Annotated in this window: 107 protein-coding genes; 47 read left to right on the forward strand and 60 right to left on the reverse strand. The window is 74.0% G+C overall.

Translation table 11 applies throughout. From position 1 onward, the window contains the following. On the reverse strand, nt 1–180 hold a 180-nt coding region (locus rosag_RS08715; RefSeq protein ID WP_284349697.1), incomplete at its 3' end, for a hypothetical protein. 89 nt (nt 181–269) lie between these two features. Between rosag_RS08715 and rosag_RS08720 the strand changes: the two genes are divergently transcribed. After that, a complete protein-coding gene (locus tag rosag_RS08720) occupies nt 270–1280 on the forward strand; it encodes a zinc-dependent alcohol dehydrogenase family protein (protein ID WP_284349698.1) in 1011 nt (336 codons plus the stop codon). Nucleotides 1281–1337: 57 nt separating this feature from the next. On the opposite strand, the gene rosag_RS08725 is transcribed toward rosag_RS08720, so the two are convergent. Continuing rightward, nucleotides 1338–2966 carry a glycoside hydrolase family 10-like protein gene (locus rosag_RS08725; protein WP_284349699.1) on the reverse strand — a complete coding sequence of 543 codons (1629 nt, stop codon included), beginning with the start codon at nt 2964–2966 and terminating at the stop codon, nt 1338–1340. A gap of 124 nt (nt 2967–3090) precedes the next feature. Between rosag_RS08725 and rosag_RS08730 the strand changes: the two genes are divergently transcribed. The 3 genes from rosag_RS08730 (at nt 3091) to rosag_RS08740 (ending at nt 6823) form a co-directional block, all read left to right on the forward strand. Beyond that, complete coding sequence (locus tag rosag_RS08730; RefSeq protein ID WP_284349700.1) at nt 3091–3912, forward strand: DUF429 domain-containing protein; 822 nt, start codon at nt 3091–3093, stop codon at nt 3910–3912. Between the two features lie 31 nt (nt 3913–3943). After that, nucleotides 3944–5077 (forward strand): NAD(P)/FAD-dependent oxidoreductase, encoded by a 1134-nt coding sequence (locus tag rosag_RS08735; RefSeq protein ID WP_284349701.1) that lies wholly within the window; start codon nt 3944–3946, stop codon nt 5075–5077. A gap of 261 nt (nt 5078–5338) precedes the next feature. Beyond that, entirely contained in the window at nt 5339–6823 is a 1485-nt protein-coding gene (locus rosag_RS08740; RefSeq protein ID WP_284349702.1) for a pyridoxal phosphate-dependent decarboxylase family protein, read from the forward strand. A gap of 18 nt (nt 6824–6841) precedes the next feature. Here rosag_RS08740 and rosag_RS08745 read toward each other — a convergent pair whose 3' ends face one another. Continuing rightward, complete coding sequence (locus rosag_RS08745) at nt 6842–7618, reverse strand: LytR/AlgR family response regulator transcription factor (RefSeq protein WP_284349703.1); 777 nt, start codon at nt 7616–7618, stop codon at nt 6842–6844. Continuing rightward, entirely contained in the window at nt 7615–8928 is a 1314-nt protein-coding gene (locus rosag_RS08750; protein ID WP_284349704.1) for a sensor histidine kinase, read from the reverse strand. Before rosag_RS08750 ends, rosag_RS08745 begins: the two co-directional genes overlap by 4 nt. Nucleotides 8929–9023: 95 nt before the next feature. Between rosag_RS08750 and rosag_RS08755 the strand changes: the two genes are divergently transcribed. The 11 genes from rosag_RS08755 to rosag_RS08805 all read left to right on the forward strand — a co-directional run bounded on the left by rosag_RS08755 (nt 9024) and on the right by rosag_RS08805 (nt 22301). After that, complete coding sequence (locus rosag_RS08755; protein ID WP_284349705.1) at nt 9024–10187, forward strand: serine hydrolase domain-containing protein; 1164 nt, start codon at nt 9024–9026, stop codon at nt 10185–10187. Nucleotides 10188–10233: 46 nt separating this feature from the next. After that, nucleotides 10234–10665, forward strand: a complete 432-nt coding sequence (locus rosag_RS08760; protein ID WP_284349706.1) for a hypothetical protein — start codon at nt 10234–10236, stop codon at nt 10663–10665. Nucleotides 10666–10707: 42 nt separating this feature from the next. Continuing rightward, on the forward strand, nt 10708–11706 hold the full coding sequence (locus tag rosag_RS08765; protein WP_284349707.1) for an alpha/beta hydrolase: 999 nt from the start codon (nt 10708–10710) through the stop codon (nt 11704–11706). A 62-nt stretch (nt 11707–11768) separates the two neighbouring features. Then, complete coding sequence (locus tag rosag_RS08770) at nt 11769–11990, forward strand: hypothetical protein (protein ID WP_284349708.1); 222 nt, start codon at nt 11769–11771, stop codon at nt 11988–11990. Continuing rightward, on the forward strand, nt 11990–12985 hold the full coding sequence (locus rosag_RS08775) for an alpha/beta hydrolase (protein WP_284349709.1): 996 nt from the start codon (nt 11990–11992) through the stop codon (nt 12983–12985). The genes rosag_RS08770 and rosag_RS08775 overlap by 1 nt, the downstream gene beginning before the upstream one ends. 160 nt (nt 12986–13145) lie before the next feature. After that, nucleotides 13146–14363, forward strand: a complete 1218-nt coding sequence (locus tag rosag_RS08780) for a Kelch repeat-containing protein (protein ID WP_284349710.1) — start codon at nt 13146–13148, stop codon at nt 14361–14363. A gap of 76 nt (nt 14364–14439) precedes the next feature. Beyond that, the gene (locus tag rosag_RS08785; RefSeq protein ID WP_284349711.1) at nt 14440–15729 is read left to right on the forward strand and encodes an aldo/keto reductase; all 1290 of its coding nucleotides are present in this window, start codon (nt 14440–14442) and stop codon (nt 15727–15729) included. A gap of 15 nt (nt 15730–15744) precedes the next feature. Continuing rightward, nucleotides 15745–17604 (forward strand): hypothetical protein, encoded by a 1860-nt coding sequence (locus tag rosag_RS08790; protein WP_284349712.1) that lies wholly within the window; start codon nt 15745–15747, stop codon nt 17602–17604. A gap of 164 nt (nt 17605–17768) precedes the next feature. Beyond that, entirely contained in the window at nt 17769–18929 is a 1161-nt protein-coding gene (locus rosag_RS08795) for a serine hydrolase domain-containing protein (protein WP_284349713.1), read from the forward strand. Nucleotides 18930–18941: 12 nt separating this feature from the next. Continuing rightward, the gene (locus rosag_RS08800) at nt 18942–20150 is read left to right on the forward strand and encodes a carboxypeptidase-like regulatory domain-containing protein (RefSeq protein ID WP_284349714.1); all 1209 of its coding nucleotides are present in this window, start codon (nt 18942–18944) and stop codon (nt 20148–20150) included. Nucleotides 20151–20156: 6 nt separating this feature from the next. Beyond that, nucleotides 20157–22301 (forward strand): TonB-dependent receptor plug domain-containing protein, encoded by a 2145-nt coding sequence (locus tag rosag_RS08805; RefSeq protein ID WP_284349715.1) that lies wholly within the window; start codon nt 20157–20159, stop codon nt 22299–22301. 25 nt (nt 22302–22326) lie between these two features. Here the strand turns inward: rosag_RS08805 and rosag_RS08810 are convergent, their stop codons facing one another. From rosag_RS08810 to rosag_RS08825, 4 genes are all read right to left on the reverse strand, one after another. Beyond that, nucleotides 22327–23094, reverse strand: coding sequence for a GntR family transcriptional regulator (locus tag rosag_RS08810; protein WP_284349716.1), 768 nt, complete (start codon nt 23092–23094; stop codon nt 22327–22329). A gap of 66 nt (nt 23095–23160) precedes the next feature. Further along, entirely contained in the window at nt 23161–24384 is a 1224-nt protein-coding gene (locus rosag_RS08815) for an MBL fold metallo-hydrolase (RefSeq protein ID WP_284349717.1), read from the reverse strand. 26 nt (nt 24385–24410) lie between these two features. Next, entirely contained in the window at nt 24411–25127 is a 717-nt protein-coding gene (locus rosag_RS08820; RefSeq protein WP_284349718.1) for a RibD family protein, read from the reverse strand. Beyond that, nucleotides 25114–25635 (reverse strand): GNAT family N-acetyltransferase, encoded by a 522-nt coding sequence (locus rosag_RS08825; protein ID WP_284349719.1) that lies wholly within the window; start codon nt 25633–25635, stop codon nt 25114–25116. Before rosag_RS08825 ends, rosag_RS08820 begins: the two co-directional genes overlap by 14 nt. Nucleotides 25636–25810: 175 nt before the next feature. Between rosag_RS08825 and rosag_RS08830 the strand changes: the two genes are divergently transcribed. Then, a complete protein-coding gene (locus tag rosag_RS08830; RefSeq protein ID WP_284349720.1) occupies nt 25811–27406 on the forward strand; it encodes a cation:proton antiporter in 1596 nt (531 codons plus the stop codon). Between the two features lie 140 nt (nt 27407–27546). Beyond that, nucleotides 27547–28146, forward strand: coding sequence for a DUF2911 domain-containing protein (locus rosag_RS08835; protein WP_284349721.1), 600 nt, complete (start codon nt 27547–27549; stop codon nt 28144–28146). Nucleotides 28147–28170: 24 nt separating this feature from the next. On the opposite strand, the gene rosag_RS08840 is transcribed toward rosag_RS08835, so the two are convergent. Beyond that, entirely contained in the window at nt 28171–28572 is a 402-nt protein-coding gene (locus rosag_RS08840) for a glycoside hydrolase family 16 protein (RefSeq protein ID WP_309298178.1), read from the reverse strand. 261 nt (nt 28573–28833) lie between these two features. On the opposite strand from rosag_RS08840, the gene rosag_RS08845 reads away from it, so the two are divergent. The 7 genes from rosag_RS08845 (at nt 28834) to rosag_RS08875 (ending at nt 33567) form a co-directional block, all read left to right on the forward strand. Further along, nucleotides 28834–29397, forward strand: a complete 564-nt coding sequence (locus rosag_RS08845; RefSeq protein WP_284349722.1) for a MerR family transcriptional regulator — start codon at nt 28834–28836, stop codon at nt 29395–29397. Nucleotides 29398–29435: 38 nt separating this feature from the next. Continuing rightward, a complete protein-coding gene (gene merA / locus rosag_RS08850) occupies nt 29436–31364 on the forward strand; it encodes a mercury(II) reductase (RefSeq protein ID WP_284349723.1) in 1929 nt (642 codons plus the stop codon). A 37-nt stretch (nt 31365–31401) separates the two neighbouring features. Next, nucleotides 31402–31845 (forward strand): mercuric transporter MerT family protein, encoded by a 444-nt coding sequence (locus tag rosag_RS08855; protein ID WP_284349724.1) that lies wholly within the window; start codon nt 31402–31404, stop codon nt 31843–31845. A 101-nt stretch (nt 31846–31946) separates the two neighbouring features. Next, nucleotides 31947–32363, forward strand: a complete 417-nt coding sequence (locus rosag_RS08860) for a heavy-metal-associated domain-containing protein (RefSeq protein WP_284349725.1) — start codon at nt 31947–31949, stop codon at nt 32361–32363. A 5-nt stretch (nt 32364–32368) separates the two neighbouring features. Then, nucleotides 32369–32614 (forward strand): hypothetical protein, encoded by a 246-nt coding sequence (locus tag rosag_RS08865; protein WP_284349726.1) that lies wholly within the window; start codon nt 32369–32371, stop codon nt 32612–32614. A 75-nt stretch (nt 32615–32689) separates the two neighbouring features. Further along, nucleotides 32690–33043, forward strand: a complete 354-nt coding sequence (locus rosag_RS08870; RefSeq protein ID WP_284349727.1) for a hypothetical protein — start codon at nt 32690–32692, stop codon at nt 33041–33043. Between the two features lie 35 nt (nt 33044–33078). Further along, complete coding sequence (locus rosag_RS08875; protein WP_284349728.1) at nt 33079–33567, forward strand: DUF5990 family protein; 489 nt, start codon at nt 33079–33081, stop codon at nt 33565–33567. Nucleotides 33568–33810: 243 nt separating this feature from the next. Here the strand turns inward: rosag_RS08875 and rosag_RS08880 are convergent, their stop codons facing one another. From rosag_RS08880 to rosag_RS08915, 8 genes are all read right to left on the reverse strand, one after another. Beyond that, a complete protein-coding gene (locus tag rosag_RS08880) occupies nt 33811–34812 on the reverse strand; it encodes a P63C domain-containing protein (protein WP_284349729.1) in 1002 nt (333 codons plus the stop codon). Between the two features lie 325 nt (nt 34813–35137). Beyond that, complete coding sequence (locus rosag_RS08885) at nt 35138–35755, reverse strand: hypothetical protein (RefSeq protein WP_284349731.1); 618 nt, start codon at nt 35753–35755, stop codon at nt 35138–35140. Between the two features lie 7 nt (nt 35756–35762). Beyond that, entirely contained in the window at nt 35763–37814 is a 2052-nt protein-coding gene (locus tag rosag_RS08890) for an AAA family ATPase (RefSeq protein ID WP_284349732.1), read from the reverse strand. 209 nt (nt 37815–38023) lie between these two features. Continuing rightward, nucleotides 38024–38608: a hypothetical protein gene (locus rosag_RS08895; RefSeq protein WP_284349734.1), complete on the reverse strand. Its 585-nt coding sequence runs from the start codon at nt 38606–38608 to the stop codon at nt 38024–38026. A gap of 11 nt (nt 38609–38619) precedes the next feature. Next, nucleotides 38620–42165, reverse strand: a complete 3546-nt coding sequence (locus tag rosag_RS08900; protein WP_284349735.1) for a hypothetical protein — start codon at nt 42163–42165, stop codon at nt 38620–38622. 2 nt (nt 42166–42167) lie between these two features. Beyond that, on the reverse strand, nt 42168–44027 hold the full coding sequence (locus rosag_RS08905) for a hypothetical protein (protein ID WP_284349736.1): 1860 nt from the start codon (nt 44025–44027) through the stop codon (nt 42168–42170). 6 nt (nt 44028–44033) lie between these two features. Next, nucleotides 44034–45500 (reverse strand): site-specific integrase, encoded by a 1467-nt coding sequence (locus tag rosag_RS08910; protein WP_284349737.1) that lies wholly within the window; start codon nt 45498–45500, stop codon nt 44034–44036. 51 nt (nt 45501–45551) lie between these two features. Then, nucleotides 45552–46004: a glycoside hydrolase family 16 protein gene (locus rosag_RS08915; RefSeq protein WP_284349738.1), complete on the reverse strand. Its 453-nt coding sequence runs from the start codon at nt 46002–46004 to the stop codon at nt 45552–45554. Nucleotides 46005–46197: 193 nt separating this feature from the next. Here rosag_RS08915 and rosag_RS08920 point away from each other — a divergent pair, with 193 nt between their 5' ends. After that, nucleotides 46198–48858 carry a glycoside hydrolase family 9 protein gene (locus rosag_RS08920; protein ID WP_284349739.1) on the forward strand — a complete coding sequence of 887 codons (2661 nt, stop codon included), beginning with the start codon at nt 46198–46200 and terminating at the stop codon, nt 48856–48858. Between the two features lie 170 nt (nt 48859–49028). Here the strand turns inward: rosag_RS08920 and rosag_RS08925 are convergent, their stop codons facing one another. The 5 genes from rosag_RS08925 to rosag_RS08945 all read right to left on the reverse strand — a co-directional run bounded on the left by rosag_RS08925 (nt 49029) and on the right by rosag_RS08945 (nt 52730). Continuing rightward, a complete protein-coding gene (locus rosag_RS08925; protein ID WP_284349740.1) occupies nt 49029–50261 on the reverse strand; it encodes a metal-dependent hydrolase in 1233 nt (410 codons plus the stop codon). Nucleotides 50262–50435: 174 nt separating this feature from the next. Further along, nucleotides 50436–50996: a DsbA family protein gene (locus rosag_RS08930; protein WP_284349741.1), complete on the reverse strand. Its 561-nt coding sequence runs from the start codon at nt 50994–50996 to the stop codon at nt 50436–50438. Further along, nucleotides 50993–51493, reverse strand: coding sequence for a redoxin domain-containing protein (locus tag rosag_RS08935; RefSeq protein ID WP_284349742.1), 501 nt, complete (start codon nt 51491–51493; stop codon nt 50993–50995). Before rosag_RS08935 ends, rosag_RS08930 begins: the two co-directional genes overlap by 4 nt. After that, entirely contained in the window at nt 51490–52014 is a 525-nt protein-coding gene (locus tag rosag_RS08940; RefSeq protein ID WP_284349744.1) for an OsmC family protein, read from the reverse strand. The genes rosag_RS08935 and rosag_RS08940 overlap by 4 nt, the downstream gene beginning before the upstream one ends. Before the next feature lie 98 nt (nt 52015–52112). Then, nucleotides 52113–52730, reverse strand: coding sequence for a methyltransferase (locus rosag_RS08945; protein WP_284349745.1), 618 nt, complete (start codon nt 52728–52730; stop codon nt 52113–52115). 117 nt (nt 52731–52847) lie between these two features. Here rosag_RS08945 and rosag_RS08950 point away from each other — a divergent pair, with 117 nt between their 5' ends. Both rosag_RS08950 and rosag_RS08955 read left to right on the forward strand, forming a co-directional pair. After that, complete coding sequence (locus rosag_RS08950; RefSeq protein ID WP_284349746.1) at nt 52848–54533, forward strand: flavin monoamine oxidase family protein; 1686 nt, start codon at nt 52848–52850, stop codon at nt 54531–54533. Between the two features lie 6 nt (nt 54534–54539). Then, on the forward strand, nt 54540–55382 hold the full coding sequence (locus rosag_RS08955; protein ID WP_284349747.1) for a D-hexose-6-phosphate mutarotase: 843 nt from the start codon (nt 54540–54542) through the stop codon (nt 55380–55382). Between the two features lie 184 nt (nt 55383–55566). Here rosag_RS08955 and rosag_RS08960 read toward each other — a convergent pair whose 3' ends face one another. Beyond that, nucleotides 55567–58446 carry an AfsR/SARP family transcriptional regulator gene (locus tag rosag_RS08960; protein ID WP_284349748.1) on the reverse strand — a complete coding sequence of 960 codons (2880 nt, stop codon included), beginning with the start codon at nt 58444–58446 and terminating at the stop codon, nt 55567–55569. A gap of 316 nt (nt 58447–58762) precedes the next feature. Here rosag_RS08960 and rosag_RS08965 point away from each other — a divergent pair, with 316 nt between their 5' ends. From rosag_RS08965 to rosag_RS09000, 8 genes are all read left to right on the forward strand, one after another. After that, the gene (locus rosag_RS08965; RefSeq protein ID WP_284349749.1) at nt 58763–59146 is read left to right on the forward strand and encodes a hypothetical protein; all 384 of its coding nucleotides are present in this window, start codon (nt 58763–58765) and stop codon (nt 59144–59146) included. Continuing rightward, nucleotides 59143–60645, forward strand: coding sequence for an alpha,alpha-trehalose-phosphate synthase (UDP-forming) (locus rosag_RS08970; RefSeq protein WP_284349750.1), 1503 nt, complete (start codon nt 59143–59145; stop codon nt 60643–60645). Before rosag_RS08965 ends, rosag_RS08970 begins: the two co-directional genes overlap by 4 nt. A 199-nt stretch (nt 60646–60844) precedes the next feature. After that, entirely contained in the window at nt 60845–61252 is a 408-nt protein-coding gene (locus tag rosag_RS08975; protein ID WP_284349751.1) for a hypothetical protein, read from the forward strand. A gap of 3 nt (nt 61253–61255) precedes the next feature. Further along, a complete protein-coding gene (locus tag rosag_RS08980; RefSeq protein ID WP_284349752.1) occupies nt 61256–61534 on the forward strand; it encodes a DUF5985 family protein in 279 nt (92 codons plus the stop codon). After that, nucleotides 61527–61811 (forward strand): DUF5985 family protein, encoded by a 285-nt coding sequence (locus rosag_RS08985; protein ID WP_284349753.1) that lies wholly within the window; start codon nt 61527–61529, stop codon nt 61809–61811. Before rosag_RS08980 ends, rosag_RS08985 begins: the two co-directional genes overlap by 8 nt. Nucleotides 61812–61945: 134 nt before the next feature. Beyond that, nucleotides 61946–63193, forward strand: a complete 1248-nt coding sequence (locus tag rosag_RS08990) for a HEAT repeat domain-containing protein (protein ID WP_284349754.1) — start codon at nt 61946–61948, stop codon at nt 63191–63193. A 2-nt stretch (nt 63194–63195) separates the two neighbouring features. After that, entirely contained in the window at nt 63196–63507 is a 312-nt protein-coding gene (locus rosag_RS08995; protein ID WP_284349755.1) for a hypothetical protein, read from the forward strand. Then, nucleotides 63504–64058: a GAF domain-containing protein gene (locus tag rosag_RS09000; protein ID WP_284349757.1), complete on the forward strand. Its 555-nt coding sequence runs from the start codon at nt 63504–63506 to the stop codon at nt 64056–64058. The genes rosag_RS08995 and rosag_RS09000 overlap by 4 nt, the downstream gene beginning before the upstream one ends. A gap of 1 nt (nt 64059) precedes the next feature. Here rosag_RS09000 and rosag_RS09005 read toward each other — a convergent pair whose 3' ends face one another. The 3 genes from rosag_RS09005 to rosag_RS09015 all read right to left on the reverse strand — a co-directional run bounded on the left by rosag_RS09005 (nt 64060) and on the right by rosag_RS09015 (nt 65613). After that, nucleotides 64060–64500 (reverse strand): hotdog fold thioesterase, encoded by a 441-nt coding sequence (locus tag rosag_RS09005; RefSeq protein ID WP_284349758.1) that lies wholly within the window; start codon nt 64498–64500, stop codon nt 64060–64062. Between the two features lie 3 nt (nt 64501–64503). Continuing rightward, complete coding sequence (locus rosag_RS09010; RefSeq protein WP_284349759.1) at nt 64504–64986, reverse strand: hypothetical protein; 483 nt, start codon at nt 64984–64986, stop codon at nt 64504–64506. A gap of 276 nt (nt 64987–65262) precedes the next feature. Continuing rightward, nucleotides 65263–65613, reverse strand: a complete 351-nt coding sequence (locus tag rosag_RS09015; protein ID WP_284349760.1) for a DMT family protein — start codon at nt 65611–65613, stop codon at nt 65263–65265. A gap of 50 nt (nt 65614–65663) precedes the next feature. On the opposite strand from rosag_RS09015, the gene rosag_RS09020 reads away from it, so the two are divergent. From rosag_RS09020 to rosag_RS09035, 4 genes are all read left to right on the forward strand, one after another. After that, nucleotides 65664–66134, forward strand: coding sequence for a GNAT family N-acetyltransferase (locus rosag_RS09020; protein ID WP_284349761.1), 471 nt, complete (start codon nt 65664–65666; stop codon nt 66132–66134). Between the two features lie 131 nt (nt 66135–66265). Further along, the gene (locus tag rosag_RS09025; protein ID WP_284349762.1) at nt 66266–66607 is read left to right on the forward strand and encodes a hypothetical protein; all 342 of its coding nucleotides are present in this window, start codon (nt 66266–66268) and stop codon (nt 66605–66607) included. 87 nt (nt 66608–66694) lie between these two features. Beyond that, a complete protein-coding gene (locus rosag_RS09030; RefSeq protein ID WP_284349763.1) occupies nt 66695–68437 on the forward strand; it encodes a cation:proton antiporter domain-containing protein in 1743 nt (580 codons plus the stop codon). Then, nucleotides 68434–69918, forward strand: a complete 1485-nt coding sequence (locus rosag_RS09035) for a potassium/proton antiporter (RefSeq protein ID WP_284349764.1) — start codon at nt 68434–68436, stop codon at nt 69916–69918. The genes rosag_RS09030 and rosag_RS09035 overlap by 4 nt, the downstream gene beginning before the upstream one ends. A gap of 345 nt (nt 69919–70263) precedes the next feature. Here the strand turns inward: rosag_RS09035 and rosag_RS09040 are convergent, their stop codons facing one another. From rosag_RS09040 to rosag_RS09060, 5 genes are all read right to left on the reverse strand, one after another. Then, nucleotides 70264–71589 carry a flotillin family protein gene (locus tag rosag_RS09040; RefSeq protein ID WP_284349765.1) on the reverse strand — a complete coding sequence of 442 codons (1326 nt, stop codon included), beginning with the start codon at nt 71587–71589 and terminating at the stop codon, nt 70264–70266. Between the two features lie 55 nt (nt 71590–71644). Then, nucleotides 71645–72298, reverse strand: coding sequence for a hypothetical protein (locus rosag_RS09045; RefSeq protein WP_284349766.1), 654 nt, complete (start codon nt 72296–72298; stop codon nt 71645–71647). Nucleotides 72299–72332: 34 nt separating this feature from the next. Further along, nucleotides 72333–73385, reverse strand: a complete 1053-nt coding sequence (locus tag rosag_RS09050) for a prohibitin family protein (RefSeq protein WP_284349767.1) — start codon at nt 73383–73385, stop codon at nt 72333–72335. Then, nucleotides 73372–73632, reverse strand: coding sequence for a hypothetical protein (locus rosag_RS09055; RefSeq protein WP_284349768.1), 261 nt, complete (start codon nt 73630–73632; stop codon nt 73372–73374). The genes rosag_RS09050 and rosag_RS09055 overlap by 14 nt, the downstream gene beginning before the upstream one ends. Nucleotides 73633–73696: 64 nt before the next feature. Continuing rightward, on the reverse strand, nt 73697–74218 hold the full coding sequence (locus tag rosag_RS09060; RefSeq protein WP_284349769.1) for a MarR family winged helix-turn-helix transcriptional regulator: 522 nt from the start codon (nt 74216–74218) through the stop codon (nt 73697–73699). Between the two features lie 113 nt (nt 74219–74331). On the opposite strand from rosag_RS09060, the gene rosag_RS09065 reads away from it, so the two are divergent. Together rosag_RS09065 and rosag_RS09070 are read left to right on the forward strand one after the other, a co-directional pair. After that, nucleotides 74332–76176, forward strand: coding sequence for an amidase (locus rosag_RS09065; RefSeq protein WP_284349770.1), 1845 nt, complete (start codon nt 74332–74334; stop codon nt 76174–76176). A 269-nt stretch (nt 76177–76445) separates the two neighbouring features. Continuing rightward, nucleotides 76446–77366 (forward strand): GntR family transcriptional regulator, encoded by a 921-nt coding sequence (locus rosag_RS09070; RefSeq protein WP_284349771.1) that lies wholly within the window; start codon nt 76446–76448, stop codon nt 77364–77366. 249 nt (nt 77367–77615) lie between these two features. On the opposite strand, the gene rosag_RS09075 is transcribed toward rosag_RS09070, so the two are convergent. The 3 genes from rosag_RS09075 to rosag_RS09085 form a co-directional block, all read right to left on the reverse strand. Further along, nucleotides 77616–79034 carry a TIGR01777 family oxidoreductase gene (locus rosag_RS09075; RefSeq protein ID WP_284349772.1) on the reverse strand — a complete coding sequence of 473 codons (1419 nt, stop codon included), beginning with the start codon at nt 79032–79034 and terminating at the stop codon, nt 77616–77618. A gap of 37 nt (nt 79035–79071) precedes the next feature. Next, nucleotides 79072–79701 (reverse strand): DNA-3-methyladenine glycosylase family protein, encoded by a 630-nt coding sequence (locus tag rosag_RS09080; protein WP_284349773.1) that lies wholly within the window; start codon nt 79699–79701, stop codon nt 79072–79074. Between the two features lie 256 nt (nt 79702–79957). Continuing rightward, the gene (locus rosag_RS09085; protein WP_284349774.1) at nt 79958–80446 is read right to left on the reverse strand and encodes a hypothetical protein; all 489 of its coding nucleotides are present in this window, start codon (nt 80444–80446) and stop codon (nt 79958–79960) included. Nucleotides 80447–80645: 199 nt separating this feature from the next. Here rosag_RS09085 and rosag_RS09090 point away from each other — a divergent pair, with 199 nt between their 5' ends. The 4 genes from rosag_RS09090 to rosag_RS09105 all read left to right on the forward strand — a co-directional run bounded on the left by rosag_RS09090 (nt 80646) and on the right by rosag_RS09105 (nt 85743). Beyond that, a complete protein-coding gene (locus rosag_RS09090) occupies nt 80646–81068 on the forward strand; it encodes a hypothetical protein (RefSeq protein WP_284349775.1) in 423 nt (140 codons plus the stop codon). 125 nt (nt 81069–81193) lie between these two features. After that, a complete protein-coding gene (locus rosag_RS09095) occupies nt 81194–83584 on the forward strand; it encodes a TonB-dependent receptor (RefSeq protein WP_284349776.1) in 2391 nt (796 codons plus the stop codon). A 10-nt stretch (nt 83585–83594) separates the two neighbouring features. Continuing rightward, a complete protein-coding gene (locus rosag_RS09100; RefSeq protein WP_284349778.1) occupies nt 83595–84932 on the forward strand; it encodes a sialidase family protein in 1338 nt (445 codons plus the stop codon). Nucleotides 84933–85053: 121 nt separating this feature from the next. Beyond that, nucleotides 85054–85743: a PEP-CTERM sorting domain-containing protein gene (locus rosag_RS09105; protein WP_284349779.1), complete on the forward strand. Its 690-nt coding sequence runs from the start codon at nt 85054–85056 to the stop codon at nt 85741–85743. A gap of 102 nt (nt 85744–85845) precedes the next feature. On the opposite strand, the gene rosag_RS09110 is transcribed toward rosag_RS09105, so the two are convergent. The 22 genes from rosag_RS09110 to rosag_RS09215 all read right to left on the reverse strand — a co-directional run bounded on the left by rosag_RS09110 (nt 85846) and on the right by rosag_RS09215 (nt 107752). Beyond that, nucleotides 85846–86934, reverse strand: a complete 1089-nt coding sequence (locus rosag_RS09110; protein WP_284349780.1) for a protein-glutamate methylesterase/protein-glutamine glutaminase — start codon at nt 86932–86934, stop codon at nt 85846–85848. Then, complete coding sequence (locus rosag_RS09115; protein WP_284349781.1) at nt 86931–87404, reverse strand: chemotaxis protein CheX; 474 nt, start codon at nt 87402–87404, stop codon at nt 86931–86933. The genes rosag_RS09110 and rosag_RS09115 overlap by 4 nt, the downstream gene beginning before the upstream one ends. Continuing rightward, nucleotides 87364–87795 (reverse strand): response regulator, encoded by a 432-nt coding sequence (locus rosag_RS09120; RefSeq protein ID WP_284349782.1) that lies wholly within the window; start codon nt 87793–87795, stop codon nt 87364–87366. Before rosag_RS09120 ends, rosag_RS09115 begins: the two co-directional genes overlap by 41 nt. A 64-nt stretch (nt 87796–87859) precedes the next feature. Further along, entirely contained in the window at nt 87860–88450 is a 591-nt protein-coding gene (locus rosag_RS09125; protein ID WP_284349783.1) for a chemotaxis protein CheD, read from the reverse strand. Next, a complete protein-coding gene (locus rosag_RS09130) occupies nt 88447–89283 on the reverse strand; it encodes a CheR family methyltransferase (RefSeq protein WP_284349784.1) in 837 nt (278 codons plus the stop codon). The genes rosag_RS09125 and rosag_RS09130 overlap by 4 nt, the downstream gene beginning before the upstream one ends. A 163-nt stretch (nt 89284–89446) precedes the next feature. Next, nucleotides 89447–90016: a chemotaxis protein CheW gene (locus tag rosag_RS09135; protein WP_284349785.1), complete on the reverse strand. Its 570-nt coding sequence runs from the start codon at nt 90014–90016 to the stop codon at nt 89447–89449. A 53-nt stretch (nt 90017–90069) separates the two neighbouring features. After that, on the reverse strand, nt 90070–92103 hold the full coding sequence (locus tag rosag_RS09140) for a HAMP domain-containing methyl-accepting chemotaxis protein (RefSeq protein ID WP_284349786.1): 2034 nt from the start codon (nt 92101–92103) through the stop codon (nt 90070–90072). A 217-nt stretch (nt 92104–92320) separates the two neighbouring features. Then, entirely contained in the window at nt 92321–94321 is a 2001-nt protein-coding gene (locus tag rosag_RS09145) for a methyl-accepting chemotaxis protein (RefSeq protein WP_284349787.1), read from the reverse strand. A gap of 276 nt (nt 94322–94597) precedes the next feature. Further along, complete coding sequence (locus rosag_RS09150; RefSeq protein WP_284349788.1) at nt 94598–96760, reverse strand: chemotaxis protein CheA; 2163 nt, start codon at nt 96758–96760, stop codon at nt 94598–94600. 33 nt (nt 96761–96793) lie between these two features. Beyond that, a complete protein-coding gene (locus rosag_RS09155; protein WP_284349790.1) occupies nt 96794–97534 on the reverse strand; it encodes a response regulator in 741 nt (246 codons plus the stop codon). 72 nt (nt 97535–97606) lie between these two features. Further along, a complete protein-coding gene (locus rosag_RS09160; protein WP_284349791.1) occupies nt 97607–98452 on the reverse strand; it encodes a sensor histidine kinase in 846 nt (281 codons plus the stop codon). Nucleotides 98453–98500: 48 nt separating this feature from the next. Then, nucleotides 98501–99196, reverse strand: a complete 696-nt coding sequence (locus rosag_RS09165) for a hypothetical protein (RefSeq protein ID WP_284349793.1) — start codon at nt 99194–99196, stop codon at nt 98501–98503. Between the two features lie 5 nt (nt 99197–99201). After that, on the reverse strand, nt 99202–99567 hold the full coding sequence (locus tag rosag_RS09170; protein WP_284349794.1) for a response regulator: 366 nt from the start codon (nt 99565–99567) through the stop codon (nt 99202–99204). A gap of 181 nt (nt 99568–99748) precedes the next feature. Next, a complete protein-coding gene (locus rosag_RS09175; protein ID WP_284349795.1) occupies nt 99749–100063 on the reverse strand; it encodes a flagellar biosynthesis anti-sigma factor FlgM in 315 nt (104 codons plus the stop codon). 80 nt (nt 100064–100143) lie between these two features. Next, a complete protein-coding gene (locus rosag_RS09180; RefSeq protein WP_284349796.1) occupies nt 100144–100899 on the reverse strand; it encodes a hypothetical protein in 756 nt (251 codons plus the stop codon). 24 nt (nt 100900–100923) lie between these two features. Continuing rightward, nucleotides 100924–101430, reverse strand: coding sequence for a hypothetical protein (locus rosag_RS09185; protein WP_284349797.1), 507 nt, complete (start codon nt 101428–101430; stop codon nt 100924–100926). Nucleotide 101431: 1 nt separating this feature from the next. Then, nucleotides 101432–101989 (reverse strand): flagellar export chaperone FliS, encoded by a 558-nt coding sequence (gene fliS, locus rosag_RS09190; RefSeq protein ID WP_284349798.1) that lies wholly within the window; start codon nt 101987–101989, stop codon nt 101432–101434. A 146-nt stretch (nt 101990–102135) separates the two neighbouring features. Next, nucleotides 102136–102654, reverse strand: coding sequence for a hypothetical protein (locus tag rosag_RS09195; protein WP_284349799.1), 519 nt, complete (start codon nt 102652–102654; stop codon nt 102136–102138). 80 nt (nt 102655–102734) lie between these two features. Then, a complete protein-coding gene (gene fliD, locus rosag_RS09200) occupies nt 102735–104111 on the reverse strand; it encodes a flagellar filament capping protein FliD (RefSeq protein WP_284349800.1) in 1377 nt (458 codons plus the stop codon). A 164-nt stretch (nt 104112–104275) separates the two neighbouring features. Then, on the reverse strand, nt 104276–106153 hold the full coding sequence (locus tag rosag_RS09205; RefSeq protein WP_284349801.1) for a flagellin N-terminal helical domain-containing protein: 1878 nt from the start codon (nt 106151–106153) through the stop codon (nt 104276–104278). A gap of 166 nt (nt 106154–106319) precedes the next feature. Then, nucleotides 106320–106790, reverse strand: coding sequence for a flagellar assembly protein FliW (fliW, locus tag rosag_RS09210; protein WP_284349802.1), 471 nt, complete (start codon nt 106788–106790; stop codon nt 106320–106322). Nucleotides 106791–106798: 8 nt separating this feature from the next. Beyond that, entirely contained in the window at nt 106799–107752 is a 954-nt protein-coding gene (locus tag rosag_RS09215; protein WP_284349803.1) for a flagellin N-terminal helical domain-containing protein, read from the reverse strand. A 207-nt stretch (nt 107753–107959) separates the two neighbouring features. Between rosag_RS09215 and rosag_RS09220 the strand changes: the two genes are divergently transcribed. Then, nucleotides 107960–109429 carry a sigma-54-dependent transcriptional regulator gene (locus rosag_RS09220; protein ID WP_284349804.1) on the forward strand — a complete coding sequence of 490 codons (1470 nt, stop codon included), beginning with the start codon at nt 107960–107962 and terminating at the stop codon, nt 109427–109429. A gap of 101 nt (nt 109430–109530) precedes the next feature. Here rosag_RS09220 and rosag_RS09225 read toward each other — a convergent pair whose 3' ends face one another. Continuing rightward, entirely contained in the window at nt 109531–110541 is a 1011-nt protein-coding gene (locus rosag_RS09225; protein WP_284349805.1) for a cation diffusion facilitator family transporter, read from the reverse strand. Nucleotides 110542–110629: 88 nt separating this feature from the next. Here rosag_RS09225 and rosag_RS09230 point away from each other — a divergent pair, with 88 nt between their 5' ends. After that, complete coding sequence (locus tag rosag_RS09230; protein ID WP_284349806.1) at nt 110630–110827, forward strand: hypothetical protein; 198 nt, start codon at nt 110630–110632, stop codon at nt 110825–110827. A gap of 55 nt (nt 110828–110882) precedes the next feature. Here the strand turns inward: rosag_RS09230 and rosag_RS09235 are convergent, their stop codons facing one another. The 3 genes from rosag_RS09235 to rosag_RS09245 all read right to left on the reverse strand — a co-directional run bounded on the left by rosag_RS09235 (nt 110883) and on the right by rosag_RS09245 (nt 114421). Then, nucleotides 110883–112940: a methyl-accepting chemotaxis protein gene (locus rosag_RS09235; RefSeq protein WP_284349807.1), complete on the reverse strand. Its 2058-nt coding sequence runs from the start codon at nt 112938–112940 to the stop codon at nt 110883–110885. 33 nt (nt 112941–112973) lie between these two features. After that, nucleotides 112974–113285, reverse strand: a complete 312-nt coding sequence (locus rosag_RS09240; RefSeq protein WP_284349808.1) for a cupredoxin domain-containing protein — start codon at nt 113283–113285, stop codon at nt 112974–112976. 71 nt (nt 113286–113356) lie between these two features. Continuing rightward, the gene (locus rosag_RS09245; protein ID WP_284349809.1) at nt 113357–114421 is read right to left on the reverse strand and encodes a cytochrome-c peroxidase; all 1065 of its coding nucleotides are present in this window, start codon (nt 114419–114421) and stop codon (nt 113357–113359) included. Nucleotides 114422–114546 lie beyond the last annotated feature (125 nt).

Genomic DNA, 114546 nt, shown 5'->3' on the forward strand with positions numbered 1-114546 from the left:
GTCGCCAACGCCACCGCCGACTTCGTCATCGCGCGCATGCTGCACTCCGGCCGTCTCCACCGACCACCGCCGCAGCTTCCGCTCCACCGCGATCAACGATTCAACAGAGCCGATGACAGGATGACCAGGAGGCTCCGCGGAGCGCATGGAACCACGCGCCGAGATGAGCCTCTTCGTCATCCCGTCATCCTGTCTGCGGTCGTTCGGGTCCCGTACGTTGGGGAGCCCCGCACGGCGCACCGCCCCGTCCCGCCCCGGAGACCGCCTCCATGCTCGCCGCCCAGTTCTCGCGCACCGGCGCACCCGCCGACGTCCTCGAGGTGGTCCAGCTGCCCGACCCGCCGGCGCCCGGCGCGGGCGAGGTGCTCGTGGAGCTGGTCGCGTCGCCCATCAACCCGTCCGACCTGCTCACGATCGCGGGGAGCTACGGCGTGAAGCCGCCGCTCCCCGCGGTGCCGGGCTACGAGGGCGTCGGCGCGGTGACCGTCATCGGCGAGGGCGTCACGCACCTGAAGGTCGGCGACCGCGTGCTGCTGCTGACGGCGCCCGGCACCTGGCGCGAGCGCGTCGTGCTCAAGGCCGCGTCGCTCTTCCCGCTGCCGCCCGGCGACGACCTCCAGCTCGCGATGCTCGGCGCCAACCCGCCGACGGCGGTGCTGCTGCTGGAGAAGTTCGTGTCGCTGACGCCGGGCGACTGGGTGATCCAGAACGCCGCCAACTCCGGCGTCGGCGCGGCGGTGGTCGCGGTGGCGCGCGCGCGCGGCGTGCGCACCGTGAACGTCGTGCGCCGCGAGAGCGCGGTCGAGGACGTGCGCGCGCTCGGCGCCGACGTCGTGGTCGTTGACGGGCCCGACCTCGCGACGCGCGTGCACGCGGCGATGCAGGCGGCGGGCGGCGACCCGGCGCGCCTGCGCCTCGCGCTCGACGCCGTGGCGGGGCGCGGCACGCGCGCCCTCATGCGCTGCCTCGCGCACGGCGGCACCGTCGTCAACTACGGCGGGCTGTCGGGCGAGCCCATCGCGCTCGATCCCCGCGACCTGATCTTCCACGAGACCACGCTGCGCGGCTTCTGGCTGGTCCCGTGGTTCCGCAAGGCGCCGCCGGGCGAGCAGGCGCTCGTCTTCGGCGAGGTGGGGCGGCTGGTCGCCACCGGCGCGCTGCGCACGCCCGTCGAGGCGACGTACCCGCTCTCGCAGGTCCGTGCCGCCTGCGCGCACGCCGCGCGCGAGGGGCGCGGCGGCAAGGTGCTGCTCGTCCCCGACGGAGCGTCCCACCCATGACGAAGGCGCCCGGTGGCCAGTGGGCACCGGGCGCCTCCGCGTCTCGCACGTCGCGATTCAGTGCGCGGCCAGCACCGTCGTCGCGGGCCAGCGCAGCGGCGCGCTGACGTTGCCCGCGGCGTCCATCGCGTGCACCGCGATCCGGTCGAGCGGCGTCGCGCCCGGGCGCACCGTGAACGAGCGCTCCTCGCCGAACACCAGCTGCTGCGTCCACGCGCCGTTCACGCGCCAGCGCACGATCCACCAGCGCACCGCGTCCGCGTCGCCGGGTGCCAGCGCCAGCGTCCACTCGCGCGCGCCGCCCGCGCCCGCCGCTTCGGCCACCGTCACCGTCGGGCGCGCGGGCGCGGTCGCGTCCAGCCACGGGCTCGCGGGCGGCACCGCGCGATCGCCGAACACGGTGCGCGCCAGCTCGTTCGTCACCGTGCCGCCGTTCCAGGTGAGCGTCGTCGTCCCGTTGTAGAGGATCACGCCCGTGGACGGCCCGCGGCTCGCGAGCGCGCGCGTCGCCTCGACCTGCCGCGTCATCTCGGTCACCGGCCACGAGAGGTCGCGCACGTTGTACGTCGCGACGCCCGGCCAGACGTGGCGGCCCTTCGCGTTCTGCGCCGGCGCGGTCCACCAGTCCAGCAGCGCGGTGAACGACTGCCGCGGCGGGTCGATCTGCCAGTAGAGCTGCGGCGCGAGGTAGTCCAGCCAGCCGTTCTGCAGCCAGGTGCGCGAGTCGGCGTAGATCTCCGCGAACGCGTCGAGGCCCGTGATGCCCGCGGGGTTGCCGGGCCGCCAGATGCCGAACGGGCTGATGCCGACCTTGAGCTGCGGCTTCACCGCGTGCACCTCGCGGTACATCCGCTCGACGAAGCGGTTCACGTTCGCGCGCCGCCAGTCCGCGCGCGCCACGCCGGCGCCGTAGCGCGCATAGGTCGCGCTGTCGGGGAAGTCGATGATCTGGTTGGCCGCGTTGCGCTGCAGGTACGGATAGAAGAAGTCGTCGATGTGCACGCCGTCCACGTCGTAGCGGCGCACGACGTCGAGCATCACCGCCATCGTGCGGTCCTGCACCGCGGGCTCGCCGGGGTCCTGCCAGAGCTGCGTCCCGTAGACGCGCACCAGATCGCGCCGTGCGTGCCAGACGTGCGTCGGCGACAGGCGGCTGGTCGTGTCGCTCGAGTTGCCGGCGCGGAACGGGTTGAACCACGCGTGCAGCTCCAGCCCGCGCCGGTGCGCCTCGCGCACGGCCCACTCCAGCGGGTCCCATCCCGGATCGGTGCCCTGCGTGCCGGTGAGCATCGCGGCCCACGGCTCCAGCGTCGAGCGATAGACGGCGTCCGACGCGGGCCGGATGTGGAACACCACCGCGTTGAGCCCCGTCGCCTGCGCCCGGTCCAGCAGCGCGCCGAGCTCCGCCTGCTGCTGCGCCATCGAGAGGTTGTTGCGCGACGGCCAGTCGATGTTCGCCACCGTCGCGATCCACACGCCGCGGAACTCGCGGCGCAGCGCGGGCAGCGTGTCGGGCGCGGTGGTGGGCGGCGTCACCGGCGGCGTGACGGGCGGCGTCACCGGCGGGGTGACGGGCGGGGTGACGGGCGGGGTGACGGGCGGCGTCGGCGTGGGGCCCGTGGGGTCGCCGCCACCGCAGGCGGCGGCGAGGACGGCGGCGAGCAGCGCGAGGGACGGGCGACGCATGCGAGAGGGCGAGGGGATGCGTGGGACGCGCGCGTGCAGCTCTTGCAGCAGCTGCGCGGCGTCCGGACCGGCGTGCAGTGTACCTGCCGCCCCCACCCCCAGCAACGTCGCGCGCCACGTCGCCATGCCCGCTCCCACGCCCGACGCGCCCCACGCCGTCGCCCGCGCGATCGCCGTCGACTGGTCCGGCGCGGTGAAGGGCGCGGAGCGACGCATCTGGCTGTGCGAGGTGGACGCGACGGGCGTCGTGCGGCTGGAGGACGGCCGCTCGCGCGAGGCGCTGGTCGCGCACCTGTGCGACGAGGCGGTGCGCGAGCCGCGGCTCGTCGTGGGCCTCGACTTCGCGTTCTCCTTCCCCGAGTGGTTCGTGCGGCGGCACGGCGACGACGCGCCCGCGGTGTGGCGCGCCGCGCGCGGCCTGGGCGAGGAGTGGCTGGCCGCGCACGCGGCGCCGTTCTGGGGACGGCAGCATCGCGCGCGGCGCGACCCGTCGCTGGAGCACTTTCGCGAGACGGAGCGCGACGTCGGCGCGCTCACCGGCATCCGCCCCAAGTCGGTGTTCCAGGTCGCGGGCGCGGGCTCGGTGGGCACGGGCTCCATTCGCGGGATGCCGCTCCTGCTCACGCTGCGCGACGCGGGCTTCGCGGTCTGGCCGTTCGACGCGCCGCGCGGCGGCGAGCCGCTGCTGCTGGAGATCTGGCCGCGGCTCTGCTACGTGCAGCCGGTCGTGAAGTCCAGCGCCGACGCACGCGCCGCATGGCTCGCGCGCCACGTGCCCGACCTCGCGCCCGCGCACCGCGTGGCGGCCACCCGCTCCGACGACGCGTTCGACGCACTGGCCTCGGCGCTCGCGCTCTGGCGCGCGCGCGACACGCTGCCCGCGCTCCCGCCGGCGCGCGACGACCGCGAGCGCCGCGAGGGGCGCATCTGGGTGCCGCCCGAGTAGCGTGCGCATGGCGCGCGCGTAGCTTCCGCGCATGCCGACCACCGACGCGCTGCCGAACCGCCCCGTGTGGGACGAGGGGCCCACGCTCGACCTGCCCACGCTGCACGGCCCCGTGGACGCCGACGTCTGCGTCGTGGGACTCGGCGGCTCGGGCCTCGCCGCCGTGCACGAGCTGCTCGCGCTCGGCCGCTCGGTCGTCGGGATCGACGCGGGCATCGTCGGCGGCGCGGCCGCGGGGCGCAACGGCGGCTTCCTGCTCGCGGGCCCCGCCGACTTCCACCACGACGCGGTGGCCAAGCACGGACGCGAGCGCGCGGTGCGCCTGTACCACCTCACGCTCGAGCAGATCGCGCACATCGAGCGCGAGACGCCGGACGCGGTGCGGCGCGTGGGCTCGATCCGCCTCGCGGCGTCGGACGAAGAGCTGGCGGACTGCCGCGTGCAGCTGGACGCGATGCGCGCCGACGACCTGCCCGCGGAGTGGTACGAGGGCCCGCTCGGCACGGGGCTGCGGATCCCGACCGACGCGGCGTTCCAGCCGATGACGCGCGCTCGCGCGCTCGCGCGCGACGCGCTGTCGCGGGGCGCGCGGCTGTACGAGGCGTCGCCGGCGCTGGAGATCGCGGGCGATGTGGTGCGCACGCCCGACGGCGTGGTGCGCTGCCGCGCGGTGGTGGTCGCGGTGGACGGCGCGCTCGACCTGCTGCTGCCGGAGCTCGCGCCGCGCATCCGCAGCACGCGCCTGCAGATGCTCGCCACCGCGCCGACGCGCGAGGTGTCGGTGCCCTGCCCCGTGTACGCGCGCTGGGGCTACGACTACTGGCAGCAGCTCCCGGACGGCCGCGTCTCGTTGGGTGGCTGCCGCGACCTCGACATGGATGCGGAGTGGGGCCACGACGCGACGCCGACGCCGTTCATCCAGCAGGCGCTCGACACCGTGCTGCGCGAGCGCGTGGGCGTGCGCACGGCGCCCGTCACGCACCGCTGGGCGGCGATCGTCGGCTACACGGACGACGGCCTGCCCGTGTGCGCGGAAGCGCGGCCGGGCGTGTGGGCGGTGGGCGCGTACAGCGGGACGGGGAACGTGGTGGGGGCGCTGTGCGGCCGTGCGGCGGCACGGAAGGCCGTGGGGCTCGACTCGGACGTCTGGGATCTCATGAGCTAGCTGCGTGCTGCGTGCTGCGTGCTGCGTGTACGGCCGCTCGGGACGCGTCGGCGCGACGGACCCGTTTGCCTGTTGGAGAGGATGCGGATGCTGCGGATGGAGCGGATCATTCGGATCGCTCCACGCGGCGCATGAAGCGTCGTCGCCATGCGGAGCGATCCGGAGCATCCGCTTCATCCGGAGCATCCGTATCCCTCCAAAGGCAACAGGGGTCCGGCGCGCCGATACACGCCACGCAGCACGCAGCCTTAGCTTTCCCGCATGTCCGACATCGCCCCCGCCGAGTTCCGCGGCGACCTCCCCATCGAGGAGTTCCGCCGCTACGCCGCCCAGCTGATCGACTGGATCGCCGAGTATCTCGCGCATCCGGAGCGCTTCCCGGTGGTGCCGCGCGTGCGGCCGGGCGACGTCGCGGCGCAGCTGCCGCCGGCGCCGCCCGCGCGCGGCGAGTCGCTGGCCGACGTGCTCGCGGACGTCGAGCGCGTGATCGTGCCGGGCACGACGCACTGGAACCACCCGGGCTTCTTCGCCTACTTCTCGATCTCCAGCAGCATTCCCGGCATCCTCGGCGAGCTGCTGGCCGCGGCGCTCGACGTCAACGCGATGCTCTGGAAGACCGGGCCCGCGGCGACGGAGCTGGAGCAGGTCGCGCTCGACTGGCTGCGGCAGCTGATGGGGCTCGGGCCGGGCTGGTTCGGCGTCGTCAACGACACGGCCAGCATCTCCACGCTGCTCGCGCTCGCGGCGGCACGCGAGGCGAAGCCGGCGCTCGCGATCCGCGCGCGCGGCATGGCCGGCCGCGCCGACCTCCCCACGCTCCGCGTCTACTGCTCGGCGCACGCGCACTCGTCGGTCGACAAGGCGGCGATCACGCTCGGCCTCGGGCACGAGAACGTCGTCAAGATCGGCGTCGACGACGCGTTCCGCATGCGCGTGGACCTGCTGGAGCAGGCGATGGAGCGGGACCGCGCCGCGGGCATGCTGCCGCTGTGCGTCGTCGCGACCATCGGCACGACGAGCACGACGAGCATCGACCCCGTGGGCGAGATCGCGGAGCTGTGCCGCAGCGAGGACGTGTGGCTGCACGTCGACGGCGCGTACGGCGGCATCGCGGCGGTGGTTCCCGAGCTGCACGACCTGATGGACGGCGTGCACCTCGCGGACTCCCTGGTCGTGAACCCGCACAAGTGGCTGTTCACGCCCGTGGACTGCTCGGCGTTCTACACGCGGCAGCCGGAGGTGCTGAAGCGCGCGTTCTCGCTGGTGCCCGAATATCTCGTGACGCGCGAGCAGGACGAGGTCGTGAACCTCATGGACTATGGGGTGCAGCTGGGTCGCCGATTCAGGGCCCTCAAGCTCTGGATGGTGATCCGCGCGTTCGGGGCCGAGGGACTCGCGGAGCGCATCCGCTGGCACGTGCAGCTGGCGCAGGAGTTCGCGGGCTGGGTGCGCGACGAGCCAGGCTGGGAGCTCTGCGCGCCGCACCCGCTGTCGCTCGTCTGCTTCCGCCACGCGCCGCCGGGCACCAGCGAGGCCGAGCGCGAGGCGCTGAACGCGCGCGTGATGCACGAGGTGAACGCGAGCGGCGAGGCGTTCCTCTCGCACACGAAGCTCGGCGACCGCTACGTGCTGCGGCTGGCGATCGGCAACATCCGCACGGACCGGCGGCACGTCGCGCGCGCGTGGGAGCTGCTTCGAGCAGCCACGGCGAAGTCCCCCGCAGCGGGGCCGGGCGCGCGAAGCTGACCGCTGCGCCGGCGGGGCTCACCCGATCCGCAGCGCCTTCTCCAACTGCTCGCGGTAGCTGCGGCTCGAGGGGAACTTCGTGCCGTCCTGCATCGTCACGACGTATTCGCCGCGGTACACGGACTCCGCGTGCTGCACCGCCTTCGCATTGATGATCGTCGACCGGTGGATGCGGACGAAGGTGGCCGGGTCCAGCTTCACCGCCATCTCCGCGAGCGTCTCCCGTAGCACGTGCAGGTGCTTTCGGGTCCGCACCTCCACGTAGTTGCCGCTCGCCCGCACGAAGAGGATCTCGTCGGCGTCCACGAACGAGACGCGGGCGCCCGAGCGGAGGACGATGCGGTCGGCGTAGGGGCGTCGTTCCCCGCCGGCGCCCCTCCCGAGGAGCGAGGCCAGACGGTCCACCAGATCGCCCTCGCGCGCCCTGTATGCCTCTCGCTTCGCTCTCCGGACGGCGCTCTCGAAGCGCGCGTCGTCGAACGGCTTGAGCACGTAGTCGAGCGCGTGCACCTCGAAGGCGCGCACCGCGTGCTGGTCGAAGGCGGTCACGAAGATCACGGCGGGCAGGGGATCGCTCCCGAGCTCCCGGAGCACTCCGAACCCGTCGAGGTCCGGCATCTGGACGTCCAGGATGAGGATCTCCGGGCGCAGTCGCCGGATCTCGGCGACCGCCTCGACACCGCTGCCCGCCTCACCCACGAGCTCCACCTCGGCGTCGCGCGCGAGCAGCTGCTGAATCCCTCGGCGGGCGATCGGCTCGTCGTCCACGATCATCGCGCGGAGCGGTGCGCTCATGCGCGTGCCCCCACCGTCACGGCGCACGGCGCGCTCCGGAGCGGGAAGGACGCGACCGCCATGACGCCCCCCCCATCGGCGTCCGCCACCTTCAGCTGCCCCGCAGCCCCGTAGAGGCGGTGCAGTCGCACCCGCGTGTTCTCGAGGCCCACGCCCACCTTGCCGTCGGCGGCGGCGTCCCCGCCCAGACCGGGGCCGTCGTCGCGCACGGACAGCAGGATCCGATCGTGATCCCGGGTCGCCGTGATGCGGAGATCGCCCGCCGCGGCGCGTCGTGCGATGCCGTGCCGGATCGCGTTCTCCACGAGTGGCTGCAGGATCAGGTTGGGCACCTGCGCGTCGAACAACCCCGGCTCGACCTCGATGCTGACGCGCAGGCGGTCCTCGAACCGGAGGCCTTCGATGGCCAGATACCGCTGGACGAACTCGAGCTCATCGCTCAGTGGCACCTGCTGTCTCCCGATGTCCTCGAGGACGTGACGGAGCAGGCTCCCGAGCCCCGCGAGCATCTGGACCGCGCGGTCGTTGTCACTCTCTCGGACCAGCATCGCGATCGTGTTGAGCGTGTTGAAGAGAAAGTGGGGATTGAGCTGCATGCGCAGCGCCATGATCTGCGCCTGCGCCAGCTGGGCCTCGAGCTCCAGCGACCGGCGCTCCCGATCACGCGCCTGCTGCTGGAGATCCAGCGCGACCGCGGCGATCAGCACGCCCAGGTAGAAGAGCACGTTGAGGTGCACCTCCACCGTCGCGGCCCGGGGCAGGCCCTCGAGGAACGAGTAGGGCAGCGGTCGCGCGACGACGGCCCGCAGCAGGGCCTCGTAGACGGCCGCGTGCGCGACCGAGATCGCCCCCAGCAGGACGAGGTGGTAGGCCACCTCCCTGCGCCCGATCCGCGACGTGAGCCGCAGTCGCCGCGCGGCGATGACGAGCAGCGGCGCGACCAGCAGCAGGAGATACCACGCTCCGGTCTGCGGCACCACACCCACGGGGATCCACGGGCCCGCATTCCGCGGTCGGTCGACGACGAACGCGCGGTACGCCGACCAGAGCGCGGGCAGCGTCCAGAGCACGGGCAGGGCGATCCAGAGACGAGCGGCCCGCGAGACAGGAAGGAGCTTCAACGTGCTGCCACGGTTGCCGTTGGGGGACGCATGCGCACGGCCGACGCACGGGCGAGCAGGCACGGTACATCCCACCGCGATCGGTCCGCAAATCGCCCGCGGTCGACGGCGTTCCCTGGCGGCACCCGCGCGCTTTGGGCTGGTGATGATCGTCCGCCACCAGACGGAAAGGGAGCGCGCCCACTCCAAACTTTCCGCGGTTCGCCCCGAGATCCTTGTCGACCCGGGAACGGCGACCGCACGTTGGCGCGAGTCCACCACGACACGCCACCACCCTCCGCGCCATGTCGATCCTCAGGCGATTCCCGGTCGTTGCCGCCCCGGTCCTGATGGTGTGCGTCGCGTGCAATACCCAGGCGCGCGAGCTCGCCGCTCCGGAGACCGGGCCCACGCTCGCCCCCGCGCCCACCGCCGCGGCCGACTCGGCCTTCGTGTCCGCGCTCCGCGCGAAGCTCGCGAACGACGTCCAGGCGGGCACCTTCTCCGGCGCCGTGCTCGTCACCCGCGACGGCAAGACGCTGTTCGAGGGCGCCTACGGCCTCGCCGATCGCGAGCGGAACGTCCCGAACACACCGCAGACGCAGTTCCGCGCCGGGTCGATGTACAAGATGATGACCGCGGTCGCCACGCTGCAGCTCGTGCAGGCCGGGACGCTGCGCCTCGACGCGACGGTCGGCACCTATCTCCCGGACTATCCGAACGCGGACGTGAAGTCGAAGGTGACGCTGCACCACCTGCTCACCCACACCGGCGGCACGGGCGACATCTTCGGACCCGAGTTCGCCGCGAATCGCCTGCAGCTCCGCAACGTGTCGGACTACATCCGACTCTACGGCACGCGCGGCCCGCTGTTCACGCCCGGGGCGCAGCACGTGTACAGCAACTACGGGTTCATTCTCCTCGGCGCCATCATCGAGCGCGTGACCGGGAAGAGCTACGACGATCACGTCGGCGCCCTCGTGCTCGGGCCCGCGGGGATGACCTCCACCGGCACGGCGCCGGAGGACTCGCTCGTGCCGGGCCGAGCGATCGGCTACATGCGACAGGGGTCGCCGATCGGCCCGCTGGTGTCGAACGCGTCGACGCTCCCCTACCGCGGCAGCCCCGCGGGCGGCGGCTACTCCACCGTCGGTGACTTCGCGCGCTTCGCCGTCGCGGTCCGGGATCGCAAGCTGCTCGACTCGACGCACACGAGCATGCTCTACACGGGAAAGGTCCCGGTCAATCAGACCGGCACCATCCAGTACGCCTACGGCTTCATGGACCGCATCATCGGCGGCCGGCGGTGGGTCGGGCACGGCGGATCCGCCGCGGGCATGAACGGAGAGCTCGTGTTCGAGCCGGGCGGCGGGTACGTCGTCGTCGCGCTGTCGAACTTCGATCCGCCGTCCGCGGGCCAGGTGCTGAACTTCATCGTGAGCAACCTGCCCGCCGCAGGCGCGCCCTGACCATCGCCGCACGCGCAGGCTGACGGACCCGCATCCCACCATCCAAATGCGCACCTTGCTGCTCCGCACGTTTCGGCACGCGCTCGGCGCGGCCCTTCTCCTCGCCGGGACTGCGTGCGGCGGCGACGCGCCGACCGGGCGCGACGAGGGCAGCATCGCCGGCGACTACACGCTTCGCACCATCAACGGTCGGAGCCTTCCCTACACCATGCTGTCGGCCGGGGTGAATCAGACGGAGGTGCTCTCGTCCTCGTTGAGCCTCGCTGCGGATGGGACGTTCCGCGAAGAGCGGTCGATGCGCCGCACCCACGCCGGAGTGTCGATCACCGAGGCCGAGTTGAAGTTCGGCACGTACACGAGCACCGGCTCCGGCGTGACGTTCCGTGCGACCACGGGCGTCCAGGTCTCCGGCACGAGGGGCGGCGGCGGCTCGGTCACGTTCGCCGAGGACGGGCTCACCTTCGTCTACGGCCGGTAGCGCACGCGCGATGGAATCGCGCAGCCCCACGCCAGGCATTCGATGAGACCGACGATCGCGCTGGCGGCCCTGTGCATCTGCGCATGCACGAGCTCCACGGACTCGGAGATCACGGATGCGACCGTTCCACCCGCTCCGTCCGCGGTTGCCGATGCCTGCCCGGCCGCACGCCCGGATTTCGGCGGGCCGGCGACCGCGGCCGACCGGGCACTGTTCGCCTACAACGCGAGCGCACCGCTGAACCTGCAGACGACGGTGGATTCCACGTCGAACGGCGTGGAGTTCAACACCATCGCCTTCGACAGTCCGGACGGCGGATCGGTGCCCGGACTCCTGACCCGACCGACCGGCCGCCCGGGTCTGCGCCCCGGCGTCGTGGTCATGCACCCCTCCGGGATCCCGACGGCCCCGATCAAGGGTGCGAGGCTCGCGATGAACGAGATGGCCGCGCTCGCGCGACGCGGCGCCGTCGTGATCGGGATCGACGCCCCGTACTTCCGCCGCGGTGGCTCGAACCCTCCCACGCTGACGGCACTGGATCGGCCCGAGCAGATCCAGCTGATGAAGGATCTGCAGCGTGCCGTCGACGTGCTCCTCGCCCAGGGGAACGTCGACCCGGCACGCATCGGCTTCTCGGGGTACAGCTACGGCGGCATGGTCGGCGTGCACTTCGCCGGCATCGAACGGCGCCTCAGGGCCGCGGTGATCATGGCGGGATACGGGGGCTCGGTCACGCTGCTCACCACCAAGGACCGCGTGCCGGGCCTGCCCAACATTCCCTGCGCGACACGCAGCGTCTGGTTCCGGGACAACGTCCCCATCGAGCCGATTCGCTTCGTCTCGGGCGCGGCGCCCACCGCGCTGCTCTTTCAGATCGCCCGGTTCGACACCGCCGTCCCCCTGGAGGACGCGCAGGCGGTGTACGATGCCGCGTCGAACCCCAAGGACGTGCTCCATTACGACACGGGCCACGGCCTCAGTCCGCAGGCCACCGTCGACAGGTTCGCGTGGCTGGCCAGGCAGATCGGCATCGATCCCTGAAGACCGTTCGCAGACGCGGCGACGATCGCGATCTGCGTCCGGCTTCCCCATCCGAGCGTCTCGTGCAGATCACGCCCATGATCCGTACGCTCGCCATCGCTGTGGCGATCACGCCTCCGGCCGGATACGCCGCGAGTGCCTTCCTCGTCGTCATCCGCCCCCGGCGCGATGATGCGCCGATCCATCTGGCCGGCCGCACCCGAAAGTATACATTGGCAGCATACGTCGGCCAGAAGCCGCCGTCGCTTCGCGTCGCATCGGTGCGCCTGCCGGGAGAGTCCTGATGAAGCCGACCATGACACTCGCCGCCCTGTGCATCGCCGCCTGCGCAGGGCCCCGGGACGAGCCGGGCACCGCGCCGCTCGGGCCCAGCGCGCCCGCGGTGGCGCCGGGCCTGGCCGCCGACTCCTGTGCGCTCGCGCGCCCCGACTTCGGCCCTGTGGCGACGGCCGCGGACCGCGCGCTCTTCGCCTACGACGCCGCGGCGCCGCTCAACCTGCGGAAGACGGTCGAGACCACGACCAACGGCATCGAGGTCAGCGCCATCTCGTACGACAGCCCGGCCGGCGGCTCCGTGACCGGGCTGCTGTTCGATCCGGTCACGCGCTCGAGCCTGCGCCCCGGCATCGTCCTGATGCACGGGATGCCCGGCAGCGCGCGCGCCATGGCCGGACAGGGGCTGGGGCTCGCCGAGCACGGCGCGGTGGTGATCGCGATCGACGCGCCGTTCACCCGCCGCGGCGGACCGCCCATCCGCTTCACCACCGACGATCGGGCCGAGCAGATCCAGCTGATCAAGGACCTGCAGCGCGCGGTCGACGTGCTGCGCGCGCGGCCCAACGTCGACCGCGAGCGCATCGCCTACCTCGGCATCAGCTACGGCGGCGCGATGGGCGCGCTGTTCGTCGGCGTCGAGCGGCGCCTCAGGGCCGCGGTGCTCGTGGTGGGAGACGGTGGCCTCGTCTCGCACTCCACCGGTCCGGAGGATTCCGGCCTGATGGCCAGCCTGTCCTGCGCGGTGCGCGTCGGCTGGTTCCGGGCCATGGCACCGATCGAGCCGATCCGGTTCCTTCCGCTCGCGGCGCCCACGCCGCTGCTGCTGCAGAGCGGACGGCTCGACAACCTGGTGCCCGCCGCCGATGCGGAGACGCTGCATCGCGCCGCACCGGAGCCCCGGACGATCCGCTGGTACGACGCGGGACACTCGCTCGACCTGCAGGCTCTGCGCGACCGGCACGAGTGGCTCAACGCGCGGATCGGTCTCGACCTCCTGAAGTAGCGCGGCCGAAGTCGCGCCGCGCGCCGCGCGCCGCGCGCCGCTCGGCCGAATCGGCGCGGACCGCGCTCCGCGACTCGCGGAACGTGAACGCGACGCGAACAACGACCGGCTTCCGACGACCCCGTCCGTGAGCGATATGCAGAGCCCCACCTCGATCCCCATGCGCGCACTCGCTCTCGTCCTGTCGATCCTCCTCGTCGCGTGCGGGGGTGGCGGCCCCGGTGCCCCCACCACGACCGCGACCGTCTCGGGCGTCGTGAAGACCGCCGCCGGCGCCGTGATCGCGGGCGCCTCGGTGAAGATCGGCAGCGCCACCGTCACGACCGGCGCCGACGGTCGCTTCGAGCTCCAGAACGTGCCGGTCGGCAGCGCGACGATCGCCATCAGCGCGCCGGACTTCGATCCGCGCTCGCAGACCGTCACCCTGGTCGCGGGGAGCAACACGCACGACGTCGTGCTGACGCCGGCCGACAAGGGCGAGTGGGGCACGCGAGCCAACCTGCTCGTGAACAACTCCGAGTTCGCGCTCGCCGAAGCGAACGGGAAGCTGTACGTCCTCGGTGGCTATCCCCCGCAGATGGGGCCCAACCGGACGTCCCGCACGGTGCAGGTCTACGACATCGCGACCGACCGCTGGACGCTGGGGCCGGAGCTCCCGGAGCCCAACAACCACGGGATGGCCGCCGCCGTCAACGGCAAGGTCTACCTGCTCGGCGGCCAGGTCACGGACGACCAGAACGGCCTCACGGCCGTCAACACGGTGTGGGAGCTGGATCCCGCGCGGGGCACGTGGGTCGCGAAGGCGCCGATGCCCACGGCGCGCAGCGGCGGGGTGGCCGTCGTGCTCCAGGGGAAGATCTACGTCGCCGGGGGGCGCGTGCCGCGCGGCAACGACTTCGCCGCCTACGACGCAGCGGCCGACAAGTGGGAGGTGCTGCCGGACCTCCCCAGCCAGCGCAACCACATCACCGGCGCGGCGATCAACGGCCGCATCCACATCGTCGGCGGGCGGCTCGGCAACGGCCTGTCGCCCCTGAAGTCGGACGCGCAAGAGGTCTTCAATCCGCAGACGCGGAGCTGGACGACCGTCGCCCCGATGCTGCGCGGCCGCAGCGGGATGAACGGCGTCGTCGCGCGGGGCTGCTTCCACGTCTGGGGCGGCGAGGCGCCGACGGGGATGACGCCCGACCACGACTACTACGATCCGCGGACCGACAAGTGGGCGAGCCTGCGCAACATGCCCATCCCGATCCACGGCGTCGTGGGGTCGGCGTTCGTCGACGGTGTGATCTGGGTGACCGGCGGCGGCACGGCGGTCGGCGGCGCATCCGGCAGCCTGCACAACCAGACCTACAAGCCGGCCGTCAGCTGCGAGTGACGCCGTCTCCGTCCTGGGCGCACCCGTCGGGGACGACCTCACGCACGACCTCACGCACCCGAACCCGAACTCCCTCGTGGTCAATCGTCGCGAATTCCTCGGCATCACCCTCGGCGCCGGCGCTTCCCTGACGCTCACCCCCGAGCTGCTGCGCGCGCTGCAGCAGCCGGCCGGAGCGCTCCTGCAGCGGGCCATTCCGTCGTCCGGGGAGAAGCTGCCGGTCGTCGGGCTCTCGTTCTCGAACCACGTGGGGTGCGCGGATCCCGTCGCGCTGAAGGAGGTCTTCCGGACGTTCGTCGACAACGGCGGCCGGTTCTTCGACGCGATGCACGGCAACGGGGCGTCGGAGCAGTTCCACGCCACGGTCGCCAGCGAGCTCGGAGTGCAGAACAAGCTGTTCTGGTCGACGCGGGGCCTCCCGCCCGGCGGCCCCGGTGGCCCGCCGCCGCCCGGCGCCGCCACCGTGAAGACCGCCGTCGACGCGTGGCTGGCGCGAACGAAGGCGTCGAAGATGGACCTGGTGATGCTGCCGGTCGCGGGCGATCCGACGTGGCTCGCCGCGCTGAAGGAGGAGAAGAAGGCGGGACGCGTCCGGCACATCGGCGTGCAGACGATCTCCGTGAAGTTCCAGGCGGCGCAGCTCGAGACGCTCATGCGCAACGAGCCGCTCGACTTCATCGGCGTGGACTACGACGCGAGCAATCGCCACGTCGAGGACGTGATCCTGCCGCTCGCGCAGGAGCGGAAGATCGGCGTGATCGCGTACTTCCCCTTCAGCAACAACTCGGGCGCGAGCTGCGGCGGCACCGGCCGCAACCTGTTCGCGCGCGTGGGCGGCACGCCGCTGCCCGAGTGGGCGGCCGAGTTCGACGCGAAGACGTGGGCGCAGTTCTTCCTCAAGTACGTCGTCAGCCACCCGGCCATCACCATCGCCCGCGTCGGCACGACCAAGGCGACGCACATGCTCGACAACATCGGCGGCGGCATCGGGCGCCTGCCGAACGAGGCGACGCGGAAGCGCATGGCGGCGCTCGTCGATGCGCTGCCCGCGCTGCCGCCCCTTCCGCAGAACCCGGCCGCGGCACCAGGGATCGCGCTGTCCGCGGCGGTTCTGGACCGCTACGTCGGCGAGTACAGGCTGCCGTCCGGGAACAGCGTGACCTTCCGCCGGGACGGGGATCGGCTGCTCGTGAAGCCGGGCACCAATCCGGAGCTTCCACTCAACGCCCGATCGGAGACGCGCTTCCAGGATCCCCGCGGGCCGATCTTCGAGTTCCAGCTCGACGGCCAGGGCAAGGTGACCGGGGCCATCCTGGAGCAGCAGGGGCCGCAGGGGCCGCAGCGCGTCCAGCTCGAGCGGAAGTAGCCATCGGAGGTCGTCATGCGCCGTCCCTCGCTGCTGCCAGCGCCCATCGTGGCGCTGCTCGTCGCCTGCGAGGGCGGCGCCCCCGCGGAATCGACGCGGCCGGTCGAGCCGGCAACGGTCCGCGTGACCGCCGTCGACACGCTCCGTCCCGGGCAGATCGCCAGCGTCCGCGGGTCCGGCCTCTCCGGCCTGCGCTCGCTCCGGCTCGACGGCGTGGACGCGATGGAGCTCGTCGTCCGCTCCGACAGCGTCGCCGAGTTCCGCGTGCCGTCCATGCGCGCGTGCGAGACCGACATGCGGGCGGTGAAGGTGTCGGCGGACGGCACCGCGCCGATCGGCGGCGTGGTGCGCGTCGCGCCGAGCGTGTCGCTGCGTGCGGGCGAGTCGCGCGTCCTCACGAGCGGCGAGCTGCAGTGCCTGCGCCTCGCGGCGGCCGACGAGGACTACGTGCTGAGCGCCGCCAACGTCGCGATCCCGACGGCGGAGGTGGAGTCCCCGCGGACGCTGGTCGCCGTCCGCGTCCTCGGCACCGGTGACGTCGCGTCGACGCTCGCCGCGTCCGACGCACCGTCTGCACACGATGCCGGCACGCTGGCGGAGCCCGCGATGGCCACAGCGCCCGCGGTGACCGCGCCGTCGGGCAGCTTCGCGCAGGCGCCCGTACCCTTCGACCCGCGCTACGCGACGGCGGTCGTCGGGGACACGCTGCGCTTCGTCGACTGGTTCTCCGGGGCACCGCAGCTCTGCCAGATGCCGGCGGAGTCGGTGCCGAGCTTCCGCGCGAGGGTCGTGGCCGTGTCGGGCGACGTCGCCGTCGTCGTCGACCTGCGGCATCCGTCCGCCGCGTCGTACCTCGACCCGGCGAAGCTCGGCTGGCTCCGCGAGGCGGCGGCGATGACGGATCGCCTGCTCCTGCCGACGATGCGCTCGCTCTTCGACGCCGACTACCGGCCGCCCGCCGGGGGCGGTGGCCGCTTCTACGTGCTGCTCGGCACGCTCCCGAACGCCACGGGCTTCGCCTACGACGGGCCGCTGGGGAGCGCGACGTTCACGAGCCAGACCAGCTGCCCGCGCTCCTCCGAGATGGTGGTCAGCACCGTCAGCGCCGATCGGCTGGCGATGCCGCAGAACCAGAGCGCGGGCTACGTGGCGGGGGTGTTCCTGCACGAGTACGCGCACAACGCCGACGCGCTGACCAGCCGCCGCGGGCGCATCGCCGGCATCCTGGGCGAGGGGCTGGCCACGCTCGCGCAGGAGACGGCGAGCCGCATCGCGTCGGGGCAGCCGCTCCGCGCGCGTCACGCGGGCGTCGGCAGCGACGCACCCGCGATCGCCGACGGCTCGCTCGGCATGTGGGGCACGCAGGCGGCGCTCGGGCCGTGGCAGAGCAACGGCCGCTACGGCGCCAACGCGCGCATGCTCCTCTTCCTGCGCGAGCTGGCGGGTGAGGCGTCGATCGATCACGGGCGCCGGCCGACGCTGTATCAGCGCCTCGTCCAGGCGCCGATCGACTGGAACGATCGGCCGGCGGTGATCGCCCACGTCACCGCGGTGCTCGGCATCGACTACGTCGACCTGATCGACCGGCAGGCGCTCGCGAGCGTCACCGCGGGGCTCATCGGGCCGGACGTCGTGCACGACCTGCCGCGCTACACCGCGTGGGATCACGCGGAGCGCGCACGCGTCGCGGGTCCACTGTCCGCCACCTTTCCCGGACGCGCCAGCCGCCGCGCCGGCGGTGAGCACACGCTCGCGGCCGCGGACGGCGGCCACGCCGCGCTGTACCTGATGGGCGACGGGCCGCGCGGGATCTCGATCGAGCTCGTGTCGATGGCGCCGACGGCGCGCATCGTTCGACTGACCCGGACGCGCTGACCATGCGACGCACACGAGCGTTGGTGATCGGCCTGTCGCTGGCCGCCGCGGTCGCGGCGTGCGACAGGGACCCGAGCGGAGCGCCGACCGCGCCGCCCGTCACTCCTCCGGTCACGCCTCCCACGCAAGCGGGGACGCCCATCACGGGCGTTGCCGTGCCGGGCATGGCGTCCTTCGAGCAGGCGCTCCCCGAGCTGATGAAGAAGTACGCCGTTCCCGGCGGCGCGGTCGCCGTGGTGCGCGACGGACGGCTGATCTACGCGCGCGGCTTCGGCTACGCCGACGTCGAGAGCAGGGCGCCGGTGCAGCCCGACGCGCTGTTCCGGATCGCCAGCGTGTCCAAGACGCTCACCAGCGCCGCCATCATGACGCTCGTCGAGGAGGGCAGGCTCCGTCTCGACGATCGCGTCGCGCCCTTCATCGCGCACCTCGCCCCCGCACCGGGAACGACCGTCGATCCGCGGTGGGAGCAGATCACCGTCCGGCACCTGCTGAACCACACCGGCGGCTGGGATCGTGGCAAGCCGAATGGCGGATTCGATCCGATCGATCGGCCAGGGATCGCCGCGGCCGCGGTCAACGCGCCCGCGCCGGCGTCGAGCGAGACGCTGATCCGCTACATGAAGGGGCTGCCGCTCGACTTCGATCCGGGCGCACGGTTCGCCTACTCGAACTTCGGCTACATCATCCTCGGCCGCGTGATCGAGCGCGTGAGCGGCATGCGGTACGAGGAGTACGTGCGCGCCCACGTGCTGCAGCCCGTGGGCGCCAATCGCACGCGACAGGGGAAGTCGCGCCTGCGCGACGCGCTCGCGGACGAGGTGAAGTACTACCGCCCCAACCTGGGCGTCGACGCGCCGCTGGTGCCGTCCGTCTTCCCGGGCGAGGGCCTGGTGCCGCTCAACTACGGCGGCTACTACATCGAAGCGGGGGATGCGAGCGGCGCCTGGGTCTCGTCGACCGTCGATCTCCTGCGATTCCTGACGCGCGTCGATGGCCGTGCCAGCCCGCCGGACATCCTCGGCCCGCAGGTCGTCGCGGAGATGACCGGCAGCGGCCCTGACCAGTGTGCCGGTGGCGCGTGCTACTACGCCTTCGGCTGGTGGGTGCGCCCAGCGCCGAGCGACGCGACCTGGTGGCATGGGGGAGACATGCCCGGCACGAAGGCGATGCTCGTGCGCTCGCAGAACGGCTTCGCGTGGGTCGCGCTGTTCAACACGGCCGCGCCGGGCAGCTTCATCACCGAGCTGGATGTCGCGCTCTGGAATGCGCTCGGGAGCATCACGTCGTTCCCGACGCACGATCTCTTCTCGACGTTCCGGTGACCTGGAGGCCGCATGCGGATCACGACGTCGATCTCCGCGTTCGTCATCGCTCTCGCCGCATCGGCGCTCGTCGCCGCGTGCGGGCAGGGCAGCCCTGGTGACCCGACCGCAGCCACGACCACGACGGCGACCGTCTCCGGCATCGTGAGGGCCGCCACCGGCGCCGTCATCGCGGGTGCCTCGGTGACGGTCGGCAGCGCGACCGCCACGACCGGCGCGGACGGACGCTTCGAGCTCCGGAACGTGCCGGTCGGCAGCGCGACGATCGCGATCAGCGCGCCGGGCTTCGACGCGCGGTCGGTGAGCGTCAGCCTGACCGAGGGCGCCAACGCGCACGACGTCGTGCTGACGCCGCGGACGCTCTTCACCCACCAGAGCACCGTCGCGTACCTGCCGCCGGGAATCGCCCAGTACCGGGCGGCGATCGTCTTCCTGCCTGGCCTGCGGGATCCGTCCACCGGCAATCCGCTGGATTCGCGCCGCATCGTCACCGGCGCGCCGGGCACGGGGCCGTGCCCCATCTGGTGCACGGCCTCCGAGCTGGAGACGGTGAAGCGGCGCTCGCTCGAGCTCGCGGGTGGCAACGTGGCGCTCGTCGGCACGACGACCCTGCTCGACCAGACCGCGGACTACGACAAGCTGCTGCAGGCCCTCTCGCAGGTCGGCGCGCAGAGCGGCCATCCGGAGCTCGCGAACGTCCCGATCCTCTTCGTCGGACACTCGCAGGGTGGCTGCACGGCGTACGGCTTCACCCGCGCGCACGCCGCCCGCGTGGCCGGCTTCGTCACCATGAAGGGCGGCTGTCACGCTCCCGGCCCTGCGGGCGCGGCGGCCGCCGTGCCGGGATTCTTCCTGATCGGACGCGTGGACGAGCCGCACCGAGTCGCGAACATCACGCCCGTGTTCGAGGCCGGCCGAGCGGCGGGGGCGCCATGGTCGCTCTCGACGGACGCCTTCGGGCATGGACCGATCGTCGACCTCGATCTGATGTTCGCCTGGATGGACGCGGTCCTCACGGCGCGGCTGCCCGCGACCGCGGGTGCGCCGCTCCGCGCGATGACGGAGACGGCCGGCTGGCTCGGCGACCGGTCGACCGGCGCGGTCGCGACGTATGGCTGCTACGGCGCCGCGCGCTCGGGGGCGAGCTGGCTGCCCTCTCGCGAGGCGGCGCTCGGCTGGCAGCGCATGGCGGGAGGAAACGTCGTCGTGAGCGCCTGCTGAACCGACGTGCGGCATTCCAGGGAGCACGTCTACCACGCACGCCGCGCGCGGACCGCCGCGATCGCCGCCCTGTGGGTCGCGGCCGCGGCGACGCCGGCGGCGGCGCAGCACGAGCATCACGGCGCTCCGGCCGACAGCGCGAAGTCGCTGGATGCGGTGACGGTGCGCGCGAAGCGCGTCGCGGTGGAGCTGCGGAGCGGCGCCACCATCGTGGACGTGCGCGCGTCCACCGCGGCGGGCGGCAGCATCGCGGACCTCCTGCGCACCGTGCCCGGCGTGGAGCTGGACGCGGACGGGCGCATCGCCATGCGCGGCAGCAGCAGCGTGCTCGTGCTGCAGAACGGGCGGCGCATCGCGCTGGCCGGTGACGCACTCGCCGCGTTCCTCCGCCAGATGCCGGCGTCGGCGCTGGAGCGGGTCGAGGCAGGCACCACCGCCTCCGCGCGGCAGGGCGCGGACGGCGCCGCCGGCGTCGTGAACCTGATCTTCCGAGACGACGCGGTGCGGCGCACGGGCATGCGCTCGCTCGCCACCTCGATGGCGACGGACGACCACTACATGGGCTCTGCCGCCGCCAGCGGCGACGTCGGCGACGTCGTGGGCTGGGACGTGACGTACGCGCTGTCCGGCATGCGGCCCCGCACCGACTCGAAGACGTCGCGCTGGAGCCTCGTGCCCGGGGACCTCCCGCTCCGGACGGAGCAGGACAGCCGCGCACGCGAGCGGCACCGCCTGCAGTCCGTGCTCGCGGGCGCTGCCGTCACGCCGACGGACAACGCGTCCGTGGCGCTGCGCGGCGCGTACTCGTGGATGGAGGGCGCGTCGCGCAGCCGCTCCGCGTTCGTCTACACGAACGCCGCGGGCAACATGGGGACGAGCGCGACCGGCAGCCTGCTGGAGCACGTGATCCCGTCGGGGGAGCTGAGCGCCGTCGCGAGCGTCGACATGGGAGCCGCGCGCCTCACGTCCGAAGCGCGCGCCAGCTTCGTGGACGAGACGCTGCGCGGCGCCTACGACGACGAGGATGCCGGCTACCGCTACATGAGCACCGTCATGACCGCGCGGCAGCGCGAGCGCGTGCTGCGGAACGACGTGGGCCTGCGTCTCTCGAAGATCGACCTGAGCGTCGGACAGGAGTCGCGGCTGCGCACGGTCACGGCCGCGCACGATGCGACCCACTTCGACGCGACGGCGTCGCAGGCCTACCGCCACCAGCTGGACGTGCATGCCGGCTACGTCACCGCGCAGCGTTCCGTCGGTGGCGTGCGGGCGGAGGCGGGGCTGCGCGTGGAGGCGGAGCGGACGCGCCTGCAGCTCGCAGCGGCCAGCGCGCGGAGCGCCGTGCGCCTCTTCCCCAGCGTGAGCGGCACATGGACCGACGCGCGTCGCGCGCTCCTGTACCGACTCGCGTACGGCCGCCGCATCGACCGGCCGGGCGCGGAGATGCTGAACCCGTTCTCCATGGGCGGGGACGACGCGAACGCGATCATCGGCAACCCGTCGCTGCGGCCGGAGGTCTCGGACCAGGTGGAGCTCGGCGTCGAGCGGCACCGTCCGCGCGCGACGCTGCAGCTGACGCCGTTCCTGCGCTGGACGCGGGACCCGATCCGCCAGCTCAAGGCGGCGACGGCGAGGGGCGGCGCGACGACCACGCTGGCGAACCTGACGCGCGCGCGCGCCGTGGGCGCCGACGGCAGCGTGCGCGCACGGCCGACGGACCGCACCGTCGTGACGCTCGCCGGCAGCGTCGCCCACATGGAGACGGCGGCCGACGCGTTCGGCAGCAGCGGCGCGTACGCGACGGCGCGGCTCACCATCGACGTCCGCGTGGCTGCCAGCACCACGGCGCAGCTCTACGCCTACCGGCGGAGCGCGCAGGCCATCGAGCAGGGCGCGATCCTGCCGACGTTCACCAGCGAGCTGGCGCTGACGCAGCGCCTCGCCGGCGACCGGGGGCGCGTGACGCTGCGGCTCAACGACCCGCTGCGCAGCGACCGCCTCGACTTCCGGATCGTCGACGCCGCGTTCACGCAGGAGAGTCGCCGGCGCACGGCGCGGCCGCTGCTGTCGCTGTTCGCGTCCTACGCGGTGGGTGGCGCGCCGCGCGAGGAGGCACCGGTCCGGACGGAGCGGCCCGCCCGGATCTTCTGATCCGTCGTGCGCCGCGATGCGCGCGTCAGCGACCGCTGTGCGCCGGATGCCGCACCGACGCGAGCCCGCGCAGGAACCCGGCCTCGCCCGCGCGCTGCACGACCGTCGCCAGCCGGTCGGCCCCGTTGAACCAGTTGGCCCGCACGGCGCGCTCCGCGAGGTCCGCGTGCCCCGTTTCGATGGCGGCGACGATCGCGTCGTGCTCCTCGAAGGTCGCCTCGAAGCCCGTCTCGTGGAGCCGGCCGTAGAAGTACTCGTACCGGTCCAGGTGCGGGCGCAGCCCGTCCAGCAGCAGGCGCAGGCGCGGCCCGGCGAGCCGGGCCCGCAGCACCTCGTGAAACGCGTGGTGCCGCTCGAACAGCCGGTCCCAGTCGGGCGCGCGCCGCGTCGCCTCGCGCCGGAAGGCCGCCTGCGCCCTCGCCAGCTCCGCCGACAGCGCGACCCGCGCGTCCGCGTCGCACTCCGCCACGTTGCGCACCATGACGCCCTCCAGCGCGCCCGCCGCGGCGTACAGCTCGCGCGCCTCGGCGGCCGTCATGGGGGCCACCGCGAGTCGCACCTTCGCGCCGTCGCTCGCCCCGGTCGGCACGAGCAGCCGCTCCTGCTGCAGGCGCCGCAGCGCCTCGCGGGCGGGGGTCCGACTGACCCGGAGCTCCGCGGCGACGTCCGCCTCGGTGACGCGCGTCCCCGGGAGCAGCCGGCCGCGCACGATCAGCGCGCGGACCTCGTCGTAGACCGCGAGCGAGACGGTCGCGGGAGCCGGTGGAGATGCCACGGTGCGCCGGAGGGGCATGCGGCTCGGGCCGAGGGGTGAGTGCTCGCCCGGAAGACTACCGACGCCGCTCGCGACCCGCCATCGTCAGCGCGGCGCGTCCGGCATGAGCCGCTGCAGCGACGCGACGCCCGTCGAGCGCACCGGCGCCTCGGCCGCCCCCTGCCACGGCACGGTGGGCCACCACCGCTCGGGCGCGCCGACCGTCGCCGGCTCCACCATCCCGCCCGGCCGCGGCGATGCCACGCGCACGCCCGCCTGCCGCGCGGCGACCAGCACGCGCTCCATCGGCTCCGTCCAGCCGTGCAGCGCGAGGTCGAACAGCCCCCAGTGCACCGGCAGCATGACGTCGCCGCGCACCAGCCGGTGCGCGAGCACCGCCTGCTCCGGCCCGAGGTGCACGTCGGCCCACATCGCGCTGTACGCGCCGCTCTCGATCATCGTCAGGTCGAACGGCCCGAGGCGCGCGCCGATGTCGTCGAACTCCTCGTGCAGCGCGGTGTCGCCGCTGTAGAAGACGCGATGCGTCGCGCCGGCGAACGCCCATCCCGCCCACAGCGTGCGGTTCCGATCGCCGAGCCCGCGTCCCGAGAAGTGGCGCGCGGGCGTGGCCGTGACGGTGATGCCCTCGACCTGCGCCGCGTCCCACCAGTCCAGCTCCGTCACGTCGTGCTCGGCCACGCCCCACGCGCGCAGGTGCGCGCCGACGCCGAGCGGGACGATCCAGCGGACGCCGCGCGCGACGAGCGCCCTCACCGTGGGCACGTCGAGGTGGTCGTAGTGGTCGTGCGAGATCACGACCGCGTCCACCGGCGGCAGCTCGGCCAGCGGCAGCGGCGGCGCGAAGAAGCGCTGCGGACCCATGAAGGTGAACGGCGACGCGCGCTCGCCCCACACCGGGTCGATGAGCACGCGCCGCCCGTCGATCTCCAGCAGCAGCGTCGAGTGGCCCAGCCACGTCACGCGCAGCCCGCTCGCCGGCGGGGTGCGGTAGTCGGCGGCCGAGCGCGCGAGCACCGGGACGGGCGCGTCGGGCGTGCGGTGCTCCGAGCCGCCGAACGCGAACGCGCCGAGCGCGCGCAGCATCGGTCCGTCGACGCGCGGCAGCCGGTTGTCGAAGCGGCCGTCGCGCCACTGCGGCGAGCGCTCGGCGCGCGCCAGCCGCGCGCCCTCGACGCGCCCGCCCATCGCCTCGCGCGCGGCGAGCCAGAGCGCGCCGCCGCCCGCGGCCAGCAGCGCCACGAGCGCGAGCGCGCTCCAGAGCAGCGCGCGCCACCAGCGGCGTGCTCGCGGTGGCGTCGCCTCCGCCACTTGAGCGCGATCGGTCGCGACGACCGTCACGCGCCGCCCGCCCGCTCGACGCGGTAGCGCAGCCAGAGCACGTCGTCGCCGCGGCGGTCGACGTGCGCGAGCGTGAGGCGGTGCGGCGCGACGCCGTCGCCCTCGATGTCGAACAGCGCCGGCGTCCCCACGCGCCCGTCCACGACCGGCGCGACGAGCAGGCTGATCTCGTCCACCAGCCCCGCGCGCAGCAGGCTGCCGTTGATGCCGCCGCCCCCTTCCAGCATCAGCGTCCGCACGCCGAGCCGCGCGCCGATCTTCTCGAGCGCGCGCGGGAGGTCGACGTCGTCGCGGCCCGCGAGCAGGTACGACACGCCGCGCGCACGCAGCGTCGCGAGGTAGTCGTCCGACACGCGCTCGGTGAGCACGGCGACGACGTGATCGCCGCCCGCGTCGCCCGACTCCCACACGAGCTTCCCGCGCGGATCGACCGCGATCGCGTACGAGTCATGCTCACCCGGCGCCACGAAGTCCTCGCGCGGCGGGCCGTCGTACGTGCGGGCGACGTCGGCGTCGGTGCGCGCGCCCGCCGCGAAGTGCTGCTCCATCGTGATGCGGCCGCAGAGCCAGCCGTCGGACCCGTAGGTCGCGTGCAGCTGCTCGTACTCGCGCCGCTCGTCGGCGGACAGCGGCCACTCCTCGGTGACGATGCGGCCGTCGAGGGACGCCATCATGTGGCAGATCACGCGCGGGCGGCCTTCACTCGTGGTCATGGGGATCCGTCTCCCGGGTCATCTCGATCATCGTCGGACGGAAGCCGACGCTCGCGTACAGGCGCTGCGCCTGCGCGTTCGCGGCGGCGGTGGACAGCACGACGCGTGGAGCGCCGCGCGCCGCCAGCGCCGCCAGCGCCGCGTCGAGCAGCTGCCGTCCGATGCCGTGGCGCCGCCGATCGGGCTCCACGATGATGTCGTGCAGCACGCCTGCCGGCCCGCGCAGCGCCATGTAGTCGTAGCCCTCCACCGCGCCGTACGCGTAGCCGATCACGTCGCCGCGGTCGTCGGCCACCAGCAGCACGACGTCCGGGTCGTCGAGCTGCCGCACGAGGAAAGCGGCGTAGTCCGCCGGCGTGCGATCGCGCGCCGGCAGGAAGCGCCGCGCGTCCAGCTCGTGGTGCGACTCGACCAGCAGCGCGCCCAGGCGGCCGAGCCGCGGCATGTCGGTGGCGACGGCCGGGCGGATCAGGACTCCTCCGGTCGGGTCGAGCGTGCGCTGCGGCATCCGTGTCTCCCGTCGGGTCGGGCGTGTCGTTCGCGCCGGTCGGCTCCGACCGGAGCGGCGGCGCGCGTGGGATGGAATCAATGGTGTGGGCCGCCGGCGATCTACTTGACGCCGCTGCGCAGGGCATGTAGTCCCACTGCACGATCCCCGGCGAGCTCGGAGGCGAGGAGGAGCGATGGAGGTGTTCGAGATCATCATCGCGCTGCTGCTCGGCGGCGCGGCGCTGGCCGCGCTCGCCCGGCGCATGGGCGCGCCCTACCCCGCCCTCGTCGCGCTCGCCGGCGCCGCCCTGGCGCTCGTGCCCGGCGTGCCGACGCTGGTGCTCGATCCCGAGCTGGCGCTCGCGCTGTTCGTGGCGCCCGTGCTGGTCGACGCCGCGTTCGACGCCTCGCCGCGCGACCTGCGCGCCAACTGGCGCCCGATCGCGAGCCTCGCGCTCGGCGCGGTGGTGCTCACCGTCGTCGTCGTCGCCGGCGTCGCGCGGCTGCTGGTGCCAGAGCTGCCCTGGGCCGCCGCGATCGCGCTCGGCGCCATCGTCGCGCCGCCGGACGCCGCGGCCGCCACGACGGTGCTCAAGGCGCTCCGCCCGCCCTACCGCCTCCTCACGATCCTGGAGGGCGAGAGCCTGTTCAACGACGCGAGCGCGCTGCTGATCTACCGCATGGCGGTCGGCGCGACGCTGGCCGGCGCGCTCTCCGGCTGGAGCGTCGTGCCCACCCTGCTCGTCGTCACGATCGGCAGCGTGGTGCTCGGGCTCGCGCTCTCCCGCGTGACGCTCTGGGTCAACGCGCGCATCCGCGACGTCGCGACCGCGATCGTCCTCCAGTTCTGCAGCACCTTCCTCGTCTGGATCCTGGCCGAGAACCTCCACCTCTCGGGGATCATCACGATGGTGGTGTACGCGATGGCGGCGTCGCGCCGCGCGCCGGACATCATGCCCGCGCGCATCCGCATCCCCGCGTGGGCGGTGTGGGAGGTCGCGGTGTTCGTGCTGAACGTGCTCGCGTTCATCCTCGTGGGCTTCCAGCTCAAGGCGATCACGGCACGCCTCACGGTGGCGACGGGCGTGCGCTACGCGGCCATCGCGGCGGCCGTCACGCTGGCGGTGATCGTCGCGCGCATCGTGTGGGTGAGCGGCGCGGCGGCGGTGAGTCGCTGGCTCTGCCGCCCGCGCGCCGACGGCACGCCGGCCCCGGAGAGCGCGGTCGCGCTCACGCCGCGCGCCGCCGCGGTCGTCGGCTGGTGCGGCATGCGCGGCACCGTGACGCTCGCCGCCGCGCTCGCGCTGCCGACCCGCTTCCCCTTCCGCGACCTGATCCTCACGACCGCGTTCGGCGTCACGCTGACGACGCTCGTCGTGCAGGGGCTGACGCTGCGTCCGCTGCTGCTGCGCCTGCGGCTGGAGGACGACGGCTCGGTCGAGCGCGAGATCCGGCTCGCGCGCGTCGAGACGCTGCGGGCGGCGCTGGACGCGACGGCGCCGTTCGCGCGCGGTGGCGGCGCCGCGGGGCTGGTGCGGGAGAGCTACGCCCTCCAGCTGCAGCACGCCGAGTCGGACGGGAGCGATGGCGCGCAGGAGGATCAGGCGGTCGTGCGCGCCACCGGTGAGGCGCAGCGGCATCGCCTGCTGGCGCTGCGCAGCGACGGCACCATCGGCGACGCGGCCTTCCAGCGCATCGAGGAGGAGCTCGACTGGATGGAGCTCGGCTGGGCGCAGGTGGTGCGCTCCGAGCACGCCGACGAGCGCTCGCGCGCCGACGCACCACGCTGACGCACCGCGCTGGCGCTCCACGGCACGCGCGTCTGCCAGGACGTCGTCAGGGACGCTCGGCAGGGTGGACCTGCGCCCGGGGCGCGTCCAGATTCGGGACGGCTCCACCCGTCCACGCCTCACCTCCGACGTCTCCCGTCATGCGACTCCCTTCCGTCGTCTCCGTCCTCGCGCTCGCGGCGACCGCCACCACGCTGCACGCGCAGGGTCCCATGCGCGTCGCGCCGAGCGGCCGCGCCACGACCGAGGTCGAGCTCACCTTCGTCGACAGCGCGGCGCGCGCGGCCGCGCAGCCCGCGAAGATCCGCATCGACTACGGCCAGCCGCACCTGCGCGGCCGCCGGCTGGGGACCGACAGCCTGGTGCCGTACGACAAGGTGTGGCGCACCGGCGCCAACGCGCCCACGACGCTGACGACCGACGTCGACCTCGTGATCGGCGGCGCGAACGTGCCGAAGGGCAGCTACATCCTGCAGACGATCCCGGGCCGCACGGGCTGGAAGCTGATGATCCAGCGGAACGGCGCGCAGTCGCAGGCCGCGCCCTCGACGGCGTTCGATCCCGCGATCGACGTCGCGCGCGTGGACCTGCGGCAGATGACGCTGCCCCTCGCGGTGGAGAGCCTAACCTTCTGGCTGATTCCGACGCTGCAGCCGGCCGGCCAGACCGGCGCGCCGCGCGGCGAGCTGCGACTGGCCTGGGGGACGATCGGCCTCGCCACCGACTGGTCGGTGCGCTGAGGGCGCGGCGCGTGACGCGCGCCGTCAGCGCGTCACGCGCACCCAGTCCACGTAGACGCGCGCGTCGCCGGCGCGGATCCGCCGCTCGGTGTCGGCGGGAAGCCCGAGCCGCGGCGCGCGCACGCCGTTGACGGCGGCCGGGTACTCGCCGCCGACGGCGAGGTTGAGGATCACGTACTTCGCGCTGTCGAGCGCCGCCGGCGCGCCGTGGCGCTCGATCTCCGCGCGCGACACGCCGTAGTACCGCCGGCCGTCGACGCGGAAGACGACGCTGTCCGCGGTCCAGGTGACCGCGTACTCGTGCCACGCGGTGGCGTCGCGCGACGGCGGCAGCGTGTCGCGGCGCACGAAGGGCGTGTTCCCGGAGTAGCCGGGGCCGTGCAGCGCGGCGTTGACCCACGACGAGTCGCCGACGTTCTCGATAATATATAAGAGGGTCGCGGCGTTTACCTTCGTTCAGATTTCCCTGTCTCCTGGGTGGGAACGGTTCCGGCGGCAGAACGCAGGGGAGTAGGGGTGTTTACCTTCCGCCGCGGCGGCCCTTTACCTCCGCTGGCCCTGCGTCTGGCGCCTCAAGCTGCTCCGCTCTTTACCTCTGACCGCGGCAGTGGCGGTGTTGTCGATGTACCTCCAGCCCCCGAAAGAGGGGCTTGACCCTGGAGCGCACTCCAGGGTGTACCATTCGTCATGCCCGCCTCCCGCCCCTCGCCGACCCGACGCTCACAGCGCCCCCCGGGGCTCGATGCGCCCGAGCCTGGGCCGCTTGCCGCGACGGCCGAGGTCCTCCGGATCGGCGATCTCGCCGCGCGTACCGGCGTGAGCGCGGATGCCCTCCGGTACTACGAGCGCCGCGGCCTCCTGCATCCGTCGGGGCGCCGGGCGAGCGGGTACCGCGAGTACCCGCCGGAGGCCGCCGGGGTCGTCCACTTCATCAAGCACGCGCAGGTGCTCGGCTTCACGCTCGGCGAGGTCGAGGAACTGCTGCGTCTCCGTGGCGGCGCCGGCCGGCGCGGTGCCGGGCTTGAGGTGCGCCAGGTGGCCGTCGAGAAGCTGCGCGACATCGACGAGAAACTCCGGATGCTCGCTGCCCTGCGCGGCGCGCTGGCCGACCTCGTCACCGAGTGCGATCAGACCTGCGGTGTGGACCCCGATGCGGCCGATGCGCTCCACTGCCCGATCATCGCCGCGCTGAACGCCCCCGACGGCGCCTTGGCCGACACGCCGCTGGCCTCGACAGAGGCGGGCCGCTGAACTCCCGCACGCTTCTCACGACAGGGACCGTCACGCTCATGCAGCTCGAGTACGTGATTCACGGCATGACCTGCCTGGACTGTTCGCGACACGTCACGACGGCACTCCAGCGCGTCGAGGGCGTCCAGGCGGCGCATGTCGATTACCGGGCCGGCCGCGGCCGGGTGGACCTGGCGCCGGGCGTCACGCCCACGCCGGCGCTTACCACCGCGCTCGTGGCCGCGGTCGAGCGGGCCGGCTATCGTGCTGAGCCGCTCGAGGCAGCGCCCACGGGCACGGCGGACGTGGCGCCGGCCGGCGCGGCCACCGGCGGCTACGGGGGGCGCGAGCCGGCCCTCGCGACGGCCCCCGCCCCCGCCGCGCCGGGCGCCGGGCGCTCGGGCACCCCGTCGTTCGCGGGCGAGGCGCCCGTGGCCGCGCCGGCGCGCCGCCGAGCGCTCCCGCAGGCCGGCGGCACGCCCGACGGCGACGGCGGGAGGCCTGGCGCCGACTTCGACGTGCTGATCATCGGCACCGGCGGCGCCGGCGTGGCCGCGGCGATCCAGGCCGCCGGCACGGGCGCGAAGGTCGCCATCGTGGAAGCCGGCACGCTCGGCGGCACCTGCGTGAACGTCGGCTGCATCCCCTCGAAGACGCTCATCGAGGCCGCCGCGCACGTCCACGCCGCCCGGCGCGGCTTCCCAGGCGTGACCCCCTGCGAGCCGGTCGTCGACTGGCGCGAGGTGGTCCGCCAGAAGGACGCGCTCGTGGGTGAGCTGCGCGAGGCCAAGTACGCCGACGTGCTGGCGAGCTACCCCGGTGTGGCGCGGCTCGAGGGCCGCGCGCGGCTCCTGGCGAGTCCCGAGAGCGGCGCCGCCGACGGCGTGGTGCGCGTGCGGGTGGGCGGCGCGGTCGGCGACGAGAGCGGTGACGGAGCGGCGGCGCGCGAGCACCGCGCCCGCAAGGTGATCGTCGCCACCGGGTCGGCCGCCGCCCTGCCGCCGATCCCGGGCATCGAGGCCGTCGACGCCCTCACCAGCACGACCGCGATGGAGCTCGAGGCGCTGCCTGCGTCCATGATCGTGCTCGGCGGCGGGCCGGTGGGCGTGGAGCTCGGGCAGGTGTTCGCCCGCTTCGGCGTGAAGGTCGTGATCGTCCAGCGCGGGGCGCACCTCCTCCCGGGCGAGGACCCGGAGATCGCCGACCTGCTCCGCGAGGCCCTCGAGGCGGAAGGGATCGAGGTGCACACCGGCACGGCCGCCGTGCGCGCGGAGCGGGACGGCGGCGAGGTCGTGCTGCACGTGCGGCAGGGGAGCCTGGAGGGGCAGCTCCGCGCCGAGCGGGTGCTCGTCGCTACGGGGCGGCGGCCGAACACGTCGGACCTCGGCCTGGAGGACGTCGGCGTGGCGCTGACGCCGAAGGGGTTCGTCCAGGTGGACGCCACGATGCGGACCGCGAACCCGAACGTGTACGCCGCGGGCGACGTGACCGGCGGGCCGGGCTACGTGTACGTGGCCGCCGCCGGGGGCCGCGCGGCCGCGGAGAACGCCCTCAAGGCGCTGCACGCCACCGGCACCGCCAGCGACGACCCGCGCGAGCTCGACCTCACGGCCGTGCCGAACGTGACCTTCACGGCGCCGCAGGTCGGCTCCGTCGGGCTCACCGAGGCCGCGGCGCGGGCGGCGGGGTACCACGTCGACGTCGCCGCGCTGGACATGGCCGACGTGCCGCGCGCCCTCGTCAGCTACGACCGGCGCGGGCTCGTGAAGCTGGTGACGGAGTCGGGCTCCGGCCGCATCCTCGGCGTGCACGCGGTGGCCCCGAACGCCGGGGAGTTCATGGGTGAGGCGACCGTCGCGCTTCGCTTCGGCCTGACCGCGAAGGATCTGAGCGGCACGCTGCACCCGTACCTGACGTGGGTCGAGAGCCTGAAGCTGGTCGCGCAGGGCGGCTCCTCGGGCGTCCAGAAGCTGAGCTGCTGCGCGTGACCACGCGCCGTACACGCCCTATCCCACGCGGATGACCATGACCCCTGGTGACCTGATGGACCGCACGGCCGACCGTACGACTGCCCCGACCGACGCGGGCACCCGCTCCACCGCGCGGCGCGGCCTCGCGGCCGCAGCGGGCGCCATCGGCGCCGCCTTCCTCGCCTCGCTCTGCTGCGTCGGGCCGCTCGCGTTCGTCGCCTTCGGTGTCGGCGCCGGGTTCGCGAGCACCTTCGAGCCGCTCCGGCCGGTGTTCACGTTCCTCACGGTGGCGCTCCTCGCGGTCGGCTTCTACGTCGTCTACGGGAAGAAGCCCGCGGCGGCGGACGTGGCGACAGGCGCGGCATGCGCGCCCGACGGGACGTGCGCCGTCCCTCGGACTCCCCGGGACCGCACGCGCGACAAGGTCCTGCTGTGGATCGCCGCCGTCGTCGCGCTCGTGTTCCTGACGTTCCCGCGCTGGTCCCTGCTCCTCGTCTGAGGAAGCGCCTTCGCTGCGCCTTTGCAGCGCCGGGGCGGCGCCGACGCGCTGGCCGACCGACGATCCTGACTGATCTCCCACGCTTGCTACCGGTGCTCTCGATGAACAAGTCGCTCGCTACCTTCGGTCTCCTCGCCGTCGCCGGCGCGCTCTCCCTCTGTGACCTCTGTGGGCCGGGGGCGCAGTCCGCGGCCGCTCCGGGCGGCCTCGTGTCGGTCGCGTACGCCATGCCCGTGCCCGGTCCGTCGCTGCAGGCGCCCGCGCAGGCACGCGCCCAGGCGCCCGCCCAGGTGGCCGCGCCCAAGACGGTGACGCTCGCGGTGAAGGGCATGACGTGTGGCGGATGCGTCCTGAGCACCCGCAAGGTCCTCACGCGCCTCCCGGGGGTCGCCAAGGCGGACGTGAGCTACGAGAAGGGGACGGCGGTCGTGACCTACGACCCGCGGAAGGTGACGGTCGAGCAGATGGTCGCCGCGATCAAGACGCTCGGCTACACGGCGACGCCGGCCGCAGGCTGACGACCGTGCCCACGCGACGAACGCTCGGCCTCATCGGCGTTGCCCTCACCTGCCCGTGCCACGCGGTGCCGCTCCTGCTCCTGGTGGGTGGCGGCGGCACCGCCGTGGTGCTGCAGCATCTCGGGCTCGTGATCGGCGTCCTGACCGGGTTGTTCCTCGTTTCGCTGTGGCTCCTGCTTCGGCCGTCGCGCGACACGGCGGTCCCCGTCAACGCCGTGGGGGGTGCGAGTCGCGACCGGAGCACCCCGTGAGGCGGCGATGCGCCGTCGGGCCGCGGGTGCCGGTGGCCGCGAAGTAGGCTCGTGGCCGCCCGCACGGTCGGACGTGTGGCGAGAGCCCTGCTGGGCATCGCCGGCGGGCTAACCGCCGCCGTCGGGATGCTGCACCTCGCGGTAGCGGCCGTGCAGTACAACGCGCTCTCCTTCGACGCGCTCTGGTTCGCCGGGAGCGGCCTCGCGGTCGTGCTGATCGGCGTCCTAACGCTGCTCCTGCGCTCGGCCCCGGCGTTCTCGGAGCTGCGCCTGGCGGCGTTCGGCGCGAACGTCGCCGGCCTCGCGCTGGCCATGGCGTTCGGGGCGCTGACGCGGTGGCGCGAGCCGCAGGGGCCGGTGCTCGTCACGCTCTTCCTCGCCGGGGCCGCGGGCGCGATCATGCACCGCGGCGCGATGCGCGCCCCCTGACGAACCTGCGAGCCCCGGAGCGAGGACCGATCCCGATGGCGGCTAGCGCCGCAGCACCGACCGGCGAGCGGACCGTCCGCCTGCGCATCCGCCTCGCGGACCTGCCGCCCCGCGCGTGCGCCGGCTACACGGAGATCGAGGGCGGCCTCCAGCGGAAGGACGAGGTGCTCCCCGGCGAGGTCGGCCCGGACGGGCTGCCGTACTTCGCGTGTGACTTGCGCGCGCGGCTCGACGCCGCGACCGGCGCGCCGGTCTTCCTCGGGCCGTTCGCCTTCGGTCCGCCGGCCGGCCGCTTCCTTTACGTGAGCTGGAGCGCGGTGCAGCCGTCCGACCCGGGTGCGGGGCGCGCCATGTTCCGCCGGGCGAAGGTGCCCTTGGCGGCGATCACGTGGGTGCAGGTGGAGGAGGCGGCAGGCCAGCCAAACGTCGTGCTCGAAGCGACGGTGCCAGGCGTCGCGCGCGACGGCGGCCCGGTGTGCGCGACCGTGCCCCCCCGGGGCGGCTGGCGTATCGCGGTGGTCTGACCACGCTTCCGCCGCCGCCCACGTCAGCGCGCGCTGCCGCGACGGCCGCTTACCTGCTCCCGATCCCCGAGCCGCGACGGGGAGAGCGCGTCGCCGGCGGCTCCTGCGGTACGACCTGCGACGACCTGCGCCCGCCACCCGCGCGGTGCCCGGCCGGACGTCCCCCACGTGGCCCGGCGGGCGCACGGTGCACCCGAACCGGCCGTGTGGCCGGGCTAGAGCTGCTGCCAGCTCGCGCGTCCGCTAGAGCGCCAGCGGCAGCGTGTCGTTCCAGCGCGGCAGCGCCGCGTTCAGGTGCCCCTCGAAGGTCGCCCAGTCCGGCGAGATCTTCATCAGCGTCACGACCGACGCGAGGTGCTCGCGCAGCTTCGGGTGCCCCACGTCCTCGGTGAGGTGCTGGAAGAGCTTGTGCTTGGGCCGGCCGGTCGCCGTGCGCGGCGTCAGCCGCTTCAACTCGGCCTTCACGCCGGGGGCGATGCGGTCGTACACGATGTTGTTCGTGAGCGTGCCGAAGTACGGCGGCAGCTTCATGCTCGTCGGCGGGTACGCGACGCCGCGGAGCCGGCAGAGCTGCTCGTAGAACTCGGCAGGGAAGGTCCGCACCCACTTCCGCAGTTCGCTCTGCACGAAGGCCTCGAGGATCTTCGCGAGCGCGTCGCGGGACCGGACCTTCTCGAAGCCGGTGGCAGCGTCGACCAAGGCGATGATGCCCACGGTCGCCAAGCCGCGCATGAGGATGTCGGCCTGCAGCGCGATGTGGCGCTGCTGCGGCTTGAGCGCGTTCGCGTCGCGCGCCTTGAGGTACACCTCGCAGATGTCGGGCAGCACCTCGGCGCGGTAGCCGCTCGCGATGGCGCCCTGGCGGGTTCTGAACTTGATCGGCTGGCTCTTCTTGAGCAGCTCCTCGGAGATGAAGGGCTTGAGCGACTCGCCCTGGAGAACCGGCGGGATCGGCTCTTCGCCCTCGACGTTGCGCACGTTCGCCTTGCGGTGGCGGCCCAGCGCCTCGAGGAGCTCCGCCTGGGTGAGCACGCGCGTCCCATCACCGAGGACGGCGCACTCGATCTCGATCCCGCCGATGCGGAGGGTACCAGGGTACTCGGCGACGGGGAGGTCCCTCCCCCAGCGCTCCCCGGCGCCGAGGGCCGCGATCTCCTTTCGCCGCCGCGCCGGCAGGCGCTCCGCGCGCGCTTTCCCGCCCTTGGACTGCGGGACCGTGCCGTTCGCGTTCAGGTCTTCGGACACTCGGGCCTCCTCGATGGTGTGCCTGCCGGCCAGCCGCGCTCCTCTTCGAGCGCACAGCAAGCATAGCTCCTCTTCGAGTGCAGAGCAAGCATGCTGACGGGGCGAGGTGCTCCGCCGTCGTGCGGGCTGCGCCCGCACGCTAGCGCCGGCGGCATGGGGGCGAGCGCCACGGCCGCCCTCCGGGTTACCGGCCCACCGCGGGTAGGCTGCCGCGGAGGAGTGGCACGGCGGGGCCTCGCGCGCGGCCGCAGGGCCCCTGCGAGGCCACGGAGACCTCCCAGGGCCAACATCTTCTCGTCGGAGGGGCCAGGCACGGCCAGCGCAGCTATGAGGAGCCCCTGGGGCCAGCCTCGTCGAGCGTGAGCTGCGGGTCGAGCGCGCGGCCGGGACCGAGGCCGGCCGCCTCCCGGGCAGCCGCGTGCGCGAGATCCTCGCGCCGACCAATCTCGCGCACTAGCGGCCGGAGGCCCGTGGCCTCGCGGTAGACCTGGCCGAGCGTCAGATCGAGGTCGTGCAGCGCGAGGGCCGCCATCGCCGCGCGAGGCGTCCCGCCGTGCCGGCTAAGCCACTCGCGCATGAGCCGCGCGAGCTCACCGACTCGCTCCTCCGCTCGCCCCGCCAGCGCCGCGTCGGACATGCTGGCGTCCGCAAAGGGCGAGGCGCCCGCGGCCCCGCGCGCGGCACCCTCCTCGTCTAAGCCGGCGCGCCTCAGCTCCAGCTTCTTGATCTTCGCGACGATGCCTGCGTAGTCCTCGTCCGTGGTGTTCGAGAGGTGCCCGCGGCTGACGCCGGTCCGCTTCCGGATGGCCTCGTAGCTGAGCGAGAGGGTCGGATCGGCCTCGCACAGCGCGAGGTCGTCGAGGAGCGCCTTCAGGATGCGGGGCTTCTCGCGCTCGGCCTTCCGGCCCGGCTTCCCTCGCTCGCGCGTCTCGCTGGTCGTCATGTGCCGGTCACGGTGCGGGGTGGGGCGCCGGCCGCCCGGCGGCGCGCGCCAGGAGTTCCGGGAGCATCGTCTGGCGGTCCGCCGCGCCCGTCTGCGCCAGCGACGCCGACACTGCCTCCTCGGTGCCGACGAGGACGAATCGGTTCTGAGCCCGGGTTAGCGCGGTGTAGAGCACGCGCGGGTCGAGCAACCGCCGGTGCGCCAGATGGTGGTACGCCATCAGCACGTACGGGTACTCGCTTCCCTGGGAGCGGTGCACCGTGATAGCCCAGGCGAGGCGCGTCATCAGGCACTGCACCCCGCGGAGCACCACCTCGCGGTCGTCCACGCGCACGAGCATGTCGCGGCCGCCCCCGTCCACGGCGAGCACCTCCCCCTGCTCGCCGTTGAAGACCGGCGTGGGGAGCTCGTAGATGTTGCGCGTGATGACGATGCGGTCGCCGACGCGTGCCCGCGTGCCGCCGCCCACCAGCGGTCCGGGCTCGCCGCGCGGGTTCAGGTGATCCTGCAGGAGGCGGTTCAGGGCGTCGACGCCGAGGGGCCCGGGGCGCACGGGGACCAGCACCTGGGCGTCGCTCCGCACCTTCACGCCGGTGGCTTCTAGGCGCGCGAGCTCCGAGAGGAGCGCGTCGCGCGTGGCCACTGCAGCTCGCTCGTCCTCGGGGACGGGTATGAAGCCGAAGTCGTCGGCGTCGGACAGGTCGAGCGGCTGCCCGGCCAGGAGACAGCGCGCGTTCGTGTGGATGCGACTCTCCGCGCTCATGCGGAAGACGTCCGTCAGCCTCGCGACCGGCACGCGACCCGACCGCACCAGGTCCAGCAGCACCTGGCCCGCACCGACGCTCGGGAGCTGGTCGGCGTCCCCGCACCAGACCAGGCGCGTCTGCGAGAGGTCTAGGGTACCCAGCAGGGCCGCCGCAGTCTCCGCGTCGCACATGGAGCTCTCGTCGACGACGACGACCCCGGGCCGCTCGCCTCCGCCGGCGCGGCGGTGGGACGCGATGAAGCGGTGCACCGTGCCCGCATTCGGGTCGCCGGTGACCTTCTTCGCCCGCGAGGCCGCCTTCCCAGTCGGCGCCAGGACGCGCACCGGCAGGCCGAGCACATGGCACCCCTCGACCACCGCGCGGAGCGTCGTGGTCTTCCCGCACCCCGGCCCGCCCGTGAGCACGCTCACGTGGCTGCCGAGCACGAGGCGCACGGCGCCTCGCTGCACAGAGGTGAGTCGCGTCTGTGCGAGCATGGCGTCGAGCGCGGCGCGCTGCGCGCTCGTGAGCTCGGCGGGCGTGTCCAGCATCCGGGCGACGCCCTCGGCTATCCGCCACTCGGTCGCGCGGTGCGCTGGGCGCGCCACCCGCTCGCCCACGCGCACCAGGACCCCACCCTCGGCGAGCGCATGCACGGCCGCCTCCAGGCGCTCGACCGGCACGGGCTTCACCAGCCCCGCCGCCGCCTGGGCGACTGCGGCGGGGGGCACCGCGGTGTGGCCTTGCTCGTACGCCTTCTGCAGTGCCGCGTCGCACGCCGCGTTGAGGCGCGCAGGGTCGTCGTTGGCCGCCCCGAGGGCCCGCGCGATCTTGTCCGCCGTCTCCCAGGCGACGCCGGGCACGTCGAGCAGGCGGTAGGGCTGTCGGAGTGTCACCACCTCCGCCGCCTCCGACGTGCGGAAGTAGCGGGTGATGAGGCACACCGTGCGGCGCTCCACACCCACCTCGTGCAGCCGCCGGGCGAGCGCGTCGGTCACCGTCTCGCGTCGCACCTCCGCCGCCCACGCTTCGACCTCCAGGCGTAGCGCGATGCCCCGCCCCCCCGGAACGAGAGATTGCACGAGCGCTGGATCGCGCTTGAGCCGTGCGAGACAGTCGCTCCCGAGTGCTACGGCGATGCGCTTGGCGGTGACGCCACGCTCCAGGCCCGCGATGTTGGCCTTGAGGTAGCGCACGACACCTGCGGCCTCGCTCGGGAGTGTGACCTGCGCGGTGACGACGGTGAGCTGAGGACCGTACGCGCTGTCCGGCTGCCAATAGCCGCCGAACCGCACCTCGGTGTTCGGGTGCATGGTCGGCAGACCGACGCCGTAGAAGCTGACCTCTTGACCCGTTCGTGCACACCGGACGGTGCCACGCGCCCACGGGACGTGCGTCGCCTCCTCGCCCGGCTCCGGCCGGGGTGCCGCAGTGCGCGACACGACGACGCCGGACACGCTCCGCCGCCCAGCCTCCCACGCGGGCCCGGCGCCGCCCCCCGGCGACCGCACCAGGGGCGCCGTCACCCGCGGCCCCCACCCGGCCCGCGCGGCGGCTGGGCGAAGGGCGAGAGCGGGCGCCGGGCGAATGGCTTCCCGCGCACCACCTCCCCCAGCGACGCCCGCTGCGCGCGGTGGACTACCGTCACGTCGAGCCCCGGGCCGTTCGCGTCGTCCGTCAGGTACGCGACCATCGCGGCCTGCTGCGCCAGCAGTAGGCGGTTCGCCTCCTCGAGCTCCGCGATGTACGCCCGGAGCTCCTTCGCTTCCTCCCGCGCCCGTGCCAAGGGGGTCCCCTGCGACAGTTCGCGCTGACGCGCCTGCGCACGCCCGATCTCCAGGGCGATGGCGCTCCCATCCGTCACGTACGCGTAGTACGTGCGCGGGCTGGCGGGGATGTCCTGCTTCTTGAGCAGCGTCTGCAGGAGCGTGTGGGTGATCGGTTCCTCACTCCCTTGCAGCTCTCTCAGCAGGTCGCGAATGGCCGCGACGGCTCGCCGCGCGGTCGCCTCGCTGACCACCGTGGGGGCGGCCGGGCCGCCGGGGCCGCCGGGGCCGCCGGGGCCGCGGGCGCGCGCAGGCTTCGTGTTCTGTCGCTTCGTGGGCATGGCGGTGGCGCTCAGGTGAGGACCCGCAGCCGGCGCGGGACCGGGCCGTCCTTGGTGATCGTGGTCCCGTCGGGGATCGACGGGTCGTGGTGCCAGCGCAGCAGCGCGCGGACCTCCGCGAGCTGGCGCTCGGAGCGGGGCAGGCGGCCGCCGTGGATGCGGACGCCGGCCGCGAGGCGGGCGCGCAGCATGTCGCCTTCCTGCGCGAGCCGTTCTGCGAGATCCGACAGTGCGCGGACCTCGCGGACGTCGCCCTTCGTGCCCACGTAGTGCTCACACCCGTCCAGGCAGTTCAGGTGCTTCTGGCACGGCTCCACCGCGAGGTCGCGCGCGCAGTGGCCCATCTCCGTGGGGTGCGCCACTGGGAGGTTGCGTTCCAGAAAGGCGTCCGCCGCGGCCTCGCCCTCGGCGGCCTTCACGCGGAAGTAGCCCAGCGCGACCGACGAGTAGACGCGCCCCGCCTTCACCTCATGCCTCAGGTGCGCCGCCCGGGCGCGCGCGTCCTGGGCCAGCGCCTCCGCCGGTAGGTCGAGTAGGTCCGCCGGGTAGATGTACGCCTTCGTCTGGTCGTCCTGATCTCGGCCGAAGTACCGCGTGAGCACGGCGATGGGCGCGCCGCCGTGGACCGCGACGCTGTTGAGCCAGCGCCGGAAGCCGTGCGACCGCAGCCCCTTCACTTCGAGCTCCGGCGCGAGGCGTCTCACGTCGCGCCACAAGCCGCTCTTCGGCCCTGCGACCCGGCCGTACACCATGCCGTGCGAAATGCGGCGCACCAGCGAGGTCACGGGGGGGACGGCCACCCCGGTCGACAGGTCCCGGTAGCCCTCGCGCTCGTAGGTGAGGAGCAGCGTCTCACTGAGCATCTGCGGCGGTCCCGACGCCGGCTGCATCACCACGTCCGAGGGGCACAGCCTACGGCGGAGTGCCTGCATCGCGGCCGCGACGTCCGCCGCGAGGAAGCGTGCGCCGCCGGGATTCGTCCTGGCGACCTGGAGGCCGACGTTCCGGAGTCGCACCGGAGTCCCCGAGTGCCGCTCGCCCATCCCGCCGGCGGCGGCGGCCGCCGCCTTACGGAGGGGGTAGATCGTCACGAGGTCCTCGGAGGTGAGATAGGGCTTGCCGGCGAGCACCGCGGGCAAGGGGAAGTCGTCAGGCGTCGCTTGGAGTTCCGCCGCGCGCGCCCGCGGGCCCGCCGACAGCTCGCGCAGGCGGCGGATGCACGACTCGACGACCGGTGCAGCCGTCGGCATGACGCCGATCACGCCCTCGCGTACGCTGCGCTTCTTCGCCATCCAGTACCGCATGCGCAGCACGATCTTCTGGTCGGGGCCGACCACCTGGGGGCGCTCGGACTGGAGAACGCCTTCTGTCGCTCCCCACCCGTCCCGCCACGGGCGAACGGTTTCGTACAGCAGACAGTCCGCGTGCAGGCGCAGGAGTTCGACGAGACGCCGGCCCGTGAGCATCAGCAGCACGAGGATCAGCACGCAGGCCTCGTCGCCCGCGGTCAGCTTGCCGCGGAGGGCACCTCGGGTGACCTCGTAGTAGAGCCGCGCGAGAGCCTCCAGCGATCCCCTGGGGGGCAGGAGCGCGGCGCCGGCTTGGCGCTGCTCGTCCTCGTCGCGCCAGCGTGCCGTGGCCGAGGCGCTGACGGGGACGTACGTCGGCGTGCGCACGACACGGTGCCGCGCGAGCCACCGTCCGATGGTGAGCATGATGTCGAGCTTCGCCCGGATCGAGGTGTCCTCGAGTTCGACCCCGGTCCGCTCCCGTTGCGTGCGCAGGTACGTCTCGTAGCGGCCGAGCACGCGGTCGTCGAGGCGCGACCACGACCACGGCGTCTCTGCGGTTGTCAGCCGCGACTCCTCGAGGAAGCGCCAGAAGGCGCGCGCGCCGCTCAGCAGGCCCTGCACACCGAGCGCGCCCATCTGGGTGCGCTCGGTGACCATCGCGCGGAGCGGGTCGCCGTACCAGGCCGGCCACGGCACGACGCCGTCGGCTCCCGCACCCTGGGCCTCACGGTCCGCGACGCGGGGGCGATGTCCGAAGACCAGCGTGTGCGTCCGATCCGGGGCGGCGAGCGGCCAGCTCGAGTCATCCCACGCCGCCCCGGGGTGCCGCACGCGCAGCGCCTCGGTCGCGAGCCGCCGCGACCCCTTCTCGACCACGCGCTCGAGCTTCGGCTCCAGTGAGACGCGGGGGGCGGCCTCCGGCGGCGACACCTGCACACCCGCCGTCGCCCTCTCAGGGCGTAGGGGGCGCACGGGCGCCGGCCACGCCCGGGTGCCGGCGGCGGAGGCCGTGCCACGGGAGCGGAGCTCACCGTCCCCGGCCACGAGCGTGATCGCCGGCCCCGCGGCGCGGATCGCCAGCCAGTCGCAGATGATGCGGATCTCGGCGACGCGGTTGATCGCCTGCTTGGCGCTCGCCTCCTTCCGGCGCACGCTGCCATGCCCAGCCCGGAGGTACGCGGCGTAGCCGACAAGCTGCTCGTCGGTCGCCATCGACCAGTGCCACGGGGACTCGGCGGTCGACAGACCCGCGTCGCTGAGGAAGCGGTAGAAGAGCCGCCAATGGCTGAGGTAGCTGTTGAGCGAGGCCGCCGCGAGGCCGTCGCGCTCGACGAGGTACGCGCGCAGCGGGTCGGCGTACGACGGCGGGAAGAGCGTGAGGCCGTAAGCCTCCAGCACCTGCGGCGTGCGCTCGAGACGCTGCGGGAGGAAGTCTGCGCTCCACACGCAGCGCGCCGTGCCGTCGCGCAGCGTCCAGAGAACGCCGTCCCAGGGCGCAGGCGCCCAGCGCGCCCGCACCTCCGGGGCGGTGTCCCAGCGCAGTCGCGCGTCGCGGACCAGGGCCGCGGCACCGTTGACCCACCTCGGATCTTGGTCGCCGCGGGCGAGCCCCGTCGCCTCAGGCGGCAGCACCAGCGAGGCACGCGCGGTGGCCTCGCGCGCCTCGCGCTCGGTCCGTCGCGGGGAGTACGAGAGCGGTGCGCAGGCGCCGCGCTCGACGAGCATGGCCGCGACGTCCGCCACCTCGGTGAGGACGAGGACCGCGGAGGCGGAGCTTAGGGCTGCCCCGGCGGGCTTCGCGCCTCGCAGGTACGTGTGGAAGGACGCGAGCGTCGCGTCGTCCAGCAGGTCCCACGTCCACTTCCGGCCGGCGCCCGCCCGGTCGCTCGCCAGTAGGAAGTCCCAGAGGCGCCGCACCGCGTAGAGGACGCCCGACCCGTGGTCGCGCGAGTGCGACGCACCCAGGAGCAGGTAGGCGCGTATCGGGTCACCGAAGTCTGCGGGCCATGCGTCGGCGGCGAAATCGTTCCGGCCTGGCGCGCCCCACCGGTTCCGCGTGAAGCGGTTGTCGGCGATGCTCCTCTGGCCGAAGTACGCGCCGAACGGCGCCTCCCCCGGGACCGGCATCGACCACATCTCGTCCGACCACTGCGTGTCGGGGTAGCGGGCGCGGCCCGCCTCCGAGTGGAGCGCGGTCTTCGCGTCGAGGATCAGCGCGGCGAGCGCGGCGCGGTGGCTGGGAGACGGCGAGGAGGCGTTCGGCACGGTCAGGCGCGGTCGGGCGCGGTGTTGGTTGCGCGACGGGGGCGGCCGCGGGGCCGGCCGAGGGTGACGGCCGCGGGGTCCGGCTGCTCGGCTGCGACCTCAGCGCGCGACAGGAAGTCGATCCACGCGTCGATGCCGGCGAGCGTGCCGCGGAGTTGGGCCACGAAGTGCGGGCTCTGCTCGTTGGCCTCTGGCGACGTGAGGAAGGCTACCACGTCGTCGCGCAGCTCCCGAATCTCGTGGAGGTACGCGGGGCCGCCGACGTAGCTGTCGCATCCGAAGCAGCTCACGACGGGGTTCTTGTCGCACTCCGTGTTGCTGCACTTGCCGATGTTGCCGATCACCTTGAGCGCGCGCCCGCGCTGCAGGCGCGGGACGGCCCCGGGGATCACCGGGAGGTCGCGCGGCTCGGCAGGGTCCTCCACTTGCCCGGTCAGCATCGTCGCCACGAGCGGCGCGACGGCCTTCCCGGCCGCGCGCTCCATGACCATCGCGTCCGCGCCGCGCGCGGCCGAGTAGTGCTCGCGGGCGGTGTGTACGGACTCGTGACCCAGCAGGCGCTGCAGCTCGCGGTCGCTCGCCCCGAGTTCCTGGTGCACGCGCGCGACGCCGTGCCGGAAGCGGTAGTTGTCCAGGACCAACGGCGTCGGGTTGCCGTCTCGGTCGAGCACGCGGTCCGTCGTCACCGACTCGGCCCGGACGAAGCGGGCGAGCAGGCGCCCGAGCTGATCCGAGCCGCCCTGCAGCCAGTAGAGCAGGGGCGCGTCCTCCCCCGTCGGTGGGCGCAGGCCCCCGGTCCCCCCTTGCCGCTTCGGCGTCACGTACGTGGGCTCGAGCACCTGCTCGATCATCTGCCCCAGCGCCTCGGGCAGCAGGTAGCGCGGGTCGTCGCGCCGGTGCCCGCGCGCGCGGTCGTCGGACCGGCGCGCGTCGCGCGTGCGCGGACTACGCCCGACCTTCGCCTGCGGCTTGTAGAGATGGTACGCCTTCCGGGGCGCCTGGCCCGGCGTCGTCGACGGCAGGATGTCGGGCAGGAAGTGCCCCCGGCGGAGGCGCCGCAGCTCGATGTCGCGGCCGAGCGTCACGATCAGGAGCCACACGACGATGCGGTCGACCACGTCCGCACGGGTGCCGGCCTCGCACTTCTGCCGCAGCGCGTCGATCTCGCGGAGGGTCAGGGGGCCGTAGACGGGGTCCGGCGACGCGGCCCGGGAGGCGCCCCGGCCCTTCTTCGTGGTGCGACCCTCCCACCAGTGGGCTAGGTCGGGCGACGCGCCGGCGATGGGGGTGCCGTCCGGCCACGTGGCCATGAGGCAGTACCACTGCCGGAGCGCGTTCACCGTGTTGAGCTGGCCCGGTCGGCCGGAGAGGCGGGCCGTCTGCTCGAGGCTCTCCACGAGGTCCTCGGCCAGGTGCTCCCACTGGAAGGGAACGCCGTCGGCCGGCCGGAGCACCGGGTTCGCCAAGAGGTGCTGCAGCAGTAGCCGGCCCGCGGAGTAGATCCGGCCGTGGACGTCGGCCGCACTCACCCGGGGCGACCAGCGGGCGGCGACGAGCTTGAGGCTGTGTACCACCCGCTCGCTCAGCACGTGTCGGCCGAAGCCGTCCCGCGCGCGCAGCAGGTCCCAGTTCACCGACTGCCGCTCGGCGCTCTCGCGCACCCGCCGCGCAGTCCACCGCTCGCCGGTGATGGTCCAGTGCCCGTTCTCGTCCTCGACGTCGTAGCTCCCGCAGCGGATCAGCGCCGGGAGGGCGGGCAGATCGGAAAGGTCGTCAGGCGCGCGCGCGGGCGCCGCCGCGGGCCCGAGTCCGGGCACCGGCTGGTGATGCAGGACGTCGTTCGGAGAGAGCGTGAGCGCCATTCGCCGCTACCGGTTGGTGGAGAGAGCCATCAGCCGTTCGGCCGCCGCGCGCTGCCCCAGTTCCTCCATCGCTTTCTCGGCGTAGTGCTTGGGCATCTTGTCGTCGGCCCAGCCGCCGTAGAGTTGGAGCAGGTGGACCACGCCGTCGAAGCCGTGCTCCCCGTAGTGCGCGAGGGCGAAGTGCGTCGCCCAGGTGTGCCGCAGCACGTGCGGGTGCAGCCCTGTCAGCCGGGTCCGGAGCTCCTCCAGCACGCGGTCGGTCACCTTGACCGCGGTTGCCGTCCCGCCGGTCCGGATCGTGACGACGCCCGCGCCGGCCGCGATCTCGCGCTCGGCGGCGTGCCACGCGAGTTCGCCGATGCGCGTGATGGTCTGACCGAAGCGCGCACCCGATATGGGCTCGAAGGGCGACGGCGCCTCGGCGGGTCGGGCGCTCGGCCGCTTCACCTCGGAGGGGTGGCGCAGGAAGAGCCGCGTCTCCGCGTCGGCAGGGCCGCAGCGCCCCCCCTCGGTGCCGCCGTGCGTCAGGTACTGCCGCACCACGTCGTACCGCTCCGGGTCCAGGGCCGGGACCCTCACGATGCGCGGGGTCTTGCGACTGAGCCCCTTATCGACCTTCACCTCGCGCCGGCGCGCCACGCGGATGTTGCGGAGCGGGTCGTCGTCGTCCGGCAGATCGTCGAGTCGCAGCAGCAGCAGCTCCGCGCGGCGGAGACCGTAGTTGATCGCCACCTCGAACATGGCCCAGTTGCGCAGCCTGGTCTCCGGCACGAAGACGTCCGCGTAGTGCCACCGTCCGAACTCGTCGGCCCCTAGCGCTCGCCGCACGAAGTGGATGTCGAGCAGCGTGAGGGGGTCGGGCGTCAGCGACTCGGGGATCGGGCGCTCGGCGGCCCACTCGCGGAACAGCCGCTGGACTCGCCAGACGATTCGCACGTGCTCGTCGTCGTCGATGGCCTGGGTCGCGCCGGCGTTGTCCGCGCGCAGCGCCCAGTCGAGGAAGTGGAGCACCGACGTGAGCCGGCGGTGGTACGTCGTCGCCGGCACCTCGCCGGCTCGGTCGACGACCGGGGCCTCGCCCAGCGCGCCCCGCTCCTCAGGCACAGCGCCGACGACGGGCGTGCCCTGCTGGCTGTCCGCTTCCTCCGGAGCGTTGCGCAGGAAGCGGTTGATCTGCTTCAGCTCATGGTTCGTCGGCGCGCGCCCGCGCGCGAGCCAGTCGTCCAAGAACCCCACGGTCCGCTCCTGCGCCGCCCAGTTGTAGAGGGCGCACACGCCGCGGACGTCGTTCGCCAGGGAGCCGGGCCGGAGGCGGGGCCGCTGGCTGAGCACGTACCGGAGCGCGAGGGGGGCAGGTAGCCACGTGCGGCTGTTGCGGATGACCGGCAAGCGCTCGCCGTGGTCGAGCCTCACCATCTCCACCTCCCACATCCCGTCGGGAGAGGGCTGCATGGCCGGCAGGAAGAGCGACATGGACGTACCCGGTCGAGGTGGAGGGTCGGTCGCGCACCACAAGGTACACGGTCAATCTACCCCTGTCACATTGTTAGAGGTAAAGGCGCGAAAAAGGTCTTGCAGATACTCCATCACGTCGATCTCGCCGTGCGCCGGCCACGCGCCCTCGCCGAGCAGCCAGAACGCCGGCCAGAGCCCGGCGCCGGTGGGCAGCTTCATGCGCGCGGCGATCGTCCCGTAGCGGAACGTCGTGCGGCCGTGCAGGCGCGCCGACACGAACTCCACCGCGCGCCCGGCGGTGTCGCGATGCGCGCGCGCCCGCGCCTGGAGCACGAGCATGCCGTCGCGGACGTACGCCGTCGCGGTGTCGTCCACGTACGCCTGCAGCTCCGCGTTGTAGACCGGGCCGGTGTAGACGATCCACTTGGCGCGGTCGATCGAGAGGCCGGAAAACTCGTCGCCGAAGACCAGCGTGGAGCCGGCCGGCGGCGTGTGACAGCCGGTGACGAGGGCTGCGATCACGGCGACGCGGACGAGGGCTGTGCACATGGCGGAAGACGGTACGGCGGAGGACGGAACGGCGGAAGACGGTGGGGCGTGAGACGAAACGGCGGACCCTTCGAGCTTGGAGCTCAGAGCCGAAGGGTCCGCCTTCCCGTTTCACGCGTTATCGTCCTCCGCTTCATCGTCCTCCGCCCCATCGTCCTCCGCTTGCATGCGCCCACGCCTCGCCACGCTCGCTGTCCTGGCCCTGTCGCCCGCGCTGGCGGACGCGCAGGCGCCGCGCTCCCTCATGCCCATCGACTTCGTCGAGTCGGCGGAGTTCGGGTGGCTGCGCAAGCCGGTGCTCGCGAGCCGCGTCCTCGACGACATGACGCGACCCGACACGTGGAAGGTCACCGGCACCGCGAAGGCAACCTTCCCCACGGAGCCGCGGCTGGGCGACATGCGCGTGCTGCGCGTGGACATGCAGCTGTTCGAGGGCACGCCCGCACCCAACCGCGCGCGCCTCCCGGCCGTCAACATCCAGCGCGCCGTCCCGAACGAGGACTGGAGCGGCTACAACCGGATCTCGCTCTGGGTGCGTCCCGACTTCAGGGGCGTCCCCGTGCTGCCGCTGCAGATCGCCCTGCGCAACGACGGCGCCGAGAAGGTGCCGGAGCGCTATGGCCGCGAGGGGACGCACTACGTCACGCTGACGCGCGACGGCTGGCAGCAGATCGTCTGGGAGATCGAGCCGCTGGCGCGCGACCGCGTGACCCGCCTCGAGATCGGCTACTTCGTCAACAAGATGCTCGCCGACCCCGGCGACCGCGTCGCGTTCGAGCTGGGGCGGCTGGAGCTGCAGAAGGTCGCGCCCGACCACCACACCGGGTGGAGCGTCGCGCCGGGGCGGCTGGCGTTCAGCCACAGCGGCTACCAGACCGGCGCCTCCAAGACGGCCGTCGCCAGCGGGCTCGCGGCGACCGACTTCCAGCTGCTGCGCGTGGACGATGCCGCCCTCGGTCAGACGGTGCTGCGCGCGCCGCTGCAGGCGGTGCGCGCGCGCAACGGCGAGTTCCAGCTGCTCGACTTCTCGTCCGTCGAGACGCCGGGGCGCTACGTGCTGCAGGCGGGCGACGTCGTCTCGCGCCCGTTCGACATCGGCGGCGACGTGTGGAAGACGAGCCTCTGGAAGACGCTCAACTTCTTCTACGGCAATCGCTGCGGCGACCACATCCCGGGTGTGCACGGCATCGACCATCTCGACTGGCTCGCGGCGCACGGCGACCAGCGCCTCACGATGAGCGGCGGCTGGCACGACGCGGGCGACCTGTCGCAGGGCGTCATCAACACCGGCGAGAGCACGTACGCGATGTTCGCGCTGGCCGAGCGGCTGGCGGCGCGCGGCGATGATCCCGCGCTCGTGGAGCGGCTGCTCGAGGAGGCGCGCTGGGGCCTCGACTGGGTGCTGCGCGTGCGCTTCGCCGGCGGCTACCGCATCGGGTTCGGGAGCCACAACTACTGGTCGAACAACGTCGTCGGCGACGCGGACGACAAGGTGGTGGAGGCGAAGAACAACCCGAACGCCAACTACATCGCCTCGGCCGCCGGCGCGATCGCGGCGCGCGTGCTGAAGGACCGCGACCCGGCGCTCGCCGCGCGCAGCCTGCGCATCGCGGAGGACGACTGGGAGCACGCGATCGTGGGCGTCGAGGGCCCGTCGACGTGGCACACGCCCGCGTTCGCGGCCAGCCGCATGGAGCTCGCCGGCATCGGGATCACCGCGTCGGTGGAGCTGTTCCGCGCCACGGGGAAGGCGCGCTACCGCGACAAGGCCGTCGAGCTGGCGCGCGTGGTCACGGGGTCGCAGCAGGTCGCGCGCGTCGGCCGCGACTTCCCGCTCGCGGGCTTCTGGTACACGGGCCCCGACCGCGACACGCTCTTCCACCAGTTCCACCGCGCCGCCGACCAGGCGCCGGTCGTCGCGCTCGCGCAGCTGGTCGAGGCGTTCCCGGACCACCCGGAGTGGATGCGCTGGTACGCCGCGATCGCGCGCCACGCCGAGTTCCAGAAGCGCGCCGCGACGACGACCGCACCGTACGGCGTGCTCCCGGCGTACGTCTACCGCGTCGCCGACAGCGCGCACGTGCCCGCCTCGGGCGACCGCTACATGGCGACGCCCGACCAGTACGCGGCGCAGGCGCGCGCCGGCCTGCCGATGGGCGACGGCTGGTACCTGCGCGCCTTCCCGGTGTGGTTCCAGCGGCGCGGCAACTACGGCGTGCTGCTGTCGCAGGCGAAGGCGCTGTCGGCGGCGTCGCGGTTGCGCGGCGACAGCGCGGGGCTCGACCTCGCGCAGCGGCAGGCGCAGTGGGTCGTGGGCCGCAACCCGTTCGCGCAGAGCACGATGTACGGCGAGGGCCACGACTGGGCGCAGCAGTACAGCGTCTCGTCGGCGGACTTCGTGGGCTCGCTGCCGGTGGGGATGCAGAGCCGCGGCGTCACCGACCTGCCCTACTGGCCGTCGCAGAACATGTACGTGTACAAGGAGGTGTGGGTGCACCCGTCGGCGCGGTGGCTCTGGCTGATGGCCGACCTGCTGCCCGGCGCGCCCGCGACTTCGACGGACTCGACGCCCACACCCGTCGCCACCGCTGCCGCGAACGGCGACGTGACGATCCGCTGGACCCTCGCGACGGAGGGCACGCACCGCGTCGCACTGCGCACCGACAACCTCACCGTCGATCGTCCCACGCGCACGGTCACCGTGCAGGCGGGGCGACCGGTGACCGTCGAGTGGAAGGGGCGCGTGCGTGATGGGAGCGCGTCGTGGACGGCGGTCGTGGTGCCGGACGGCGACGCGTCACGTCGACGAGAGGTGGTCGCGCCGTAAAGCGGAGGACGGAACGGCGGAGGACGGCGAAGCGGGAGACGAAACGGCGTGAAACGATGAGGCGGACCTTTCGGCTTGAAGCGTCAAGCTCGAAGGGTCCGCCTTTCCGTTTCACGCTCCACCGTTCTTCGCTTCATCGTTCTCCGCCGTTCCGTCCTCCGCCCTTCGCTTCACAGCACGTCCTGTCGCGGCGGCACCCACGACGGCACCGCCCTCGGATTCGGGCAGCGCGCGGGTGCCGCCGCCGCATACACCTCCGCAAAGCTCGCGTCGCCGTTCCCGAAGCGCAGGTCCGAGAGACGCACCGCGCCGTCGGGCAGGCGGCGCCACGCGGGCACGCGCACGAAGCGCAGCGCCGCCGCCACCTCGCAGTTCGCGCGTGCCAGCGCCCCCAGCTCGGCTCGCGGTGCGCTCCACTCGATGCCCCAGCGCACCGCGTCCGTCGCGGCGCGCGATGACGGCACCATGCCGGCGCCGCCGTCCGCGTCGGGCGGCGGACACGCGCGCACCGTGCGCAGCGCCGGGAACGGCGCCACCGACGCCTCGGTGACCCGATAGGTCTCCGCCTGCGTCTCGACCACCAGCGCGCGGAAGCAGAGCGGGTTCGACACCGTCGGCGTGAGCGCCACGTCGCGCAGCGCGTCCGCGCCCGCGATCGCCGCCACCGCCGCGCGCACCTGCCCGCGCGCCGCGCGCGACGCGACGAACGAGCCGGCCTCGAACGCGAGCCACGCCGTGAGCGCGATCGCGAGGCGCCGCGCGGGCGGCGCGGCGAACGTCACCGCCAGCGAGACGGCCGCGCCGAGCGTGAGCGCGAGCGCCAGCCCGCGGCTCACCTGCCCGAACGACCATGCCAGCGCCAGGATCCCCACCAGCGCGGCGCCCAGCAGCACGCGCGCGACGGGGCTGCGCACGATCGCGATCAGCGCGGGCACCGCGATGATCCACAGCCAGGGCTCCACGATGAACACCGCGTCGCCGTAGAACCAGCGGTCGTCCACCGGCCAGAACGGGTGCACGCCGTAGCTGTTCGTGTAGTCGAGCGCGAGGTGCGACAGCGTCCCCGCCAGCGCGAGCCCCAGCAACCCGCGTCGCTCGGCCACCGGACGCGCGCCGTGGCGTCGCAGGCGCGCGACGCCCCACAGCAGCAGCCCCGCCAGCAGCGCGAAGACGACGGTGTGCGTGTGCCCGCGGTGATGCAGGAGGTACCCCAGCTTGCCCATGCCGAGCACTGGCCCCGCGTACAGCAGGTCGGCGTCGGGGAGCTCCGCGGCCACCACGCCGAGGATCATCGCCGCACGGCCGTACCCTGGCGTGGCCGGCCGACCGGTGCGCCGCTCGACGATCGCGACGGTCGCGGCGGCGAGCAGGCTGCCGGCGAGGGCGTGGGTGACATTGTCCAAGATCGGTGGGGCGGAGGACGATACGGCGGAGGACCTTACGGCGGAGAACGATAAGGCGCGATACCGAACAAGCGGACCTTCGCCTACCGCTTCAAGCTCGAAGCGTCCGCTTCACCGTTTCACGCCGTTCCGCCCTCCGCCGCATCGTCCTCCGCCGTATCGTCCTCCGCTTGATCATCCCGGCGTCTGCGCAGCGCGTTCCAGGGCTTGGGCGAATTCCTCCGCGTCGGTCCAGTCTCCATCATAGCGCGCGCCGTTCACGAAGAACGTGGGCGTCCCGTTCACGCCGCTGCGCACGCCGCCCGAGAAGTCCGCCTCGATGCGCACGACGTGCGCGTCGGCCTCCAGGTCGCGGCGCACGCGCTCCGCATCCGCGCCGAGGTCCGCCGCGTAGCGCGCGAGGTGCGCGTCGTCGAGCGCGGCGTGCGAGTCGCGCTGGTGGTCGAAGATCGCGTCGTGCATCGGCCAGTAGCCCGCCTCGCCGAGCTGCTCGCCCACGCTCTCCGCCGCTTCGGCCGCGTGCAGCGCGTGCGGGTGGATCTCGGTCAGCGGGAAGTTGCGCCAGACGAAGCGCAGGCGGTCGCCCAGCCGGCGCTGTACCTCCTGCACGATCGGGTAGGCGCGGCCGCAGTGCGGGCACTCGTAGTCGCCGTACTCCACCAGCGTCACGGGCGCGTCGGCGGGGCCCTGCGCGTGGTCCTGCGCCGTCACCGGGTTGCGGAGCCGCGTGCTCACGTGGACGGTCCTCCCGCAGTGGGCGCGGACGCGGCCAGCCGGTCCAGCGCGTCGAGGATGCCGTCGGCGCCGGGATTGACGCCGACCGGCGAGACGTAGCTCCAGCGGATCGTGCCCTCCGCGTCGATCACGAACAGCGCGCGCTCCGTGGTGCCGTCCTGCGCGCGGTACACGCCGTAGCGCTGCGCCACGCCGCCCTTCGGCTCGAAGTCGGCGAGCAGTGGGAAGTGGAGGTGCCGGTCCTCCGCGAAGGCGCGGTGACACCACACGCCGTCCACCGAGATGCCGAGCAGCTCCGCGCCGTGGCGCCGGAACTCGGGGAGCACCTGGTTGTAGAGCGCCATCTGGTCGCCGCACACGGGGCTCCAGTCGGCGGGATAGAACGCGAGGATCACCGGCCGGCCGCGCAGCTCGGAGAGCGCGATGCGCTGGTCCGGCGTGACGGACAGCGTGAACTCCGGCGCCGGCGTGCCGGCGGCGAGCGGCGTGGCGGTCATGTCGGCACCGGCGCAGGCGTGGATAGAGGCATGGCGGTCGCGGGCTGCACCTGCAGGCCGCGCTCGAGCGTCTGCTTCACGGGACAGCGGTCGGCGATGTAGAGCAGGCGCCTGCGCTGCTCGTCGGTCAGGTCGCCGGCGAACTCCACCTCGCGCTCCAGCCGGCCCGCGCTCACCTCCTCGGTCTCGCACCGCTCGCAGTCGGCGGCGTGCGCGCGCACGGGCCGCATCCGCACCGTGATCGTCCGCAACGGCCACTGCTTGCGGTTCGCGTACATGCGCACGGTCATCGCGGTGCACGCGGCCAGCGCGCCGATCAGCAGCTCGTACGGCGTCGGCCCGGTGTCCGCGCCGCCGACGTCCGCCGGCTCGTCGGTCACCAGGGCGTGCGTGCGCGCGGTGAGCCGCGTCGTGTAGCCGCCACCCTCGTCGAGGCGCGCCTCGACCCAGGCGATGGGCGGCGCGGCACTCGACGCGGCGGCGGTCGCGGCGGTGGTCGCGGCGGAGCTGGAGTCTGGCACGGGCTCACCTCCCGGGGTCACGGGTCATGGCATGTGGAACGGCCGTCCCTGAAAGATCGGGGCCGCGCCGCCGGCCGCCACGCACGTCACCAGGAGCGTCACCACGCGCGCTCCATCTCCGTCAGCCGGTCCGCGAGCGCGCGCGGCAGGAAGCAGTGTAGCCCGCAGGCGACCAGCCCGGCGCGGCGCACCACGCGGCGCAGCCAGGTGGCGTCGTGCTGCTGCGGAAAGGTCGTGTCGCCCTCCAGCTCGTCGTTCCGCGTCAGCAGCTCCAGATACAGCATCCCGTCGGCGCGCGCCGCCAGCCGCGGCAGCCCGTCGGTCAGCTCGGCGGGCGTCAGATAGTTGAGCACGTCCGTCGCCAGCACGAGGTCGTAGCCGTCGCGCAGCGGCAGCGCGTCCAGCGACGCGAGGTCGCCGAGGATGAGGTCGCGCCGCGCGCCGAACCGCCGCACCGCGTACTCGCTCGGATCGACGCCCTGGTAGACGATGCCCGGGCGCGCCCGACGCAGCGCGGCGCGCCACGCCCCCTCGCCGGCGCCCACGTCGAGCACGGTCCGCACGGGCCGCCCCAGCAGGTACTCCGCCGCCGCGACGACGAACGCGGCGGTACGGTTCAGCTCCGCGGTCGTGCGCACGCGGTGCGCGGGCGAGCGGTACCACTTGTCGAAGTAGGCGCGGTCGTACGCCTTGGGACGTGTGGAGCGTGGCGGCACGGACGTGGGCGGGCGGCTGGAGGTCGATGCGGGCGCGCGCAATCTGCACCCCGGGCGCCCTTGCCGGGATCGCAGGGCTCCGGTAGTGTCGCGAGCGAGTCACCGCCGATCCCGATCATGTCCCGCACCCCACTCCACGCGCTGCTGGTGCGCGCGGCGCACGCCGCACGCGCCGCGGCCGAGCTGCGCGCGCCGCTCGACGAGGTCGCGCCGGCGCTGCACGAGGCGCGCGCGATCACGCGCCGCCGCTTCGTCGCGGGCATGGGCGCGGGCGTCGGCGCGCTGGCACTCGACGCGTGCGCGCGTCCGACCGTCGCGCCGCCCGCGACGCCCGCCGCCTCGCGCGACGCGAGCGTCCTCGTCGTCGGCGCGGGGATCGCGGGCCTCACCACCGCGTGGCGCCTGCGCGAGCGCGGCATCCCCGTGCGCGTGGTCGACGCGCAGCCGCGCGTGGGCGGACGCATGCTCTCGCTGCGCGACCACTTCGCCGACGGGCAGGTCGCGGAGCTGGGCGGGGAGCTGATCGACACGGGCCACGTGCGCATCCGCGCGCTCGCCATGGAGCTCGGCATCCCGCTCGACGACCTCGCGACCGACGACCGCGCGCTCGCCGACGCGGTGTGGCACATGGGAGGCGCGCGCCGCAGGGACGCGGAGGTGATGGCGGCGTTCGCGCCGGTGGGCGCGGCGATCGCGCGCGACCTCGCGGACGTCGACGTCGACGCGATCGGCGTCGCGCAGCCGGCGCTCGCCGCGGCGCTCGATCGGATGTCGATCGCCGAGTGGATGGAGCGCCGCGGCGTGAGCGGGTGGATGCGCGAGCTGCTGGCGGTCGCCTACACGACCGAGTGCGGGCTGGAGCCCGACCGCCAGTCCGCGCTCAACCTGCTGACGCTCATCGACCCGTCGCCCGATCCGTTCCGCATCTTCGGCGACAGCGACGAGCGCTTCCACGTGCGCGGCGGCAACGACCGCATCGTGCACGCGCTCGCGGACCGACTGGGCGAGCCCGCGTTCGACCTGGGGATGCGGCTGGTCGCGCTCGCGCCGCGCGCCACGGGTGGCTGGCGCGCGACGTTCGAGCGCGGCGGCGCGACGCTCGACACCGACGCCACGCACGTCGTGCTCGCGCTGCCGTTCACGCTGCTGCGCGACGTGCGGCTGGACGCGCCGCTCTCGCCCGCCAAGCGGCGCGCGATCGCGGAGCTGGGCTACGGCACCAACGCGAAGCTGATGGTGGGCTTCGGCGAGCGCGTGTGGCGCACGCGGCACCGCTCCAACGGCTCGGTGCTCAGCGACCTGCCCTTCCAGCTGACGTGGGAGACGAGCCGGCTGCAGCCCGGCGCGTCGGGCATCCTCACCAACTTCACGGGCGGCGCGCACGGCGTCGCGCTGGGCAGCGGCACGGCGGCCGGGCAGGCGGGCGCGTTCGTGCGCGACCTCGACACGGTGCTGCCGGGCGTCGCCGCGGCGCGCGCGGGGATGCGCGAGGCGCGCTTCCACTGGCCCACGCACGCATGGACGCGCGGCAGCTACGCCGCCTACCTCCCCGGCCAGTGGACCGCGATCCGCGGCGCGGAGGGCGAGCGCGCGGGCACGCTGCACTTCGCGGGCGAGCACACGTCGCGCGACGCGCAGGGCTTCATGGAGGGCGGCTGCGAGAGCGGCGAGCGCGCCGCGCGCGAGGTGCTCGCGTCGCTCGGTTTCGGCGCCGCACCTGCACCCTGGCTGGACGTCGAGCGCACGCGCCTCGCGACGCGGCGTCACGCGGTGCGCGACGCGGTCGCGCAGCTGCTCGCATAGCGTCAGATGAACGGCGAGCGTGGAGGCCTGCGCACGGTGACGCTGACCGCGTCGGACGGCGCGCGCGCGGAGGTCGCGACGCACGGCGCGCACGTGCTGTCGTGGCAGGCGGCCGGCGACGCGCGCGAGCGGCTCTTCCTGAGCGAGCGCACGGAGCTGCGCGCGGGCGTCGCGATCCGCGGCGGCATCCCGGTGATCTTCCCGCAGTTCGCGACGTCGGGCCCGCTGCCGCGCCACGGCTTCGCGCGCACGCTGCCGTGGACGCTCGTCGACGCCGGCGCGACCGACGGCGGCCGCACGCGCGCGACGCTGCGGCTCGGCCACACGGAAGTGACGCAGGCGATCTGGCCGCACCGCTTCGTCGCCGAGCTGACGGTGACGATCGGCGGCGCGACGCTGGAGGTCGCGCTGGCGGTGACGAACGCCGACGCCGCGCCGCTCTCGTTCACCGCGGCGCTGCACACGTACCTGCGCGTCGCGGACGTCGCGCGCGCGGCGCTGCACGGCCTGCGCGGACTGCGCTATCGCGACTCCACCGCGGGCGGCGCGGAGCGCGTCGATCGGGACGATGCGCTGACGGTGCCCGGCGAGGTCGATCGCATCTACCTCGACGTGCCGACCGCGCTGGAGCTGCGGGACGCCGGCGCGCCCGCGCTCACGGTCGACATGGACGGCTTCCGCGACGTCGTGGTGTGGAACCCGGGCGCCGAGCGTGCGGCGGCGCTGTCGGACCTGGAGCTGGGCGGCTGGTCGCGGTTCCTGTGCGTCGAGGCCGCGGTGGTGGCCGAGCCCGTGGTGCTGGCGCCGGGCGCGCACTGGCGTGGCGCGCAGACGCTCACCGCGCGCTGAGTCGCCCGTTGGACCAGACAACGGCATTGCAAGGATGAAGATCGGATAAGGTCTGATAAAGACGGATGGCTCCGCGTGACGCGAGAATCCTCGCGCTCCGCCGGAGCCATCCGCTCTTATCAGATCTTCTCAGCCTTTCATCCTTGCTGCCGTTGTCGTTCGGGTCCGGCGCGCCATGCACCGATCAGGGCGCGTTGAGCGCCGCGCGTACCTCGTCCACCTGTGGACGCAGCTCCGGATCGGGGTCCGCGCGAAGCATCAGGAAGCGCTCGTACGCGTCGCGCGCCGCGTCCATGTCGCCCTCCTGCGCCGCGTAGCGCCCCTCGTCGCGCAGCGCCGCCGCGAGGTAGCGCGGCCACGCGACCTGGTACCCGCGCCGCCGCACCGCACCGAGCGCGGAGCGACCGTCGCCCAGGCGCGCGTGCAGCCGCGCGACGAGGATGGGTGCATACGCCACCGCATCGTCGCTCACCGCGGCGGTCAACGCCAGCGCGTCGAGCCGCGCGACCGCGGCCGCCGCATCCGGCGCGCGGCGCTCGACGGCCAGCGCCGCCTCGAGCAGCGCCGCGCACGCAGCGCCTCCCGCCGCCGCCGGCGGCGCGGCGAGCGGCACCCGCAGCGGCTCCGCGCGCAGCTGCTCGACCGCGCGGCGCACGCCGGCCGTGTCGCCGCGCGCCAGCCGCCAATGCGCCACCACGCACACGTCCGCCAGCTGGATCGCGCGCGCCGTCGGCTCGGCCGCGGGCGCCGCGTCGGCGGCGCGCTGCAGCGTCAGCGCCGCGGCGTCGCCGGCGTCGCGCCGCCCGTCGCCGTACAACGCGTCCAGCACCCGCAGCCGCAGGTGCCCGCGCGTCCCGGGCCGCAGCTCGGCCAGCCGCTCGGTGGCGGCCAGCGCGTCGCGCGCGCGGCCCTCGTTCAGCGCCAGCGCATGCTCGGCCAGCAGCGCGTCCACCCGGTCCGCCGGCCGGCCGCCGCGCGCCGCCAGCTGCCGCACCGCGCGCCGCGCATCGTCCAGCGCCACCGCGTCCTGCTGCGACGCCATCGCGATCGCGCGCAGGTTGGTGGGCCCGAGCTGCGCCAGCGACGCCCGCATCGTCCGCAGCGCCGTCGAGTCGCCGGCGACGACGGCCGCCCGCCAGCGGAGGAAGGGCGCGAGCGGCAGGCGCGCGTCGACCGCCTGCGACGCGTCGATCTGCGCCAGCAGCTCGCGCGCGGGCACGTACGTCGGCTCCAGCGCGAGCGCGCGACGCAGCGCCGTGATCGCGCGCGTCCGGCCGTCGCCGATCCCCACGGTCGCCCCCTCGTGGTGGAGGCGCGCGGCCAGCTCGAACCAGGGCTCCGCCCGATCCGGCGTGAGGTCGATGAGCCGCTCCCAGGCCGCCACCTGCTCCTCGGCGCTCGACGGCGCCGGGTAGCGCGGGCCCGCCAGCGCCACCAGCAGCGCCCGCGCGCGCTCGTCCAGCGTCGAGCGCTCGCGCCACGCCAGCGCGATCGCCCGCGCGCGCGGCGCCGACAGGTGCAGGCGGTCGCTCGCCCGCGCCAGCTGCAGCGCCGCCAGCGCGAACGTCGAGTCGACCTGCAGCGCCTCCTCGAAGCGGCGCACCGCCACCGCGTGGCTGCCGCGCCGGAACGCCGCCTGCCCGTCGAGGAACGCCCGCAGCGCGCGCAACGACCCGGTCGTCTGGCTGGAGAGCGACGCGTCCTCGCCGGCACCGAGGACCAGGAGCCGCGCCGCGAGCCGATCCACCAGCGCCGTCACGCTGTCCGCCGGCCCCTCCACGCTCGCCTCGGCGCTCGCCTCCCCGGACGGGACGGCGACGACGGTCGCGCTCACCACGACCCGGCTCGGCGTCCCCACGACGCTGCCGACGACCACCCGCTCGGCTCCCAGCCGCTCCGCGAGGCGCACGACCGTGTCGCGCGGGACCTCGCCACTTCCGGTGAGACCGGCGGAGCGCCATGCGGCCAGGACGGTGCCAGCATCCACCGAGCGCGCACTGCTGTCGTCCGCCAGGCGCGCCGCGAGCAGCTCGGCCAGCCCGTCGCGGAGGTAGGCGAGCGACCCGCTGGCGCCGGTCACCCGGAAGGGGGCGACCACCACCTTCTGCTCCAGGCGCGGCGCCGCGGCGACCGGCGCGGCGGGCGGCTCGCGCCGCCACCAGACGACCCCCGCGACCAGGGCGACGACGACCGCGATCGCGGCGGCGACGCCCAGCCGCCAGCGCGGGCGCCCCGGCGCCGGGACCACGCGCACCGGTCCCGCGTCCGGGTCGGCGATGCGGACCGGCAGCGCGGCGGCAGCGACCTCGGGCTCCGGCGCGGGCTCGGGCTCCGGCTCGACCTCCGTCGGCGGCGCCAGCGTCGGCGTGAAGGCGGGCGGCGAGGCGAGCACCGCGGTCGCCGCGGCGGCCGTCGCTCCCGCGGCCGCGGGCTGCGCCTCGCGCTGCCAGTCGATCGGCTCGCGGAGCCGGGCGGCGAACGAGCTGACGACCGGGTCGGGGTCGAGGCCGAGCTGGTCGCGGAGCAGCGTCTCGTGCAGGCGTGCGTGCTGGAGGGCGCCGGCGCGGTCGCCCGTCTGGGCGAGCACCGTCATCAGCGAGACCGCGACCGAGGCGTCGAGCGGGCGGATCGCGGCCAGCCGCCGGCGCCAGTCGAGCGCCTCGCGCACGTCGCCCGCGTCCTCGGCCGCGCGCGCCAGCCGGTCGAGCGCGCCGGCGGCCCGGTCTTCCAGGCGCTGCCGCTGGGCGGTCGCCCACTGCTCGAACTCCACCGAGCCCGGCAGGAAGAAGCCGTCGAGGAAGGGCCCCTGGTAGAGCGCGGCCGCACGCTCCAGCTCGTCGTTCGCGAGCGCGGCCTCGAGCTCCCCGACGTCGCTCGTGAGCCGCTCGCGGTTGAGCCGGATGTCGCCCGAGGTCACGAACAGGTCGTCGGCGCCGAGCGCGCGTCGCGCGGCATAGAGCGCCTGGGTCAGCGAGTGGCGCGCGCGCTCCTCCTCCGCCTCGGGCCAGAGCAGGGTGACCAGCTTGTCCCGGCTCAGCCCGCTGTCGCCGGCCACGGCGAGCACCGCGAGCAACGCCTGGAGGCGGCGCTGACTCGCCGCGCCGCCCAGGGGTTCGCCCGCCGCGTCGGCGACATGAGTGCCGCCAAATGTCCGTAGCCTGAGCACTTACGCTCCGTTTGAGATCCGTCTGAGGTTCGCGTGAGGATGCCGTGAGGGCTCCGGTCTACACTCCCGCCCGTGCCGCGAGCAGCGCCCCGAACGTGGCGGGCGCGGCCCGACGGCAGGCCCGCCGAGGGCCGTCCTCGTCGAAGCATAGTGCGCCCGCAGACCCCGAGCCGTGGCGGTGCGCACGCCCCCACCCGTCCCACCGAGGTGATCGATGCCCCGATCCACGGAGCCGAGCGCGACAGTGACGCGCGCGGATCTCGAGACGCTCGCGCAGGTCGCGATGCTGCGCTTCCCGCTGCGCGCCTCCGAGTCGCGCCGGCTGGAGCGCATGCGCACCCTGCTCGCCGCTGGCACCGAGCTCGGGCGTGCGCTGGGTTCGTACACCCATTGCGGCCTCGTCAACTGTCAGGGCTCGCACGGCGTCGGCAGCCTGTGCGACGAGGGCGAGGCGTTCTACGCAGCCTTCGTGCGGTATACCGAGCTGATGCACGACATCGCGGAGGAGTACCGTCACTTCACGCACGAGGCGCCCAGCCCGTTGATCGTCGCGGGCCTCGACCGGGGCGCGGGCCAGCCGCAGCTGGAGGTCGCATGACCGCGCCGCGCCTGCTGGGCGCGCCGGAGGTCCGGCCCGACATTCGGCCGCTCGACGCGCGACGGGTCGCGCCGGCGAGCCGCGTGCTCATCGTCTCCAACCGCCTCCCGTCGACCGTCCGTGTGGATGAGGGACGCGTGCAGCTGACGCCGAGCGCGGGCGGGCTGGCGACCGGGCTGCGCGGCGTGCACGACGCGGCGGGGAGCACCTGGATCGGCTGGTCCGGCGCGCCGGCCGAGCTGCCGTCCGCCACCCGGCGCGAGATCGCGCTCCGCCTGGCCGAGGTGGACGCCCTCGGCGTGCCGATCCACGGGCCCGAGATCGCGGGCTTCTACCAGCGCTTCGCCAACGGGGTGCTGTGGCCCGTGCTGCACGATCGCGACGACCACCCCGACCCGGATCCGGACGACTGGGCGACGTACCGCGCCGTCAACGCGCGCTTCGCCGCCGTCGTGGCCGAGGAAGCGCGGCCGGGCGACCGCGTGTGGGTGCACGACTACCATCTGATGCTCGTGCCGCGGCTGCTGCGGGCGCGGCGTCCGGACCTGCGCACCGGCTTCTTCCTCCACACGCCGTTCCCCGACTCGATGGCGTCGCTGCCGCAGCGGCGCACGCTGCTCGACGGGATCCTGGGCGCGGACGTCGTGGGCTTCCACACGCCCGCCTACGCGGCGCGCTTCGGCGATGCGGTGCGCGCGACGCTGGGCCGCGACGTCGAGCTGGCCTCGGGCGCGGGCTTCGCGGACGACGACGGGCGCGCGGTGTCGGTGCACGCCTGTCCGATGAGCGTCGATGCCGCGGGCTTCGCGGCGCGGGCCACGGATCCACGCGTGATCCGGCGCGTGCAGGAGCTGCGCGCGGCCGGCGGGCCCCTGTTCGTCGGCGTCGACCGGCTGGACCACACCAAGGGGATCCCCGAGCGGCTGGCGGCGTTCGAGCGGCTGCTGGACGAGCGTCCCGAGCTGCGCGGCCGTGCGCGGCTGCTGCAGCTGGCGGTGCCGTCGCGCGAGGACGTGCCCGCGTACCGCGAGCTGCGCGCGCGGGTGGAGGCGCTGGTCGCGCGCGTGAACCGCCGCTTCGCGACGCTCGCATGGCAGCCCGTCACGTACGTCTACGGCAGCGTGGACGAGGTCGAGCTGTCGGCGATGTACTGCGCGGCCGACGTGATGCTGGTGACGCCGCTGCGCGACGGCATGAACCTCGTCGCGAAGGAGTTCGTGGCCAGCCGCATCGACGAGAAGGGCGTGCTGGTGCTGGGCGAGCACGCCGGCGCGGCGGCCGAGCTGCGCGCGGCGCTGCTGGTGGATCCGCGCGACGCGGGCGAGCTGAGTCGCGCGTACGCCCGCGCGCTCGACATGTCGCCGGCGGAGCGGCGCGTGCGCATGCGCCGGCTGCGCGCGCGCGTGGACGCGCACGACGTGCGGCGCTGGGCGGACGAGTGCCTGGCGCTGCTGGGCGCGGACCTGCAGGCATCGGAGCGCCGCGGCCCGGGGCGCTGACACGCCGGTCATCGACGCACGGGCACGTGCTGCGGCGCGCGGAGATCTCGATCCGCGCGCCGCAGTCGCGTGTGCACCCCTGCACGACCGCGCGCACCTCGCTATCGTTTCCGACCATGCCCACCGGCATCGCTTCGCATCTCCCCATGTCGCGCCGCGCGCACGCGCGCGCCCTGCCCACGTCGACCGCCGCGCGCGGATGACGGACGCCGGGCTGCCCGCCGCGGTGCTGGCGCTCATCGGCGGACCGGTGGCGTCGATGGCGCACGCCGAGGCGCTGCTCCTCCTCAGGCGCGTGGCGCCGGAGTCGCGCACGGCGGCCGCCATCGCGACCGAGGCGCAGCTGCCGACGCCGGACGCCGCGCGGCGCTGCCTCGCCGAGCTGACCGCCGCGGCGCTGATCGCCGGCGCGGGCGACGACGCGTACCGCTATGCGCCCGCGGACGACGCCGCGCGCCAGGCCGTCGACGCGCTGGCCGAGATGTACCAGACGAAGCCCGTGACGCTCATCCGCGCCATCTACAGTCGCCCCGCGACGCCGACGCGTGCGCCGTCGGCGGTGCAGTCGTTCGCGGACGCATTCCGTCTGCGCCGCGAGGACGGCTGAAGCATGGACGGTCTCATGGACATCGGACTGCTCGTCTACACGCTCTGCGCGATCACCAGCCTCGCCTGCGCGGTGCTGCTGCTGCGCGCGTACCGGCGCGCCCGCCAGCGCCTCCTGCTCTGGAGCGGGCTCTGTTTCTGCGGGCTGGCGCTGAACAACGTGCTGCTGGTGGTGGACACGCGCTTCGCGCCCGCGTCCGACCTGTCGATGGTGCGCACCCTGCCGGCGCTCGTCGGCGTGTCGCTGCTGCTCTACGGCTTCATCTGGGATGCCGATGCGTGACACGACCGGGCTGATGCTGGCCGTCGCGGGCGCGCTGGCCATGGGCTACGCGCTCGCCGCGCTCTTCTTCACGCGCTTCTGGCGGCGCACGCGCGTCGCGCTGTTCGGCTGGTTCGCGCTCGCGTTCGCGCTCCTGGCGGCGCAGCGCCTGGCGCTGATCCTGTTCGAGGTGCCGCCGGACGCCTTCCCGTGGAGCCACGTCGTGCGGCTCGCGGCGTTCCTGCTGATCCTCACGGGGATCGCGCTCCAGAACCGGGCGCCGCGCGGCTCGCGCTGAAGCGGGCGCCGACGCGGCGCGGGCGGGCGTGAGCGGTCAAGCACGGGCGGGAGGCGGCCGACACTGGGAAGGACAGTGACGCGTGGCCCCCGCCCCCTCCGGGCGGTGTCGCGGCGTGTCGTTCCCGCCCGTGCATGTCCACGCCCGCCCTCCTGCTGCGCGACGTCGCCCGCCTGGTCCTGCTCCTCCGCGCCGAGCGCGCCGAGGCGGACCTCCGGCGCGCCGCGCTGCGCACCGCCGTCCGCACGGCCCGCCACGTCTCGCTCGACCTCGCGGTCGACGGGCGGACGCTGCGCGTGAACGGCGTCGCGCACCTGGGCGCGACGGCGGAGGAGCAGGCGCTCGTGACGACGCTGCGCGAGGCGCGCATCGCGCGGCTCACCGTGCGCGCGGGCGCGGGCGTGCGCGACGTCGCCCACCTCGCGGGGCTGCTCGCCCACGCGGAGGGCGCGACCGGCACGGCGCTGGTGCGCGAGCTGGACGCGCGGCGGCTGTGGAGCGTGCGGCTGGTCGCCGCGCCCGACGGCGTGACGGCGGATCCCGAGCTGTCGCCGGCGCTGGCGGGCGCGCTCGTGCTGGTGCGCGGCGCCGTCGCGCATGGCGGGCCCGCGAGCGCGCCCGAGCTGGACGCGGCGGCCGCGCTGCTGGCGGAGGACGTCGCGCCGGAGATCCACGCGGCGGCGGGCGCGGTGCTGCGCCGCGAGGGCGACGCCGGCGCGCGCGCGCTCATCGCGCGGCTGGCCGCGGCCGAGTCGATCGCCGCGCGCCGCCGCTGCTTCGACGCGCTGCTCGACATCGGCGCGGGCGTCGCGGAGCTGGTGGACGCGCTGCAGCATCCGCAGTGGTACGTCGTCCGCAACGTCGCGGAGCTGCTCGGCGCGCTGGAGGCGCGCGAGGCGGAGGTGCCGCTGGCGCTGCTGCTGGCGCATCCGGACGTGCGCGTGCGCGAGGCCGCCGCGGTCGCGCTGGACCGGCTGGCGACGCCCGTCGCCCGCGACGCGCTGCGCGGCGTGCTGTCGGACGAGTCGACGACCGTGCGGCGCCTGTCGGTGCGCGCGATCGCGGCGCCGGGCGGTGCGCCGGGGCGTGCGGCGGCCGCGCGCCTGATCGCGGCGTTCGACCGCGAGGCCGATCCGGACGTGCGGCTCGAAGCCGTGGCGGCGCTCGGGCGCGTCGGCACCTTCGACGCGGTGCAGCGGCTGCTGCGGCTGGCCGGCGCGCGCGAGGCGCATCAGGGCGCGGCGGTGCGTGTGGCGGCGCTGCACGCGCTGGCGCAGGCGCGCGGCGCCGCCGCGGACGCGACGCTGCGCGCGTTGATCGACGACCGCGAGCCCGCGGTGCGCGAGACCGCGCGGCGCCTGCTCGCGACGCTCGCCGCATGACGATGGCCGCGACGCCCGCCGCGCGTCCGATGCGCATCCCCGGCTACGGGCTGCCGGCGCCCGCCGAGGCCGACCTGCTGCTGGCGCTGACGCGCCAGTTCGGGGCCGAGCGGGCGGCAACGGTGCTCGCCGAAGCGCTGCAGGCGGCCGGCCTGCGCGCCGACGATGCCCCCTTCCCGCCCGGCGCGCTCGCGCGGGTCGCCGACGTGCTCGCGCAGCAGGACGGCGTGACGCGCGTCATCGGCCGCTCGTTCGCGATCCGGCTCGCGACCTACCTCCTGCTGCGGCGCCGCTCGGCGCCGTCCGTCCCGTGACCTCCATTCCCGAGCCCGTGCCGCGCGCCGCGGCGTCGCTGACCGGCCCCGAGGCCGCCGCCGTGTACGACCGGGCGCGGCTGGCGGAGGTCGCGCGTCTCGGCCTCGACCAGCCGGCGGCCGACGCGGTGCTGTCGGCGGCGGTGCGCGCCGCGGCGGGCGCGCTGTCGCTGCCCATCGGCCTCGTGACGATCGTCCTCGACGAGGCGCAGTTCTTCCTCGCGCACACGGGCCTCGACGGCTGGATGGCCGAGACGCACGGCGGGCCGGTGGAGTGGAGCTTCTGCCGCTTCGCGGTCGCGTCGCTGGCGCCGTTCGTCGTGGAGGACGCGACCGTGCATCCGCTGGTGCGCGAGTCGCCGCCGGTGACGATCGACAACCTGCGCTGCTACGCGGGCGTCCCGCTGGTCACGTCGCGCGGCGTGGCGGTCGGCACGCTGTGCGTCGCGGGCGAGGAGCCGCGGCAGTTCGCGGACGCGGACATCGCGACGCTGCGCGCGCTGGCCGACGACGTCGTCGCACACCTCGAGCGGCGCGAGCCGCGCGCCTAGCCTACGCGGGCTCGCGCTCGAGCGGCACGACGGCGAGCGTGCAGCGCGAGATGCACACGAGGCGCTCGCGCGCGTCGCTGATCCGGATCTCCCACACCTGCGTGCTGCGTCCCACGTGCACCGGGGTGCCGACGGCGGTCACGACGCCGTCGCGCACCGGGCGCAGGTGGTTGGCGTTGATCTCGAGGCCGACCGCCATGAAGCGCGCGCGGTCGATGTTGAGCGACGCGGCGATGGACGCCACGCTCTCGGCCAGCGCGACCGAGGCGCCGCCGTGCAGGAGCCCGTACGGCTGGTGCACGCGCTGCTCGACCGACATCGTCGCGACCACGCGCGCGGGCTCCGCCTCGATCACGTCGATGCCGAGGTGGTCGACGAGGCCGCGCGAGGGGAAGCCCTGCAGCCAGGCGCGCACCTCGTCGGTCATGCGGGGTGTCGTCATCGCTCAGCCGACGAGCTGGGCGTGCCAGGACTCGCGCAGCGGACGCTCGAAGCGCGTGCGCCAGTCGCGCGCGGTGGTGACGGTGGTGTCGAACACGGGCCGGTCGGCGCCGCCGCCACTGCGCGCCGCGAAGGCCTCGCGGTCGGCCACCTGCACGTCGCCGGCGTCGTCGCGCCAGTAGACGCGCCCGCCGCCGAGCAGCGTGGTGCCGAGCACGGGCTCGAGCGCGTGCAGCGCGCGGAACATCCCGTCGATCGAGCAGCCGGACGCGCCCTCGACGGACTGGTCGACGCCGACGGCGAGAAAGCGATCGTCGCGCCAGTCGCGCGCGCAGCGCAGCGGCACGCCGTGCGCGGACCACACGGACAGGAACTGGTCGACGCGCGCCAGCAGCGATTCGGCTGCGGCGCCGCGCACGGGGTCGGCCGCGGCGAACACCCAGACGCGGGCGTCGTCGGGCAGCTGGGCGAAGGGGACGGCGGGCATGGGGAGAAGATAGCGGCGTGCGGCGTGCTGCGTGCTGCGTGGCATGCCTCCACGCGCCGGACCCCTGCTGCCGTTTGGAGGGATGCGGATGCTCCGGATCACGACGGATGCTGCGGATCGCTCCGCGCGGCGACGACGCTCCATGCGCGACACGGGGCGATCCGAGTGATCCGTTCGGATCCGGAGCATCCGCGTCCCCCCAGCAGGCGAACGGGTCCGGCGCACCGACGCGTCCCGAGGCCGTTCACGCGGCACGCAGCACGCCACACGCAGCGCTCAGCTTCCGTGGCCGCGGAACACGAAGTAGACCGCCCCCAGCAGGCACAGCCCCGCCCACAGGAAGTCGAGCCGCGGCGCCTGCTTCATGTACAGCACGCTGAACGGCACGAACACCAGCAGCGTGATGACCTCCTGCAGCATCTTCAGCTGCGGCAGCGTCAGCACCGTGAAGCCGATGCGGTTGGCGGGGACCTGCAGCAGGTACTCGAAGAGCGCGATCCCCCAGCTCACGATCGCCGCGATCCACCAGGGCCGCTCCGCCAGCGACCGCAGGTGGCCGTACCAGGCGTAGGTCATGAAGACGTTCGAGAGCGTCAGCAGCAGGACGGTGCGGAGCGTCGCGGGCATGGCAGGAGGCGCGGATGGCAGCGGGAACGGACCGGGAATATGATGCGCGCATGTCGGACTCCGTCACCTGGCGCCTGGCGCCGTACCACGACCTGACGCGCGACGAGCTGTACGCGCTGCTGCAGCTCCGCCAGCGCGTGTTCGTCGTCGAGCAGAGCTGCCCCTTCCTGGACATCGACGGCGCGGACGACCGCGCGTGGCACCTGCTGGGCTGGACGCGCGACGCCGAGGGCGCGCCGCTGCTGGGCGCCTACGCGCGGCTGTTCGCGCCCGGCGCGATGTACGACGAGGCGTCGATCGGCCGCGTGGTGACGCACCCCGCCGCGCGACGCGGCGGGCTGGGACGTGCGCTGATGCGGGAGGCGCTGGCGCGGCTGGCGACGTTGTCGCCGGGATCGCCGGTGCGCATCGGCGCCCAGCGCTACCTGGAGCGCTTCTACGAGAGCCTCGGCTTCCACGTCGCGGGGCCGGAGTACCTGGAGGACGGGATCCCGCACGTGGAGATGCTGCGCACCGCCTGAGGGGCGGACTGGGGGCTGCGGATCTCGGACGCCGCCGCGCGCAGCGGTCGTTACCCGCCCGCGACCGTTCCGCCACGGCACGCGGACACGTGGATGCCATCGTCCGGCCGACCCTCACGCCGGACCGACGCATGCCGCTCCCGACACTCCCGACGCTCCCGACGCTCCCGACGCTCTCGCCCGCCGCCCGCCCGTACGACCCGTCCACGTCCGACCCGACCGCCAGCGCGCTCGCGCGGGCGGTCGAGGCACGCGACCGGCGCGGCATGGACGTCGACGGAGCGCTGTCGCTGTTCGTGCGCCGCGCCCGCGTCCACGAGGAGCCCGTGGAGCGCATGCTCGCGCGGCTGAAGCGGCTGCTGCTGGCCCACGTCCGGCCGCTGCGCGCCGACGACGATCCGCAGGAGGTCGTCGCGCTCGTGATGCGGCGCGCGATCACGGCCTACTACACCGCCGACCAGCGCGCCGACTGAGCCGCCGCGGGCGGCGGACCGCCCGGCGCCGCGGCGGATTCGGGGCCGAGCCTTGGCGGCGGGAGTGTGCGGTGTTCTCGTACGCGCATGCCGCACCAGACCGCGCTCCTGGCCACGATCGCTGCGGCGTTCGCGCTCGCTTTCCTGATGGGGGCCCTGGCCGCGCGCCTGCGCCTGCCGCCCCTCATCGGGTACGTGCTGGCCGGTGCCGCGCTCGGGCCGTTCGCGCCCGGCTGGGTGACCGATGCCGCGATCGCGGGCCAGCTCGCGGAGATCGGCGTCATCCTCCTGATGTTCGGCGTGGGGCTGCACTTCTCGCCCCGCGACCTGCTGGCGGTGCGCCGCGTGGCCGTGCCGGGCGCGCTGCTGCAGATGGGCGCCGCCACGGCGCTGGGGACGGCCCTCGCCCGCGCCTGGGATTGGCCCTGGGAGGGGGCGCTGGTCCTCGGCCTGTCGCTGTCGGTGGCGAGCACCGTCGTGGTGCTCCGCACGCTGGAGGCGCGGGGACGCCTCGACACGGCGGACGGGCGCACCGCCGTCGGCTGGCTGGTCGTGCAGGACCTGGCGATGGTGCTCGTGCTCGTGCTGCTGCCGGCGCTCGCGCCGGCGGGCGCGGCGCGCGCCGACGGCGCGCTCTGGTCGGGCCTCGCGCTCACGCTCGCGAAGGTCGGCGCGTTCCTGGCGCTGATGCTCGTGGTCGGTCGGCGCGCGGTGCCCTGGCTCCTCGTCCGCGTGGCGCGCCTCGGCTCGCGCGAGCTGTTCACGCTCGCCGTGCTGACCATCGCGCTCGGCGTCGCCGTGGGGGCGTCCGCGCTGTTCGGCGTGTCGTTCGCGCTCGGCGCGTTCTTCGCGGGCGTCGTGATCAGCGAGTCGGACCTCAGCCACCAGGCCGGCGCCGACGCGCTGCCGCTGCAGGACGCGTTCGCGGTGCTCTTCTTCGTGTCGGTGGGGATGCTCTTCGACCCGCTGATCCTGGTGCGCGAGCCGCTGCGCGTGCTGGCCGCGGTGGGCGTGGTGCTCGCCGGCAACGCGCTCGCGGCGCTCGTGCTGCTCGTGCGGCTGGGGCATCCGGCGCGCGCGTCGCTCGTCGTCGCCGCCAGCCTCGGACAGATCGGCGAGTTCTCCTTCATCCTCGTGGGGCTCGGCGTCGCGCTCGGCGTGCTGCCGCCCGAGGGGCGGAGCCTCGTGCTCGCGGCCGCGCTGGTGAGCATCGCGGGCAACCCGCTGCTGCTGGCCGCCGCGGGCGCGGCCGAGCGGTGGCTGGCGCTGCGGCCGCACGTGCTCGATCGGGTGGAGCGCGTGCCCGCGGGCGTCGCCGTCGTGCCGGATGCGTCGCCGACGCCCGCGCTGCGCGACCACGCAGTGCTCGTGGGCCACGGCCGCGTGGGGCGCACGATCGGCGAGGCGCTGGCGCGCGAGGGGCTGCCCTACGTCGTGGTGGAGCGCGACCACCGCACCGTCGAGGCGCTGCGCGACCGCGGCGTGCCGGCGGTGTACGGCGACGCCTCGCGGGCCGGCGTGCTCGCGCACGCGCACCCGGAGCGCGCGCGCGTGGTGGTCGTGGCCGCGCCCGACCCGTACCATGCGCGGCACATCGTGGAGCTGGCGCGCCGCGCGCGACCGGGCATCGACGCCGTGGTGCGCACGCACAGCACCGAGGCGCAGGAGTACTTCGAGCGCATCGGCGTGGCGCACGCGCTGATGGGCGAGCACCAGCTCGCGATCGGCATGGCGCGCCACACGCTGGCGGCGCTCGGCTGCGATGCGCAGCGCGCCGAGCGCACGGTGCGCGCGCTGGAGCGGCGCGAGGCGCGGGAGGCCGAGGCGTGAGCACCACCGAGCCCGTCGCGACCGCGGTCCTGCTGGCGCTGTTCGGCGCGCTGCTGGCGGTGAGCGCGCTCTTCAGCCGCGCGTCGCAGCGCTTCGCGATCCCCGTCGCGCTCGTCTTCCTCGGCATCGGCATGCTGGCCGGCTCCGAGGGGCTCGGCGGCATCGCGTTCGAGAACTACGGCTTCGCGTTCCGCATCGGCACGGTCGCGCTGGTGCTGATCCTCTTCGACGGCGGCCTGAACACGCCGATGCACGCGGTGCGCGACGCGGTGCGGCCGGCCGGCGTGCTGGCGACCGCCGGCGTGGCCGGGACGGCGGGCCTCGTCGCGACGGCCGCGCACGCGCTCTCGTTCGACTGGCCGGAGGCGCTGCTCATGGGCGCCGTCGTCTCGTCCACGGACGCGGCGGCCGTGTTCTCCGTGTTGCGCTCCAGCGGCATCAACCTCAAGCGCCGCGTCGGCACGACGCTGGAGGTCGAGTCGGGCCTCAACGACCCGATGGCGGTCATCCTGACGATGGCGATGACGGCGCACCTGCTGCGGCCCGCGAGCGCGCTCGACTGGCACCTCGCGGTGGACGTGCTGCGCGAGATCGTCGTCGGCGGCACGCTGGGCATGGCGATCGGACGCGGCGGACGCGCGGTGCTGACGCGCGTGCGCCTGCCGGCCGGCGGGCTGTATCCCGCGCTCACGCTCGGCATCGCGTTCCTCGCGTTCGCCGTGCCGACGCTGGTGCACGGCAGCGGCTTCCTCGCCGTGTACGTCGCCGCGGTGATCATCGGGAACGGGCCCCTGCCCTTCCGTCCCGGGCTGCTGCGCGTGCACGACGCGCTCGCGTGGCTGAGCCAGATCGTGATGTTCCTCGTGCTCGGCCTCCTCGTCTTTCCCACGCGGCTGGCGGAGGTGGCGGGGACGGGGCTCGTGCTCGCGCTGTTCCTGGCGGTGGTCGCGCGGCCGGTCGTCGTCGCGGCGTGCCTCGCGCCCTTCCGCGCCTACACGCGGCGCGACGTCGCGTACGTGGGCTGGGTCGGGCTGCGCGGCGCGGTGCCGATCATCCTCGCGACGTTCCCGGTGCTGGCGGGCGCGCCCGGCGCGGCACGCGTGTTCGACGTGGTGTTCTTCATCGTCGTCGTGAACGCGCTGATCCCCGGCGCGACGGTGCCGTGGGTGACGCGAAAGCTCGGCCTCGAGTCGGGCGAGCCGCCCGCGCCGCGCGCGGTGCTCGAGATCGAGAGCATGCAGCCGCTGGAGGGCGAGCTGCTGTCGTTCCACGTCGGCGACGAGCTGGCGGTGGCGGGCGTCGCGCTGCGCGACCTCTGGTTCCCCGAGGGCGCGTCGGTCGTGCTGATCGTGCGCGGACGCGAGCTGCTGGCGCCGAAGGGCGACACGGTGCTGACGCCGGGCGACCACGCGTACGTGTTCACGCGGCCGGAGGACCTGCCGATCGTGCAGCTGATGTTCGGGCGGCCGGAGGGAGACTGACGGCGTGCACGGCCGCTCGGGATGCGCCGGTGCGCCGGTCCTCTTGCCTGTTGGAGAGGACGCGGATGCTCCGGATCGGAACGGATCATTCGGATCGCTCCGTGTGGCGCATGGAGCGTCGCCGCCACGCGGGACGATCCGTTCGATCCGCTGCATCCGGAGCATCCGCATCCCTCCAACGGCCAGAGGGGTCCAGCGCGCGAGGCCCGAACGACGAATACAAGACAGGATGACAGGATGACGAAGAGGCTCCGCGGTGCGCGTGGTCCTGTGCGCTCTGCGGAGCCTCCTGGTCATCCTATCATCCTGTCGAATGCCGTTTCCCGTTCGAGTCCTGCGCGCTGCCTACCGCACGGGCAGTCGACTCGACGATGCTCCATTCTCGACCGCGCCGTCGAGCAGCCCGCCGCGCGTCACCAGCTGCGCGGCCAGCACGGTCTGGATGACGCCCGCGATGTTGCCGGTCGTCGCCTCCGGTGCGCCGCGGCCGTCGCTCGCGATGGTCACCAGCTTCGCCTCGGCGAGCGCCGACGCGATCGCGGGCGCGAGCTGCGGCAGCATCTCGACCTGGCGATAGCGGAAGTAGCTCTCGCCACCCGCCTGGATCGCGGCGTTCACCTTCTCGATGCTCTCCGCCGTCGCGGCGGCGACCGTCCGGATGCGGATCGCCTCCGCCTCGGCGGCCGCCTGCGCCTCGATGCGCACGCGCTCCGCGTCGGCGCGTGCCTGGGCGATCTGCGTCGCGTCCAGCTCCGACGTCCGCTGCACGGCGAGCGCGTCCTGCTTCTTCGCCTCCGCCTGCGCGATCAGCGCCGCGTTCGACGCGCGCGTCTGCTCCAGCTCGCGCTGCCGGTCCGAGATCACGCGCTCGGCCTCCAGCTGCGCCTCGCGCGCGCGGCGGGTCTGCAGCGCGGCAACGATCTCCGCGTTGGCCTGCGCCTCCGCCGCCGACTGGCGGCGCCGCGCCTCGGCCACCTCGGACTGCACCACCTTGATGTTGAGCGAGTTGAAGATCAGCCCCAGGTCCGTGAGCTCGCGCGAGCACGCCTTGCGGATGATCACCGCCAGTGGATCGTCGTCGTCCTCGGCGGCCTGCATCGCCTGCATCGTGGCGGCTGGCGCGAGGAGCGGCGTGAGCGACGTGCCCGGCGTGGCCGCGGGCAGCGCCGACGTTGCCGGCAGCGCGCGCGGCGCGGGCGCCGTCTTCGCGGAGAAGAGCTGGTCGTGCGTCAGCAGGTTGATCGCGCGGCGCCCGGAGCTCGAGAGCAGATCGGTGAGCGTGCTCACCTGGTCGGGCTCCGGCTTCGCGAAGAAGCGGTTCGCGGCCGTCTTGATGAGCGCGTCCGTGTCGCCCACCGAGACGATCGCGCTCGCGAGCACGCGCACCTTGATCGGGCGCGGTGTCCCCGTCTCGTCGACGTCGGCCGTCTGGTCGGTGATGTCGAGATCGACGTTGATCACCTTGCTCGACAGCGTGGTGCCCGTCGTCAGCAGCGGGATCTCCTTCGACTTGCCGGGGCCGCGGTAGATGACGGTGCCGCCGTGCAGCCAGCTGACCATGCGGATCGTGCCCGCCTCGACGTTGCGCAGGAACGCCGCGACGATGGCGGGAATGAGCCCGAACACGACGCCCAGCACGATCGCGATCACGACGTAGGAGGTCAGTGCCATGGTGGTCCTCGGCCCATGCGGGCCGGTATGGGAAGCGGAGCCGCGCGCCTCTGCGTCAGCGGCCCAGGAACGAGACGGTGCAGCGATGGCGCTCGGGATCGACGTGCTCGACGCGCAGCCGGTCGCCGGCGCGCACGCGCAGGCCGAGCACGCGGTCCTCGTGGCGCAGGGTGCCGAGCACCTGCACGACCTGCCCGTCGACCTCGAGGGCGACGAGGCCCTGGCCGTTGGCGTCGAAGCCGCTGGCGGCGCGCGCCTCGTCGAGCAGCGCGCTCTCCAGCGTGCGCGCGGGCGCGGAGGCGAAGCGCAGCAGGAAGCGCCAGAGCGGCGCGACGACCAGCCGCTCGAACGCGACGCCGCCGAGCAGCGCGAGCGCGACCAGCGCGACGCCGCCCACGAACGGGCGCAGGAGCAGCCCCGTCGCGCCGAAGCCCACGAGCGCGCTGCAGAGGACGCGCGGCGACGCGAGCGACCAGAGGACGTCGCGCCCGCCGTGGTGATGGGGCGCGGCCGCGTGCTGCGCGGCGCCGTGGTGCGGCGCGGCATCGTGATGATGCGCCGCGCCGTGATCGTGGCCGTGATGGCCATCAGGGCCGTGGTGGACCTGGTGGCCCGACTGGCCGTGATGGCCGTGGCGTCCCAGGCCGCTGGCCGCCATGACCGTCAGGCCGGCGGCGCCGAGGGCGAGGGAGAAGGTGTAGGTGTCCATGGGGTGGCGCGGGCGCGCGGCCCGCGCCGCACGGTCACGGCCGTGGCGCCGGCAGCTGGATCAGCGGCGTCGCGCCGCCCGAGACCTGCGGCAGCTGGCCGTTCCACTTCTTCATCTGCTCGTACTGCACGAGCGTCGGCGTGATGCTGCGCGACAGCAGCTCGTTCGCCTTCGCCTGCGCCTCGGCCTCGGTGAGGATCGCCTTCGCGCGGCCCGCCGCCTTGATCGAGTCGCCCTGCGCCTGGAAGGTGTTCTTCTGCAGCTCGTTCTGCGCGGTGAGCGCCTGCTGCTGCATCACGTTCTTCGTGTTGATCGCCTGCATCACCGACTCCGGCGCGCGCAGCTCGTTGAGCGTGAACTGCTTCACGACGATCCCGTACGGCGCGAGCCGCTGCGAGATGAGCCCCTGCGCGCGTCCCACCGCCTCCGCCTTCTTGGGGCCGATGATGTCGGCGATCTGCTCGCTGCCGATGACCTCCTGCAGCGCCTGGCGGATGGTCTGCTTCACGTAGCCGTGCTGGATGGTGCCGATGTCGGTGCGGAAGGTCTGGTAGAGCTGCGGCACCTTCGCCGGGTCGAGCTCGAACGACATCGACACGTCCACCGAGAGCGGCTGGCCTTCCTGCGAGTTGACGTTGATCTCGTCGTTCGGCCCGCCCTCGTCGTTCGCGCGCGTGAGGACGAGCGTCTGCATGAAGGTCGGGTACTCCTCGATCGCCGTCAGCAGCGGGTTGCGTGCGTGCAGCCCGGGGCCCAGCGGCGTGCGATCGACGCCGCCGCCGGTGCGGTGGATGACGATGCCGACGTGGCCGGGGTTCACGTACGTCACCATCGACGGCGCGAGCACCGTCAGCGCGAGGATGCCGGCGACGAACGCGAAGACGCGCCGCACCGAGCGTCCGGTGTCGCGCGGACGCGGCGGCTCGCCGCCGGCCACGCCGCGGCGTCCCGCACGGCCGCTCGTGGGCGTGTAGCTCCCGAGGTCGGGCATGCGCGCGCCGATGCCGGCGCGCAGCGTGTCGGCGAAGGACGAGGACGACTCCGTGGCGCCGTCGGCGCCGCTGTCACGTTCGTCAGGCGATCCCATCGAGGGTCTCCGCGTAGCAATGCGGGCAGATCCGCTCGCCGGTCGGCAGGCGGACGAGGTCGCGCTCCTCCAGGTCGCCGTGCAGCGGGCAGCGGAGGAACACCTCGCGCTCGATGCGCCGGCGGTTCGCGGACTGGCGGGCCCAGAGGCCCAGCGGGGTGTGCCCGAACACCCCATATGCGACGAGGGCGACCGCCACCGCGATGAACGCGGCGAAGAGGACGCCCTCGAGTAGGATCGTGACCATCGTGCCCCAATCTACGGGCCGCCGGTCCGGAAAGTTACGGGGCGCCGCGCCCGTCGCCGGTCCGTTACGCCGCCGGCTCCTCCGACACCGCCTCCGATTCCGGCACCGGCAGCGCCGCCGCGGTCGTGCCGAGCCGCCGGAGGAGCGCGCGGGCGGCCTGCTGCTCCTCGTGCGTCAGCCCGGCCATCGCCGCGTGCACCACCGCCGCGTGACGCGGGAACGCCTCCCGGACGAACGCCGTGCCGGCGTCGGTGAGCACCGCGTAGCGCGCGCGCCGGTCCTCGTCGCACCGGTCGCGGCGCACCAGCCCGCGCCGCTCCAGTCGGTCCACGAGGTACGTGACGCCGCCGCTCGACACGAGGAGCGAGCGCTGCACCTCGCCCAGCAGCATGGGGCCCTTGTGGTGCAGCGCCTCCAGCACGCCGAACTCGGCGAGCGTCAGCCCGTGGCGGGCGACGTCGGCGGCGGCGTGTGCGGCGATGGCGGCCTGCGCGCGCGACAGCACGACCCACAGCTTGAGCGCGTCGCGCTCGGCGGGGCCGACGTCGGGCGGGGTCGGGGTATGGCGCGGGTGGCTGGACGTCATGGCGCCCGCAAATTACCTCACCGTTGAGACGCTCCACCAGAGAGTCGAACGACCCTGGTCGCCGGCGCGTCCGCCCCACCCCGCCCTCCGCTTCCTACCTCCATCCCGCATCCATGACGATTCCCGACACGCCCCAGTCCGGGCTGCCCGACCGCCGCGCCTTCATGGGCGTGTTCGCCGCGATGGGGCTCGGCTCGACGCTGCTGCCCGGCGTGCTGTGGGCGAAGGTCTCCGACGGCGCCGAGGTCACGACGGCCAGCGTCGCGGCGGCGGCCGAGATCGCGGGGCTCGAGTTCGACGAGCAGGAGAGGACGACGCTCGTCGAGGCGCTGAAGCGCCAGCTCGCGCAGATCGAGGCGCTGCACAAGGTGCCGCTGCCGAACGAGGTCGCGCCCGCGATCCACTTCGACCCGCGCGTGCCGGGCACGTCGTCGGCGCTGCTGGGCACCACACGGCGCGGTGGAGCGGCGACCCCTGCGGCGCCCGCCGCGTCGAGCGCGGCGCGGATGACGCGCGCGCCGCAGCGCATCACGGCCGTGCCGCGCGACGCCGAGCTGGCGTTCCAGCCGGTGGCGGTGCTCGCGGAGCTGGTCCGCACGCGCAGGGTGACGCCGTCGCAGCTCACGGAGCTGTACCTGTCGCGCATCAAGGCGCACGATCCGGTGCTGAAGGCAGTCATCACCGTGACCGAGGAGCGCGCGCGCGCGCAGGCGAAGCAGCTGGACGACGAGATCGCGCGCGGCCGGTGGCGCGGCCCGCTGCACGGCATCCCGTGGGGCGCGAAGGACCTGCTGGCCGCGAAGGGCTACAAGACGACGTGGGGCGCGGGCCCGTACCGCGATCAGACGATCGACGCCGACGCCGAGGTGGTGAAGCGCCTCGACGCCGCGGGCGCGATCCTGATCGCGAAGCTGACGCTGGGTGAGCTGGCGCAGGGCGACGTGTGGTTCGGCAACGGGCCCACCGACGCCGGCCCGAACGAGACGACGCGCAAGGGCCAGCGCACGCGCAACCCGTGGAACGTGGAGCAGGGCTCGAGCGGATCGAGCGCGGGCCCCGCGAGCGCCACGGCGGCGGGCCTCGTGGGCTTCAGCATCGGCAGCGAGACGCTCGGCTCCATCTCGTCGCCGTCGACGCGCTGCGGCGTGACGGGGCTGCGGCCGACGTTCGGGCGCGTGCCGCGCACGGGCGCGATGGCGCTGTCGTGGACGATGGACAAGCTGGGCCCGATCTGCCGCTCGGTGGAGGACTGCGCGCTGGTGCTGGACGCGATCCACGGCCCGGACGGCGCGGACCTGACGTGCATCGAGGCGCCGTTCCGATGGGATGCCGCGCGCCCGCTGCGCGCCATCCGCGTCGGCTACGTGAAGCAGGCGTTCGACCTGCCGGCGACGGATCCCGCGAACCCGCAGCGGCAGCAGCATCCGACGAAGGCGTTCGACGACGCGGCGCTGGCAGTGCTGCGCGAGAAGGCGGGCATCGAGCTGGTTCCGGTCGAGCTGCCGAACGCGCCGTACGACGCGATGCGGATGATCCTGATCGCGGAGGCGGCGGCGGCGTTCGACGAGCTCACGCGGTCGAACCGCGACCGGGAGCTGGTGCAGCAGGGGCCGGGCGACTGGGCGAACACCTTCCGTCAGGCGCGCTTCATCCCCGCGGTGGACTACATCAACGCCAACCGCGTGCGCACGACGGCGATGCAGCAGTGGGCGCGCGTGTTCGACGCGGTGGACGTGATCGTGTCGCCGACGGGCGCGGCGGGGCTCAACCAGCTGACGGCGACGAACCTCACGGGCCATCCGGCGGTGATCCTGCCGCACGGCTTCAACCCGAACGGCACGCCGGTGTCGCTGACGTTCCTGGGGAAGCTGTTCGGCGAGGCCGAGCTGCTGCGCCTGGCGCACGCGTACCAGCAGGCGACGGACTTCCACCTGAAGCGGCCGGCGAAGTTCGTGTGAGCCGGCGTCGTCGCGCCGGACCCTGAAGAGCGAACGGCATTTGCAAGGATAAGATCGGAAAAGGTCGGATAACGACGGAGGGCTCCGCGTGAGTGCGAGGGATCGCGCACCACGCGGAGCCCTCCGTCGTTATCAGATCTTCTCAGATTCCCATCCTTGCTGCTGTTGCCGTTCGGGCCCGGCGGGCTTGCTGCATGGGCCGTGCAGCACGATGATTCATGCTCGCCGCGGCGCGCGGGGCGCCGGGCACACGAGGGGAGGAGGGGACGATGGGAAGTGGAGCCCTGCGCGAGCGCATCGCCGACGCGCTGCGGCAGCGCATCGCGGGCGGGCTGCAGCGCGGCGGGCTGCGGCCCGACGACCGGCTGCCGACGACGCGCGAGCTGGCCGTCGATCTGGACGCGGATCCGCGCGTGGTGGCCGCGGCCTACCGCATGCTCGCCGACGAGGGGCTGGTGGAGATACGGCCGCGCGCGGGCGTGTTCGTCGCCGCGCTCCCCGGCAACTCCGCGCTCCCCGGCACGCCGCCCACCGCGTGGATGGCCGACGTGGTGGCGCAGGGGATCGCGCGTGGCGTGGCGGTGCCGACGCTGGCCGCGTGGTTCGCGCGCGCGACGACCGGGCGTCCGACGGCGGCGGCGGTGGTCGCCGCGACGCTGGACCAGGCGATGGGCCTCGCGCGCGAGCTGCGCGACGACTTCGGGCTGTCGGCGCACGGCGTGCTGGCCGAGACGATCCGGCCGGGCGAGCGACTGCCGCGCGCGGTCGAGCGGGCGAACCTGCTGGTGGCCACCGAGCTGACCGCGCCCTTCGCGCGGCGGCTGGCGGAGCGACTCGGCAAGCGGCACGTGGTGATCGACGTGCGACCGGACCTGCTGAGCCCCGAGTGGCGCCTGCTGCTGACGCGCGTCGCGTACGTCGTGATCGCGGATCCGCGCTTCGGCGCGCTGGTGCACGCGCTGGTGGAAGGCGTGGAGGGCGCGACGAACGTGCGCGTGCTGGTCGCGGGCCGCGACAGCCTGTCGAGCATCCCGCCCGAGGCGCCGACCTACGTCACGGAGGCGGCGCGCGATCGCCTGGGCCGCACGAGCCTTCCGGGCCGCGTGCTGCCGCCGGCGCGCACGCTGGGCGCGGAGTCGACGCTGCTCATCACGCGGGCGCTGGTGGAGCGGAACCTCGCGGCGAAGTGAACGCTGCGTGCTGCGTGGCCTGCACCATCGCGCCGGCCTCCCCCTGCCTATTGGGGAGGACGCGGATGCTCCGGATCATGACGGATGCTGCGGATCGCTCCGTGTGGCGGCGACGTCCCATGCACGCCGCGGAGCGATCCGAATGATCCGTGCCGATCCGGAGCATCCGCATCCTCTCCAACAGGCGAAGAGGTCCGGTGCGCCGACGCGTCCCGACCGGCCGTACCCGAAGCACGCAGCACGCAGCCGTCACTTCCCCAGCTCGAACCGCAGCGCCTCCTCCACCGTCGGGTGCTGGAAGACGAAGCCCGCGTCGAGCAGTGCGCGCGGCACCACGCGCTGACTCACGAGCACCATCTCGTCGGCCTGCTGGCGGCCGAGCGCGAGGCGAACCGCGAAGGCGGGCGCTGGCACGATCGCGGGACGGTGCAGCACGCGACCGAGCGTGTGCGCGAACTCGTCGTTCGTCACGGGCTCGGGAGTCACGACGTTGACCGGGCCGCGCAGCGCGTCGTGCACGAGCGCGAAGTGCAGCGCGCCGATCACGTCGTCCAGCGCGACGACGCTCATCCACTGCGTGCCGTCGCCGATGTGGCCGCCCGCGCCCAGCTGGAACGGCAGCATGAGGCGCGGCAGCGCGCCGCCGCGCGGGCTGAGCACGATGCCGAAGCGCAGGCGCACGACGCGCACGCCGGCACGCTCCGCCGGTGCGGCCGCCGCCTCCCAGCGCTGCGCGACCTCGGGGAGGAAGCCGTGGCCGGGCGCGCTCGTCTCGTCGAGCAGCTCGTTCCCGCGGTCGCCGTAGTAGCCGATCGCGCTCGCGCACACCAGCGTGCGCGGACGCCGCTCCATCCGCGCCAGCGTCTCCGCGAGCAGCGCGGTGCCGCGCACGCGGCTGTCCTCGATCGCGCGCCGGTGCGCGGGCGTCCAGCGGTCCGCGACGCTCGCGCCGGCGAGGTGGACGACGGCGTCGACGCCCTCCAGCGCGTCCGGATCCAGGCGTCCGGCCGCCGGGTCCCACTGCACGTCGCGCAGCTGCGGCGTGGCCGACGGCTGCGGCGCGCCGCGCCCGATGCGCACCACCGTGTGGCCGCCGGTGGTGAGGAAGGGCACCAGCGTGGAGCCGATCATCCCCGACGCGCCGGTGACGGCGACGGTCATCGGCGGCGCGGCGGCGGCCGCGTGGCGGGCGAGGTCGTTGGCGGTCACGGCGTGGCGGTGACGGAAGAGGCGCGCGAGCTCCGCGCGGGCGAGCGCGCCGCCCACCAGCGCGCCCGGCACCCCGAAGGGTAGCGCGAGCTCCACGTCGTCGGTGAGGACGCTGGCGGCGGGACCATCGGGCTCGACGCGGTGCAGGTGCGTCCAGTACGCGAACGGGCCCTCCAGCTGCTCGTCGCGGAACTGCCGCCCCGGGACGTGATCGCGGTGCTCGACCACCCAGCGCGCTGGCACGACCAGGTCCACCAGCGGATCGAGCGCCGACAGCAGCGCCGGCGCGACGCGCACGTCGAGCTCGACGCGCGCGCCGTCGGTGATGCGGCCATCGGTGCGGACGACGCGCACGCGCTGCCACGGCGGCGACAGCCGCTCGAACGCGCCGGGGCGCTCGTGCCAGGCGAAGAGGTCCGCCGCGGGAACGGGGACGCGCAGCGATCGGGTGACGCGCATGCCGGACGAACGCACGCGGCAGCGTGCGGGGTCCCGATCAGTCGCCGAGCTGGCCGCCGTTCTGCTCGTCCACGAAGCGCCAGAGGTACCACGACGCGACCGTGCGCCACGGCGCCCACGGCGCGCCGATCGCCTGCACCTCGCGCGGCGTCGCGAGCGCCGGCAGCCCGTACGCGAGCTGCACGCCGCGCTGGATGCCGAGGTCGAGCTCCGGCAGCACGTCGGGCCGGCCGAGGCGGAACATGAGGAAGATCTGCGCGGTCCAGCGGCCGACGCCCTTCACGCGCGAGAGCGCGGCGATGGCCCCGTCGTCGTCGAGCGCGTCGATGTCGTCGAGCGGCACGTCGCGCGACGCGACGCGCGCCGCGAGGTCGCGCAGGTAGCCGATCTTCTGCCGCGACAGCCCCGCCGCGCGCAGCGTCTCGTCGGAGGTCGCGAGCAGCTCGGCCGGCTCGGGCGCGCGGTCGCCGTAGAGCGCGTGGAAGCGCCGGTGGATCGTGCCCGCGGCCTTGCCGGAGAGCTGCTGGTAGACGATCGAGCGCGCGACCGCCTCGAAGTGCGTGCCTTCCGCGCGGTGCGCGAAGGCGCAGGGACCGACGACGTCGACGACGGCGTGCATCACCGGGTCGACGGCCTGCAGGTGGGCGATGGCGTCGTCGTAGGGCATGCGCAAGGATAGCTGCGTGCTGCGCGGCCCGCGTCGCTGCGCCGGACCCCAACGGCAACGGCAGCAAGGATGAAAGGCCGAGCGCCGGACCCGAACGACAACGGCAGCAAGGATGAAAGTCTGACAAGATCGGATAAGAGCGGATGGCTCCGCGTGGCGGCGAGGAACCGCGCGCCACGCGGAGCCATCCGCTCTTATCAGACCTTATCCGATCTTCATCCTTGCAAATGCCGTTCGGCGTTCCGGGCCGCAGTCCCTACTTGTTCCCGCGGTCCGCGTCCGACCGGTTGCCGCCGCCCTGCCCCGTGCTGCGGATGTTCGCGCGGTGGTCCGTGTCGCCGCCGGCCGGATGCGCGGTGTGCCCGCCGCGCCCCTGGAACTCGTCGGGGTCGTGGCCGTGGCGGCGCATGTCGATGTCGCGACGGTTCTTCTCGCTGTTCTTCTCCGCCTCGTCGTGCTGCGTGCGGTTCTCGAACAGGCGGTGGCCGCCGTCGCGGTTGAGGTCCGGGTTGGCGATGCGGCGCTCGTGGTCCTCCGCGTCCGAGCCGCGGCCGCCCGCGCCGCCGGCCCGCGGATCGTCGTTCGCGCGCTCCGCGCCATCGTCGCGCCGCGAGTGGTCGCTGATCCCGTCGAGGAAGGCCTCGCGCGCCTTCGGGCCCTGCTGCCCCTCGGCGTGCTGCTGCGCGCCCTTCTGCTCGCCACGCGTGTCGTTGCTGTGCTTCGGCTTGCCCATGCGCTGCTCCATGTGTGCGGGTGCGGCGGAGGGGGCAAGCGTCGTACCCGACCGGATCGGTTGGGTCGTCCGACCCACGACGCGTGGCGGGGCCCGGCCGATCATTGCGTTGCAGTCGGAGGGACCGGGCGGCCGTGGGAGAATCCCCCACAGCGCACACCGCCACCGCCCGACTGGCGCCCCACGCCCGCGGCCCCATCTTCCGTTCACGATGCGCCCCCGCCCCACCACCCGCCTGGCCTCGCTGCTCCTCGGCCTGCTCTACCTGCTCGCGTGGGGAGAGCCGGTCGCGTGGCATCCGTGCCCGATGCACGACGGCGTGGCCGCGGCGGCCGCGGTGGCGGGCGCGAAGGCGGCGCACGGTGGGCACGACGCGCATGCCGGCCACGCGGCCGCGCCCGCCGCAGCCCACGAGGCGGCGCCGGCCCCCGACGCGGACCACGGCGACCACGCCTGCCAGTGCCTCGGCAGCGGCTGCTCGGCCCCGGGCATCGCGGCGCCGACGGTCCAGGCCGTCCGCTGGCGCGTCCTGGTGGCGCGCCGGGCCGAGCCGCCGGCCCCTGCCCCGGCGTTCGCCCGGGCGGCGGCGCCCCGGCTCCTTCCGTTCTCGAACGGCCCACCGACTCCGGCCTGAGTCGCCGGGCCCGGCCTGGCGACTCCGACGACGCGTCCCCATCGACGCCGCCGTCGCCGTCCGGACGTCCCGACTCCCGGTTCGCACCGGACGTGACGCGGCCCCCCTCAGGCCTGGGCCCGACCATGTCCCGCACCGCTCGTTCGCGCGCCGCCCTCGCGGTGGCGCTGCTGCTCCCGTTCCCGGCCGCGCTCTCCGCGCAGGCATCTCCCGCGTCCGCCACCACCCAGCCCGCACGCGCGGGCCTCGTCGAGGGGCGGATCACGACGCCCGCCGGCGCGCCGCTGGCGGACGTCCTCGTGCTGCTGCAGGCCGCCGGCGGCCCGCCGCGCGGCGCGATGACCGACGACGCCGGCCGCTACGCCATCCGCGGCGTTCCCGAAGGCCCGTACACGCTCGTCGCCCGCCGCGTCGGCCTGGGCGAGCAGCGTCGCGCGCTCACCGTCGGCGCGGGCGCGACGCGCCTCGATCTCGCGCTGGCCGAGGAGGCCGCGGTCGTCGCGCCCGTGGTCGTCAGCGCGACGCGCGAGACGCAGCGGCGCGCCGAGGCGTCGGCCACGATCGACGTGCTGGACGGCGCGGAGGTGCGGCTCGCGCGCGCCGCGCATCCGGCGCAGGTGCTGAAGCGCGTTCCCGGCGTCTATGTCTCGCAGCTCTCGGGCGAGGGGCACTCGATGGCGATCCGGCAGCCGATCACCACGAAGCCGATGTACCTCTACCTCGAGGACGGGATCCCGACCCGCGCGACGGGCTTCTTCAACCACAACGCGCTCTACGAGGTCAACATCCCGCAGAGCGGCGGCATCGAGGTGCTGAAGGGGCCGGGCACCGCGCTCTACGGCAGCGACGCGATCGGCGGCGTGGTGAACGTGCTCACGCGCCCCGCGCCCGCGGCGCCGAGCGTGGAGATCGCGACCGAGGGCGGCGGGTACGGCTACGGCCGGATGCTCGCGAGCGGCGGCACGACGCGCGGCCGCGACGGCGTGCGCGCGGACCTGAACCTCACGCGCATGGACGGGTGGCGCGACCGCAACGCCTACGACCGGCAGAGCGCGACGGTGCGCTGGGACCACTTCGGCGACGACGGGCTGACGATCCGCACCACGGTCACCGGCACGCGCGTGGACCAGAACGATGCGATCGCGCAGGACTCGGCCCAGTTCGCGACGCGCGACCCGCTCAACCGCTCGCCGCTGGCGTTCCGCACGGTCAACGCGCTGCGCGCCGCGACCACGATCGAGCGCCAGACGGAGCACGCCAGCTGGAGCGTGGCGCCGTACGCGCGCCACAACGTGCTCGACCTGCTCCCCAACTGGCAGCTGACGTTCGACCCGCAGCGGTGGTCCACGCGCAGCACGTCGTACGGGTTACTGGCCAAGGTGCGCCGCGACGTCGCGCCGCTGAAGGCGCGCGTGATCGCGGGCGCGGACCTCGACCTCTCGCCGGGGAGCTTCGTCGCCGACTCGCTGCGGCTGTTCCGCAGCGGGAGCGGCGTGACGCTGCGCTACGACAGCGCGCAGGCGACGCGCACGGTGTACGACTACGACGTGACCTACCGCCAGGCGTCGCCGTACGTGCAGGCCGAGCTCGCGCCGACGGCGCGGCTGCGCGTGGACGCGGGCGCGCGCTACGACTGGATGTCGTACGACTACACGACGAACCTCGCGCCGACGCAGGTCGGGCGGTGGCGCGTGCCGGAGAGCACGACGCGCACGTACACGCGCCTCAGCCCCAAGGTCGGCGTCACGTACGAGGCGTCGAAGGCGCTCGGCCTGTTCGCGAGCTGGCGCGCCGGCTTCCGCGCGCCCAGCCAGGGGCAGCTGTTCACGCAGGGCACGACGGCCAACACGGTGGACCTCGCGCCGGTGAAGGTCGCCTCGAGCGAGATGGGCGTGCGCGGCCAGCTCGGGCGCCGCGTGCTGTACCAGGCGTCGGCGTACGACATGACGATCCGCGACGACATCCTCACCTTCACGCGCCCGGACGGGCTGCGCGAGGCGCGCAACGCCGGCACCACGCGCCACCGCGGCGTGGAGGCGAGCGTGGGCGCGATGCTCCTGCCGACGCTCAAGCTGGACGCGTCGTGGTCGGTGAGCGCGCAGCGCTACGTGACGTACGCGCCGACGTCGGCGATCAGCTACGCGGGGCTCGACATCGAGCAGGCGCCGACGCAGCTGGGGAACGCGCTGCTGTCGTGGAGCCCGCGCGTGCTGAAGGGTGGACGCCTCGCAGCCGAGTGGTCGCACACCGGCTCGTACGTCGCCGGCTACGCGCTGGACGCGCAGAGCCGTCCGACGACGCCGCGCACGTACGGCGGGCACGACGTGCTGCACCTGCACGCCAACGCGCAGCTCACGCACCGCATCGAGCTGTTCGGGCGCGTGCTGAACGTGACGGACCGGAACTACGCCGAGCTGGCGGGCTTCACCTTCAACGACCGCGTCCAGCCCTACCAGTACACGCCCGGCGCGCCGCGCACCGTGTACGCGGGGCTGCGCTACAACTGGACCCGCTGAGGTGCGCGCGATGACGATCCCATTCCGTACGCGGGCGCTGGCCGCCGGCGCCGCGCTCGCGGCGCTGGCCTGCGCGCGGCTGGCCGCCGACGGGCGCGGCGGCGTGTCGCTCGGCGACGCGCGCGTGCTCACGGGCGCGACGGCGAACGTCGGCACGGCGCCGACGCTGGCGATGGGCCCGGGCGGCCGCCGCGCCACGGCGTGGGTGTCCGCGCCCGACGGGGGCAGCGACGGGCGGCTCTACGTCGCCGTCGCCGACTCGGCCGGCGTGCTCGGCGCGCCGGTGGAGGTCCGCGATCCGCTGGGCCCCATCGAGCCGCACGGCGAGGCGCCGCCCAAGCTGGCGTACGGCGCCGACGGCGCGCTCTACGCGCTCTGGGTCGTCGGGAAGGAGGTCCCCGGCCGCCGCTTCCCCGCCAGCGCGCTGCGCTTCGCCCGCTCGGCCGACGGCGGCCACACGTGGAGCGCGCCCGCCAGCGTGACCGACGCGCCGCAGCCGTTCGGGAGCTTCAACTTCCACTCGCTGCAGGCGGGGCGCGGCGACACCGTGTACGCCGCGTGGCTGGACGGGCGCGACGGGAAGAGCGCGACGTACTTCACACGCTCGACCGACGGCGGACGGACGTGGCAGCCGAACGTGCGCGTGCACGCGGGCGAGAGCTGCCCCTGCTGCCGCACGGCGGTCGCGCCCGGGCGCGGCGACACGGTCTATGCGGCGTGGCGCACGGTGGCGCCGGGCCAGGTGCGCGAGGTCGTCGTGGCGCGGTCGGCGGATGGTGGACGGACGTGGGCGGCGCCGGTGCGCGCGCAGCGCGACGGCTGGGTGATCGACGGCTGCCCGCACGCGGGCCCGTCGCTGACGGTGGACGCCGCGGGCCGCGTGCACGTCGCGTGGTGGAGCGGGAAGGAGGGCGCCGCCGGCGTCTTCTACGCGCGGTCGGACGACGGCGGGCAGGCGTTCGGCGCGCCGGTGCCGCTGGGGGTGGCCGAGCGGTCGCGGCCGGCGCACGTGCAGCTCGCGGTCACGGGAGACGGCGCGGCGGCCGGGCGCGTGGTGGTCGCGTGGGACGACGGGACGCGCAACACGCCGGTGGTGCAGGTGCGCGTGTCGCGCGACGGCGGGGCGACCTTCGGCCCGGCCACCCACGCGAGCGACGGCGCGCGCGCGGCGACCTTCCCCGTACTGGCGCTCGATGGCGCCCGACTGGCGCTGGCCTGGAGCGAGGAGGCCCCCGCGGAGCCTGCCCATGAGGGACACGGCGCGGCGATGAAGGATGCGAAGGCGCCCATGCCGCTGCCGACGGTGGGGCAGCGCACGGTGGTGGTGCGGGACGGCAGGGTCGACTGAACGAATCATGAACGGGTGTTGACTCGACGCTGCAGGCTCAGGTATGTGTTGTGCATGAGCTACACACGACCCCCGGCACGTCCGTCGGGGGTCGATCTGTATCTGTTGCCGGGAGTCCCGCATGACCCTGCTCCGTTCCCTCGTCGGCGCAGCGGCGATGGCCCTGTCCGCCACCGTCGCCGCCGCGCAGACGACCGTCACCTACCTCGGCGGGACGACCGCCGAGAGCGACGGCTACCACCTCATCGGCCCGTTCAACGGCACGCTCCAGACGCTCCCCGGCAGCGCGCAGTCGATCACGATGTTCTGCATCGACGTGCTGAACGACGTCTCGATCGGGGACAGCTGGACGGGCGTGCTGACCAGCCTCGCCGACCCGGCGGCGACGCTGAGCACGACGCGGCACGCCGCCGCCAGCGACCCGACGGCGATGACGAAGTACCGCACGACCGCCTGGCTGACGACGCAGTTCGGCCTGCACTCGAGCGAGTCGTGGGCCGACATCCAGCACGCGATCTGGAACGTCTGGGCGCCGGGTCAGTACGCGGCGAACGCGTGGGACGCGGCCGGCGCGTCGGCGGCCGCCTCGGGCTTCGCGGGCTTCGACTTCTCGAACTACTGGGTGCTGACCGACGTCACCGGCGTCGGCCAGGCGCTCGGCGGCGCGCAGGAGTTCATCGTGCCCGGGATCGGCGGCGGCGGCACGGGCTCGGTCGTCCCGGAGCCGTCCACGTACCTGCTGATGGCGACCGGCATGGTCGCGCTGGCGGGCGTCGCGCGGCGCCGCCGGCAGTCGGTGCGCACGCGCTGACGGGCGACACGACCCCCGGAACGCGATGCGGGCCCGGCTTCCACTCGGAAGCCGGGCCCGCATCGCATGCGGCGGCGACGATCGAAGATCGAGGGCCGAGGATCAGACCATCGCCAGCGCGTCGCCCGTCACGCGCGCCAGCGCGCGCAGCACCGACGGCGCCACCTGCGGCAGCCCGACGATCTCCGCGGCCGCACCCATCTTGATCGCCTCGCGCGGCATCCCGAAGACGACGCACGTCTCCTCGTCCTGCGCGACCGTGTGCGCGCCGGCCTCGCGCATCGCCAGCATCCCCTTCGCGCCGTCGGCGCCCATGCCCGTGAGGATGACGCCGATCGCGTTGCGCCCCGCGTGGCGCGCGACGCTCTGGAACAGGACGTCCACGGCGGGCCGCTGGTGGTGCACCGGCGGGCCGTCCTTGATGCGCGCGAAGTAGCGCGCGCCGCTGAGCTGCAGCACCATGTGCTTCCCGCCCGGCGCGACGAGCGCGACCCCCGGCACCACGGCGTCGCCGTCGCGCGCCTCGCGCACCTCCATCGCGCACAGCCCGTTCAGCCGCTTCGCGAACGCCGCGGTGAAGTGCTCGGGCATGTGCTGCACGATCACCGTGCCCGGCGCGTTGGCCGGCAGCGCGCGCAGCACCTGCTCGATGGCCTGCGTGCCGCCGGTGGACGCGCCGATGGCGAGCACCTTGTGCGTCGTGTCGAGCAGCACGGGCGGCGGCGCGAGGTCGGGCACGTCGGCACCGACCGCTCCACGCACCGCCGGCGCGGGCGCCGGCGCGGACGCCACGGTCCGCACGCGGGCGCGCGCCGCGGTGCGCACCGCGCGCGCCAGCTCGTCGGTGATGCCCTGCGTGGACAGCGCGGATCCCGGCTTGGCGATCACGTCCACGGCGCCGAGCGAGAGCGCGCGCACGGCGTTGTCGCTGTCGCGCGGCGTCAGCGAGCTGACGACGACGACGGGGAGCGGGAAGTGACGCATCAGCTTCGCGAGGAAGCTGAGGCCGTCCATGCGCGGCATCTCGACGTCGAGCGTGATGACGTCGGGACGGAGGCGGACGATCTTCTCGCGGGCGACGTAGGGGTCGATCGCGGTGCCGACGACCTCGATGTCCGCATGCTTCGAGAGCTGCTCGCTCAGGATCTTGCGCACGAGGGCGGAGTCGTCGACGATGAGGACGCGGATCACGGCAGCAGGTGCAACGGGGCGGGATCGTCCAGGACCAGCGTCAGCACGGCGCGGCCGCCGTCGACGCCGAGCGTCGCGGTGAGCGCGGACGGGCCGTCGCCGGCGGCCGGCGCGTCCGCGACGGCGCGGACGGCGGGTGCGGCGAGGTGGAACACGGCCTCACGGCCGGCGACCAGCGGCAGCACGTTGCCGCAGACGACGTTGGCGAGCTCCCCGACGGCGTCGTGCCGCCACTGGCTCTCGTGACGAACCGTGTCAGGGTCGAGGCCGAGCATGTTGGCCGCCAGCGCGACGGCCACGTCGTCGCTCACCGCGACGTCGAGCGCGCCCGCGCACGGGCCCGTGAAGGCCACGCGCACGGCGTGCGTCAGCGGCGCGTCGAGCTGCGCGCCGCTCGGCGGCGACTCGGCGAACAGGAGGGCGAGCGACTCAAAAGTCGAAGTCGCCGCCGTCAGCAGCGGGGACGGCATAGTACTCGTCATCGGGGGTCACGCCGGTCACGCGGAGGATGGTCGCGCGGAGGTCCTCCGGCGCGAAGGGCTTGTGCACGAACGCGACGCCGAGCTCCTCGAGCGCGTGCACGCGCGTCTCGCTGCTCTCGGTGGAGACGACGATCACGGGCAGGCGCGCGGTCTCGGGATCGGCGCGCAGGCGGCGGAGCATCTCCTCCCCGTTCATCACGGGCATGTTGATGTCGAGGAGCACGAGGTCGATCCAGTTCGCGCCGAGCTGGCGCAGCCCCTCCTCGCCGTTGCCCGCCTCGTAGAACTCGCCGAGCGGCACGCCGCTCATCTTGACGACGCGGATGATCATCGCGCGCATCACCGCGCTGTCGTCGACGACCAGGACGTTGAAAGCCATGGCTAGATCCGGGAGCCGCGGAGGACGGCGCCGCGACGGGTGAGTGGGGAGAGGAGGTGAGGGATCACAGCGACGTCTCCGCGCCCTGCGACCGGATGATGACGGCGCCGGTGGCGACGTCCACGACCATCGTGCGCGACGTCTGGCAGCCGCCCACGTCGTGCGCCTGCAGCAGCACGTTGTTCTTCCACAGCAGCTTGCGAAGCATCAGGAAGTTGCGCTTCCCGATCTGGAACTGGTCGGCGTCCTCGGTGGCGCCGGCGTGCGCGCCGCCCGCGACCTTCACGACGATGCGCTCCTTCTTCGCGCCCAGCTTGTAGCTCTCGCGGAAGAGCAGCGGCACGCCGGTGTCCACGAACATCGCCGGGTTCACCGCCGCCTTCGCGCGGTCGATCGTGCTGTCGGGGAGCATCGCGTGGAGCAATCCCGCGACGCCGGCGACCGGATCGTGGATCACGATCCCCAGGCAGCTGCCGAGCGCGTAGGTGATGAGCCGCTGGCCCCTCTCGCTGGCGAGCTTCACGTCGGCGACGCCGACGACGAGGTCGCGCGCGCGGATGGCGAGCAGCGGCCGCCCCTGCTCCGGCGACGGCGCCGCATCGGGCGCGGCGGGCGTGACGGGCGCCTCGCGGCGCGCGGGCTGCGGCGCGGTCACTTGCGGTACACCGCGGGCTGCACGTACGCGAACCGGTGCGACAGCGCGCTCAGGCTCTCGGAGTGGCCCACGAACAGGTGGCCGCCCGGCGCGAGCAGGTCGTAGTAGCGCTCGACCAGCGCCTGCTGCGTCGCCTTGTCGAAGTAGATCATCACGTTGCGGCAGAAGATCGCCTGGAACGGCCCGCGCATCGGCCACTTCCCCATCAGGTTCAGCGGCGCGAAGGTGACGAGCTTCCGCAGCGCGTCGCTCGCGCGCCAGCCGGTGCCCGAGTCGGGGCGCCCCCCCGCCGGCGTGGCGGCCGAGCGCGTCCAGTGGCGGCGCAGCAGGTCGGGCGCGACGTCCTCCATCAGCGCGTCGGGATAGACGCCCGCCTGCGCGGTCGCGAGCACGCGGCGCGAGATGTCGGTGGCGAGGATCTTCACGTCACGGCGGTCGGCGTCCGACCACGCGTCACGGATGATCATCGCCAGCGTGTACGGCTCCTCGCCGCTGGAGCAGCCGGCGCTCCAGATGCGCACGGGCCCCGCGCCCAGCGTCGGCAGCACGCGCTCGCGGAGGAAGTCGAAGTGCGCGGACTCGCGGAAGAAGCTGGTCTTGTTGGTGGTGAGCTGATCGACCATCTCGGCCAGCTCGCGCGCGTCGGCGCGCACGCGGTCGAGGTACGCCTCGAAGGTCGGCAGGTTGAGCGCGCGCAGCCGCTTGGCGAGACGCGAGCGCACCAGCCCTTCCTTCCCCTCGCGGAGCTGGATGCCGGCGATCTCGTAGACCGTGCGGCTGATCTCGCGGAACTGGGCCGCGGTGAGGTCGGATTCGACGGCGAGGGCGCTCATGGACAGCAGTGTCGGCAGCGATGGACGGCGATTGAAGCGAACGCGCGCGCGCGGCGCGTGACGATCCGCGCATGATTCGACGCGTGCGGTGTGCACAGGGAAACGGCGAGGGGGCGCGGCCGACCGGCCGCGCCCCCTCGTCCCGTCCCGTGGGAAGCGTGCGTCAGGCCGCGTCGGCCTCGACGTCCGCGTCCGGCAGCTGCTCCAGCTCGTCCGCCGCGAGCACGCGGTCGATGTCGAGCAGCAGCTTGACGCGCCCCTGCGACTTGCCGAGCCCCAGCAGGTACTCGGTGCGCACGCCGGAGCCGAAGCTCGGCGCGTCCTCGATCTCCGCGCCCGCGATCGCCGAGACCTCGCTCACCCGGTCCACCACGATCCCGACCGGCACCGCGCGGCCCGTGGGCCCCACCACTTCCACGACGATGATGCAGCGCACGGCCTCGGCGGCGGCCACCTCGGCCTCCGTGGCGCCGGCGAGGGCCTCGGCGGCGCTCGCCATGCCGAAGCGCTCCCGGAGGTCCATGATCGGGATGACCTTGCCGCGCAGGTTGATGACGCCGCGGATGAAGGCCGGGGTGCGCGGCACGCGCGTGATCGGCTGCAGGCCGATGATCTCCTGCACCTTCAGGATCTCCACGCCGTACTCCTCGTCGGCGAGGTAGAAGGTCAGGAACTTCCCGCCGCGGTCCTGCGCCGGGGTGGCCACGGCGGCGCCGCCGGGCGTGGAAGGCATGGTGCTCATGGGGAGAGACGTCTCGGATGGTGGGGACGGGCGTGGCCTGTGGCTCACACCAGGGAGTGTCGGCGCGGGCTGCGGCTCGCTTGAGCCTCGCCGGCCGCGCGCGGCGCCGCCGGCGCCGCCTGGGACGTACCGAGTCGGAACTCGCCCACGACCTCCTGCAGGCGTGCCGCCTGGGCGGACAGCTCCTCGGCCGCCGCCGCGGCCTCCTCGGCGTTCGCGGCGGTCTGCTGGGTGGCACCGTTCATCTCGCCGATGGCCTGCACGATCTGCCGCACGCCGCCGGTCTGCTGCTCGGACGCGGCCGCGATCTCGGTGACGACCTCCGAGGTGCGCGACACCTGGCGCGTCATCTCGCTGAAGTCCGCGGCGACCTGCTGCCCGAGGACCACGCCGCCCGCGACGCGCTGCGCGCTCTCCTCGATCAGCGCGGCGGTGTTGCGCGCCGCTTCCGCGCTGCGGAGCGCGAGCGCGCGGACCTCTTCCGCCACGACCGCGAAGCCGCGGCCCGCGTCGCCCGCGCGCGCCGCCTCGACGGCGGCGTTGAGCGCGAGCAGGTTCGTCTGGAACGCGATCTCGTCGATCGTCTTCACGATGCGCACCGTCTGGTCGGCCGACGTCTTGATGGCGTCGAGCGCGGACGCGAGGCGCGTCATCTTCTCGGCGCCCGCGGTGGCGCTGCTCTGCGTCGTCGCCGCGAGCGCGCGCGCCTCGCCGGCGTTCTCCACGCTGCGCTCGGCCATCGCGTTCAGCTCGTGCACGCTGGCCGCGACCTCCTCGAGCGTGGCGGCCTGCTCGCTCGCGCCTTCCGCGAGCACCTGCGCGCCACCCGCGATCTGCCCGCCGGCGGCCGCCACCTGGTCGCTCGCCGACGCGACCTCGCGCAGCGCCTCGCCCAGGGCGTCCACCGCGGCGTTGAGCGCGTCCTTCACGCGCGCATGGTCGCCCGCGTAGTCGCCGTTCACGCGCGCCGTCAGGTCGCGCTGCGCGAGGCGCTCCAGCACCGCGGTCGACTCCTGCATCGGCGCGACGACCGCGTCCAGCGTCGCGTTCAGCCCATCCATCAGCTCCGCGAACGCGCCGCGATAGCGCGCGGCGTCGGCCCGCGTGTCGAGACGCCCCTCGCGCGCCGCGACCGTGAGCGACGCCACGTCGCCCGTGAGCCGCTCGACCGTCGCGCGCAGGCGCACGAACGCATGACCGAGGACGTCGCGCTCGCCGCGCGGATCGACGGCCACCGACAGGTCGCCGTCGCCGAGCGCCTCGGCCGCGCCGGCGATGGCGCGCTGCGACCGGCGCAGGTCCGCGCACGCGGCGGCCAGCGTGCCCACCTCGTCGCGCCGCGCCGCATCGGCGTCGCGCGCACCGTCGGCGGTGCCGGTCACGTCGCCGTCCGCGAGCAGGCGGAGCTGGCCGGTGACGCGGCCGACCGGGATCGCGATGCCGCGCACGAGCGTCACCGCCAGCACGATGCTGAGGAGCACCGCCGCGAACAGCACGCCGACCACCAGCTGCTTGCCGCGCGTGAACGTGTCGGCTGCATCGGCCGACGCCTGCTGCGCGCCGCGCGTGTTGAAGTCCACCGCGGCGGCGATGGCCGCGGTCAGGCGGCTGCCCGCCGGCTGGATCGCGTCGAGCGCCGTGACGGCGGCGATGAAGTCGCGCTGCTCCACGGCGTCGAGCAGCGGCTTCACGCCGGTGTCGTACTCCGTGAACGCGGCCCAGATCGCCTTGTTGAGCTCCCGCTCCTCGGCGGTCGTGATGGTCGCCTCGTAGCGGTGGCGCGCCGCGGCGACGCTGTCGCGCGCGCTCGCGATGGCCTTGAGCGCACCAGCGCGCGCCTCGTCGGTGCGGGCGAGGATGGCGTCGCGCGCGCCGATCCGGAGCTGGAACGCCGAGCGGCGCACCTCGCCGAGCGTGCGCGTGCCGACGAGCCAGTTGTCGGCGATGTCCACGGTGTTCGCGCGGATGGCGCCGAGCTGCGTGTACGCCACGCCGCCCAGGCCCAGCATGAGGGCGACCAGCGACGTGAACGCGAGCGCGAGCTTGCGGGAGAGGCGGAGGTTGTCGAACCAGGTCATGGGTGGGTACCGCGAAGGAGTGGTCGGAGCGTACGACGACGTGCTGTGCCCCGAGTCTCGACGCGGCCGCAGGCGACTTGACGCGTGCACGCCACATTCACGCTCGACGTTTTCGTCACGCCACAGCCCCCGTGGCGGCTCGCGAACGCGACGCGGGCGGCCGGTGCGCGCGCACCGGCCGCCCGCGTCGCGCGGCGACTCCGTGAGGGGGCGGCGGTCAGGCCGTCGCCATCATCCGCCGGGGCGCCCGCGACTTCGTCTCCCGCTCCACGACCGGCCGCGCGGCGGCCGCCTCCAGCTGGAAGGCGCCCACCACCTCCTGCATGCGCTCCGCCTGCGCCGCCAGCTCGGTGGCGGCGGACGCGCTCTCCTCGGCGCTGGCGGCGGTCTGCTGCGTGACCGTGTTCATCCCGTTGACGGCGTCGGTGATCTGGCGGATGCCGTCGGTCTGCTGACCGGCCGCGGCGGCGATCTCCGCGACCACGGTGGACGTGCGCGCCACGCGGCGCGACACCTCGTCGAACTCCGCCGCCGCCCGCTCGCCCAGCGCGACGCCGCCGAGCACGCGCTGCACGCTCTCCTCGATCAGCGCGCCAGTGTTGCGCGCTGCTTCCGCGCTGCGGAGCGCGAGCGCGCGGACCTCCTCGGCGACCACCGCGAAGCCGCGGCCCGCGTCGCCGGCGCGCGCGGCTTCCACGGCCGCATTCAGCGCCAGCAGGTTGGTCTGGAACGCGATCTCGTCGATCGTCTTCACGATCCTCGCCGTCTGCGCGGACGACTGCTCGATGGCGCCGAGCGCCGCGGCCAGCTCGCGCATGCGGGCGGCGCCCTGGCCGGCCCCGTCCTGCGTCTGGCGGGCGAGCGTGTCGGCCTCCTGCGCGTTGCCCGCGGTGCGCTCGGCCATCGCGGCCAGCTCGGTGACGCTGGCGGCGACCTCCTCGAGGCTCGCGGCCTGCTCGCTCGCGCCCTCGGCGAGCGACTGGCTGCCGCCGGCGATCTGGCCGCTGGCCGACGCCACCTGCTCGCTCGCGACGCGCACCTCGGACAGCGCCTCCGTGAGCGCGTCGAGCGCCGCGTTGAGCGCGACCTTCACCCGCGCGTGGTCGCCGACGTAGTCGCCCCTGACGCGCAGCGAGAGGTCGCGCGCCGCGACGCGCTCCAGCACCGCGGTGGACTCGCGCATCGGCGCGACCACCGCCTCGAGCGTCGCGTTCAGGCCGCCCGCGAGCTCCGCGTACGCGCCCTGCATCCCGTCGGTCTCGGCGCGGGCCGAGAGGTCGCCCGCGCGCGCGGCCGCGACGACCATGTTGGTCTGCGCGATGGTGGCGTTGAGCGCCGCGCGCGCCGTGCCGTAGGCCGCGACCGCGCCCCGCGTGCGGGTGATGAGCGCGTTCACCGTGGTGGCCAGCTGTCCCAGCTCGTCGCGCGACCTGACGGTTAGCGGCGTGGTGGTCGGGACGACCTCGACGCCGGTGTCGCCGCTGGCGATCGCCTCGAGCGCGCCGTGCAGCGCGGCGACGCAGTTGTCGCTGAGGCGGGTCGCGCGGTCGGCGATCGCGCGGACCGAGCGCGTGAGGCGCGCGGCCGTCGCCCACCCGATGACCAGCGCCAGCGCCATCCCGGACACGGCGATGATGGCGATCAGCCACGAGGTGCGCGCGGCGAGCGCCTCGTTGGCGCGCGCGGTCGCCTCGGCCTGCGAGACCTTCATCGCCGTCATGCCGACGATGGACGCCTCGATCCTCTTCTGCGCCCTCGCGGCGTCGCCGCGCAGCAGCGCGATGGCGGCCGAGTCCTGCCCGGCGACGCCCAGCGCCACCAGGCTGTCGCGGACGGGCGCGAAGGCCGCGTACTCGGCCTTCAGCTGCGTGAAGCGCGCGCGCATCGAGTCGGTGATGATCCGCGCCTCGTAGCGCGTCATCAGCGAGTCGATCTCGGCGGCGATCTGGCCGATGCGCTGCTGGTCGTGCGCCGCGTCCTCGGGCGACGTGGCGAGGATGACGTCGCGCATGTTCACGCGCGTGCGCTGCACCGCGGTCGCCATCGCGCCCAGCTCGCCGATGGGCACGGTCATGTTGTCGTAGAGCGTCCGGTCGGCCGCGGCGAGGCGGCGGGCGCTCGTGACGCCGAGCGCGCCGACGCCCGCGCCGACGAGGGCGATGAACGCGAAGGCCGAGACGAGCTTCGTCCGGAGGGGCAGGTCGGCGAACCACTGCATGGAGGGACCTCGGAAGAGCGACGCGTCGAGGTGAGTGCGGCCGCGGGAGCGCGGCGGGCCGGCGCGGGAGGGGGGCGCCGTGCGGAGGGGTGTGACGTGGGCGCGACGCCCACACCTCCAGTATCGTCGCAGCGTCGCACGGCTTGATGGCAGCGCGCTCACATTCACGGAAAAATCATGACTCGCCGCTCATCCCGAGCGTCTCGCGCTCCGAACGCGACGCGGGGCCGGCGAGCATCGCGCTCGCCGGCCCCCCAGTCGTCGACGCTCCGCGCGTCAGGCGACGGCGCGCTTCCCCTCGGCCCACTCGGGCGTCGCCTCGCCGCTCTGCGCGAGCGCGACGATGTCGGTGACGTCGAGGATGAGCCCCACGCGGCCGTCGCCGAGGATCGCGCCGCCGGCGATGCCGCCGACCGCGCCGATGCCGTCGCCGAGCGACTTCGCGACCACCTGCTGCTGCGAGAGCAGCTCGTCCACCAGCAGCGCGCTGCGGCGCTGGTGGCCGTCGCCGACGATCATGAGCAGCGCCTGCGTCGGATCCTCGACCGCGCCCGGGACGCGGAAGAGGCGGTGCAGCCGGACGACCGGCATCACCTCGCCGCGCAGCGTCACGACCTCGCCGCGGCCGGCGACCGTCTGGAGCATGCCGCGCTCCGGGCGGAAGCTCATGTGGATGTTGGTCGTCGGCACGATGTAGCGCTCCGTGCCCACGCGCACCAGCATGCCGTCGGTGACCGCGAGCGTGAGCGGGAGGCGCACGTAGAAGGTCGTGCCCTGCCCCGGCTCCGAGACGATCTCGATGCGGCCGCGGACGCTCTCGATGTTGCGCTTCACGACGTCCATGCCGACGCCGCGGCCCGAGACGTCCGTCACCTGGTCGGCGGTCGAGAAGCCCGGCGCGAAGATGAGCTGGAACACCTCGCCGTCGGTCATGCCGCGGTCGCTGTCGATCAGCCCCTTCTCGATCGCCTTGCGGACGATCTTCTCGCGATTGAGCCCGCGGCCGTCGTCCTTCAGCTCCACGATCACGCTGCCGCCCGACTGATAGGCGGAGAGCTTGACGTGCCCCTGCCGCGCCTTGCCCGCGCGCAGGCGGTCCTCGGGCGTCTCGACGCCGTGGTCGAGCGCGTTGCGGACCATGTGCACGAGCGGGTCGCCGATGACGTCCACCATGTTGCGATCGACCTCGGTGTCCTCACCCTCGGTCGAGAACTCGACGTCCTTGCCCAGCTTCGCGGCCACGTCGCGCACCAGGCGCGTGAGCTTCTGGAAGGTCGCCTTGAGCGGGACCATGCGCATCGACATGCTCAGGTCCTGCAGCTCGCGCACGATCTTGCCCGCGTGCGTGATCTTCTTCGTCAGCTCGTGGTGCGTGCCCGCGGCAGCGGCCAGGGTCTGGTCGCCGGCGATCATCGACTGCGCGATCACCAGCTCGCCCACCATGTCGATCAGGCGGTCGAGGCGGTCGGTGCGGACGCGCAGGAACTGGTCGGCCTCGCTGCCGGCGGCGCGGCGGTCGCCCTGGCGACGGTCGCCCTGCCGGCGATCGCCCTGCCGGCGCTCGACCGCGGGCGCGCCCGCCACCTCAGCCGCGAGCGACGCCAGCGCGGGCGCGGTGATCGACGGCGCCACCTCGGCCGCCGCTGCGGCGGCGATCGCGGGAGCCGCGTCGCTGCCGTCGTAGCCCACCAGCGCGTCGATGAGCGCCTGGTAGCCGTCCGGCGTCTCCAGCGCGCCGCCCGGGCCGCTCGTGCGCAGCGTCTCCTCGACCGCGTCGAGCAGCGCCTTCAGCATGTCCACGGAGCGCAGCGACAGCGTCGCGCACGCGCTCGTGTAGGCGATCTCGCGGTCGCGCACGCGCGACAGCAGCGACTCCGCCTCGTGCGCGAAGCTCGTCAGGCGCACCAGCCCGATGAAGGCCGACGTGCCCTTCACCGTGTGGAACGCGCGGAAGACCGTGTTGACGGCCTCGATGTCGTCGGGCGTGTGCTCGAGCGCCAGCAGCGCGGCCTCGGAGCCGCTGATGCAGTCGCGGCTCTCGACGAGGAAGTCGCGCAGCAGGTCGAGGTCGACGTCGGCCGGCAGCACGTCGGACTCCGATGGCGCGGAGGACGGAACGGCGGAGGACGATACGGCGTGAGACGGTGGAGCGGCGGCCGCGGGAGCGGCGGCCGGCGGGGCGGCGAGGCCGGCGTCCATCGCCTGCTCGATCAGCGCGCACACCTCCGCGAACGTGGCGGCGGGATCGGCGGCGGTCCCCTCGGCGAGGGGCTTCAGCACGCGCACCGCCTTCGCGACCGTGGGCTGGATGGCGATCGGCACCTTGTTGCCGAAGGCGAGGTCGGCGAGCGCCTCGCGGATGCGCGCGAACTCCTCCCGATCCTCGGGCTCGAGCTGCAGCAGCAGGGTGACGGCGTCGTCGAGCGTGAACTCAGACATCAGGGTGTCCGGAAGGAAGCAGGAGATACGGGATCAGCGGCCGCCGGCTGCGGCGGCGAAGAACTGCGAGCTGCGGCTCTGGAGCGCCTGCTCGAAGGCGGCGAGCTCGATGACGAGCGCCGCGTGCAGGTCGGCCACGTCCTCGTGCGTGGCGCGCCCCGACCAGAGGAAGTCGACCAGCTGCACGGTGCGGATGGCGCCGACGTTGAGCGCGGCGCCGCGCACGCGCAGCACGCGCGACGAGAGCTCGTCCTTGCCCATCTCGTCCACCGACGACCGCCCCTCGCGGATCTTGCCGAGGTTCTGCACCAGCTCCGCGAGGTGGTCGCGGGCGAGCATGAGCAGTGGGTGGAAGGTGCGGCTGTCGACGCGCAGGCGCTTGATCATCTCGCGCCAGCTCTCCCAGCGCGCGGGCGCGCGCTTGAGCGCGCGCTCGATGCGGGTCGCGAACGCGTCGACGTTGATGGGCTTCTTGACGAAGTCGACCGCGCCCAGCGCGAGCGCGCGCTCGACGGTCTTGGCGTCGGCGCTCGCGGTGCAGAACATCACGGGGATGTCCTGCAGGTGCGGCCGCACCAGGATCTGCTCGATCAGCTCCAGCCCGTGCATGTCGGGGAGCATGAGATCGGCGATGATCAGGTCGATCGGCTGCCGCGCCACCTGCTCGAGGGCCTCGGCGCCGTTGTGCGCCACGACGTGCGCATGGCGGAGCCGCTTGAGCAGCGCCGTCATGATGTGACACGTCACGAGGTCGTCTTCGATGAGGAGGATCACGGGGACTCCAGGTGGGCGGCGGTCGCGGGCGCGACGCCTCTGGAGCCAGTATCGGCCGGTGCCGCGGGCGGATTAACCGCCGAGGGTCGCCGCCGGCGGTGCGGCGGGCAGCCGCAGCGTGAAGGTGCTCCCCTGCCCGTGCACGCTCGCGACCTCCAGCCGGCCACCCAGGCGCGCCGTCAGCGCCTGCGCGAGCACGAGCCCCAGCCCGCTGCCACCGACGGGCGACGCGTCGTCCGCCGCATCGAGCCGGTCCCACGCGCGGAAGAGGCGCGCGCGCTGCGCGTCGGTGAACCCCGGGCCCGTGTCGATCACGTCGAGCGCGAGGTCGCCGCCGTCGCCGCGCGCCCGCAGCCGCACGCCGCCGCGCCGCGTGTACTTCACCGCGTTGCCGCCGAGGTTGAGCAGCACCTGCCGCACGCGGTCGGCGGGCAGGACGACGGTCGCGGGCGCGTCGTCCGCCACCTCGACGTCGCACGTGAGCCCACGCGCGGCGGCCAGCGGCGCCAGCGTGCGCGCCGCATCCTCCAGCAGCGCGCGCGGCGCGACGGCCGCCGCCTCCGCCGCGTCCTCGCCGCCCGCCTCCAGCCGCGCGAGCGTCAGCGCGTCCTCGACCAGCCGCAGCATCGCCGCCGCCGCGTCGCCGAGGGCGGCGACGTGCGCGGACTGCTCGGCGTCGAGCGGCGTGGCGCGCAGGAGGTCGAGGAGCCCCTGCATGCCGTGGAGGGGCGTGCGGAGCTCGTGCGCGACGGCGGCCAGAGGAGGAACGGCGGACAACGGAGAGGCGGAGGACGGTGAAGCGGAGGACGATGAAGCGTGAGACGGTGGGGCGTCCACGGCGGAGACGAGCAGCTTGGCGGTACGGAAACGGCGGGACCGCGCCAGTGCGCCGTCCCGCCGTTTCGTCTCACGCTTCATCGTGCTCCGTAGTTCCGTCTTCCGCAGTATCGTCCTCCGCCCCACCGCTCACTTGAAGATCTCGTCCGCCACCGCCTGCCGCTGATCCGCGTTGCGGGTCGTGGCGTTCGGGTCGAACGTGCGCGCGTCGGGCGACTGCGTGCCGGCGCGCACCATCACGGTGGCCGGGTCGAACAGCTTCGCGATGTTCAGCAGGCGGCTCTCCATGTCCGTCAGCACGCTCGACGCGTAGGCCAGCTGCTGCGTCGTGATGTCCTGGAACTGGAGGCAGCCCATCATCCCGAAGATCTCCTCGCGCAGGAGGTCGCGGGTGTGCTGGCCCTTGTCCTTGTCGCCCGCCGCGTCGGCCGCGTCGAGGTCGTCGATCATGTTCTGCGCGCGGTCCAGCGCATCCAGGATGTCCGTCGCCGCCACCTCGGTGGCCGACGTCACCTCGCGCAGCTTCTCGCTCGTGTGCTGCAGCTTCTCGACCGTCGCGGTCTCGAGCGCGTTGCGGCTGTCGCGCAGGTTCGCGAGCACCGCCTGGATCTCGTGGTTCGCGCGCTCCAGGATGAACGGGAGCGCCGCGAGACCGACCGGCTGGCCTTCGGGCTGGTTGAGCAGCGCGCGCAGGTGCATCGCGGCGGGGTGCTCGGGCTGCGCCTCTGCCGGCTGGGGCGCCGCGGGCTGGAGCCCCTCGAGCTCCTGGTCGACCAGGCGGAGCGTCGCCTCGGTCTCGTAGAGGACTTCGTGACGGGCGGCCATGGTGGTCATCCGGCCGCGACGCTCATCAGCGCGTCGATCTTTTCCTTCAGGATCTGCGGCGTGAACGGCTTCACGATGTAGTTGTTCACGCCCGCCTCCATCGCCTCGATGATGTCCTCGCGCACGCTGCGCGCGGTCACCATGAGGATCGGGACCTGCTCGCCGCGGTCGCGCAGCGCCTTGGCCAGCTCGGTGCCCGTCATGTTGGGCATGTTCCAGTCCGTGATCACGAACCGGATGGTGGCGTCGTACTTCTCGAGCGCCTCCTTCCCGTCGCCGGCTTCGACGATGTCGGTGAATCCGATGCGCTGGAGCGAGTTGACGACGATGCGGCGCATCGTCGACGAGTCATCGACGACCAAGAACTTCATGGGGGGCTTCCTCGGGAGGTGCGCAGCGGGCGCGCGGGTCCTGCGGACTCGTCACGGCGCGCCGGGGGCGGGCGGCCACGACGGAGCGTCGCGGCCGTGGGGACTTGTATGGAGAGCGAGCAGACGGAGCCGGGCGGCGGGACGACGGGAAGCGCGTTTCGAGTCCGCGCCTGCCCGCTCGTCAGAGATCGCCGCTCTTCAGGATCCGCTGCGCGACCTGGTCGACCGACTGGACGGAGTTGTAGGCGCCCTCGAGCACCTTGCGGCGCAGCTCCGCCACGCGCTCGGGGCTCAGCGACGACGCACGCTCGCCACCCTCGGTCCCGGCCAGCGCGCGGCCGGCGTCGGAGATCTGGACGGAGTCGTTGCGCGGCGCCGCGGGCGAGGCCGGCGTGGCGGGCTCCGTCACGCCACCGGGCCCCTTCGCGGGGCTGGCGGGCGCGGCAGGCACGGCACGGGCCGGACCGTAGGTGTTGCCGATGTTGCGAATGCTCATGGTGTCTAGCCTCCTTGCCCAGATTATCGGCGGGCGACCGGGAAACTTGAACGCGTGATCCGGTAACGACCTAGAAGATCCTAGAAGGTGAGATCGACGCGTCCCTGCGTCTCCGTCCTGCCTGCTGCCCCCGGCTCTCCACCCGCACGCTCGGCCGCGGCCAGCACCGCCGCCGCCGCCTCGCGCATCACGAGCCCGGGGTACTGCCCGGCCAGCGCGCGGCCGACCCCGTCGGCCCGCACGGCCACCAGCCCGCCGTCCAGCCCTTCCAGGGCATGCACGGGGGCCTCGTCCTGCTGCCCCACCGCCTCCGCGACCAGCTCCGGCAGCGCCGAGAGCTCTCCCATCGGCTCGGGAGTCGGGGCCGGCAGCGCCGCCCGGACCTCCTCCCCCAACGCCCACGCGGCGCCGCGGGACATCGCGTCCCGCAGCGCCACCAGCCGCTGCCGCAGCGCCAGGTCGACCGCGGCCTGGTGCTCCAGCTCCACCAGCGCGTCCGACAGCAGCGCGTCGAACGACGCGTCCGGCATCGCCGCCGGCGCGGCCTGCAGCTCCGCGAAGTGCTCGGCCGCCGCCGCGCGGACGACGCCCAGCGCATCCGCGCGCCCGTGGTCGCCCGCGAGCGTGGCCGCCGCCTGCTCGGCCAGCGCGGCGGCATGCTGCGCGTAGACCGCCAGCCGCGCGTCCAGCCGCGCCGCCTGCCGCGCACCGGCGTCCAGTCCGGACGCCGGCCCGCGGCCTTCGCTACCGACGACCCACCCCGCCCCCGGCAACGCCGCGGGCGGGGTGGAGGAGCCGGAGGACTCGGACGGGAGCGACCAGTCGCGGTCGGACATCGGGCGGCGGATCGAACGTGGGCGTCAGCGGACGAGGGCGACCGACCCGCCGCGTCCGCCGCGGCGCACCGGCGCGGGCGACTGCGTGCGGCGCGCGATCACCTCGCGCGTCTCGTCGGCCAGGCGCTTGTGCAGCAGCTGCGCGTGCTGCAGGGCGTCGTCCACCGGGGCGAGGATGAGGGCGACGGCCTGCTGGCTGGCGTTGCTCGAAGCGCTCGGCGCCGCCGGCCAGTCGCGCACCAGCGCGCGCGCCTCGGCCAGCGCGGCGAGCAGCGGCTCCAGCTGCACCACCAGGCGGTCGCGCTCCAGCAGCGCGGCGTCGAGGGCCGGGTCGTCGCCGCGGCCCACCGCGTCCAGCGCCACCAGCAGCTGCGCGCCGAAGCGCTCCAGCAGGCGGACGGCGGCCGTCGCCTGCCAGGCGAGGTGGTCGCTGTCCTCGAGCGGGTGCCGCGGCCGCGCGTCGGCGGTGGCCGATGCGCCGCGCGCCGGCGTCATCAGGCGTGGCCGCTGCTCCGGAGGGAGCTCGGGCACGTCAGGCGCTCCGCGCCGCCATCGGCATCACGGGCGCACCGGGCGCCGCGTTCGCGGCCGGGCTGCCACCGTGCGCCGCGCCGCTGCTCACGATCTGCGCGAACGCGTCGCGCAGCTCGTCCATCACGCGCACCACGCCGTCGATCTTCGCCGCGTCGCCCGTGCGGCTCGCCTCGAACAGCTGGCGCAGCGAGAACGCGTACAGCGCGTCCAGGTTCTGCGCGATCGCGCCGCCCTGCTCGAAGTCGAGCGACACCTTCAGCTCGGTGATCATCTCGTTCGCCTTCAGGAGCAGCTCGACGCGGTCCTCGATGCTGCGCGACTCGATGGCGAGGCGCGCGCGCCGCAGCGTGAGCAGGATCTTGTCGAACAGCATCACGACCAGCTGCCCGGGCGACGCCGACTCGAGCTCCGCGTTGCGATAGCGCGCGGCCTGGTTGGCGTAGCCGGCCGGCGCGCGGCCGGCCGCCGCGGCGACGGGGCGGGCGGGCAGACCGGCCGGCGAGGCGAAGCTCTGACGGACGGCGGCGGCGTACGGCGAGGTGGCCGGAAAGCTCATGGCGGTGCAGTCCTGCGTGGAGGGCGGCGGCGGGTGGGGCGGCGATCGCTCGGCGCGTCGAGTCGGTCGCGTCTGCGTGTCAGTATCGGCACGCGCCCCGGAGCGCTACACCACCCGCTACTTCACCGCCCACCCGTCAGAACTCGTCAGAACTTGCGATCGATGAGCGAGGGCGCGCGCTCCGCGGGCGCCTGCACGCCGCCGCCGCGCGGGCCGTACCCGCCGCGCGCCGCCTCGCCTTCCACGGACTCGCCGGCGGCGCCGGGCGCGAGGCCCAGCTCCGCCAGCTGCCGGCCGTACGCGTCGCGCCACGCCTCCAGCTGCACCGTCATGTTGCGGATCGCCACCTCGGCGTGCTTCGCCTCGCGCATCAGCGCCTCCATCTCACGCTGCAGCTCGAGCATCTGCTCGGCCGACGCGCGGGCGGAGGCGTCGCCGATCACCGGCTGCAGGCGCTGCGCGCCCTGCTGCAGCTCCTCGAAGCCCTGCACCGCGACCGCGGTCGCGGCGACCGCGCGATCGGCGTCGCCGTCGTCGAAGCTGCGCTGCTGCGCCTCCACCGTGCGCGCGTAGCGACGGTAGGCGGCACGCTGCGCCTCCAACGCGTCGATGGCGGCGCGGTGGGCGAGGGGGTCCAGCTGGCGTGTGACGGGTGGGCGGAGCATGGGGCCTCCTTGGGGGCCTCCGGCGCGGGCGCGACGTGCGTCGTCGCCTCGCGCGGCCGTGACGGGTCAGGGGGCGGCGGTCAGCTGTCGCTCGACTTGTTGAGTCCCGAGAACTGGGCGGCCATCTGCTCGCCCAGCGACTTGAGCGTGCCCAGCGACGCCTCGAAGCGCGCGTACTTGGCGAGGAGCGCCGTGCGCTTCTTGGCGAGCCGGGAGTCGAACTCGTCGATGCGGGCCTGGAGCGTCGCGTTCTGCGTCTGCATCCCCTGCTCGCGCTTGTCGATCTCGCCGGTGAACGTCCCGGTGATGTCGTCCGCGAAGTGGAACGCGGTGCTCATGCGGTCCGACAGCACCGCGCGCACGTCGCCCATGCGCGACGGATAGACGGCGTCGAACTTGGCCCGGTCGAACGTCAGCGTGCCGTCCTTCTGCACCGACACGCCGAGCGCGCCGAGCGACGTCATGTCGTCGACGACGGCGGTGGGGACGCCCGAGTCGTCGACGCGCGCGGCCGGCGTCAGCACGAGCGTCGCGAGCTGCCCGCGCACGCTGCGCAGCAGCGGGTCGTTCTGCAGCGGGCTGCCGGCGACGCTCTGCCCCTTCACGAACGCCTGCACCTTGTTGTACGCGTCGACGAACGCCTGCATGGTCGTCGCGCCGGCGTTCGGCTGGCGCTCGACGGTGACGGTGCTCGTCCCCTTCGCGCCGAGCGTCATCGTGACGCCGGGGATCGCGTCGGTGATGGTGTTGGTCGGGCGCGTGATCGGCGTGGCGCCGCCGTCGAGCGTGAACGTGGCGTCCGACGCCGGCACCGCCGGCGCGCCGCCGATGCCGAGCGCCGCCACGAGCGCGCCGTTCGTGTCGTCCGCCACCGCGAACGCGTTCACCAGGCCGGTCTTCTGCCCGGTGAGCACGAGCCGCTGGTCGCTCCCGTCGGCGTTCATCGACAGGAGGGAGGCCTGCACGCCGGTGCGCGCGGTCTCGGCGTTGATGCGGTCGCGCACCTCGCTCAGCTTCTCGCCCGCGACGAGCGTCACCGGCTTGCCGCCGATGGTGAGCGTGCCGCCGCTGGCGAGCGTCTGCGTGCCCGTCCAGCCGGTGGAGGCGACGGTCTTCTGCGCCGCCGCGAGCGACGTGACGTTGACCGCGTACGTGCCGCCGACCGCGCCGGTGCCCACGGTCGCGGCGAGCACGCCGCGGCCGGTGGCGTCCGCGCCCACGGCGGAGACGCTGAAGGCGTCGAGCGCCTTGCCGTTGCGCAGGCCGTCGGCCGCCGACTGCAGCGACTGCATGGCCTGCCGGAACAGCTCCAGCGCGTCCTTCTTCTTCGCGTTCGCCGTGATGGTGGCCTGCAGGCGCGTCGCAGGCCGCTTCTCGGCGGTGATGATCGCGTCCACGACGCTGCTCCAGTCGATGCCGCTGGAGACGCCGGGGATGCTGGTGAGTGATTCGGCCATGAGGGGTTCCGCGGATGCGCGGGACGGGATCGAGACGCGGGGGGCGGATCGGACCCGCGCCGCCCCTTCCTAGGACGAGGCGGCGGCGAGAACGACACGCTCCGGGAGCCGCCAGTCGGCGGCCCCCGGAGCGCTTGTCCAGCGAAGCGCCGGAGGCGCGTCGATCAGCCGCGGAGCAGCTGGAGGATGCCCTGCGTGCCCTGGTTCGCCTGCGACAGCATCGACTGCGCGGCCTGCTGCAGGATGTTGTTCTTGGTGAAGGCCGACATCTCCTTCGCCATGTCGGCGTCGCGGATCGAGGACTCGGCGGCCTGCGTATTCTGCAGCATCGAGTCGACGTTCTGCGAGGCGTAGTCGACGCGCGACTGCGCGGCACCGAGCTTACCGACGAAGGTGTTCAGCTTCTCCTGCGCCAGGTCGAGGCGGGCCAGCGCGTCCTTCGCGCCGGCGGTCGTCAGGAGCGAGGCCCCCGTCGCCGCCGCACCCGCGCCCGTGTTCACGCTGCTCGACAGGTTCTTGATGTCCATGTCGTCGAGCGAGCCGAGGCTGAGCTGGATCGAGTCCGCCGAGTCGTAGACCGCGGCGCGCTGCGCGAGCGTGCCCGTCGCCTGGCTGGCGCTGGTGCCGACCAGGATGCTCGGGGCCGCGACCGCCGCCGCCGTCACCGTCATGCCGCTGACCGAGAAGGTCGCGCCGTCGAGCGAGTTGGCGACCGCCGCCGAGCCGGCGCTGTAGCCGCTGACCGCGAAGGTGTCGTTGTTCGCCGAGCTGGCCGTCGGGGCCACCGCCGCGGCCGCGCCGCCGAAGGTGAAGGTCTGGCCGATCAGGTCCGCCTGGCTGCTGACGCCGGCGTCGAGCGTGACCGAGAAGTTGCCGAAGGTCAGCGTCGCGCCGCTCGTGATGCTGGCGTTGGCGACCGTCGCGCCCGGGACGTCCACGCCGCCCTTCTGGAGCTTGACGCCGGTGCCGCCGTCGTCGACGAAGGCGTAGGAGCCGTTCTCCGACGCGTTCTGGACCGCGTTCGTGACCGACGAGAGGTTCGCCGTCAGCGCGCTCGAGGAACCCGTCGCCGCCGCCGAGCCGGCCGAGGCCTGCGTGAAGCCGCTGAGCGAGATGACCGCGCCGTTGTCGAACGTCGCCGAGCCCGCGCCGGTGGTCACCGCGCCCGAGGTCTCACCGACCTTCGCCGCGCCGCCGCCCGTCGTCCACAGCTCGAGCGCCCCGGCCGCGCCGTCGCGGATCTCGTAGCCCGAGTTCGAGCCCGACATGCTGGCGGGCAGCGTCGTGACGCCCGTGATGTCGCCCGTGAACGAGCCGGCCGTGCCGCTGGACGCGGCGGTGCCCGCCGAGCCGGCCACGTAGGAGCCGCTCGTGTTGATCTCGATGCCGGCCGACGCGAAGGTGATCTTGCCACCGGAGGGCGTCGTGCTGGCCGTCGCCGTCGTGCCGCCCGGGCCCGTCAGCGTCATCGTGCTGCCGCTGACCGACAGCGTGTAGCTGCCGTTCGCCGCGTTGGTCGCGCCGCTCGACGCCGCGATGCCGCCCGCCGCGAGCGAGGCCGTCTGGCCCGCCGTCGCGCCGCTCAGCGCCGCCGTACCCGCGGCCGCCGTCGTCGCCGCCGAGCCGTTGAGGCTCGTGAGGACGTTCGTGCCCTGGTACTTGGTGCCGGTGATGAGGCGGTCGGCCTCCTTGTACAGCGCGTTCCACTCGTCCTGCAGCTTCGAGCCCTGGCCGCCGATGTTGGCCGAGGCGCCCTGCGACGCCAGCTCGCGCATGCGGTCGAAGATGTTGCCGAGCGTGCTCGCCGCGCCGTCGGCGATCTGGAGCATCGCGCTCGCCTGGGCGGCGTTCTTCTGCGCCTGGCCGAGGGTCTTCGCGTCCGCGCGCAGCTGGTTCGCGATCGCGAGGCCGGCCGCGTCGTCCGCCGCGCGGTTGATCCGGAAGCCGGACGACAGCTTCTGGATCGAGCGCTCGGTGTTCTGGGCATTGACCTTCATGTAGCCCAGGGCGCTGTTGGCGGCGGTGTTCGTCTGGATCTTCATGGCCTGTAACTCCCTTTACAGTTTGGCGGAGCGTCCGTGCTCCCTGTGATCTGTCGTGGCCGAAGTGGCCGCGTGCCCTGATGTATCGGCGGCGGCCCGAAAAACTTGAGCGGGCCGCGACCTGTCCGGTCGCGGCCCGCTCGTCGTCCATCCTTCGACCCGACGCTCACTCCAGGTCGAACGGCGTCTGGACCTGGTAGCGGTCGTCCGCCAGCACCATCTGCCGCCCGGTGCGCGAGGCGACGTCGAGGAGCACGGGGGCGCGCAGGTTCGCGCTCGCGCGGTCGTTCCCGCCGCCCGGCAGCGTGACGATGGCGAACACCGCGATCGACTCGGGGGTCACGACCTCGCCCGGCGTCGCGCTCATGTTCGGCACGTCGATCTCGTAGCCCGGGAACCAGTGGAACGGGTCGGCGAGCAGGAAGATGAGGTCCGACGCGTCCGCGCTCTGCAGCCAGGCCAGCCCGTCGCGCCCCGAGGGGATGAGGGCCCACCGCCGCGCCTCCGGGAAGCCGAGGAGGCCCGCCGGGAAGGTGAGGAGCGCCGCCGACGGCACCTGCAGGGGTCCGAGGAGGTCGGAGGCGATCGGGGACTCCACGGCGTCCATCGTCGGGTCGGAGGCGGTCAGCGTCGTCATCGGGTGGTTCAACGGATGTAGTCGGTGAGGCTCAGGCCCAGCACCTTCGAGGAGGCCATCATGGCGGCCTGGTAGGCGGTCTGGCGCTGCAGCATCTCGGTGATCGCGGCCTCCATCTCGACCTCGGAGAGCGAGGACTTCTCCTCGACGAGGTTGTCCTCGAGGGCCGCGAGCCCCGCGAGGACGGAGTCGACCTGATTCTGCCGGGCGCCCACGTCGCCGAGCAGCGCCTGCACGTCGTCGAAGCCGCGGTCGAGCGCGCCCATCGCCGTGCGCATCTCGTCCGGGCTGTCGTTCTCCATCGCGAGCGCGAGGTCCTCGAGCGCGGCCAGCACGCCGGTGTCGAGGAAGACCGTCTGGCCGTCGTGGGCGCCGAGCATCGTGGAGCCGGCCGCGATCTCGATCTGGCGCTCGCCGGTGGGCGGGCGCGGGATCGGGTCGCCGGGCGGCGCCGGCGGGACGGCCGGCGGCGTGTCCGTCTGGACGAAGACGCGCGTGCCGTCGGGCAGCGTGGTCGACGCGGTGAACGGCGGCCGGCCGTCGTTGGTCGTGCCGCCGAACAGGTACTCGTCGCCGACGCGCACGTTGCCGACCTGGATCGCCTGCGCCAGCAGCCCGCGCACCTCGAGGGCGGCGGCCCGGCGGCCCGGCGCGCCGACCGTGGCGCCGACGGTGGCGGCGGCCAGCTCCTTGGCGCGCGTCATCATGTCCGTCAGCTGGCCGAGCGCGGTGTCCTCGCCGTCCAGCCGGGCGACGACGTTCCCGACGTTGCGCTGGTACTGCGAGATGGCGCGCAGCGAGCCGCTGGCCTGCATGATCGCCGACCCCGCCGTCGGATCGTCCGACATCTTCCGCACGCGCTTCCCGCTCGCCACGCGCTCCTGCGCCTCGGCGAGCAGCCGCTGGGAGTCCAGCAGCCGGTTGGTGAGCGATCGGGTGACGAGCGAGTTGGTGACGCGCATGGGCGGGGTGGGTGGTGCCGCGTGGTGTCGGCAGGCAACGCCAGCGGCAGCGTGGCAAGGACGCCGCACAGGGGCGGGCGGTCACGCGGACAGGGCCGTCCGGGGCGAGTATCGGCGCTTCGTGCCGAAAAAATCACCGATGGGAGTGTGGCGACGCCGCACGTGCGGCTTACGCGCCGACGCCCCGGCAATATTTTCCGTCCCCATATGGCCACCATCCTGTATGTGGACGACGAGCCGGCCGTCGGGCTGATCGTCGAGGACACCCTGCGCCGCGCCGGCCACGAGGCGGTGGGGGCGCGCAACGTCCCCGAGGCGCTCCACGTGCTGGCGCGGACGGCGGTCGAGCTGATCATCTCGGACTACCGGATGCCGGGCATCACGGGGCTCGAGTTCCTCGCGATGCTGCAGCGCGAGGGGTACGACGTGCCGGTCATCATGCTCACCGGCTACGCGTCCATCGAGCACGCGGTGGCGTCGATCAAGGCCGGCGCGGTGGACTACATCACCAAGCCGGTGCGCCCCCAGCAGCTGGAGCTGGCGGTGGAGCAGGCGCTGGAGTTCGTGCGCCTGAAGCGCGAGAACGAGACGCTGCGGCACGAGGTGATGGCGATCCGCAGCGAGCGGCAGATCGTCGGCGACAGCCCGGCCATCCGCCGCGCGCTGCAGACGGTGGCGATGGCCGCGCCGACGCGCGCCACGGTGCTGCTGCAGGGCGAGAGCGGGACGGGCAAGGAGCTGTTCGCGCGCGCGATCCACGAGCAGAGCGACCGGCGCGACAAGCCGTTCATCACGCTCAACTGCGCGGCGCTGCCCGAGGGGCTGATCGAGAGCGCGCTGTTCGGCCACGAGAAGGGCGCGTTCACCGGCGCGATCAAGCGCGTGGAGGGCGCGTTCGAGCGCGCGCACCGCGGCACGCTGCTGCTGGACGAGATCAGCGAGATGCGCCTGGACCTGCAGGCGAAGCTGCTGCGCGTGCTGCAGGAGCAGGAGTTCGAGCGCGTGGGCGGCACGACGCCGATCAAGGTGGACGTGCGCATCATCGCGACGACCAACCGCGACCTCGCGCTCGAGGCGCAGCAGGGGCGCTTCCGCCAGGACCTGTACTACCGCCTGAGCGTGATCCCGATGTCGATCCCCGCGCTGCGCGAGCGCCCGGAGGACATCCCGCTGCTGGCGTTCCGCTTCGCGCTGCGCACGGCGGAGGACACGGGCAAGCGGCTGGACGGGATCGCGCCGGAGACGCTGGCGCTGCTGCAGCGCTATCCGTGGCCGGGCAACGTGCGCGAGCTGCAGCACGTGATCGAGCGCGCGGTGATCCTGTCGCCCGATCCGCTGCTGCCGCCGCACGCGCTGGAGGCGGAGCGCTTCGGCCTCACGCGCGCGAGCACGGTCGCGGGCGCGATCGACGGCCCGTCGCCGCTGCGCGCGCTGGCCGCGGGCTTCGGCCTCGCGCTCCCCAGCGGCACCGCCACCGGCAACGGCGCCGCGGCGGAGGACGACGATCCGATGCGCGTGGTCCTGCGCTCGCTCGACGTGAACGAGGCGGAGAAGGTGCTGATCACGCGCGCGCTGGAGGTGGCGCAGCAGAACCGGACGCGGGCCGCGGAGCTCCTCGGCATGAGCGTGCGCACGCTGCGCAACAAGCTGAATACGCCGGGGAAGGCCGAGGACTGAACGGCGGAGGACGGAACGGCGGAGGACGGAACGGCGGAAGACGGTACTGCGGAAGACGATGGAGCGTGAAACGATGGGGCGGACCCTTCGAGCCTGAAGCGTCAGGCCGAGAGGTCCGCCTCTCCGTATCGCGCCGTTTCGTCCTCCGCCCTTTCGTTCGCCGCGGTTCCGTCCTCCGCCGTTCCGCGCTCGAAGGGCTCCATATGCACCAGCACCCCGTGCACCCTCGGCACCGCCCGGCGAATCGCCCCCTTCACCTTCCCGCTGATGACGTGCGCGGCGTCCAGCGGCGTGCGGCCGTCGGCCTGCACGTGGATGTCCACCCAGAGCGCGGTGCCGGCGCGGCGCACGACCAGCTTCTCGACGTCGAGCACGCCCTCCACCCCGCGCGCGGCGCGCTCCACGGGGCCCACGACCTCCTGCCCCGGCATGCGGTCCATCAGGTCGTGCAGCGCGGGCCGCAGCAGGTGCACGCCGTTGTAGGCGATCACGCCCGACGCGAACAGCGCCGCCCAGTCGTCGGCCGCCGCCCACGCCTGCCCCGCGCCCATCCGCGTCGCGATCAGCGCCAGGGCGATCCCCAGGAACGCCGCGGCCGACGTGATCGCGTCGCTCAGGTGGTGGCCCGCGTCCGCACTGACGGCGGTGCTCTCCATCGACGAGCCCAGCGCGCCCACGCGCCGCGCCAGCAGCCACTTCACCGCCACCACCGCCACCAGCACCCCCAGCGTCCACGGCGCCGGGGGGCGGTGCGGGGTCATGATCTCGCGGATCGCCTCCGCCGCGATGCCGAGGGCGGCCACGATCAGCATCAGCGACACGACCGCGGCCGCCAGCGCCTCGGCCTTGCCGTGGCCGTAGGGGTGGTTCTCGTCGGCGGGCTGGGCGGCGATGTGCAGCCCGCCCCACACCACCAGCGACGCCACGATGTCGGCCGTGGACTCGACCGCGTCGGCCACCAGGGCGTAGGTGTTCCCGAAGATCCCGGCGGCCAGCTTCACCGCGGCCAGCAGGGCGTTGACCACCAGCCCGGTCTGGGCGGCGCGGATCGCGGCGCGGTGCGCCGGGGCGACGGGCGACGGGGCGGCGGGCGACGGGACGGCGGACGACATGGCGCCGAATCTAGCCGGCGCCCCCAGGGCGATGGGGAACGGGCATTGCCCAGAAGGGGGCTCTCGCTCACTCCAGCCCCATCCGACCATGCTGCGACTCCTGGCCTCCGGCCTGCTCACCCGCACCGCCTCGCGCCGCATCGCGCGCGTGATCCCCAACCCGCTGGTCCGCACGCTCGCGGTCGCGGCCACGGGGTACGCCGTCAGCCGCCTGCTGGCCCCGAAGGCGAAGGCGCTCGCCGCCTCGCACCCGAAGAGCAGGCTCGGCCGCCTGGTGACGGGCTGACCCGCGAGGCGGGGGCGATCGGCACCAGCCGATCGCCCCCGCCTCGCATGCCGGATCAGGCGACGCGCGCCGGGCGGCGTCTGGTCGGGCGCGGCGGGGACGCCGGCGTCGCGGGCGCCGGCTGGTCGTCCAGCCGGAACCCCGCGATCGCGTCGTGCAGGTGGTTCGCCTGGGCGGAGAGGCTGGCCGCGGCGCCCGCGCTCTGCTCCGCCGTCTCCGCCGCCTGCCGCGTGAGGACGCTCACGCCGTCCACCGCGGCGGTGATCGCCGCCACGCCGTCCGCCTGGCCGCGGCTGGCCACCGCGATCTCGCCCACGACCTCGGCCACGCGCGCGACGCACTGCCCCGCCTCGTCGAGGCGGTGCTCGGCCTCCACGGCGATGCCGGCGCCGTGCGCCGCGCTGCGCACGCTCTCCTCGATCAGCGTCGCGGTGCTGCGCGCCGCTTCCGCGCTGCGGAGCGCGAGCGCGCGGACCTCTTCCGCCACGACCGCGAAGCCGCGCCCCGCGTCGCCCGCGCGCGCCGCTTCGACGGCGGCGTTGAGCGCGAGCAGGTTCGTCTGGAACGCGATCTCGTCGATCGTCTTCACGATCTTCGCGGTGTCGCCCGCGGCGCGGCGGATCCCGGCGACCGCGCCCGCCAGGCGGCGCACGCTCTCCACGCCGTCGCCGGTGGTCGTGCGCGCCACCTCGGCCAGCGTGCGCGCCTGCTCCGCGCGCTCGCCGTTGCGGCCGGCGACGGCCAGCAGCTCCGCCACCCGCGCGGTGACCTGCTCCAGGCCGTCCGCCTGCTGCGCCGCGCCCTCCGCCAGCACGCGGCTGCTCGCCGACAGCTCGCCGCCGGCGCCGGCGACCGCGTCGCTCCCCTGCGCGACCTCGCGGAGCGCGGCGCCCAGCGCGTCGGCGGCGGCGTTGAAGGCGGCCTGCACGTGCGCGTGGTCGCCACGGTACGCGCCGCCGATGCGCGCCGTCAGGTCCTGCGCCGCCAGACGATCGAGCGCGACGGCCGAGGCCTGCATGGGCGCGACGAGCGCGTCGAGCGTCGCGTTCATGCCGGCGACGAGGTCGCGGTAGGCGCCCTGGAAGCGATCGGCGTCGCCGCGCGCGGCGAGCTGGCCGGCGAGCGCCGCGTCCGTCAGCCGCCGCGTCTCGTCCACGAGCCCGCGCAGCGACCGCGTGGACGTCCCGAACGCCTGCGCGGTGGCCGCCGCGTCGGCCGTCATGCCGTCGAGCGCACGCGCCAGCACGCCCAGCTCGTCGTCCGACGCGAGCGCGAGCGGCGGCAGGTGGAACGACACGTCGGCGTCGAGGTCTCCGCCCGCGAGACGGTCGCTCGCCGCCGCGAGCGGCGCGATGGCCTGAGCGCGGATCGCCTCGCACCGCTCCACGACGCGGCCGATCACGCGCCCCGTGCGCCGCGCGCCGAGGTACACCACGACGCACACCACGCCCGCGCTGCAGAGGAGGAAGCCCGCCGTCACGAGGAAGGCGCTGTGCGACAGGGCGATCAGGCGCGCGTCCGCGGCCTCCGTCTCCGCCTCGGCGACGCCGGTCAGCTGGCGCACCAGCGCCAGGTACGCGCCCTCCGCCGGCACGTAGTCGGCGAAGTAGAGCTGCCGCGCGCTGTCGGCGTGCGCGGGCGTGCCGCCCGCCACCAGCTCCAGCATGCGCGTGCCGATCGGCTGCAGCCGCGACGAGTCCAGCGCGGCGAGACGGCCCACGAGCTCGCGCGTCGCGCGCGACGTGGACAGCGCGACCATCCGGCGCAGGTTGGCCGAGTTCGAGTCGTACGCCGCGATGCGCACCTCGGCCTGCGTCGCGAACTCCGCGGGGCTGAGGATCATCGACTGCGTCGCGCCGTTCTGCGTCAGCACGAACGCGTACGACGCGAGCGCCAGCTCCTTCACCGCGCGCGCCCGCTGCATCGCCGCCGCCTGCGCGTCGATGTCGCGGCGCGTGGCGTCGGCGACCTTCACGCCACCGGCCACCAGCGGGACCAGCAGCCCCACCACCAGCGCGACCGTGCGCGCGGCGACGGTGCGCGGCCGCAGCCGGCCGACGAGACGCCGGGCGCGCACACCGAGCGAGGAGGGGACGTCCGCCGTGGGCGGCATTTGGCGAGGGCGGCGAGGGGGATGGCGGCGCGCTTACGGCGCGACCGTGACGGTGAGCTTCATCGCGGGATGGAAGGCGCAGCGCACCTCGACGGTGCCGGCCTTCTCGAACGTCGCGTGCGACTCGGCGCCCGGAGCCTGCGACTTCAGGTTGAACGCGGCGCCGACGGTCGACGAGAAGACGTTGTGCGGCACGCTGTCGTCGTTCTTGAACACGACCTTCTCGCCGACGTGCACGGTGAGCGCGGCGGTGGAGAACGTCTTGTTCTTCTGCGACACGACGTGGTCGGCGGTCCCGTGGCCGACGAGGCCGAGGACGATGGAAGTGGCGAGGAGCAGGCGCATGTTGGGCCGTGGAGGAGAGGAGGAGGGAGGCAGCCGATCGGACGCGCACCGCGAGCGCGGCGCGGCGGCGGTCAGCGCGGGAAGTGCGTGGGGACCGACACGGTGTCGCGGCTCGACAGCGTGCGGAGGAACGCCACCAGGTCGTCCTTCTCCTGGCGCGTGAGGCCGAGCGGCTTGATGAAGGGCGAGAGGCTGGCGCGCCGCGCGCGGCCGCCGCGGTCGTACAGCTCGACCACCTCGGCCAGCGTGCGCTCGGAGCCGTCGTGCATGTAGGGCGCGCGCTCCACGACGTTGCGCAGCGTCGGCGTCTTGAACGCGAACTCGAGGACCTCGACGCCCGGCACCACGCGCGCGCGGCCGCTGTCCGCGCCGGGCACGCCGATGTCGTGGAAGCTGTCGTCGGTGAAGCGCCAGCCGCCGTGGCAGCTCGCGCAGCTTGCCTTGCCGTTGAAGAGCACGAAGCCGCGCTTCGCGGACTCCTCGATCGCGCGGTCGTCGCCGGCCGCCCAGCGGTCGAACGGCGCGGGCGTGGAGTTGACCGTGCGCTCGAACTGCGCGATCGCCTTCGCGACCAGCGCGGGCGTGATCGAGTCGCTGCCGTAGGCGGCGGCGAAGCGCGCGCGATACCCCGCGACCGCGTTCATCCGCCGCACCATCACGGGCAGCGGCAGGCCCATCTCGCCCGCCGCCTCGATGGGGCCGAGCGCCTGCTGCTCCAGCGTCTCGGCGCGGCCGTCCCAGAACAGCGCGGGCGCGTACGCGGTGTTGAGCACCGTCGGCGTGCGGCGGCCGAGCGTGGTCCGCGTGACGCCCACCGCGCGCGCGCGCCCGTCGCCATAGGAACGCGCGGGATCGTGGCAGCTGGCGCACGAGACGTCGCCGGTGCCCGACAGCCGCGCGTCGAAGAACAGGAGCTTGCCGAGCGCGCGCCGCTCCGCCGTGTAGCGGTTGTCCTCGGGATGCGGCACCGAGTCGGGGCGCGCGTACTGCGCCAGCAGCGATCGCACGGCGCGGCGGTCCACGGGGTCCGGTCGCTCGGGCGGCGCGCCGTGACCGGACGACGCGATGGAGACGACGGCGGTCACGCAGACCGCGGCGGCCGCGGTCCACTCCCCGATGCGCTGCGAGATGCCCACTGGACTCCGCCTCCGGTGCGGCGCGACGCCGCTCCCCTCCCCTCCCGATCTCCGCGCGCAGGTGGCAGGGGCCGCCGTCGGCGCGTCGCCCCACGTCCGTGGTGCGCACGGCGGGGAGTATCGAC

The sequence above is a fragment of the Roseisolibacter agri genome, assembly GCF_030159095.1.
GTDB lineage: Bacteria > Gemmatimonadota > Gemmatimonadetes > Gemmatimonadales > Gemmatimonadaceae > Roseisolibacter > Roseisolibacter agri.

Coding starts and splice junctions, on each gene's coding strand:
- rosag_RS09225 (WP_284349805.1), bottom strand. CDS start 110,541: ATGTCGTCCGCCGTCCCGTCGCCCGCCGCCCCGTCGCCCGTCGCCCCG.
- rosag_RS09120 (WP_284349782.1), bottom strand. CDS start 87,795: ATGGCTTTCAACGTCCTGGTCGTCGACGACAGCGCGGTGATGCGCGCG.
- rosag_RS09080 (WP_284349773.1), bottom strand. CDS start 79,701: ATGCCCTACGACGACGCCATCGCCCACCTGCAGGCCGTCGACCCGGTG.
- rosag_RS09240 (WP_284349808.1), bottom strand. CDS start 113,285: ATGCGCCTGCTCCTCGCCACTTCCATCGTCCTCGGCCTCGTCGGCCAC.
- rosag_RS09230 (WP_284349806.1), top strand. CDS start 110,630: ATGCTGCGACTCCTGGCCTCCGGCCTGCTCACCCGCACCGCCTCGCGC.
- rosag_RS09005 (WP_284349758.1), bottom strand. CDS start 64,500: ATGACGACACCCCGCATGACCGACGAGGTGCGCGCCTGGCTGCAGGGC.
- rosag_RS09045 (WP_284349766.1), bottom strand. CDS start 72,298: ATGGACACCTACACCTTCTCCCTCGCCCTCGGCGCCGCCGGCCTGACG.
- rosag_RS09030 (WP_284349763.1), top strand. CDS start 66,695: ATGCCGCACCAGACCGCGCTCCTGGCCACGATCGCTGCGGCGTTCGCG.
- rosag_RS09100 (WP_284349778.1), top strand. CDS start 83,595: ATGACGATCCCATTCCGTACGCGGGCGCTGGCCGCCGGCGCCGCGCTC.
- rosag_RS08860 (WP_284349725.1), top strand. CDS start 31,947: ATGAACAAGTCGCTCGCTACCTTCGGTCTCCTCGCCGTCGCCGGCGCG.
- rosag_RS09205 (WP_284349801.1), bottom strand. CDS start 106,153: ATGAAGATCCAGACGAACACCGCCGCCAACAGCGCCCTGGGCTACATG.
- rosag_RS08830 (WP_284349720.1), top strand. CDS start 25,811: ATGGAGGTGTTCGAGATCATCATCGCGCTGCTGCTCGGCGGCGCGGCG.
- rosag_RS09220 (WP_284349804.1), top strand. CDS start 107,960: ATGGCCACCATCCTGTATGTGGACGACGAGCCGGCCGTCGGGCTGATC.
- rosag_RS08745 (WP_284349703.1), bottom strand. CDS start 7,618: ATGAGCGCACCGCTCCGCGCGATGATCGTGGACGACGAGCCGATCGCC.
- rosag_RS09150 (WP_284349788.1), bottom strand. CDS start 96,760: ATGTCTGAGTTCACGCTCGACGACGCCGTCACCCTGCTGCTGCAGCTC.
- rosag_RS08780 (WP_284349710.1), top strand. CDS start 13,146: ATGCGCGCACTCGCTCTCGTCCTGTCGATCCTCCTCGTCGCGTGCGGG.
- fliD (WP_284349800.1), bottom strand. CDS start 104,111: ATGGCCGAATCACTCACCAGCATCCCCGGCGTCTCCAGCGGCATCGAC.
- rosag_RS09130 (WP_284349784.1), bottom strand. CDS start 89,283: ATGAGCGCCCTCGCCGTCGAATCCGACCTCACCGCGGCCCAGTTCCGC.
- rosag_RS08800 (WP_284349714.1), top strand. CDS start 18,942: ATGCGGATCACGACGTCGATCTCCGCGTTCGTCATCGCTCTCGCCGCA.
- rosag_RS08790 (WP_284349712.1), top strand. CDS start 15,745: ATGCGCCGTCCCTCGCTGCTGCCAGCGCCCATCGTGGCGCTGCTCGTC.
- rosag_RS08985 (WP_284349753.1), top strand. CDS start 61,527: ATGCGTGACACGACCGGGCTGATGCTGGCCGTCGCGGGCGCGCTGGCC.
- rosag_RS08920 (WP_284349739.1), top strand. CDS start 46,198: ATGCGCCCACGCCTCGCCACGCTCGCTGTCCTGGCCCTGTCGCCCGCG.
- rosag_RS08845 (WP_284349722.1), top strand. CDS start 28,834: ATGCCCGCCTCCCGCCCCTCGCCGACCCGACGCTCACAGCGCCCCCCG.
- rosag_RS09115 (WP_284349781.1), bottom strand. CDS start 87,404: ATGCCGTCCCCGCTGCTGACGGCGGCGACTTCGACTTTTGAGTCGCTC.
- rosag_RS09085 (WP_284349774.1), bottom strand. CDS start 80,446: ATGGAGCAGCGCATGGGCAAGCCGAAGCACAGCAACGACACGCGTGGC.
- rosag_RS09065 (WP_284349770.1), top strand. CDS start 74,332: ATGACGATTCCCGACACGCCCCAGTCCGGGCTGCCCGACCGCCGCGCC.
- rosag_RS08855 (WP_284349724.1), top strand. CDS start 31,402: ATGACCCCTGGTGACCTGATGGACCGCACGGCCGACCGTACGACTGCC.
- rosag_RS08980 (WP_284349752.1), top strand. CDS start 61,256: ATGGACGGTCTCATGGACATCGGACTGCTCGTCTACACGCTCTGCGCG.
- rosag_RS08730 (WP_284349700.1), top strand. CDS start 3,091: ATGCCCGCTCCCACGCCCGACGCGCCCCACGCCGTCGCCCGCGCGATC.
- rosag_RS08735 (WP_284349701.1), top strand. CDS start 3,944: ATGCCGACCACCGACGCGCTGCCGAACCGCCCCGTGTGGGACGAGGGG.
- rosag_RS08740 (WP_284349702.1), top strand. CDS start 5,339: ATGTCCGACATCGCCCCCGCCGAGTTCCGCGGCGACCTCCCCATCGAG.
- rosag_RS09235 (WP_284349807.1), bottom strand. CDS start 112,940: ATGCCGCCCACGGCGGACGTCCCCTCCTCGCTCGGTGTGCGCGCCCGG.
- rosag_RS09090 (WP_284349775.1), top strand. CDS start 80,646: ATGCGCCCCCGCCCCACCACCCGCCTGGCCTCGCTGCTCCTCGGCCTG.
- rosag_RS09195 (WP_284349799.1), bottom strand. CDS start 102,654: ATGCTCCGCCCACCCGTCACACGCCAGCTGGACCCCCTCGCCCACCGC.
- rosag_RS08760 (WP_284349706.1), top strand. CDS start 10,234: ATGCGCACCTTGCTGCTCCGCACGTTTCGGCACGCGCTCGGCGCGGCC.
- rosag_RS09215 (WP_284349803.1), bottom strand. CDS start 107,752: ATGCGCGTCACCAACTCGCTCGTCACCCGATCGCTCACCAACCGGCTG.
- rosag_RS08835 (WP_284349721.1), top strand. CDS start 27,547: ATGCGACTCCCTTCCGTCGTCTCCGTCCTCGCGCTCGCGGCGACCGCC.
- rosag_RS09180 (WP_284349796.1), bottom strand. CDS start 100,899: ATGTCCGACCGCGACTGGTCGCTCCCGTCCGAGTCCTCCGGCTCCTCC.
- rosag_RS09015 (WP_284349760.1), bottom strand. CDS start 65,613: ATGCCCGCGACGCTCCGCACCGTCCTGCTGCTGACGCTCTCGAACGTC.
- rosag_RS09165 (WP_284349793.1), bottom strand. CDS start 99,196: ATGGCCGCCCGTCACGAAGTCCTCTACGAGACCGAGGCGACGCTCCGC.
- rosag_RS09050 (WP_284349767.1), bottom strand. CDS start 73,385: ATGGGATCGCCTGACGAACGTGACAGCGGCGCCGACGGCGCCACGGAG.
- rosag_RS08965 (WP_284349749.1), top strand. CDS start 58,763: ATGCCCCGATCCACGGAGCCGAGCGCGACAGTGACGCGCGCGGATCTC.
- rosag_RS09060 (WP_284349769.1), bottom strand. CDS start 74,218: ATGACGTCCAGCCACCCGCGCCATACCCCGACCCCGCCCGACGTCGGC.
- rosag_RS08950 (WP_284349746.1), top strand. CDS start 52,848: ATGTCCCGCACCCCACTCCACGCGCTGCTGGTGCGCGCGGCGCACGCC.
- rosag_RS09135 (WP_284349785.1), bottom strand. CDS start 90,016: ATGCCTTCCACGCCCGGCGGCGCCGCCGTGGCCACCCCGGCGCAGGAC.
- rosag_RS08955 (WP_284349747.1), top strand. CDS start 54,540: ATGAACGGCGAGCGTGGAGGCCTGCGCACGGTGACGCTGACCGCGTCG.
- rosag_RS08970 (WP_284349750.1), top strand. CDS start 59,143: ATGACCGCGCCGCGCCTGCTGGGCGCGCCGGAGGTCCGGCCCGACATT.
- rosag_RS09145 (WP_284349787.1), bottom strand. CDS start 94,321: ATGCAGTGGTTCGCCGACCTGCCCCTCCGGACGAAGCTCGTCTCGGCC.
- rosag_RS08795 (WP_284349713.1), top strand. CDS start 17,769: ATGGCGTCCTTCGAGCAGGCGCTCCCCGAGCTGATGAAGAAGTACGCC.
- fliW (WP_284349802.1), bottom strand. CDS start 106,790: ATGACGACGCTGACCGCCTCCGACCCGACGATGGACGCCGTGGAGTCC.
- rosag_RS09040 (WP_284349765.1), bottom strand. CDS start 71,589: ATGGCACTGACCTCCTACGTCGTGATCGCGATCGTGCTGGGCGTCGTG.
- rosag_RS08825 (WP_284349719.1), bottom strand. CDS start 25,635: ATGCCGCAGCGCACGCTCGACCCGACCGGAGGAGTCCTGATCCGCCCG.
- rosag_RS08810 (WP_284349716.1), bottom strand. CDS start 23,094: ATGCCCCTCCGGCGCACCGTGGCATCTCCACCGGCTCCCGCGACCGTC.
- rosag_RS08995 (WP_284349755.1), top strand. CDS start 63,196: ATGGCCGCGACGCCCGCCGCGCGTCCGATGCGCATCCCCGGCTACGGG.
- rosag_RS08975 (WP_284349751.1), top strand. CDS start 60,845: ATGACGGACGCCGGGCTGCCCGCCGCGGTGCTGGCGCTCATCGGCGGA.
- rosag_RS09140 (WP_284349786.1), bottom strand. CDS start 92,103: ATGACCTGGTTCGACAACCTCCGCCTCTCCCGCAAGCTCGCGCTCGCG.
- rosag_RS09170 (WP_284349794.1), bottom strand. CDS start 99,567: ATGAAGTTCTTGGTCGTCGATGACTCGTCGACGATGCGCCGCATCGTC.
- rosag_RS09070 (WP_284349771.1), top strand. CDS start 76,446: ATGGGAAGTGGAGCCCTGCGCGAGCGCATCGCCGACGCGCTGCGGCAG.
- rosag_RS09020 (WP_284349761.1), top strand. CDS start 65,664: ATGTCGGACTCCGTCACCTGGCGCCTGGCGCCGTACCACGACCTGACG.
- rosag_RS08935 (WP_284349742.1), bottom strand. CDS start 51,493: ATGACCGCCACGCCGCTCGCCGCCGGCACGCCGGCGCCGGAGTTCACG.
- rosag_RS08820 (WP_284349718.1), bottom strand. CDS start 25,127: ATGACCACGAGTGAAGGCCGCCCGCGCGTGATCTGCCACATGATGGCG.
- rosag_RS08910 (WP_284349737.1), bottom strand. CDS start 45,500: ATGTCGCTCTTCCTGCCGGCCATGCAGCCCTCTCCCGACGGGATGTGG.
- rosag_RS08875 (WP_284349728.1), top strand. CDS start 33,079: ATGGCGGCTAGCGCCGCAGCACCGACCGGCGAGCGGACCGTCCGCCTG.
- rosag_RS09160 (WP_284349791.1), bottom strand. CDS start 98,452: ATGAAGCGTGAGACGAAACGGCGGGACGGCGCACTGGCGCGGTCCCGC.
- rosag_RS09075 (WP_284349772.1), bottom strand. CDS start 79,034: ATGCGCGTCACCCGATCGCTGCGCGTCCCCGTTCCCGCGGCGGACCTC.
- rosag_RS09010 (WP_284349759.1), bottom strand. CDS start 64,986: ATGCCCGCCGTCCCCTTCGCCCAGCTGCCCGACGACGCCCGCGTCTGG.
- rosag_RS09105 (WP_284349779.1), top strand. CDS start 85,054: ATGACCCTGCTCCGTTCCCTCGTCGGCGCAGCGGCGATGGCCCTGTCC.
- rosag_RS08720 (WP_284349698.1), top strand. CDS start 270: ATGCTCGCCGCCCAGTTCTCGCGCACCGGCGCACCCGCCGACGTCCTC.
- rosag_RS09175 (WP_284349795.1), bottom strand. CDS start 100,063: ATGAGCATTCGCAACATCGGCAACACCTACGGTCCGGCCCGTGCCGTG.
- rosag_RS08895 (WP_284349734.1), bottom strand. CDS start 38,608: ATGCCCACGAAGCGACAGAACACGAAGCCTGCGCGCGCCCGCGGCCCC.
- rosag_RS08885 (WP_284349731.1), bottom strand. CDS start 35,755: ATGACGACCAGCGAGACGCGCGAGCGAGGGAAGCCGGGCCGGAAGGCC.
- rosag_RS09025 (WP_284349762.1), top strand. CDS start 66,266: ATGCCGCTCCCGACACTCCCGACGCTCCCGACGCTCCCGACGCTCTCG.
- rosag_RS09095 (WP_284349776.1), top strand. CDS start 81,194: ATGTCCCGCACCGCTCGTTCGCGCGCCGCCCTCGCGGTGGCGCTGCTG.
- rosag_RS08775 (WP_284349709.1), top strand. CDS start 11,990: ATGAAGCCGACCATGACACTCGCCGCCCTGTGCATCGCCGCCTGCGCA.
- rosag_RS08765 (WP_284349707.1), top strand. CDS start 10,708: ATGAGACCGACGATCGCGCTGGCGGCCCTGTGCATCTGCGCATGCACG.
- rosag_RS08890 (WP_284349732.1), bottom strand. CDS start 37,814: ATGCACCCGAACACCGAGGTGCGGTTCGGCGGCTATTGGCAGCCGGAC.
- merA (WP_284349723.1), top strand. CDS start 29,436: ATGCAGCTCGAGTACGTGATTCACGGCATGACCTGCCTGGACTGTTCG.
- rosag_RS08725 (WP_284349699.1), bottom strand. CDS start 2,966: ATGCGTCGCCCGTCCCTCGCGCTGCTCGCCGCCGTCCTCGCCGCCGCC.
- rosag_RS08755 (WP_284349705.1), top strand. CDS start 9,024: ATGTCGATCCTCAGGCGATTCCCGGTCGTTGCCGCCCCGGTCCTGATG.
- rosag_RS08990 (WP_284349754.1), top strand. CDS start 61,946: ATGTCCACGCCCGCCCTCCTGCTGCGCGACGTCGCCCGCCTGGTCCTG.
- rosag_RS09055 (WP_284349768.1), bottom strand. CDS start 73,632: ATGGTCACGATCCTACTCGAGGGCGTCCTCTTCGCCGCGTTCATCGCG.
- rosag_RS08905 (WP_284349736.1), bottom strand. CDS start 44,027: ATGGCGCTCACGCTCTCTCCGAACGACGTCCTGCATCACCAGCCGGTG.
- fliS (WP_284349798.1), bottom strand. CDS start 101,989: ATGAGCTTTCCGGCCACCTCGCCGTACGCCGCCGCCGTCCGTCAGAGC.